The organism is Streptomyces pilosus (genome assembly GCF_014649835.1).
Taxonomy (GTDB): domain Bacteria; phylum Actinomycetota; class Actinomycetes; order Streptomycetales; family Streptomycetaceae; genus Streptomyces; species Streptomyces pilosus.
The window spans coordinates 57,672-171,262 of the sequence record NZ_BMTU01000010.1 but is presented as its reverse complement, the minus strand read 5'-3'; the positions used below and the strand labels follow the sequence as shown (position 1 = coordinate 171,262).

Annotated in this window: 104 protein-coding genes and 1 pseudogene (2 of these 105 cut by a window edge); 57 read left to right on the top strand and 48 right to left on the bottom strand. The window is 72.9% G+C overall.

Annotated elements, in window-relative coordinates:
* From IE118_RS23785 to IE118_RS23750, 8 genes are all read left to right on the top strand, one after another.
* Positions 1–1,333: the 3' portion of an FAD-binding oxidoreductase gene (locus IE118_RS23785; RefSeq protein ID WP_189560053.1), read on the top strand. 260 nt of this gene lie to the left of the window's left edge; 1,333 of the gene's 1,593 nt are visible here — the last part of the coding sequence; its start codon lies beyond the left edge, outside the window; its stop codon occupies positions 1,331–1,333.
* Positions 1,334–1,395: 62 nt separating this feature from the next.
* Positions 1,396–2,277, top strand: coding sequence for a YegS/Rv2252/BmrU family lipid kinase (locus tag IE118_RS23780; protein WP_189560052.1), 882 nt, complete (start codon positions 1,396–1,398; stop codon positions 2,275–2,277).
* A gap of 143 nt (positions 2,278–2,420) precedes the next feature.
* Entirely contained in the window at positions 2,421–2,858 is a 438-nt protein-coding gene (locus IE118_RS23775; RefSeq protein WP_189560051.1) for a Fur family transcriptional regulator, read from the top strand.
* Between the two features lie 33 nt (positions 2,859–2,891).
* Complete coding sequence (katG, locus tag IE118_RS23770; RefSeq protein ID WP_189560050.1) at positions 2,892–5,123, top strand: catalase/peroxidase HPI; 2,232 nt, start codon at positions 2,892–2,894, stop codon at positions 5,121–5,123.
* A gap of 133 nt (positions 5,124–5,256) precedes the next feature.
* Complete coding sequence (locus tag IE118_RS23765) at positions 5,257–5,487, top strand: hypervirulence associated TUDOR domain-containing protein (RefSeq protein ID WP_189560049.1); 231 nt, start codon at positions 5,257–5,259, stop codon at positions 5,485–5,487.
* Positions 5,484–5,828 carry a DUF3140 domain-containing protein gene (locus IE118_RS23760; RefSeq protein ID WP_268248963.1) on the top strand — a complete coding sequence of 115 codons (345 nt, stop codon included), beginning with the start codon at positions 5,484–5,486 and terminating at the stop codon, positions 5,826–5,828. The genes IE118_RS23765 and IE118_RS23760 overlap by 4 nt, the downstream gene beginning before the upstream one ends.
* 258 nt (positions 5,829–6,086) lie before the next feature.
* Positions 6,087–7,052 carry a YihY/virulence factor BrkB family protein gene (locus IE118_RS23755; RefSeq protein WP_189560048.1) on the top strand — a complete coding sequence of 322 codons (966 nt, stop codon included), beginning with the start codon at positions 6,087–6,089 and terminating at the stop codon, positions 7,050–7,052.
* 195 nt (positions 7,053–7,247) lie between these two features.
* Positions 7,248–7,727 (top strand): hypothetical protein, encoded by a 480-nt coding sequence (locus IE118_RS23750; RefSeq protein ID WP_189560047.1) that lies wholly within the window; start codon positions 7,248–7,250, stop codon positions 7,725–7,727.
* A 160-nt stretch (positions 7,728–7,887) separates the two neighbouring features.
* Here the strand turns inward: IE118_RS23750 and IE118_RS23745 are convergent, their stop codons facing one another.
* Positions 7,888–8,310 (bottom strand): DUF350 domain-containing protein, encoded by a 423-nt coding sequence (locus tag IE118_RS23745; protein WP_189560046.1) that lies wholly within the window; start codon positions 8,308–8,310, stop codon positions 7,888–7,890.
* Between the two features lie 258 nt (positions 8,311–8,568).
* On the opposite strand from IE118_RS23745, the gene IE118_RS23740 reads away from it, so the two are divergent.
* The 5 genes from IE118_RS23740 (at position 8,569) to IE118_RS23720 (ending at position 13,479) form a co-directional block, all read left to right on the top strand.
* Positions 8,569–8,925, top strand: coding sequence for a hypothetical protein (locus tag IE118_RS23740; protein WP_189560045.1), 357 nt, complete (start codon positions 8,569–8,571; stop codon positions 8,923–8,925).
* A gap of 168 nt (positions 8,926–9,093) precedes the next feature.
* Positions 9,094–10,338, top strand: a complete 1,245-nt coding sequence (locus tag IE118_RS23735) for a glycoside hydrolase family 16 protein (RefSeq protein ID WP_189560044.1) — start codon at positions 9,094–9,096, stop codon at positions 10,336–10,338.
* A 180-nt stretch (positions 10,339–10,518) separates the two neighbouring features.
* Entirely contained in the window at positions 10,519–11,073 is a 555-nt protein-coding gene (locus tag IE118_RS23730; RefSeq protein WP_189560043.1) for a tellurite resistance TerB family protein, read from the top strand.
* A gap of 88 nt (positions 11,074–11,161) precedes the next feature.
* The gene (locus IE118_RS23725) at positions 11,162–12,613 is read left to right on the top strand and encodes a WGR domain-containing protein (protein WP_189560042.1); all 1,452 of its coding nucleotides are present in this window, start codon (positions 11,162–11,164) and stop codon (positions 12,611–12,613) included.
* Positions 12,614–12,756: 143 nt separating this feature from the next.
* Positions 12,757–13,479, top strand: a complete 723-nt coding sequence (locus IE118_RS23720) for an FAD binding domain-containing protein (RefSeq protein ID WP_189560041.1) — start codon at positions 12,757–12,759, stop codon at positions 13,477–13,479.
* 113 nt (positions 13,480–13,592) lie between these two features.
* Here the strand turns inward: IE118_RS23720 and IE118_RS23715 are convergent, their stop codons facing one another.
* From IE118_RS23715 to IE118_RS23705, 3 genes are all read right to left on the bottom strand, one after another.
* Positions 13,593–14,045: a universal stress protein gene (locus IE118_RS23715; protein WP_189560040.1), complete on the bottom strand. Its 453-nt coding sequence runs from the start codon at positions 14,043–14,045 to the stop codon at positions 13,593–13,595.
* Positions 14,046–14,120: 75 nt separating this feature from the next.
* Entirely contained in the window at positions 14,121–15,599 is a 1,479-nt protein-coding gene (locus tag IE118_RS23710) for a glutamate-cysteine ligase family protein (protein WP_189560039.1), read from the bottom strand.
* 81 nt (positions 15,600–15,680) lie between these two features.
* Positions 15,681–15,830 carry a hypothetical protein gene (locus tag IE118_RS23705; RefSeq protein WP_229846920.1) on the bottom strand — a complete coding sequence of 50 codons (150 nt, stop codon included), beginning with the start codon at positions 15,828–15,830 and terminating at the stop codon, positions 15,681–15,683.
* Positions 15,831–16,024: 194 nt separating this feature from the next.
* Between IE118_RS23705 and IE118_RS23700 the strand changes: the two genes are divergently transcribed.
* Complete coding sequence (locus IE118_RS23700; RefSeq protein ID WP_189560038.1) at positions 16,025–16,471, top strand: DNA-binding protein; 447 nt, start codon at positions 16,025–16,027, stop codon at positions 16,469–16,471.
* Here IE118_RS23700 and IE118_RS23695 read toward each other — a convergent pair.
* On the bottom strand, positions 16,423–17,139 hold the full coding sequence (locus tag IE118_RS23695; protein ID WP_189560037.1) for a lysophospholipid acyltransferase family protein: 717 nt from the start codon (positions 17,137–17,139) through the stop codon (positions 16,423–16,425). The genes IE118_RS23700 and IE118_RS23695 overlap by 49 nt on opposite strands.
* Before the next feature lie 203 nt (positions 17,140–17,342).
* Here IE118_RS23695 and IE118_RS23690 point away from each other — a divergent pair, with 203 nt between their 5' ends.
* From IE118_RS23690 to IE118_RS23670, 5 genes are all read left to right on the top strand, one after another.
* Complete coding sequence (locus IE118_RS23690) at positions 17,343–17,537, top strand: DUF2795 domain-containing protein (RefSeq protein ID WP_189560036.1); 195 nt, start codon at positions 17,343–17,345, stop codon at positions 17,535–17,537.
* A 94-nt stretch (positions 17,538–17,631) separates the two neighbouring features.
* On the top strand, positions 17,632–18,045 hold the full coding sequence (locus tag IE118_RS23685; protein ID WP_189560035.1) for an SRPBCC family protein: 414 nt from the start codon (positions 17,632–17,634) through the stop codon (positions 18,043–18,045).
* 4 nt (positions 18,046–18,049) lie between these two features.
* The gene (locus IE118_RS23680; RefSeq protein WP_189560034.1) at positions 18,050–18,622 is read left to right on the top strand and encodes a (2Fe-2S)-binding protein; all 573 of its coding nucleotides are present in this window, start codon (positions 18,050–18,052) and stop codon (positions 18,620–18,622) included.
* The gene (locus IE118_RS23675; protein WP_189560033.1) at positions 18,623–19,642 is read left to right on the top strand and encodes an FAD binding domain-containing protein; all 1,020 of its coding nucleotides are present in this window, start codon (positions 18,623–18,625) and stop codon (positions 19,640–19,642) included.
* The gene (locus IE118_RS23670; protein ID WP_189560032.1) at positions 19,639–21,762 is read left to right on the top strand and encodes a xanthine dehydrogenase family protein molybdopterin-binding subunit; all 2,124 of its coding nucleotides are present in this window, start codon (positions 19,639–19,641) and stop codon (positions 21,760–21,762) included. The genes IE118_RS23675 and IE118_RS23670 overlap by 4 nt, the downstream gene beginning before the upstream one ends.
* Here IE118_RS23670 and IE118_RS23665 read toward each other — a convergent pair.
* Together IE118_RS23665 and IE118_RS34125 are read right to left on the bottom strand one after the other, a co-directional pair.
* On the bottom strand, positions 21,740–22,576 hold the full coding sequence (locus tag IE118_RS23665) for a pentapeptide repeat-containing protein (protein ID WP_229846919.1): 837 nt from the start codon (positions 22,574–22,576) through the stop codon (positions 21,740–21,742). The genes IE118_RS23670 and IE118_RS23665 overlap by 23 nt on opposite strands.
* A 152-nt stretch (positions 22,577–22,728) precedes the next feature.
* Positions 22,729–23,115, bottom strand: coding sequence for an ATP-binding protein (locus tag IE118_RS34125; protein ID WP_268248965.1), 387 nt, complete (start codon positions 23,113–23,115; stop codon positions 22,729–22,731).
* Positions 23,116–23,543: 428 nt separating this feature from the next.
* Here IE118_RS34125 and IE118_RS23655 point away from each other — a divergent pair, with 428 nt between their 5' ends.
* Together IE118_RS23655 and IE118_RS23650 are read left to right on the top strand one after the other, a co-directional pair.
* Positions 23,544–24,419, top strand: a complete 876-nt coding sequence (locus IE118_RS23655) for a Sco1979 family transcriptional regulator (RefSeq protein ID WP_189560029.1) — start codon at positions 23,544–23,546, stop codon at positions 24,417–24,419.
* Positions 24,420–24,463: 44 nt separating this feature from the next.
* A complete protein-coding gene (locus IE118_RS23650) occupies positions 24,464–25,279 on the top strand; it encodes an SAM-dependent methyltransferase (RefSeq protein ID WP_189560028.1) in 816 nt (271 codons plus the stop codon).
* A 35-nt stretch (positions 25,280–25,314) separates the two neighbouring features.
* Here the strand turns inward: IE118_RS23650 and IE118_RS23645 are convergent, their stop codons facing one another.
* The 8 genes from IE118_RS23645 to IE118_RS23610 all read right to left on the bottom strand — a co-directional run bounded on the left by IE118_RS23645 (position 25,315) and on the right by IE118_RS23610 (position 32,438).
* Positions 25,315–26,241, bottom strand: coding sequence for a GNAT family N-acetyltransferase (locus IE118_RS23645; protein ID WP_189560027.1), 927 nt, complete (start codon positions 26,239–26,241; stop codon positions 25,315–25,317).
* Between the two features lie 87 nt (positions 26,242–26,328).
* A complete protein-coding gene (locus tag IE118_RS23640; RefSeq protein WP_189560026.1) occupies positions 26,329–27,120 on the bottom strand; it encodes an enoyl-CoA hydratase/isomerase family protein in 792 nt (263 codons plus the stop codon).
* Entirely contained in the window at positions 27,117–28,382 is a 1,266-nt protein-coding gene (locus IE118_RS23635; RefSeq protein ID WP_189560025.1) for a cytochrome P450, read from the bottom strand. Before IE118_RS23635 ends, IE118_RS23640 begins: the two co-directional genes overlap by 4 nt.
* Before the next feature lie 103 nt (positions 28,383–28,485).
* Positions 28,486–29,784: a cytochrome P450 family protein gene (locus IE118_RS23630; RefSeq protein WP_189560144.1), complete on the bottom strand. Its 1,299-nt coding sequence runs from the start codon at positions 29,782–29,784 to the stop codon at positions 28,486–28,488.
* A 102-nt stretch (positions 29,785–29,886) separates the two neighbouring features.
* Positions 29,887–30,489, bottom strand: coding sequence for a GTP-binding protein (locus IE118_RS23625; RefSeq protein WP_189560024.1), 603 nt, complete (start codon positions 30,487–30,489; stop codon positions 29,887–29,889).
* Entirely contained in the window at positions 30,464–30,838 is a 375-nt protein-coding gene (locus tag IE118_RS23620; protein WP_189560023.1) for a DUF742 domain-containing protein, read from the bottom strand. The genes IE118_RS23625 and IE118_RS23620 overlap by 26 nt, the downstream gene beginning before the upstream one ends.
* Positions 30,835–31,236 carry a roadblock/LC7 domain-containing protein gene (locus IE118_RS23615; protein WP_189560022.1) on the bottom strand — a complete coding sequence of 134 codons (402 nt, stop codon included), beginning with the start codon at positions 31,234–31,236 and terminating at the stop codon, positions 30,835–30,837. The genes IE118_RS23620 and IE118_RS23615 overlap by 4 nt, the downstream gene beginning before the upstream one ends.
* Positions 31,233–32,438, bottom strand: coding sequence for an ATP-binding protein (locus IE118_RS23610; protein WP_189560021.1), 1,206 nt, complete (start codon positions 32,436–32,438; stop codon positions 31,233–31,235). Before IE118_RS23610 ends, IE118_RS23615 begins: the two co-directional genes overlap by 4 nt.
* 480 nt (positions 32,439–32,918) lie before the next feature.
* Here IE118_RS23610 and IE118_RS23605 point away from each other — a divergent pair, with 480 nt between their 5' ends.
* Positions 32,919–33,614, top strand: coding sequence for a response regulator (locus IE118_RS23605; RefSeq protein WP_189560020.1), 696 nt, complete (start codon positions 32,919–32,921; stop codon positions 33,612–33,614).
* Positions 33,615–33,785: 171 nt separating this feature from the next.
* Here IE118_RS23605 and IE118_RS23600 read toward each other — a convergent pair whose 3' ends face one another.
* From IE118_RS23600 to IE118_RS23590, 3 genes are all read right to left on the bottom strand, one after another.
* Positions 33,786–34,988, bottom strand: coding sequence for a globin domain-containing protein (locus tag IE118_RS23600; RefSeq protein WP_189560019.1), 1,203 nt, complete (start codon positions 34,986–34,988; stop codon positions 33,786–33,788).
* 73 nt (positions 34,989–35,061) lie between these two features.
* Positions 35,062–35,571 (bottom strand): nucleotide triphosphate diphosphatase NUDT15, encoded by a 510-nt coding sequence (locus IE118_RS23595; RefSeq protein ID WP_189560018.1) that lies wholly within the window; start codon positions 35,569–35,571, stop codon positions 35,062–35,064.
* An 87-nt stretch (positions 35,572–35,658) separates the two neighbouring features.
* Entirely contained in the window at positions 35,659–36,132 is a 474-nt protein-coding gene (locus IE118_RS23590; protein WP_189560017.1) for a carboxymuconolactone decarboxylase family protein, read from the bottom strand.
* 256 nt (positions 36,133–36,388) lie between these two features.
* On the opposite strand from IE118_RS23590, the gene IE118_RS23585 reads away from it, so the two are divergent.
* The 8 genes from IE118_RS23585 (at position 36,389) to IE118_RS23550 (ending at position 43,996) form a co-directional block, all read left to right on the top strand.
* Entirely contained in the window at positions 36,389–37,894 is a 1,506-nt protein-coding gene (locus IE118_RS23585; protein ID WP_189560016.1) for a PTS transporter subunit EIIC, read from the top strand.
* A gap of 181 nt (positions 37,895–38,075) precedes the next feature.
* The gene (locus IE118_RS23580) at positions 38,076–38,972 is read left to right on the top strand and encodes an RNA polymerase sigma-70 factor (protein WP_189560015.1); all 897 of its coding nucleotides are present in this window, start codon (positions 38,076–38,078) and stop codon (positions 38,970–38,972) included.
* A gap of 146 nt (positions 38,973–39,118) precedes the next feature.
* Positions 39,119–39,865, top strand: a complete 747-nt coding sequence (locus IE118_RS23575) for an SDR family oxidoreductase (RefSeq protein WP_189560014.1) — start codon at positions 39,119–39,121, stop codon at positions 39,863–39,865.
* A gap of 268 nt (positions 39,866–40,133) precedes the next feature.
* Positions 40,134–40,349: a hypothetical protein gene (locus IE118_RS23570; RefSeq protein WP_189560013.1), complete on the top strand. Its 216-nt coding sequence runs from the start codon at positions 40,134–40,136 to the stop codon at positions 40,347–40,349.
* On the top strand, positions 40,346–41,575 hold the full coding sequence (locus tag IE118_RS23565) for a macrolide family glycosyltransferase (protein ID WP_189560012.1): 1,230 nt from the start codon (positions 40,346–40,348) through the stop codon (positions 41,573–41,575). Before IE118_RS23570 ends, IE118_RS23565 begins: the two co-directional genes overlap by 4 nt.
* On the top strand, positions 41,572–42,066 hold the full coding sequence (locus tag IE118_RS23560; RefSeq protein ID WP_189560011.1) for a hypothetical protein: 495 nt from the start codon (positions 41,572–41,574) through the stop codon (positions 42,064–42,066). Before IE118_RS23565 ends, IE118_RS23560 begins: the two co-directional genes overlap by 4 nt.
* A complete protein-coding gene (locus IE118_RS23555; RefSeq protein WP_189560010.1) occupies positions 42,063–42,995 on the top strand; it encodes an alpha/beta hydrolase family protein in 933 nt (310 codons plus the stop codon). The genes IE118_RS23560 and IE118_RS23555 overlap by 4 nt, the downstream gene beginning before the upstream one ends.
* A 134-nt stretch (positions 42,996–43,129) precedes the next feature.
* The gene (locus IE118_RS23550) at positions 43,130–43,996 is read left to right on the top strand and encodes an endonuclease/exonuclease/phosphatase family protein (RefSeq protein WP_189560009.1); all 867 of its coding nucleotides are present in this window, start codon (positions 43,130–43,132) and stop codon (positions 43,994–43,996) included.
* A 6-nt stretch (positions 43,997–44,002) separates the two neighbouring features.
* Here IE118_RS23550 and IE118_RS23545 read toward each other — a convergent pair whose 3' ends face one another.
* Positions 44,003–44,335 carry a putative quinol monooxygenase gene (locus IE118_RS23545; RefSeq protein WP_189560008.1) on the bottom strand — a complete coding sequence of 111 codons (333 nt, stop codon included), beginning with the start codon at positions 44,333–44,335 and terminating at the stop codon, positions 44,003–44,005.
* 12 nt (positions 44,336–44,347) lie between these two features.
* On the bottom strand, positions 44,348–45,898 hold the full coding sequence (locus tag IE118_RS23540; protein ID WP_189560007.1) for an MFS transporter: 1,551 nt from the start codon (positions 45,896–45,898) through the stop codon (positions 44,348–44,350).
* 300 nt (positions 45,899–46,198) lie between these two features.
* Here IE118_RS23540 and IE118_RS23535 point away from each other — a divergent pair, with 300 nt between their 5' ends.
* The 4 genes from IE118_RS23535 (at position 46,199) to IE118_RS23520 (ending at position 51,551) form a co-directional block, all read left to right on the top strand.
* Positions 46,199–46,963, top strand: a complete 765-nt coding sequence (locus IE118_RS23535; protein ID WP_189560006.1) for an ABC transporter ATP-binding protein — start codon at positions 46,199–46,201, stop codon at positions 46,961–46,963.
* Between the two features lie 3 nt (positions 46,964–46,966).
* The gene (locus IE118_RS23530) at positions 46,967–49,495 is read left to right on the top strand and encodes an FtsX-like permease family protein (protein ID WP_189560005.1); all 2,529 of its coding nucleotides are present in this window, start codon (positions 46,967–46,969) and stop codon (positions 49,493–49,495) included.
* Positions 49,496–49,632: 137 nt separating this feature from the next.
* On the top strand, positions 49,633–50,904 hold the full coding sequence (locus IE118_RS23525; RefSeq protein WP_189560004.1) for a sensor histidine kinase: 1,272 nt from the start codon (positions 49,633–49,635) through the stop codon (positions 50,902–50,904).
* Positions 50,892–51,551 (top strand): response regulator, encoded by a 660-nt coding sequence (locus tag IE118_RS23520; protein WP_189560003.1) that lies wholly within the window; start codon positions 50,892–50,894, stop codon positions 51,549–51,551. The genes IE118_RS23525 and IE118_RS23520 overlap by 13 nt, the downstream gene beginning before the upstream one ends.
* Before the next feature lie 40 nt (positions 51,552–51,591).
* Here IE118_RS23520 and IE118_RS23515 read toward each other — a convergent pair whose 3' ends face one another.
* Positions 51,592–51,945: a MazG-like family protein gene (locus IE118_RS23515; protein ID WP_189560002.1), complete on the bottom strand. Its 354-nt coding sequence runs from the start codon at positions 51,943–51,945 to the stop codon at positions 51,592–51,594.
* Between the two features lie 51 nt (positions 51,946–51,996).
* The gene (locus IE118_RS23510) at positions 51,997–52,539 is read right to left on the bottom strand and encodes a DoxX family protein (RefSeq protein ID WP_189560001.1); all 543 of its coding nucleotides are present in this window, start codon (positions 52,537–52,539) and stop codon (positions 51,997–51,999) included.
* A 129-nt stretch (positions 52,540–52,668) separates the two neighbouring features.
* Here IE118_RS23510 and IE118_RS23505 point away from each other — a divergent pair, with 129 nt between their 5' ends.
* The 8 genes from IE118_RS23505 (at position 52,669) to IE118_RS23470 (ending at position 64,468) form a co-directional block, all read left to right on the top strand.
* Positions 52,669–52,995 (top strand): nuclear transport factor 2 family protein, encoded by a 327-nt coding sequence (locus tag IE118_RS23505; RefSeq protein WP_189560000.1) that lies wholly within the window; start codon positions 52,669–52,671, stop codon positions 52,993–52,995.
* Between the two features lie 351 nt (positions 52,996–53,346).
* Positions 53,347–54,555 (top strand): S8 family peptidase, encoded by a 1,209-nt coding sequence (locus IE118_RS23500; RefSeq protein WP_189559999.1) that lies wholly within the window; start codon positions 53,347–53,349, stop codon positions 54,553–54,555.
* 175 nt (positions 54,556–54,730) lie between these two features.
* Positions 54,731–58,105, top strand: a complete 3,375-nt coding sequence (locus IE118_RS23495) for a pyruvate carboxylase (RefSeq protein WP_189559998.1) — start codon at positions 54,731–54,733, stop codon at positions 58,103–58,105.
* A gap of 240 nt (positions 58,106–58,345) precedes the next feature.
* On the top strand, positions 58,346–59,158 hold the full coding sequence (locus tag IE118_RS23490; protein WP_189559997.1) for an SAM-dependent methyltransferase: 813 nt from the start codon (positions 58,346–58,348) through the stop codon (positions 59,156–59,158).
* Between the two features lie 46 nt (positions 59,159–59,204).
* On the top strand, positions 59,205–59,948 hold the full coding sequence (locus IE118_RS23485; protein ID WP_189559996.1) for a class I SAM-dependent methyltransferase: 744 nt from the start codon (positions 59,205–59,207) through the stop codon (positions 59,946–59,948).
* 245 nt (positions 59,949–60,193) lie between these two features.
* Complete coding sequence (locus IE118_RS23480) at positions 60,194–63,205, top strand: 3-keto-alpha-glucoside-1,2-lyase-like domain-containing protein (RefSeq protein ID WP_189559995.1); 3,012 nt, start codon at positions 60,194–60,196, stop codon at positions 63,203–63,205.
* 117 nt (positions 63,206–63,322) lie between these two features.
* On the top strand, positions 63,323–63,607 hold the full coding sequence (locus IE118_RS23475; RefSeq protein ID WP_229846917.1) for a hypothetical protein: 285 nt from the start codon (positions 63,323–63,325) through the stop codon (positions 63,605–63,607).
* Positions 63,608–63,676: 69 nt separating this feature from the next.
* A complete protein-coding gene (locus IE118_RS23470) occupies positions 63,677–64,468 on the top strand; it encodes a VOC family protein (RefSeq protein ID WP_189559994.1) in 792 nt (263 codons plus the stop codon).
* 25 nt (positions 64,469–64,493) lie between these two features.
* Here IE118_RS23470 and IE118_RS23465 read toward each other — a convergent pair whose 3' ends face one another.
* The 3 genes and pseudogenes from IE118_RS23465 to IE118_RS23455 form a co-directional block, all read right to left on the bottom strand.
* Positions 64,494–64,883, bottom strand: a complete 390-nt coding sequence (locus tag IE118_RS23465) for a RidA family protein (protein ID WP_189559993.1) — start codon at positions 64,881–64,883, stop codon at positions 64,494–64,496.
* Positions 64,884–64,933: 50 nt separating this feature from the next.
* Positions 64,934–65,587, bottom strand: a complete 654-nt coding sequence (locus IE118_RS23460; protein ID WP_189559992.1) for a phosphoribosyltransferase — start codon at positions 65,585–65,587, stop codon at positions 64,934–64,936.
* 201 nt (positions 65,588–65,788) lie between these two features.
* A pseudogene (locus tag IE118_RS23455) lies at positions 65,789–66,313 on the bottom strand (VOC family protein); the annotation flags it as partial.
* 190 nt (positions 66,314–66,503) lie between these two features.
* Here IE118_RS23455 and IE118_RS23450 point away from each other — a divergent pair.
* A complete protein-coding gene (locus tag IE118_RS23450) occupies positions 66,504–67,352 on the top strand; it encodes an NAD(P)H-binding protein (RefSeq protein ID WP_189559990.1) in 849 nt (282 codons plus the stop codon).
* 343 nt (positions 67,353–67,695) lie between these two features.
* On the opposite strand, the gene ligA is transcribed toward IE118_RS23450, so the two are convergent.
* Complete coding sequence (ligA, locus tag IE118_RS23445) at positions 67,696–69,777, bottom strand: NAD-dependent DNA ligase LigA (RefSeq protein WP_189559989.1); 2,082 nt, start codon at positions 69,775–69,777, stop codon at positions 67,696–67,698.
* 107 nt (positions 69,778–69,884) lie between these two features.
* Between ligA and IE118_RS23440 the strand changes: the two genes are divergently transcribed.
* The 3 genes from IE118_RS23440 (at position 69,885) to IE118_RS23430 (ending at position 75,177) form a co-directional block, all read left to right on the top strand.
* Entirely contained in the window at positions 69,885–70,457 is a 573-nt protein-coding gene (locus IE118_RS23440; protein WP_189559988.1) for a TetR/AcrR family transcriptional regulator, read from the top strand.
* 51 nt (positions 70,458–70,508) lie between these two features.
* Positions 70,509–71,693: an SGNH/GDSL hydrolase family protein gene (locus IE118_RS23435; protein WP_189559987.1), complete on the top strand. Its 1,185-nt coding sequence runs from the start codon at positions 70,509–70,511 to the stop codon at positions 71,691–71,693.
* 211 nt (positions 71,694–71,904) lie between these two features.
* Positions 71,905–75,177, top strand: a complete 3,273-nt coding sequence (locus tag IE118_RS23430) for a LamG-like jellyroll fold domain-containing protein (RefSeq protein WP_189559986.1) — start codon at positions 71,905–71,907, stop codon at positions 75,175–75,177.
* Positions 75,178–75,259: 82 nt separating this feature from the next.
* Here the strand turns inward: IE118_RS23430 and IE118_RS23425 are convergent, their stop codons facing one another.
* The 8 genes from IE118_RS23425 to IE118_RS23390 all read right to left on the bottom strand — a co-directional run bounded on the left by IE118_RS23425 (position 75,260) and on the right by IE118_RS23390 (position 86,681).
* Entirely contained in the window at positions 75,260–77,620 is a 2,361-nt protein-coding gene (locus IE118_RS23425; protein WP_189559985.1) for an AbfB domain-containing protein, read from the bottom strand.
* A gap of 136 nt (positions 77,621–77,756) precedes the next feature.
* On the bottom strand, positions 77,757–78,794 hold the full coding sequence (locus IE118_RS23420) for an ABC transporter permease (RefSeq protein WP_189559984.1): 1,038 nt from the start codon (positions 78,792–78,794) through the stop codon (positions 77,757–77,759).
* A complete protein-coding gene (locus tag IE118_RS23415; RefSeq protein ID WP_189559983.1) occupies positions 78,791–79,753 on the bottom strand; it encodes an ABC transporter permease in 963 nt (320 codons plus the stop codon). Before IE118_RS23415 ends, IE118_RS23420 begins: the two co-directional genes overlap by 4 nt.
* Positions 79,746–81,302 carry a sugar ABC transporter ATP-binding protein gene (locus IE118_RS23410; protein ID WP_189559982.1) on the bottom strand — a complete coding sequence of 519 codons (1,557 nt, stop codon included), beginning with the start codon at positions 81,300–81,302 and terminating at the stop codon, positions 79,746–79,748. The genes IE118_RS23415 and IE118_RS23410 overlap by 8 nt, the downstream gene beginning before the upstream one ends.
* A gap of 89 nt (positions 81,303–81,391) precedes the next feature.
* Complete coding sequence (locus IE118_RS23405) at positions 81,392–82,486, bottom strand: ABC transporter substrate-binding protein (RefSeq protein ID WP_189559981.1); 1,095 nt, start codon at positions 82,484–82,486, stop codon at positions 81,392–81,394.
* A 439-nt stretch (positions 82,487–82,925) separates the two neighbouring features.
* The gene (locus IE118_RS23400; protein WP_189559980.1) at positions 82,926–83,957 is read right to left on the bottom strand and encodes a LacI family DNA-binding transcriptional regulator; all 1,032 of its coding nucleotides are present in this window, start codon (positions 83,955–83,957) and stop codon (positions 82,926–82,928) included.
* 350 nt (positions 83,958–84,307) lie between these two features.
* Complete coding sequence (locus IE118_RS23395; RefSeq protein WP_373298337.1) at positions 84,308–85,870, bottom strand: MDR family MFS transporter; 1,563 nt, start codon at positions 85,868–85,870, stop codon at positions 84,308–84,310.
* Positions 85,871–86,009: 139 nt separating this feature from the next.
* Positions 86,010–86,681, bottom strand: a complete 672-nt coding sequence (locus IE118_RS23390) for a TetR/AcrR family transcriptional regulator (protein WP_189559978.1) — start codon at positions 86,679–86,681, stop codon at positions 86,010–86,012.
* A 106-nt stretch (positions 86,682–86,787) separates the two neighbouring features.
* On the opposite strand from IE118_RS23390, the gene IE118_RS23385 reads away from it, so the two are divergent.
* Both IE118_RS23385 and IE118_RS23380 read left to right on the top strand, forming a co-directional pair.
* The gene (locus IE118_RS23385) at positions 86,788–87,978 is read left to right on the top strand and encodes an MFS transporter (protein ID WP_189559977.1); all 1,191 of its coding nucleotides are present in this window, start codon (positions 86,788–86,790) and stop codon (positions 87,976–87,978) included.
* Positions 87,979–88,043: 65 nt separating this feature from the next.
* On the top strand, positions 88,044–89,015 hold the full coding sequence (locus IE118_RS23380) for a pirin family protein (RefSeq protein ID WP_189559976.1): 972 nt from the start codon (positions 88,044–88,046) through the stop codon (positions 89,013–89,015).
* A gap of 199 nt (positions 89,016–89,214) precedes the next feature.
* Here IE118_RS23380 and IE118_RS23375 read toward each other — a convergent pair whose 3' ends face one another.
* Positions 89,215–89,553 carry a helix-turn-helix transcriptional regulator gene (locus IE118_RS23375; RefSeq protein WP_189559975.1) on the bottom strand — a complete coding sequence of 113 codons (339 nt, stop codon included), beginning with the start codon at positions 89,551–89,553 and terminating at the stop codon, positions 89,215–89,217.
* Between the two features lie 146 nt (positions 89,554–89,699).
* On the opposite strand from IE118_RS23375, the gene IE118_RS23370 reads away from it, so the two are divergent.
* Together IE118_RS23370 and IE118_RS23365 are read left to right on the top strand one after the other, a co-directional pair.
* Positions 89,700–90,734 (top strand): TerC family protein, encoded by a 1,035-nt coding sequence (locus IE118_RS23370; protein WP_189559974.1) that lies wholly within the window; start codon positions 89,700–89,702, stop codon positions 90,732–90,734.
* A gap of 122 nt (positions 90,735–90,856) precedes the next feature.
* Positions 90,857–91,294, top strand: a complete 438-nt coding sequence (locus IE118_RS23365) for a universal stress protein (protein ID WP_229846916.1) — start codon at positions 90,857–90,859, stop codon at positions 91,292–91,294.
* A gap of 90 nt (positions 91,295–91,384) precedes the next feature.
* Here IE118_RS23365 and IE118_RS23360 read toward each other — a convergent pair whose 3' ends face one another.
* The 9 genes from IE118_RS23360 to ppdK form a co-directional block, all read right to left on the bottom strand.
* Positions 91,385–91,651 (bottom strand): metal-sensitive transcriptional regulator, encoded by a 267-nt coding sequence (locus IE118_RS23360; RefSeq protein ID WP_189559973.1) that lies wholly within the window; start codon positions 91,649–91,651, stop codon positions 91,385–91,387.
* 159 nt (positions 91,652–91,810) lie between these two features.
* Entirely contained in the window at positions 91,811–92,671 is an 861-nt protein-coding gene (locus IE118_RS23355; protein WP_189559972.1) for a sulfite exporter TauE/SafE family protein, read from the bottom strand.
* A 5-nt stretch (positions 92,672–92,676) separates the two neighbouring features.
* Entirely contained in the window at positions 92,677–93,258 is a 582-nt protein-coding gene (locus IE118_RS23350) for a rhodanese-like domain-containing protein (protein WP_189559971.1), read from the bottom strand.
* Between the two features lie 29 nt (positions 93,259–93,287).
* On the bottom strand, positions 93,288–94,661 hold the full coding sequence (locus IE118_RS23345) for an MBL fold metallo-hydrolase (RefSeq protein WP_189559970.1): 1,374 nt from the start codon (positions 94,659–94,661) through the stop codon (positions 93,288–93,290).
* Positions 94,658–95,014, bottom strand: coding sequence for a rhodanese-like domain-containing protein (locus tag IE118_RS23340; RefSeq protein WP_189559969.1), 357 nt, complete (start codon positions 95,012–95,014; stop codon positions 94,658–94,660). The genes IE118_RS23345 and IE118_RS23340 overlap by 4 nt, the downstream gene beginning before the upstream one ends.
* A 235-nt stretch (positions 95,015–95,249) precedes the next feature.
* The gene (gene adhE / locus IE118_RS23335; protein ID WP_229846915.1) at positions 95,250–97,892 is read right to left on the bottom strand and encodes a bifunctional acetaldehyde-CoA/alcohol dehydrogenase; all 2,643 of its coding nucleotides are present in this window, start codon (positions 97,890–97,892) and stop codon (positions 95,250–95,252) included.
* Between the two features lie 188 nt (positions 97,893–98,080).
* On the bottom strand, positions 98,081–98,728 hold the full coding sequence (locus tag IE118_RS23330; RefSeq protein WP_189559968.1) for a CBS domain-containing protein: 648 nt from the start codon (positions 98,726–98,728) through the stop codon (positions 98,081–98,083).
* 84 nt (positions 98,729–98,812) lie between these two features.
* Positions 98,813–99,199: a hypothetical protein gene (locus tag IE118_RS23325; RefSeq protein ID WP_189559967.1), complete on the bottom strand. Its 387-nt coding sequence runs from the start codon at positions 99,197–99,199 to the stop codon at positions 98,813–98,815.
* Positions 99,200–99,331: 132 nt separating this feature from the next.
* Positions 99,332–102,028, bottom strand: coding sequence for a pyruvate, phosphate dikinase (ppdK, locus tag IE118_RS23320; protein WP_189559966.1), 2,697 nt, complete (start codon positions 102,026–102,028; stop codon positions 99,332–99,334).
* Positions 102,029–102,584: 556 nt separating this feature from the next.
* Between ppdK and pflB the strand changes: the two genes are divergently transcribed.
* From pflB to IE118_RS23295, 5 genes are all read left to right on the top strand, one after another.
* Complete coding sequence (gene pflB / locus IE118_RS23315) at positions 102,585–104,843, top strand: formate C-acetyltransferase (protein WP_189559965.1); 2,259 nt, start codon at positions 102,585–102,587, stop codon at positions 104,841–104,843.
* Positions 104,840–105,586 (top strand): pyruvate formate-lyase-activating protein, encoded by a 747-nt coding sequence (pflA, locus tag IE118_RS23310; protein WP_189559964.1) that lies wholly within the window; start codon positions 104,840–104,842, stop codon positions 105,584–105,586. Before pflB ends, pflA begins: the two co-directional genes overlap by 4 nt.
* A gap of 95 nt (positions 105,587–105,681) precedes the next feature.
* Positions 105,682–106,398: a response regulator gene (locus tag IE118_RS23305; protein WP_189559963.1), complete on the top strand. Its 717-nt coding sequence runs from the start codon at positions 105,682–105,684 to the stop codon at positions 106,396–106,398.
* The gene (locus tag IE118_RS23300) at positions 106,395–108,152 is read left to right on the top strand and encodes a sensor histidine kinase (RefSeq protein WP_189559962.1); all 1,758 of its coding nucleotides are present in this window, start codon (positions 106,395–106,397) and stop codon (positions 108,150–108,152) included. Before IE118_RS23305 ends, IE118_RS23300 begins: the two co-directional genes overlap by 4 nt.
* Before the next feature lie 241 nt (positions 108,153–108,393).
* Complete coding sequence (locus tag IE118_RS23295) at positions 108,394–109,023, top strand: DoxX family membrane protein (RefSeq protein WP_189559961.1); 630 nt, start codon at positions 108,394–108,396, stop codon at positions 109,021–109,023.
* A 185-nt stretch (positions 109,024–109,208) separates the two neighbouring features.
* On the opposite strand, the gene IE118_RS34765 is transcribed toward IE118_RS23295, so the two are convergent.
* Genes IE118_RS34765 through IE118_RS23285 form a run of 3 tightly spaced genes read right to left on the bottom strand, consistent with a single transcriptional unit; the run spans position 109,209 to position 111,345 of the window.
* Entirely contained in the window at positions 109,209–109,961 is a 753-nt protein-coding gene (locus tag IE118_RS34765; protein ID WP_373303218.1) for an FAD-dependent monooxygenase, read from the bottom strand.
* Positions 109,871–110,809, bottom strand: coding sequence for an FAD-dependent oxidoreductase (locus IE118_RS34760; protein WP_373303217.1), 939 nt, complete (start codon positions 110,807–110,809; stop codon positions 109,871–109,873). The genes IE118_RS34765 and IE118_RS34760 overlap by 91 nt, the downstream gene beginning before the upstream one ends.
* A complete protein-coding gene (locus tag IE118_RS23285) occupies positions 110,782–111,345 on the bottom strand; it encodes a hypothetical protein (RefSeq protein ID WP_189559960.1) in 564 nt (187 codons plus the stop codon). Before IE118_RS23285 ends, IE118_RS34760 begins: the two co-directional genes overlap by 28 nt.
* Positions 111,346–111,680: 335 nt before the next feature.
* Between IE118_RS23285 and IE118_RS23280 the strand changes: the two genes are divergently transcribed.
* The gene (locus IE118_RS23280; protein WP_221345307.1) at positions 111,681–111,983 is read left to right on the top strand and encodes a DUF1540 domain-containing protein; all 303 of its coding nucleotides are present in this window, start codon (positions 111,681–111,683) and stop codon (positions 111,981–111,983) included.
* 127 nt (positions 111,984–112,110) lie between these two features.
* Here IE118_RS23280 and IE118_RS23275 read toward each other — a convergent pair whose 3' ends face one another.
* Positions 112,111–112,473: an STAS domain-containing protein gene (locus IE118_RS23275; protein WP_189559959.1), complete on the bottom strand. Its 363-nt coding sequence runs from the start codon at positions 112,471–112,473 to the stop codon at positions 112,111–112,113.
* A gap of 512 nt (positions 112,474–112,985) precedes the next feature.
* On the opposite strand from IE118_RS23275, the gene IE118_RS23270 reads away from it, so the two are divergent.
* A protein-coding gene (locus IE118_RS23270) for a SpoIIE family protein phosphatase (protein WP_189559958.1) crosses the window boundary here: on the top strand, positions 112,986–113,591 show its 5' portion. 3,543 nt of this gene lie beyond the right edge of the window; the window shows 606 of its 4,149 coding nt (coding positions 1–606); its start codon is at positions 112,986–112,988; the stop codon falls past the right edge of the window.

The following is a 113,591-nucleotide window of genomic DNA, read 5'->3' as shown; positions in this document are numbered from 1 at the left end:
TCTGCTGCGCATCCGCGAGGGAGACGTGTCCGCCGTCCCCGCGGCCGTTCTGCTGCCCGGGGGACACGACGAGGTGCTCACCGTGCTGCGGGTGTGCGCCGAACACCGCCTGCCGCTGGTCCCGTTCGGCGGCGGCACCTCCGTGGTCGGCGGGCTCGCCCCCGAACCGCGCGGTGCCTTCGTCGCCCTCGACCTGCGGCGCATGGACGGCCTGCTCGACCTGGACCCGGTCTCCCGCACCGCCACCCTGCAGGCCGGCCTGCGCGCGCCGCAGGCCGAGGCGCTCCTCGCCGCGCACGGCTTCACCCTCGGCCACTTCCCCCAGTCCTACGAGTGGGCCACCATCGGCGGCTTCGCCGCGACCCGCTCCAGCGGCCAGGCCTCCGCCGGCTACGGCCGGTTCGACGAGATGGTGCTGTCCCTCACCCTCGCCACCCCCGGGGGGACACTCGACACCGGCCGCGCGCCCCGCTCCGCCGCCGGACCCGACCTGCGCCAGCTCGTCCTCGGGTCGGAGGGCGCGTTCGGCGTCATCACGTCGGTGACCGTACGGATCCGGCCCGTCCCGAGCACCAGCGTCTACGAGGGCTGGCACTTCCCCTCGTTCGAGGAGGGCGCCGCGGCGCTGCGCCGCCTCGCCCAGGACGGACCGCGGCCCACCGTGCTGCGCCTGTCCGACGAGACCGAGACGTTCGTCGGCCTGGCGCATCCGGAAGCGATCGGCTCCGGCACCCGGCAGCCCACCGGCTGCACGGCCATCGCCGGGTACGAGGGCACCCACGAGGACACCGGGTACCGCAGGGAGCACGCCGCCGCCGTGCTGCGCGCGTGCGGCGGCACCCCGCTGGGTGAGGAACCGGGCCGGCGCTGGGCCCACGGCCGCTACTCCGCCCCGTACCTGCGCGACGCACTCCTCGACGCCGGGGCCTTCGCGGAGACCCTCGAGACGGCGACGTTCTGGTCCCGTCTGCCCGGCCTGTACACGGCCGTCCGTGACGCGCTCACCGGCACCCTCACCGCCGCGGGCACCCCGCCCCTGGTGATGTGCCACATCTCCCACGTCTACGAGAACGGCGCCTCGCTCTACTTCACCGTGGTCTGCGCCCAGGGCGAGGACCCGGTGGCCCACTGGACCCGCGCCAAACACGCCGCCAACGAGGCGATCCTCGCCGCCGGGGGCACGATCAGCCACCACCACGGGGTCGGCACCGACCACCGGGACTGGTACGCCCGCGAGGCCGGCCCCCTGGGCATCGACGCCCTGCGCGCCGTGAAGCGGCGACTGGACCCGGAGGGACTGCTGAACCCGGGCGTCCTGCTGCCCGCCGACTGACCCGCCCGCACCCCTCCTCCCCGCCCGTCCCCCTTCCGTCGGCCAGCCCCGGAGGCATCCCGATGCGCCAGTTCACCGCCGTCGTCAACCCCACCGCGGGCGCGGCCACCGGAGCGGCGGCCCTGCTCGCCCTGGCCCGGCACCTGAGGGAGGAGGGCGCCGAACTGCGGACCGAGTACAGCCGCAGCCTGGACCACGCGCGCGAACTGGCCCGGGACGCCGGACAGCGGGGGAGCGTGGTCCTCGCCGTCGGCGGGGACGGCATCGCGGGGGGCGTCGGCGGAGCCCTCAGCGGCACCGGCGCGACCCTCGGGCTCGTCCCCGCCGGCCGCGGCAACGACTTCGCCCGCGCGCTCGGCCTGCCCCGGGACCCACGGGCCCTCGCCCGCATCCTGCTGCACGGGGAGCCGCGGCCGGTCGACACCGTGGAGGTCGGCTCGGCCGTCCACGACCGCACCGTCGTCCTCGGCAGCGTGTACGCCGGGGTCGACGCGCTCGCCAACCGCCACGCCAACCGGTCCCGGCTGCTGAGGGGTTCGGCCTCCTACTACGCCGGCGGCCTGCGGGCCGTCACCACCTGGCGGCCCGCCCGCTACCGGGTCACCGTGGACGGCGAGGAGCACACCCACACCGGTTACACGGTGGTGGCCGCCAACTCCGGCTACTACGGATCCGGCCGCGTCATCGCCCCCGACGCCCGCGTGGACGACGGCCTGCTGGACGTCGTGATGATCCGGCACGCGCCGCGGCGGCTGTTCTTCACCCTGATGAACGAACTGAGGACCGGCACGCACGTCCGCCGGCCCCAGGTACGGATCCTGCGGGGCAGCGAGATCCGCATCGAGGCCGACCGGGAGGTCCCCTACGGCACCGACGGGGAAGTCGACGCGGTCCTCCCCGTCACGGCCAGGGTCCTGCCCGGGGCGCTGAACGTGCTGTACTGACCCCTCGTCAGGAACGAGAGCCTGGGCGTCCCTCCGGGCGGCGGCGCGCAACCCGGGAGCCACCCGCCGTTACCGGACATGACCCAAGACTGGACTTGTTCGTTCTCTGGAATTATTCGTCTCTGGGCCTATAGGTTCTGCGCATGACCGCATCCCGGCCGCCGACCGCGGCCGAGGAGCTCCGCGGTGCGGGCCTGCGTGCCACGGCCGCCCGTGTCGCCCTCCTCGACACCGTCCGCCGGGGCGGCCACCTCGGAGCCGAGGAGCTCGCCGGCGCGGTGCGCCGGCGCACGGGGCACGTCTCCCTGCAGGCGGTGTACGAGGCGCTCCACGCGCTCACCGGGGCGGGGCTGGTGCGCCGCGTCGCACCGGCCGGCGGCGCCGCCCGCTACGAGGGACGTGTCGGGGACAACCACCACCACGTGGTCTGCCGTTCCTGCGGCGCCGTCGCCGACGTCGACTGCGCGTCCGGCGCGGCGCCCTGTCTGACCGCGTCCGGCGCCCACGGCTTCGTGATCGACGAGGCCGAGATCGTCTACTGGGGCCTGTGCCCCGGCTGTTCCGCCTCCCGCAGTACCTGAACTGCGCGAACCACTTCGCCCGGAAGGACTTCCATGACCGAGAACCACGACGCGATCGTCACCGAACCCAAGGCGGAGGAGGCGGGTGGCTGCCCGGTCGCGCACGGACGCGCCCCGCACCCCACCCAGGGCGCCGGGAACCAGCGATGGTGGCCCGAACGCCTCAACCTCAAGATCCTCGCCAAGAACCCGGCCGTGGCCAACCCGCTCGGCGACGACTTCGACTACGCCGCGGCGTTCCGGAGCCTGGACCTGCCGGCGGTGAAGCGGGACATCGCCGAGGTGCTGACCACCTCCCAGGACTGGTGGCCGGCCGACTTCGGCCACTACGGCCCGCTCATCGTCCGCATGGCCTGGCACAGCGCCGGCACCTACCGCATCAGTGACGGCCGCGGCGGCGCCGGGGCGGGCCAGCAGCGTTTCGCCCCGCTCAACAGCTGGCCGGACAACGCCAACCTCGACAAGGCGCGCCGCCTGCTGTGGCCCGTCAAGAAGAAGTACGGCAAGAGCCTGTCGTGGGCCGACCTGCTGATCCTCTCCGGCAACGTCGCCCTGGAGACGATGGGCTTCACCACCTTCGGCTTCGCCGGCGGCCGCGCCGACGTCTGGGAGCCGGAGGAGGACGTCTACTGGGGCCCGGAGTCCACCTGGCTCGGCGACGAGCGCTACACCGGCGACCGGGAGCTGGAGAGCCCGCTCGGCGCGGTCCAGATGGGCCTCATCTACGTCAACCCCGAGGGCCCGAACGGCAACCCGGACCCGGTCGCCTCGGCCCGCGACATCCGCGAGACGTTCCGCCGGATGGCGATGAACGACGAGGAGACGGTCGCCCTGATCGCCGGCGGGCACACCTTCGGCAAGACCCACGGCGCGGGCCCGGCCGACCACGTCGGCGACGACCCGGAGGCGGCGGGCCTGGAGGAGCAGGGCCTGGGCTGGAGGAACACCTTCGGCACCGGCAAGGGCGCCGACACGATCACCAGCGGACTCGAGGTCACCTGGACCGACACGCCGACCACCTGGGACAACAGCTTCTTCGAGATCCTCTTCGGCTACGAGTGGGAGCTGTTCGAGAGCCCGGCGGGCGCCCACCAGTGGCGGCCGAAGGACGGCGCGGGCGCCGGCACCGTGCCCGACGCCCACGACCCGTCGAAGACCCACCAGCCGACGATGCTGACCACGGACCTCGCGCTCCGCTTCGACCCGGTCTACGGCGAGATCTCCCGGCGCTTCCTGGAGAACCCGGACCAGTTCGCGGACGCCTTCGCCCGCGCCTGGTACAAGCTCACCCACCGCGACATGGGCCCGAAGTCGCTCTACCTCGGCCCGGAGGTGCCCGCCGAGACGCTGCTGTGGCAGGACCCGCTGCCGGAGCGGACCCACGACCTCGTCGACGCCGACGACATCGCCGTCCTCAAGGAGCGGGTCCTCGCCTCGGGCCTGTCCGTGTCCGAGCTGGTCTCGACGGCGTGGGCGTCGGCCGCGTCCTTCCGCGGCAGCGACAAGCGCGGCGGTGCCAACGGCGCGCGCATCCGCCTGGAGCCGCAGCGCGGCTGGGAGGCCAACGATCCCGACCGTCTGGCGACGGTGCTGCGCACGCTGGAGGCCGTCCAGGAGTCCTTCAACTCGACGCAGGCCGGCGGCAAGCGGATCTCCCTGGCCGATCTTATCGTCCTGGCGGGCGCCGCGGCCGTCGAGAAGGCCGCCGGGGACGGCGGCCTCGACATCGAGGTCCCGTTCACGCCGGGCCGGGTGGACGCCTCCCAGGAGGAGACGGACACGGAGTCCTTCGCCGCCCTCGAGCCCACCGCCGACGGCTTCCGCAACTACCTGGGCAAGGGCAACCGCCTGCCGGCCGAGTTCCTGCTGCTGGACAAGGCCAATCTGCTGACCCTGAGTGCCCCCGAGATGACCGTCCTCGTCGGCGGCCTGCGCGTCCTGGGCGCGAACCACCGGCAGTCGTCGCACGGCGTCCTCACCACCGCCCCCGGCACCCTGACCAACGACTTCTTCGTCAACCTGCTGGACATGGGCACGACGTGGAAGGCGACGTCCGGTGACCAGACCGTGTTCGAGGGCCGCGACGCGGCCACCGGCGAGGTCAGGTGGACCGGCACCCGTGCCGACCTGGTCTTCGGGTCGAACTCCGAGCTGCGCGCGCTCGCCGAGGTGTACGCGAGCGACGACGCCGGGGAGAAGTTCGTGCGGGACTTCGTCAGGGCATGGGACAAGGTCATGAACCTGGACCGGTTCGACCTCGTCTGAGCCGTCCGCCCCACCGTTGCGGGCCGGTCCCCCTCGGGGCCGGCCCGGACGTGCGTGCCGTCCCGAGATGCGCGTGGGCCACCCTGCGGCCAGGGTGGAAGCGAACCGACCGCCACGCCGAGGAGGCGCCAGGATGGGCAAGGACAGCGACCGCCGGAAGGACCTCCACAAGGGCGACGAGGTCGCCTGGAGCAGCCACGGCAGCGAGACCACGGGCAAGGTCGAGAAGAAGATCACCGAGCGCACGGAGGAGGCCGGACGCAAGGTCGCCGCCTCCGAGGAGGAACCGCAGTACGAGGTGCGCAGTGACAAGTCGGGCAAGACCGCCGTGCACAAGCCCTCGGCGCTCAGGAAGAAGAAGTGAGCGCGGCGGAGGCGCAGCGCCAACAGGAGACCCGGGACGAGTTCCACGAGCTGGTCAACATGAAGCCGGCCGATCTCGAGCGGTGGCTGGAGACGGACGAGTCCCGCGCCGCGGGCCAGCACAAGGACGGAGGCGAGTCGACCGGCCACGCGTCCGGGCGCCGCATCGTCACGATCCTGCGCGCGGGGCGCGAGGACCTCTCGGACGACGACTACGCGCACATGCGCAAGGTCGTCGGCTACATCCGCCGCCACCTCGCCCAGCAGCCGTCCGGCGACGTACGCGACACGCGCTGGCGCCACTCCCTCATGAACTGGGGGCACGATCCCCTCAAGGGCTGATCCCGGGGCCGGGTGACGGGCGGTCAGGGCGGCGCGGTCCCCAGGACCCCGCCCCGGCCGACCGGGCGCCCGCTCCCCGCGCCCTCCACGCACTCCCGCCCCCCGCGCGTCCTGAGCCACGACGCCCGCGACCCTTCCCCCACCGCCGCCCGGCGCTCCCGCGGCCCGCCTCCGGCCCGTCGCCACCCGAGGTGTGATGCCGGGGAAAGGGGCGATCAGGAAGGGGAGGAAGCCAGTCGAGGCGAGGAAGGTCCGCGTATGGGAACCGTCGTCCGTGTTCCGCAGACCCGGGACATGATCGGTGACGAACTCTCCGGAGACGAGGCGTTCGCCGCGCTGCGGCACTACGGAGGGCTGCGGCTGCTGACCGACTCCTTCAGCCGCTTCCGCTACGCGGACGGATTCACCAACGCGCGGGCCCTCGCCTTCCAGGTGGTCCTCGGCCTGGTGCCGTTCACGGTGGCCCTCGTGGGCCTCGCGACCTCCACGCACACCGAGAGCGTCGGCCGGGTCATCGAACTGGCCCTCGGCGACATCGTGCCCGGCGCCAGCGCCGACATCGTCGAGGACGCCTTCGACGGAACCCGGCGCACCGCCCACGACGACCTCGCGAGCACCCTGGCCCTGTGGCTGGGTCTGGGCTTCGCCGTGCTGAACCTCGCCTCCGCCATGGGCCAGATCGAGCGGGGCGCCAACCGCATCTACGGCATCGAACGCGACCGTCCCTTCCCCCGCAAGTACGGCCGGGCCCTTCTCCTCGCGCTCGCCGCGGGACTGCCGCTGGTGCTCGGCTTCGTCGTGCTCGTCGCCGGCGACGCGGTGAGCCACGCGATGGCCGAGGTGGTGGGTGGACGGGGGAGCGACGCCGGGTGGTGGGGCATGCTGGACGTGCCGGTGGGACTGCTGCTGGCCTGGGTCGCCTCCGCGGTGCTCTTCCGCTGGTCGCCCCGCCGCGCCCAGCCCGGCTACACCTGGCTGGCCTTCGGCTCGGCCGTCCACCTCCTGCTGTGGGTCGCGGCGACGTGGCTCCTCGCGCTGTACGTCGAGGGCAGTGGGGCGTTCGGCGCCCTGTACGGGCCGCTGACCGCCTTCATCGCCCTGCTGATATGGGCGAACCTGACCGCCGTGGCCCTCTTCCTGGGCATCGCGTTCGCCGCCCAGCTGGAGGCGGCCCGTGCCGGTGCCGAGGCGCCGGTGCGTCCGGACCCCGGACCGGGCGGCTGACCGCCCGCTCCGCGCGCCGCCAACGGTGTTACGGCACCTCGGCCGGGAGCGGCCTGCGCGACACGCCGACACGGGAACGGGACGGGCTCTTTCCTCGTTGTCGGTGTGAGGTTGCACAATGATCGGAAAAGGAGATCAACTCCGGCGCGGTGCTGGGTAGACGGTCTCGTGTCCGGCTCCGGAAAGGTCTTGCTGATGCTCTCCACCGTCGACCGCTCGAGGTCCCTCGTCGCCCTGCCGACGGCGCGCCGCCGGTATTCCCGGGGAGGTGCCGGCCCGACACCGGCGGGCCGCCCGTCGGGCGCCGCCGCCGACGCGCTGCGCATCATCGCCGACCCCCGTACGCCCACGTACGTCACCGTCTACGCCAACGGCCGCCGCAGATACAGCTACTGGCGCCCCCTGGACTCCGCCACCGGCGCCGGCGGGTGCTACGCCGCCCTGCCCACCGCCGAGTGCGACGAACTGCAGGCGGCGGGACGGATCACCCTCGGTGAGCCCGTGGTGGACCCCAACCGCACCACGTACCGGGTCCGCCCGGCCACCCGCGCCCAGTCGGCCACGCGCGCCCCGTCGGTCACCCGCGCCGAGCCGGTGACCCGCACCGCGCCGGCCGCCCGCGTGCGGCCCGAGCCGGTGCGCGGTGCCGCCCGGGAGCGGAGCCGGGTGGCGTGAGGGCGGGCGGCGCCGCCCGGCGGTGCCGCGTCCAGCCGTTCGCTGTCCGGTGCCCGCCGCCGTCCGAGGCCGTCGGGCGGACCGGCGCGGAGCCGGCCTCCTCGGCCCCCGTCCCGCAGCGCCCCGAGCGTCCCGGCCGCGAGCCCCGCGCTCCCGTGGGTCAGGCGATGGACGCCGAGACGATGGCCGACACCGCGAGATTGCAGGACGCCGTCACCCACACCGCGGGATGGGGTTCGCGCTCCACCAGCGTGGCGCCCAGGCGACCGGGGGTGATCAGGTCGACCACCAGGAACGCCACCGCCATCATCACCAGTCCCAGCAGGCCGAACGCCGCGGTCGACACCAGCCCCTTGCCGAAGTCGTCGTACGTCGTCCAGATCGACGTGAAGACGATGCCGCCGATGCCGAGCAGCGAGGAGCTGAGGACGACGGCGGCGTTGCGGTTGCGCTCCTGCCAGATCTGCCGGCCGAGCTTCCCGGGCGTCAGGACGTCGACCAGGACGATGCCGAGGACCAGCAGGAGCAGTCCGAGTGCGCCGTAGGCGGTGGCCCGGCCGAGTCCGTTGACGATGTCGCTCATGGGTGTGCCGGCTCCGTAGCGTGAGGGATCCAGAAGTGATCGCGGTCAGGCGCGTGCAAAATGTAGCGCACCCGTTCGACCGCCCGGCCCGTGCCCCGGAAGAGGGACGCCTCCCCGGTGGCGGCGCGGTGCGCGGCGGCCCCGGGAGGGCGGCGAGCCGCCCCTGGAGCAGGAGGACGTGAGCGGTCTTCCGATGACGAGTCATGTCCGCGCGCGGGCGGGGCATCAGGAGTCCATCGGACAGAAGGAGAACGCGTCATGAGCAGGGGCAGCCGCACGCTCACCGTCCTGTACGTCGCCGTGGCCCTCTGGCTCTCCTTCTGCACGGTACGCACCTGGGGCACCGTGCCCGGCTGGACCACCTTCGCCATGGCCGTCGCCGCCCTGGCCCCCGTCGTCGGCGTGGTCCGCGAGACGGTCATCGCGGACGAGCGGCGCACCGTCGCCGTCCTGCGGGAACGCGAGGGACGCCGGGCCGCGTGGCGCGACGTGGCGGCGGCCGCCCTCGCGCAGGCCGAGGTGGAGGCCGCGTGCTGCGAACGCTGGTGGACGTCCTGCGCGACGGAGCACGACCCGGGCTGCGCACACCGGACCTCCTGGGGCCAAACGGCCTGAACCGCCGTCCGGCGCCCGGGCCCGCCCGGCGCGGCCTCCTTTCCTGGTCCGTACCAGGGTCTTGACGGCGTCTTATCTCATCCCTTGAATCAAGTCGTTGCGCAATCAACCCCCACAACCTCGGTCGGCGTACCCGTGCACCCGGGCCGCCGTACGGAAGGGAGAGCCATGTTCTCTCCGCGCACCCGCCGCAGATGGCTGATCACCGCCCTGTCCGCCGTCCTGGTCGCCTCCGGCGCGGCCGGGACCACCGCGCAGGCCGATCCGGCCGGAGCGGCCGCCCCCACCGCCGCTGCGGCCGTGACGTTCTCGGACACCTTCGACGGACCCGCCGGCGCGGCGGTCGACTCCTCCAAGTGGCAGCTCGAGACCGGCGACAACGTCAACAACCACGAGCGGCAGTACTACACCTCCGGCAACCGGAACGCCGCACTCGACGGCCGGGGCCACCTGGTCATCACCGCCCGCAAGGAGAACCCGGCCAACTACCAGTGCTGGTACGGCACCTGCCAGTACACCTCGGCACGGCTCAACACCGCCGGCAGGTTCACCGCGCAGTACGGGCACATCGAGGCCCGGATGAAGGTCCCGCGCGGACAGGGCATGTGGCCCGCGTTCTGGATGCTGGGCACCCCGGTGAACTGGCCGGACTCCGGCGAGATCGACATCATGGAGAACGTCGGCTTCGAGCCCTCCACGGTGCACGGCACGATCCACGGCCCCGGCTACTCCGGCTCCGGAGGGATCGGCGCCGGGTACACGCTGCCGGGCGGGCAGGCCTTCGCCGACGACTTCCACACCTTCGCCGTCGACTGGGCCCCCGACTCCATCACCTGGTCCGTGGACGGCAACGTCTACCAGCGGCGCACCCCCGCCGATCTGGGCGGCAGGCAGTGGGTGTTCAACAAGCCGTACTTCCTCATCCTCAATCTGGCCGTGGGCGGCTACTGGCCCGGCGATCCCGACGGCTCGACCGTCTTCCCGCAGCAACTCGTCGTCGACCACGTGTCGGTGACGACGAGTGACGCACCGGCCGGCGGCGCGATCCGCGGCCTGGCCGGCAAGTGCGCCGACGTCGCGGGGGCGAACACCGCCAACGGCACCCCGGTGCAGCTCTACGACTGCAACGGCACCGCCGCCCAGCGGTGGTCGGTGGGCGGCGACGGCACGATCCGGGCGCTCGGCAAGTGCCTGGACGTCGCGTCGGGCGGCACGGCGGACGGTACTCCCGTCCAGCTGTGGGACTGCAACGGCACGGCGGCCCAGCGGTGGGTCGTCACCGGCGCGCGCGACATCGTCAATCCCCAGGCCGACAAGTGCCTGGACGTGACGGGCAACAACGCGGCCAACGGCACCCGGCTCCAGCTGTGGACCTGCTCGGGCGGCGCGAACCAGAAGTGGACGGTGGGCTGACCCCCGCCGACGGCCGTCCGGCCGCGCCGGGCCGGACGGCCGTCGGGGTGATTCCTTTTGCCTTTCTTTTGCCATCCGGGAACACGGCCGGTGTCACGTCCGTTTGACCGGGCGAACCGCATGACCCGGGACTGGGCACCAGGACCGGGCGGACCGCGACAGACCCGAAGGTGGCACCGAATGGCGATGTGGGACCGGCTCAAGGATCAGGCCAGGACGCTCCAGCAGTCCCAGGGCGCGCAGGCGGGAGGCGCCCGGCAGCAGGGGCACGGCTCCACCTCCTCCGGCGGCGACTCCAAGGCCAAGCTGATGGGGCTGTTCAAGTCCCAGCTCGCCGCTGCCAAGACGGAGCTGAAGAGCGGCGCCTACCGGGACGCGAGCATGGCGATGTGCGCCCTGGTCGCGGCCGCCGACGGACGCGTCGACCCGGTGGAGCGGCAGCGGGTGGAGGAACTGATCGTCTCCAACGAGGTGCTGCAGAACTTCCCGCCGGACCAGCTCCGCCGGCTGTTCAACGAGCACGTGGACCGGCTCACGGCCCACTTCGAGCAGGGCAGGGCGCGGGCGCTGGAGGACATCGCCAAGGCGGCGAAGAAGCCGGCCGAGGCGCGCGCCGTCGTCCAGACCGGCATGGTCGTCGCGGGAGCCGACGGCAGCTTCGAGCCCGCCGAGCAGTACGCCGTCCGCGAGGCCTGCCTGGCGCTCGGACTCTCCCCGCAGGAGTTCGGCGTCTGACCGCCACCCCGTTGTCGGTGGCACCCCCTACGGTGTGATCAGTGGGCCCGCAGGAGCGGCCGCGGGCCCGTCCGGGGAGGGGTGTGCCATGTCTGCCGGGTCCACGGTGTCGACGACGTATCTGGAGCTGTCACAGGAGGGCGGCGGCGCGCACAAGTTCTACGAGGTGGCGGTCGACGGCCCGGTGGTGACGGTGCGCTACGGCCGGATCGGCGCGGCCGGCCAGACCCAGGTCACGACGTTCGCGACAGCGGCGAAGGCCGGGGCCGCCGCGGCCAGGAAGGTCGGGGAGAAGGTCCGCAAGGGCTATGCGCCGGCGGTGCCCGGCGGGCGGGCACCGCGTGCGGTGACGCGGCGCCAGGTGGCCTCGGCGCCCTCCACGGCACGCGCCGTGGCCCCCGTCCTGTGGCGCTTCGGGACGGGCTCCTCGGCCTTCGGTATCCATGTCGACGACGACCACTGCTGGGTCGGCAACCAGTCCGGCGACGTCTACACCCTGGACCACGAGGGCAACCCACTGGCCCGCTTCAGCCTGCCGGACGGCGTGAAGTGCCTGGTGGCCGACGACTTCTGGATCTACGCGGGCTGCGACGACGGCAGGGTGTACGACCTGTCCTCGAAGCTGCCGTTCGCCGCCTACGACATCGCGGCGGACGTCGACATCTTCTGGCTGGACATCCACGAGGGCGTTCTCGACGTCTCGGACCGCGACGGCCGCCTCACCGTCATCGACCACGAGGACGAGCACCAGTGGACCCGCCGCAGCCAGGGCGACCACGCCTGGATGGTCCGCGCCGACGACCGGGCCGTCTACCACGGCCACCACCGGGGCGTCACCGCGTACGCGCCCGACGGCAGCGGCGAGTTGTGGCACACCCCCACCCGGGGCGGCGTGCTGTTCGGCTGGCAGGAGGACGACACGGTCTACGCGGGCACGGCGCACCGGGTGGTGCAGCGGCTGTCGAAGGCGACCGGGGCCGTCGAGGCCACCTACGCCTGTGACAGTGCCGTGTACGCGTGCGCGACCGCGCCGGGCGGACGGTTCGTCTTCGCCGGTGACGCCGCCTCGTCCGTCTACTGCTTCGACCGGGACGGCACACGGCTGTGGAAGCTCGGCACCGGGGGCGGGTCGGCGCTGTCGATGCAGTACCGCGACGAGCGGCTGTACCTGGTGACGACGGACGGCTCCCTGGTGTGCGTGGACGCGAGCGAGGCCGCCGTCTCCGCGGCGCAGCAGGGCTCGGTGCCGGTGGTGCGGGACGTCAAGCTCGCCGCGGCCCTGCCCACCTACGCCCCGGCCACCACCGCGGCCGCGGTGGACACCGTCGCCCAGGCGCCGTCCGGCGCCGTGGTCGTCGAATGCGTGCGGGACGCCGGGCGGCTGCGCGTCCACGTCGTCTCCGAGGGCTACGACGACGCGTGGAACGTGCAGTTCCCCCGGGCGATACGGGAGCCGGGCGCGCGGTACGTCGTGGACGCGCTGCACCCGGCGGCCGGCGGCTTCTACCGGGTGAGGGGCGAGATCCGGCGACTGCGGTGACCGGACGGCGCCCCCGGTGGGCGCACGCGGCGGACTCGTGAGCCCTGGACGCGCCCCCGGTTCCGTACGGAGAATGCGGTGCTGCTGACCGCCCGTGAAGTGCCGTTCCTCCCGTCCCCGTCGAGGAAAGCAGGTCGACCGCCGTGCTGCTGCGTCTGCCCACGTCCCTGTCCGAAGCACAGCGGTACCTGGCCGAGGGCGCGGTGCCCGTCGGGGGTGCCACCCTCGTGTGGGCCCTCTGGCAGCGCGACGGCTTCCCCGAGCAGGCGATGTCCCTGCGCGAGCTGCCCGAGGCCAACCTGAGGGAGCGCCAGGCGCTCGGTGCCGCCGTGCTGCTGCACCAGGTGGACGAACGGGTACCGGACGTGCTGCGCCGGGCCGCCTCCACCGTGGGGACCGGAGCCGTCCGCAGGACGGCCACCGTCGGCGGCAACATCGTGGGCAGCACGCTGCGCTGCCTGCTCCCGGCGGCGCTGGCCCTGGACGCGCGGGCGACCGTGCTCGACGGGGACGGCACCTACGAGACCGATCTGGGCGAAGTGGTGGCCAAGCGCCATCTGCTGCTCACCCTCCGCTGGAACACCCCCGTGGCGAGCGGGTACTACAAGGCGCCCGGCGAAGCGGGTGGCCCGCCGCCCCTGGTGGTGGCCACCGCCGTCCACGCCGGCGACGACGGACGGCACCGGCTCGTCGTCGCCGTCCGGGACGGTTACGAGGTGATCAGCGGGACCGCCGGCTGCGGCACCGGAGCCGGGCAGGCGCTGCGGGACCTGGACCGCACCGGCCTGGGGTCGCTGCCCGCGCCGGCGCGCGACGCGGTGCGCCGGGAGGTGACCGGCATCCTGGACGGCCCCGCCCTCCGCTGACCGGTCGCGCCACCCGTGCCATCCGCGCCACCGAACGGCCCGGGCGACCCGGGCGACGCGACGGAACGCGAACACCGCGGCGGCGTCCGGCCGTCCCGGACGGGGGAAGGGGGTCAGCCGTCCGCCTCCCCCCGGTGCCGGACCACGACGACCGGGCAGGACGCGTGCTGGGCGCAGCGCTGGCTGACCGAGCCCAGCATCGCCCGGGCGAACCCGCCCCGTCCGCGATGGCCCACCACCAGCACCTCCGCCCCTTCCGAGGCGCGGATCAGCACCTCCGAGGGGTCCCCCTCGACCAGACGCTCCCGCAGCCCGGCGGGCCGGTCGCCGGGGAACGCCGTGTTCAGGGCCTCCGCGAAGCGGTGACGCGCCTGCTCCGAGTCGAAGTCCGGCTCGATCACGGGACCGGCCCACCCGGTGGACGACGGTGTCTCCCAGGCATGGACGGCCTCCACGACCCCGCCGAGCGCACGGGCGTACCGTACGGCCCAGCGCAGTGCCTCGTACGACGCGGGGGATCCGTCCACCCCCACCACCACCCGCGGTGCCGGCTCAGTGGCTTGCATGGTCACCTCACTCACCAGTCGATGTCTGTGTCCGCGCGCCTGCCGGCCGGCGTCCCGTCCGCCGGCCGGGCCGCCTCACTCCACGGGCCAGGTGTGCACCGGGGCGTTGAGGTGCATGTAGTCGATGTACTGCTGCGTCATCCGGCGCAGCGCCTCGTGGCGGCCGCAGTGCACGGTGGCGTCGATGTGGTGGAACATCTCCTTCTGCCACACCGCTCCGTTGCGGCCCGTCACGCACCGCTGCTCGATGATGCCCAGCAGCGGTTCCCGCCAGGCCTCGTCCATCCCGGAGCGCTCCAGACCGCGGTGTGCCAGCGGCAGCAGCCGCCGCAGCACGAGCTCGGCCGCCGGCACCTCGCCCATCCCGGGCCAGTACAGCCGGGCGTCGATGCCGTACCGCGCCGCCGTGCGGAGGTTGTCCTCCGCGGCCGCGAAGGACATCCGGGACCACACCGGCCGGTCCTCCTCCACCAGGGCGCGGGTCAGCCCGTAGTAGAACGCCCCGTTGGCGAGCGTGTCCGCGACGGTCGGGCCGGCCGGCAGCACCCGGTTCTCCACCCGCACGTGCGGCTTGTCGCGGGCGACGGCGTACACCGGGCGGTTCCAGCGGTAGATGGTGCCGTTGTGCAGCGTCAGCTCACCGAGTTCGGGGATGTCGCCGCGCGTCAGCGTCTCGGCGGGGTCCTGGTCGTCGCACAGCGGCAGCAGGGCCGGGAAGTACCGCAGGTTCTCCTCGAAGAGGTCGAACACGCTGGTGATCCAGCGCTCCCCGAACCACACCCGGGGCCGCACCCCCTGCGCCTTGATCTCCTGCGGACGGGTGTCCGTGGCCTGCTCGAACAGCGGGACGCGCGTCTCGTGCCACAGTTCCTTGCCGAACAGGAAGGGCGAGTTGGCCGCGAGCGCGACCTGGACCCCGGCGATGGCCTGTGCCGCGTTCCAGTAGTCCGCGAACTGCTCCGGGGCGACCTGGAGGTGGAACTGCGTACTGGTGCACGCGGCCTCCGGGGTGATCGTGTCCGCGTAGGTCCGCAGCCGGTCGACACCGGTCACCTCGATGTGCAGGTCCTCCCCGCGCGCCGCGAAGATCTGGTCGTTGAGCAGCCGGTAGCGGGGGTTCTCAGACAGCGCGCCCTCGCCGACGTCCTCCTGCCGCAGGGTGGGCAGGATGCCCGTCATGATCAGGCGAGCGCCGATGGACCTGGCGCGCTGCTCCGCGTGGTTGAGTGCCGCGCGGATCTCGGACTCCCAGGCGTCGGGGCCGCCCGCCGTGAGCCGGCGGGGCGCGATGTTGATCTCGAGGTTGAACCGGCCCAGTTCCGTGTCCCAGGCCGGGTCCGCGATCGCCTCCAGCACGTCGGTGTTGCGCATCGCGGGCTCGGCCCGCTCGTCCACCAGGTTCAGCTCGATCTCCAGCCCCACCTGCGGCCGCTCCGCCTCGAAGCGCGACTCGCGCAGCATCTGCGCGAGCGCGTCGAGGCACTCCTGCATCTTGATGCGGTAGCGGCGGCGGTCCTCGCGGGTGAAGGTGAGCGCCGGGACGTCGCGTCCCATCGGTCTCCCTCCGGTGCTCGTCCTCGGAACCTGTCCACCCCAGCGTCGCACCGGCGGGCGAGTCGGACCACGCGAGGCCGTTCAGCCGTGCGTGCCGTCCGCCAGGAAGGCGGCCAGGCTGTCGAGGAGCAGGGCGGTGCCCTGCTCGGCGCCGTCCCGCTCCTCCGCCGTGTCGCACGACTGGCGGACCACCACCGCTCGTACCGCTCGGGGGTGGTCCACGACTGCCACACGCTGTCCACGGGGGCGTCCAGGGTGCGGGTGAGGGTGCAGGAGAAGCCGGTTCGGGTGCTCATGGTGTCGTCCTTCGTCCGGGTGCCGGTGGGTCCGTCGCATCGGTGGACCCGCGGGGACGCCGGAACTCATCGGCCACCGGTTCGCACCACAATGTTGACAACAAAACGTTCACAACGGATGCTCGTCCCATGCCCACGACACCCGAACAGCCCACCGACGCCTTCACCCCGCCGAGTTCCGAGGCCGCACGCGTGCAGCGGGTCCACGCGTCCCTGTTCCGCATCGCCGAACGGCACGCGGCCACGGACGGACAGCGCCGGCGCCAGATCCATCCCGGGGTCCTCGGTCCCCACGAGGCGGTCCGGCTTGTGGCGTTCCTGCTCAGCGGCGCGGCGCTGCCGGAGGACGGCGAACCCGAGGTGGACCGCGCGGACATCACCGCCGCGCTGAGCCTGCTGCCACGGGCCCGCGCCGAGCTGGACGAACTCGAGACCGGCCTGCTGCAGATGGCACGCGGGCGCGGCATGACCTGGCCGGAGATCGCCTTCGGACTCGGTCTGGGCAGCCCGCAGGCAGCCCGGCAGCGCTACGAGCGGCTGGCCGAGCGCACCGGCCCCGTGGAGGGTGACGCGTAACCGGGTGCCGCCGGGCCGCGGGGCGGTTCCCCCACCGCGCGGGCGGCGTGCCGCCAGGCGGCACCTACCGCGCGGTGGGCCGCCGCCGTGCCGGCCGCCGTCCCGGACGGCAGCCGCACGGGCCGGCCTACGTGGACGTGGAACCGCGGCCGGCGCACCGGGGCGGTCAGCACGCCCGCCAGCTGTTTCGCGGCCGGCCCGGAGGCGAGCCGCCGGGCCCCCGCCTGCCCCACGGGCACGACCTGCGCACCGGTGGCGGCCGCCAGCCGCGCCAGGCCGGTACGGAAGGGCCGGGGCGCGGCGCACGCCGCGTCCTCACGCCGCGGCAGGCCCCCTTCCGCGTAGATGAGCACATGGCGCCCCGACCGCACCGCCTCCGCCGCCGCCTCCAGCGCGTCGGCCGCGCGGGCGGTCCCCCGGTGCACCGGTATGTGGCCCCCCTGCGCCAGGGCACGCCCCAGCACCGGTACGCGCCACAGCCCCGCCGTCGCCATGACGACCGGTGTCACCCCGACGCTCCGCAGGGCGGCCAGCACGACGGCCGGATCGGCGAGCGAGTCGTGGTTGGCGACGAAGACACTGCCCGTGGCGAAGGGCTCCCGGCCCTCGCGGGTGACGGTGAGGCGCCCGAACAACGGCAGCAGGACGGCGGCGGTGCGGCTGAGCAAGGGACGGCCTCTCGACGGACGGAAGTTCCGCCCCCAGCCTCGTGCGCGAACGCGGCCGGCGCCTGAGTACGCGTACCCGGGTGGGCGGCTCCGTCCGCCCCGGATTTTCGCCGGTCACCCGGGGCGAATCACCTCCGGACCCGCTGGGTACCCGCCACGTCCTCGCGCGGATCCGCCGCGTCGCTCCACCGAGGGAGGCCGACATGGCCGAGCTCAACCCGATCGAACTGCAGAAGGCCCTGAAGGGCGCCGACTATCCCGCCAGCCGGGACGACCTGGTCGAACTGGCGAGGAACAACGGCGCGGACAGCTCTCTCGTCCAGAAGCTGACGCAGAGCGGGAGCGAGCGGTTCGACGGCCCCAACGAGGTGCAGAAGGCGGTCTTCGACAACGAGTGACGCCACGGTCCGGGGTCGCCCGCGACCGTCACGGTCGCGGAGGGCCCCGGACACGCGTCCGCCGTACGAACCGAACCGAAAGGCGGTACCGGCGATGGCCGAGTACGAACGTTCACGGACGATGCCGGCACAGCCCGAGCACGTCTTCGACCAGGTCTCCAACGTCGACCAGATGGGTGACTGGATGCCCGGCGACCTCCACGTGCGGGCCGGGGAACTGCCCGCCGTCACCGTGCACGAGGACCGCACCGACGAGGACACCTCCGCCCTGCTGCGCGCCCGGCCGGACCAGATGCGGCTCGAGTGGGGGACACGCGCCCAGGGCACCTACACCGGCTGGCTCCAGGTCGCCGGCATCGGCAGCGGCGCGAGCGAGGTCACGGTGCACCTCTCCTTCTTCGAGGACAGCCACGACCCCGGCGCGGAGCAGGTGGGCGAGGCCCTCGACGCGAGCCTGCGACGCCTCGAGGACCAGGTGCGGCTGCGCTTCGACACCGCGGCCGGCTGACCCCGTGGCAGGGCACCCCGACAAGGGCGGCGCGACACACGACGACAGCGCCCGCGCCACCGGCCACCGCTCCGAGGTGACGCTGACGGTGAACGGCACACCGCACACACTCCTCCTCGACCACCGGCGGGTCCTGCTCGACGTCCTGCGCGAGGACCTGGACCTCACCGGTTCCAAGAAGGGCTGCGACCACGGGCAGTGCGGCGCCTGCACGGTCCTGGTCGACGGCCGCCGCGTCAACGGCTGCCTGCTCCTGGCGGTCACCCTGGACGGCAGCGAGGTCGTCACGGTCGAGGGCCTGGCGGACGGCACCGGAGAGCCGCACCCGCTGCAGAAGGCGTTCCTGGACCGGGACGCCTTCCAGTGCGGGTACTGCACCCCCGGCCAGATCTGCTCGGCCGTCGGGATGCTCGCCGAGGCCGCGGCCGGACACCCTTCCCACGTCACCGACCCCGCCGCCCCCTCGGGACGGCCCGTCAGGCTGGACGCCGCCGAGATCCGTGAGCGGCTCAGCGGCAACCTGTGCCGCTGCGGCGCGTACCCGCACATCGTCGAAGCCGTCGAGGACGTGATCTGAGTGGAGCCGTTCGGCTACGTACGGGCCGGCACCGTGCGGGAGGCGGCCGAGGCGCTCGCCGAGCACCCCGGCGCCCGCTGTCTGGGAGGCGGCACCAACCTCGTCGACCTGATGAAACTGGGCGTGGAACGCCCCGGCCTGCTCGTCGACGTCAGCCGCCTGCCGCTGGACACCGTGGAGGAACTGCCCGACGGTTCCGTGCGCGTGGGTGCCACGGTCCGCAACAGCGACCTCGCCGCCCACCCCCTGGTCCGCGACCGCTACGCCGTGCTGTCCCAGGCGCTCCTCGCGGGCGCCTCCGGACAGCTGCGCAACGCCGCCACCACCGGTGGCAACCTGCTCCAGCGCACCCGCTGCCCGCACTTCCAGGACCTGTCCAAACCGTGCAACAAGCGCACCCCGGGGACCGGATGCGCCGCCCGGGAGGGCACCCACCGGGACCACGCGGTGCTCGGCCACTCCGAGCAGTGCGTGGCCACCCACCCCTCGGACATGGCCGTCGCCCTGGCGGCCCTGGACGCCCGGGTCGAACTGGACGACGGCCGGACGACCCGCGCCGTACCGGCGGACCGGTTCCACCGGCTGCCCGGCGACCAGCCGGAGCGGGACACCGAGATCCGTCCCGGTGAGCTGATCACCGGCGTGGTGCTGCCGGCCGCCACGGCCTCGCTGCCCTCCGCCTACCGCAAGGCCCGCGACCGCGCCTCGTACGCGTTCGCCCTCGCCTCGGTGGCCGCCGTCCTGAGCACGGCGGAGGACGGCACCGTCGCCCATGTCGGGCTGGCCTTCGGCGCCCTGGCCCACAAGCCGTGGCGGGCCGAACGCGCCGAGGCGGCCCTGCGCGGCGCCCCGGCGACCGAGGACGCCTTCGCCCACGCCGTGGAGCGCGAACTCCAGGCGGCACGCCCGCTGCGCGACAACGGCTACAAGGTGCCCCTCGCCCGCAATCTCGCCGTCGACGTCCTGACCCGGCTCGCCGCCCGGCGGACCCGGCCCGGCACCCTCCAGGAGGACTCATGACCGGCACCGGCGGCGCACTGGGCGCTCCGGCCGAACGCCGCGAAGGACGCCAGAAGGTCACCGGCGGCGCCCGCTACGCGGCCGAGCACCCCCTGCCGGGCCGCGCCCACGCCTGGCCCGTCCCGGCGGGCGTCGCCCGCGGCCGGGTGACGGCCGTCCACACCCGGGCCGCCCAGGACATGCCCGGGGTCCTGGCCGTGCTCACCCACGACAACGCCCCCCGGATCGCCGAGCCCGACGACCCCACCCTGGCCGTGCTCCAGAGCCCCGACGTACCGCACCGCGGCTGGCCCGTCGCGCTCGTCGTGGCCCGCACCTTGGAGGAGGCCCGTGCGGCAGCCGGGGCGGTCCACGTCGAGTACGCCGCCGAGGAGCACGACGTCCACCTCACCGCCGGCCATCCCGAGGCGTACGAACCGGAGAAGGCCAACGGCGGCTTCCCGGCCCGCCGCGAGTGGGGCGACCCCGACGCCGCCCTGGCCTCCGCGCCCGTCGCGGTCGACGTCTCCTACCAGGTACCGCCGCTGCACAACCACCCCATGGAGCCCCACACCAGCACCGCACACGGGGACGGCGACCGTCTCGTCGTCCACACCTCCAGCCAGGGCGGCACCACGGTACGGGCCGTGCTCGCCGCGCTGTTCGAGCATCCGGAGGACCGCATCACGGTCGTCGCCGACCATGTCGGAGGGGGCTTCGGCTCCAAGGGCACCCCGCGCCCCGACGTGGTCCTCGCCGTGATGGCCGCCCGTGCGACCGGACGACCGGTCACCGTCGCCCTGCCCCGCCGCCACATGCCCTCCGTCGTCGGCCACCGCGCCCCCACGCTGCACCGGCTCCGGCTGGCCGCGGGCACCGACGGCAGGCTCACCGGCCTCACCCACGAGATCGTCACCCACACCTCCCGCATCAAGGAGTTCGTCGAACAGGCGGCGGTCCCCGCACGCGTCATGTACGCCACCCCCGCCAGCCGTACGGTCCACCGCGCCGTCCGCCTCGACGTGCCGAGTCCCTCCTGGATGCGCGCACCCGGCGAGTCACCCGGCATGTACGCCCTGGAGTCCGCGATGGACGAGCTGGCCGGCGCACTCGGCATGGATCCGGTCGAGCTGCGCGTCCGCAACGAGCCGGACCGGGAACCGGACAGCGGCAAACCGTTCAGCAGCAGGCACCTCACCGAGTGCCTGCGCGAGGGTGCCCGCCGCTTCGGCTGGGACGGGCGCGACCCCCGGCCCCGAACCCGTACCGAGGGGCCACTGCTCCTCGGTACGGGCGTCGCGGCGGCCACCTACCCGGTCCTCGTCGGCCCGTCCACGGCCGAGGCCCGGGCGCTGCCGGACGGGAGCTTCGTCGTGCGGGTCAACGCCACCGACATCGGCACGGGTGCCCGCACCGTGCTCGCCCAGGTGGCGGCGGACGCCCTCGGCGTGCCCCTGGAGCGGGTGCGCAGCGAGATCGGTGACAGCGACCTGCCGTCCGCCCCGCTCGCCGGGGGCTCCTCCGGAACGGCCTCCTGGGGCTGGTCCGTCCACCGGGCGTGCACGGCGCTGGCGGAGCGACTGGCCGCCCGCACCGGCCCGTTGCCCGAGGAGGGTGTGACCGCGCACGCCGACACGGCCGGTCTCGCCGACGCCGACAGCCCCTACGCGCGCCACGCCTTCGGGGCGCACTTCGCCGAGGTCGCCGTCGACCCGGTCACCGGCGAGGTCCGGGTGCGCCGGATGCTCGGTGTCTTCGCGGCCGGGCGGATCCTCAACGCCCGTACCGCGCGGTCCCAGTTCATCGGGGGCATGACGATGGGGCTCGGCATGGCGCTCACCGAGGGCAGCACGATGGACGCCGCCTTCGGTGACTTCACGGAGGCCGACCTGGCGTCGTACCACGTGCCCGCGCACGCCGACGTCCCCGCGATCGAGGCCCACTGGATCGACGAGGAGGACACCCACCTCAACCCGATGGGCAGCAAGGGGATCGGCGAGATCGGCAACGTGGGCAGCGCCGCCGCGATCGGCAACGCCGTGCACCACGCCACCGGGGTCCGCTACCGGGAACTCCCGCTGACCCCGGACAAGGTACTCGCCGGGCTGGCCCGGCCGGTCACCAGTGGGCGGGGCGGCTGAGCGCGGCCGGCAGCACGGTGGCCGCGTCACCCCTGGCGGAGTCCAGCTGCGCCTGGGTGAGGAACAGGGCGCCGGTGAGGTCGGCGCCGCCGAGGTCGGCGTCGCGCAGGTCGGCCCCGATCAGGTCGGCGTCGCGCAGGTCCGCCCCGCTGAGGTCGGCGGCGACGAGCAGGGCACCGCGCAGGCTCGCCCCGCGCAGGGCGGCGCCGGACAGCTTCGCGCCGACGAGGTCGGCTCCCCGGTGGTTCTTCCGGGGGCCCGGGACATGGGCCCGGGCGAGTTCGCCGGCCCGCAGCAGCAGGGGGTTGACCTCGCCGCGCAGCGCGGGCACGTCGAGGCCGGCGATCGACTCGGCGCTGCCGCGGGTCAGGCCGTCCAGCCGGTCCCGCGCACGCCGCAGTTCCCCGTGGACGGGGCGGGCGGCAGCGAGGCCGAGGGCCTCGGTGACGTACCAGAGCAGCTCGTGCAGCTGACGCATCACGGGGAAGACCTCCACCATGGCGCGGGCCGTCTCCGGTGCCTGCCGCCAGTCGGTGCCGCCGAAGGTGACCTGCGAGACCTTCTGTCCGGCGCCGAAGCAGTCGAAGACGGTGCAGCCGGCGTAACCCCGGTCGCGCAGCCGCTCGTGGATGCCGCAACGGAAATCCGTGCGGAGGTGGGAGCAGGGCTCGCCGGCGGCCTTGGTGACGGCGAAGTCCGCGGAGCGGGCGAAGGGCAGGGCCACGCAGCACAGACCGAAGCAGTCGGCGCAGTCGGGCCGCAGGTCCTCGCGGTCGCCGGGGGCGGCGAGGGGGACTCCGTGCTGTGACGACACCGTGCGCACTCCACTCGGGCAGCGAGCTCCGCACACCGCGGCGCTTCGTGATCCGCCCGCCATTCTCGCAGACGGCGCCGGGGCCCGGGACCGTCATGCCGCTCGCACCCGGGTCGCCGGTGGGGCCAGCGTCCCGGGCCGGGCGTCCGGGCTCATCCCGTGGCCGGGTCCGGAGACCGGCGCAGTTCGGCCCACACCGTGCGCCCGGGGCCGTCCGGGGCGTCGGTGACCCCCCACGCGCCGCTGAGCGCGTCGACCAGCAGCAGCCCGCGCCCGTTCTGGGCGTCGGGGCCGGGACAGCTGAGCGTGGGCCGTGCGGGGCCGCGGGCCTGGTCCTCGACCTCGACACGGATCCGGTCCGCCGTCAGGTGCAGCCGGCACACCACCCGGTCTCCGGCCGAGTGGGTGAGCGCGTTGGTGACGAGTTCCGACGTCACCATGACAGCGTTGTCGCGCACTTCGGGGGCGACGCCCCGCGCGGTGAGCAGCTCCCGCATGCCCGTACGGGCGGCGCGCACGGACGCCGGGACGGCCGGCAGGTCGAACGCACGGGTCTCGCGGACGGTGCGGAGCCCGGAGGCGGGACGGCCGGGGCCGTCCGGCTGGGGGAGTGGAGCCGCTTGACCGCCTCCGGGCGGTCTGGGGGAGAACGTGTGTCCTGCGTGCTGCAACGGCCTGGGTAAGGGGAGCCGAGCCATCTCCGTGGGCCTTTCGTCTTGCCGTCGCGTGGGGGGGGCGTCCCGCCTCGGCCGGGGGTCGGGCGGCCGGTTGCACAGGGCCGCGCGAACCGGCCGCGGGGACGGTGCGAACACTCTGGCACTCGTCAACGACGGCTCGCAACAGGCAAGTTGAAAATTGCAGTCGGCTGCGTGCATGCTGCTCCCGGCGACGCCCGATCGCAGGTGTGCGCGCCGGCCGAGCGCATGAGACGGTGGCCCCGGAACACCCGGGAGCGAGGGGGCGAGGCGTGACCGCGGAGACCGACTGGGGCGGTGCCCCCTCCGTTCTGCGCATGATCCTCGGCAGGCAGCTCGAGGAGCTACGGAACCGGGCCGGCCTGAGCTACGAGGAAGCGGGCGCGGCCATCGGGGTCAGCCACTCCACGATCCGCCGCATGGAAGCCGCCAAGGTGGCCCGGCTCAGACTCGCCGACGCCGAGAAGCTCCTGCACGTGTACGGCGTGACCGACCGGCAGGAGACGGACACCTTTCTGAAGTCCGTCCGCGAGGCCAACAAGCGGGGCTGGTGGCACACCTACCGCGATGTCATGCCGGACTGGTTCGCCGCCTACCTCAGCCTGGAGCAGGCGGCCCTCCAGATACGCGCCTACGAGAGCCAGTTCGTCCACGGGCTGTTGCAGACCGAGGCCTACGCCCGCGCCCTGCTGCGCGCCGGGAACCCGCACGCCACGGCCGACGCGACGGAGCGGCGGATCGATCTGCGGATGCGCCGGCAGGAGCTGCTGTACCGCGCGGAGCCCCCGCGGCTGTGGGTGGTGATGGACGAGACGGTCCTGCGCCGGCCGGTCGGCGGCGCGGAGGTGATGCGCGCCCAGATCGGTCACCTCATGGAGATCCAGCGCCTGCCCCACGTGACCCTGCAGATCATGCCGTTCACCAACGGCCCGCACCCGGCCATGCGCGCCGGCGCCTTCCAGCTCCTCCGCTTCCGTGCCCGTGAACTCCCCGACGTCGTCTACCTCAGCGGGCTGGTCGGCGCGATCTACCTCGACAAGCGCGACGACGTCGTGGTGTACCGGGAGGCCCTCGACCGGCTGGGCGCCCAGGCGACGCCCGCGAGAAGCACCGCGGCCGAACTCGACCGGATCCGCGAATACCTCTGACCGATCCGCCCCCCCGACCCCCCACGTGCGAAGGAGACACCACGGTGCCCGACAACGGATGGCCGGCCGACCGCATCGACACCGAGCACGCGCACTCCGCCCGGATCTACGACTACATTCTCGGCGGGAAGGACTACTACCCGGCCGACCAGGAGGCCGGCGACGCCATGGTCGGGGAGTGGCCCGCGCTGCCCGTCCACATGCGCGCCAACCGTGACTGGATGAACCGGGCGGTCCGCCGGCTCGTCGAGGAGGAGGGCATCCGCCAGTTCCTGGACATCGGCACCGGCATCCCCACCTCCCCGAACCTCCACGAGATCGCCCAGTCGGTCGCGCCGGACGCACGCGTCGTCTACGTCGACAACGACCCCATCGTGCTCACCCTCTCCCAGGGGCTGCTGTCCAGCACACCCGAGGGCAGGACGTCGTACATCGAGGCGGACTTCCGTGACCCGGCGAGCATCCTGGAGGCCCCGGAACTACGGCAGACCCTCGACCTGGACCGGCCGGTGGCGCTGACCGTCATCGCCATCGTCCACTTCGTCCTCGACGAGGACGACGCCGTCGGTGTCGTCCGCAGGCTCCTGGAGCCACTGCCCCCGGGCAGCTGCCTGGCGATGACGATCGGCACGGCGGAGTTCGCCCCCGAGGAGGTGGGACGGGTGGCCCGCGAGTACGCGGCCCGCGACATGCCGATGCGGCTGCGCACCCTCGACGAGGCCCACGAGTTCTTCGCGGGGCTGGAACTCCTCGAGCCGGGCATCGTCCAGGTGCACAAGTGGCACCCCGACGGCACCGGCGAACAGGGGATCCGCGACGAGGACATCGCCATGTACGGAGCGGTCGCCCGCAAGCCGTGACGCCGGGCGAGTCGTGAACCGGCGGCGGGCGCCGTTCAGTTCACCACCGCCTCCCAGGTGTCGACGGCGTAGCGGACCGTCAGGCCGTGCCGGTCGTACAGGCGGGGCGCTCCGGTGGTGTTCTCGGTGTCCACGCCGAGGCCGACGGTGTCCCGCCCCCGCGCGGCGAAGGCCGCGAACGCCCGGCGCAGCAGGAGTCCGCCGAGGCCCCGGCCGCGCGCCGGGGGCAGCACGCCGAGGCTGCGGATCCACCCCATCGCCTCCCGGTCGTTCCGCGCCAGCAGGAAACCGGCGTCGCCCAGGTCGTCGGTGGAGACGATCCACACCAGGGACCAGTCGAGGCCCTCGGCATCGATGTCGTGCACCCAGTCCTCGTAGGCACGCGGCTGGAAGTCGAAGTGGTCGGCGAAGGAAGCCTGGTACAGCTCGTGCACCCGCCTGCGGTCCGCCTCGGCGGCGCAGTCGCGCACGCGCACTCCGGCGGGAGCCTCCGGCACCGGGTCGCGCGTGGGGTCCAGGGGGCGGTGCAGGACGTGGTAGCGGCGGACGACCCGCCAGCCGCGGGCCCGCAGCAGACCGGTGTCGAGCGTGGGCGCCACATTGAGGTGCAGGTGCACCACCGCCCGTTCCGCCCCGTTCTCCCGGGCCTTCTCCAGGGCCCTGGCCTCCATGGCCTCCAGCATCCGGGCGGCGGCCTCCTGGTGTGCGGGCAGGACGTACTGGTCGATGTCGACGCGTTCGCCCTCGGACTCGTCCCACAGCAGCCCGTAGGCCACCAGCAGGTCACCGTCCCAGGTGAGCCAGGAGTCGCGCTCCAGGTCGGTGCCGGGGTGCTTCAGATCGGCCTGGACGGTGTGCAGGTCGGTCTCGGGTCCGCCGATCTCGATCTCGTCGACCTTGTTCAGCAGTTCGGTGATGGCGGGCGCGTCGGTGAGCGCGGCGGGACGCAGCGAGTAGGGCATGGACACCAAGGGTCGGCGCGCGGGACCCGCCGTGCAACGGGTTTTCCCGCGAGGCCACGCGTCCCCCGTCGCGTGGCGTGCCGGCGGTCAGCGTGCCGTGCCGGTGTGACGCTGCTCGGTGAGGATCGCCGTCAGCAGTTCGGGGTCGAACACCGAGACGTCGGCGAGGCGGGTGGGGGCGGCGAGGGAGTTGAGCATGGCCTTGGTGACCCGTACGGCGGAGGCCGGCCGGCGCATCACGGGCCTGGCCCAGGCCATGACGGCGGCGTCCAGTCCCTCGCGCGGCACGACCTTGTGCAGCACCGACAGGCCGAGGGCCTCCTGGGCGTCGAAGACCCGGGCGGTGAGGATCAGCTCCCGCACCCTGGCGACCCCCACCTCGCTGATCAGCCGCGGGAGCAGTCCGCCCCAGGCGGGCGGCACCCCCAGGGCGAGCTCCGGCAGGCGGAAGGTGGCGGTGTCGGCGCCCACCCGCAGGTCACAGGCGAGCGCGAGACCGACCCCGGCGCCCACGGCCCTGCCCTGGACACGGGCGACGGTGACGGCCGGGTTGGCGGTGAGCGCCTCGCACACCCGCAGGGCCTTCGCACCGGAGACGCGGATGCCGCCGCCGGCGGGATCCGCGTCGAGGTGCCGGGGGAATTCGCGCCGGTCCCCGCCGAGGCAGAACTCCTCCCCGGCGGCGGCCAGCACCAGGACCCGCACCGCGGGGTCCTGGTCGTCGAGGACGGTGAGGAGGTCGTCCAGCATGGCGTCGCCGACTGCGTTGCCCTCCTCGGGCAGGTTCAGTTCGACGGTGAGGAGAGGACCCTGCCGGTAGGTGCGCAGGGTCTTGAGTATGCGGTCGGCGGGGAGTCCGGCGAGCGACTGGGCGTTCATGTCGTTACCTTCAGGGACGTGATGCGGCGGAAGACGAGTCGGGAGTTGTCGAAGGACGGGGGACCGAGGGGGCGGAGGGTGGGGAAGCGCTGGAGCACCTGGGCGACCGTCTCGCGCGCCTCGAAACGCGCGAGGGCCGCGCCGAGGCAGTAGTGGGGGCCGCTGCCGAAGGTGATGTGGCCGCCCCCGCGCAGGACGTCGAAGACGTGCGGGTCCGGGTTGCGGCGGGGGTCGTGGGCCGCCGAACCGTAAAGGATGTGGACGGTGGCGTCCTTGGCGACGGGGGTACCGGCGAGGACGGTGTCCTCGGCCGCCACATGCGAGTTGAGCCAGACCGGGGGGTCGTAGCGGAGGGTCTCCTCGACGAGGTCCTCGATGTGCTCCGGACGGGCCCGCAGCCAGTCCGCCCGTGCGGGTTCCTCGGTGGCGAACCGCACCGCGTTGGCCAGCAGCACCGCGCTGGTCTCCAGCGAGGCGATGGTGATGAACATCGTCAGGTGGTAGATCACCCGCGCCGCGGCGGCCGGATCGTGCGGGTACTGCGCGTCCCAGTAGTGGATCCAGCCGGTGAGGACATCGTTGCCAGGGTGCTGACGCCGGTGGCGGATCAGCTCGCCGAAGAACTCCCGCATCTCCAGCGTGGCCCGGCCCGCCTGCGCCAACTCCTCCTTGGTGGGCAGCAGTTCCTGGGCGTAGGCCTGCCGGTGGGCGAAGTCCAGGACGTACGCGTGGTGCTCCTCGGGGATGCCGAGCCATTCACCCACCGTGCGGACCGGGAGGAGTTCGGCGACCGTACGGACGAAGTCGGCCTCCCCGTCGGCGCGCAGGCGCTCCTCCAGGTCGTCCAGGAGCCCGGAGACCAGCGCGGCGATCCGGGGCCGCATGTTCTCCAGGGTGGAGCGGTCGAACGGGTTCCCCAGGGCGCGGCGCTGACAGGTGTGCGCCGGGGCGTTGATGCGGGACAGGGTGCCGGTCAGCTCCTGGGTGGCCGGCTCCCGCCAGCGTCTGGGGTCGGGTTGCCGTTCCTGCCAGGCGAAGTCCGGCACGAGCCAGTTCCTGCCGCGCAGGACCTGGCTGCATGCCTCGAACGAGGTGACGAAGTAGGCGCCCCAGGGGGCGCGCACGACGTCTCCCAGGGCGCGTAGCCCCTCCCAGACGGGAAGGGGGTCGGCCTGCCCTTCGGCCGAACGCAGATGGCGGAGAAGGGAGATGACGGCTCGCCGGTCGTGGACGGACCCGCGTATGTCGCCAACGGCGGTCAAGTGGAGCTCCTTCGGCTGAACGTAACCGTTACCGCCGGAACCTACCCTTCCAGCCACCCGTGTCATGTGTCGTTGCGTGTTGCACCTGTCACATGCAGTGCGGTCAGACGCGGAAGACGTCCAGGAAGCTGCTCCAGAACCCCTTCCTGCGCGCCGGTTCCTGCCGGACCGGTTCGGACACGGCCGCCGGCATGGGCTGCGCACCGGCGGTCGTGGCCCGGTCACGGAGCGCGGCCGCCGTACGGGTGGCCGGTGTGGGAGTGAACGTCACCGGCAGCGCCACCAGGGCGCGGTGGAACGGTCCGGGCCGCCACTGGAGGTCCTTCTCCGCGACCGTCAGGGTGAGGTCGGGCAGCGCGTTGAGCAGCCGCTCGATCGCGGTGGTCGCGATGACCTGCGCCGGGTCCTTGGCGGGGCAGGCGTGCGGCCCGGCGCCCCACGCCAGGTGCGCGCCCTTGCTGTGCGCGCGGCGGGCCTCGTCCAGCGCCGGGTCGGCGTTGGCGCCCGCGAAGGAGATGACGACCGGGGTGTTCGCCTCGGCCACGTGACCGCCGAGGTCGACGTCCTGAACCGGGTAGTGGGTGGCGTAGTTGGCGATCGGCGTCTGGTTCCACAGGACGTGGTCGAGCGCCTCCTCGATCAGCATGCCGCTCTGCCGGCCGCCCGCCCCGGACAGCAGCAGCATCAGGGAACTGCTGATGAGGCTGCGCTCCGGTTCGATGCCGGCGCCCATCAGCAGCACCAGCTGGTCCTTGAGCTCCTCGTCGGTCAGCCCGGCCGGGTGCTGGATGAGCCAGGAGGTGACGTCGTCACCGGGGCTGCGCCGCTTGAGCGCGATCAACTCCATGAGGGACGAGGTGAGTTCCTCGTTCGCGCGCAGCGCGTCCTTGCCGTCGAAGATCGCCGAGACGGCGGTGGTGACGGTGTCGCCGATGTCCGCCGGGCAGCCGAACAGCTTGTTGAACAGCAGCAGCGGCAGCAGCTTGGCGTAGTCGCCGAGCAGGTCGGCCCGGCCCCGCTCGCTGAACTGGTCGATCAGGTAGTCGGCGATCGGCTCGACGTCCCGGCGGATCCGCGTGGTGTTGAGCCGGGCCAGGCTGTCCACCACGGCCTTGCGCAGCCGCAGGTGCACGGCGCCGTCGGTGAACAGACAGCTCGGCCGGTACGCCATCATGGGCAGCACCGGGCTGTCCATCCCGATGCGGCCCTCGTTCAGGGCCTTCCACCGGCGGGCGTCGCGGGCGAACAGCTCCGTGTTCTGCAGGACCCGCAGGGCCATCTCGTGCTCGACGACCAGGGTGGCGTCCACACCGGGGGCGAGTTCGACCGGACCGGCCGGGGCGTGCTCGCGCAACCGGTCGTAGACCTGGTGGGGATCGGTGGCGAACGCGGCGTCGTGCATCGGGCATCTGCCGGCGGTCGCCGTGGAGTGGGAATGAGGATCCATGAAGTCTTCCTTAGTGATCCGGGGACCCGGGCCCCCGGCCGGGCGGACGCGGGGAGGTCAGGCCGCACGCTCGAGCAGGTGCCGCACCAGCGCGATCAGGGCCATGGCGGACGACTGCTGCTCGCGGGCGTCGCAGTAGACGACCGGGGTGTCCGGCAGCAGGTCGAGCGCCTCGCGCACCTCCGCCTCGCTGTACGTGGCGGCGGGGTCGAAGCAGTTGACGGCGATGGCGTACTCCAGGCCGTACCGCTCGACGAGGTCGATGACCGGGAAGGTCTCCTCCAGCCGCGCCGGGTCGACCAGCAGGAGTGCCCCGAGCGCACCGCGTGCCATGTCCTCCCACAGCTGCATGAAGCGCTGCTGACCGGGGGTGCCGAACAGGTACAGCACCAGGTCGTCGCTGAGGGTGAGACGACCGAAGTCCAGGGCGACCGTGGTGGTGGTCTTGTCCGTGACCCCCCGGAGGTCGTCGACGTGGACCGACGCCTGGGTCATCTTCTCCTCGGTGCGCAGCGGAGTGATCTCCGACAGCGAGCCGATGAGGGTCGTCTTGCCCACGGCGAAGTGCCCGACGACGAGGATCTTGGCGGCGTTGGTGACCGCGCTGGAGACGTAGATGGACTTCTGCGCCGTCTCAGCCGATGAGGGATTGGAGTCCATTCAGAACCTTCTCGAGGGTCGCTCTGTCAACGTTCTGGGCCCGGGGCGGCTCGGCCCGGCGCAGCAGGTGCCCCTGTTCCGATAAATCGGTGAGCAGCAGCCGTGCCACCCCGACGGGCAGGCCGAGGTGGCCCGCCACCTCGGCGACCGACAGGTAGCCGCCCGCGCACAGCTCCCAGATCGCCCTGACCTCGGGACCGGCCCCGAGCGGCAGCGTCCGCCCGGGAGCCAGGGTGACCAGGGTGTGCAGCGCCAGCTCCTCGGAGGAGGGCAGGTCACGTCCGCCGGTGATGACGTACGAGCGGACGAAGTCACTGGTGACGGGTGCTTCCTCGCCGGGCGTGGTCATACGCCGGCACCGTTGTCGGAGCGCGGCGCCACGCTCATCGCCTTGCTGAGCGCCGCCACCGTCTTCTGCATGCGGAACGACACGGCCTCCATGTCGACGTCCGGCGCGGCGGAGACCGCGAGGTAGGCACCCTGCCCCGCGGCGATCAGGAAGATCCAGCCACCGTCGTACTCCAGCAGCGTCTGCTTCCAGATGCCGTGCCCGGCCCCCACGAAGCCGGCGACCGCCCGGCTGAGGGACTGCATGGAGCTCATCGCGGCGGCGTTGGTCTCCGCGTCGTCACGCGAGATGTCGTCCGAACGCTGCAGCAGCAGGCCGTCACCCGAGACGAGGACCGCGTGGCGGGCTCCACGCACCTCGAGCACGTCGTTCAGCACCCACGACAGGTCGGTGTTCACTGGTGGTCAGGTCCTTCCGTGGTGTTCGTGGTCCGTCCGAGCTGCGTGCCGCGTGCGAACGCCCCCAGGCGGGACGCGGTCACCTCGCCGGCCGACTCGGACGTCTGCTCGTCGATGGCGGGCTCGGGGGCCGGCACCACCGAAATGGGTCCCTGACGCCGACGGCGCTTGGGCAGTCCGCCGGACGTCGTGCCCACCACGTGCGACGGGCCCACCGGGACCGGGGCCAGCCGCTGCGGCGTGCTCTCCTGGCTCTCCTCCGCGGGCTCCCGTACGGGCTCGGCGGGTGCGACGGCCTCGGCCGCCAGAAGACTCTCCGGTACTCGGATCACTGCGCGCACTCCGCCGTAGGGGGAAACCGAACCGACGGACACGGCGAAGCCGTACCGCGCGGCGAGCATGCCGCACACCGCGAACCCGAACCGCGGGGGGTCACCGAGACCGGTGATGTCGACCGGACCGTCGGCGGACAGCAGGGCCGCCGCGCGGTCCTTGGTCTCCTGGTCCATGCCGAGACCGGCGTCGTCGACGATGAAGCACACGCCCGTCGGCACGGCCTGGATGTTGACCTCGACCGGGGTGCCCGGAGCGCTGTAGGTGGTCGCGTTGTCCAGCAGCTCGGCCAGGACCACCGCCACCGGCTCCACCGCCTTGCTGGAGACGGCGGCGCTCACCTGGGCGTGGATGCTCACCCGGTTGAAGTCCTTGATGCGGCCCTGCGCGCTGCGCGCCACGTCGTAGACGGTCGCCACGCCCTCGCGCCGGCCCAGCCACCCGCCGCAGAGCACCGAGATGCCCTTGGCCCGGCGGCCGAACTGGCTGCCGGTGTGGTCCACCGCCATCAGGTCGGCCAGGACCTCGGTGTCGTTGCCGTACTTCTTCAGCAGGCCGTCGAGCAGCAGCTGCTGCTCCTCGGAGAGCGACTGCAGGGTGCCCATCGCCGACTTCAGCACGGCCTTGGTCGACGACTCCGCGTCCGCCCGGACGTCCGCGAGGTCACCGCGGTGCTGGATGTCCAGGGCGGATATGTGTCCCTGGAGCTGGTCGATACGGCCCTGGGCGTGGCCCAGGTTCGTCTCCAGGTCGTTCTTCGTTCTTCGGAGCGCCAGATTGGTTCTCCGCGCCCGCTGCACTGCGAAGACCGCAGCGACGAGCACCACAAGCAGGATCCACAGCAGTGGATCCTCGATCAATGACGTCATGAGACTCTCTTCAAGTCGCATCGCGCCGGGAGTGCGGGAAGGCCGTGCGTCCGTGGGACGGGTCCGGCCGTCGGGCGGCGCGGATCCACGGGCGGGACCAAGCCTCAACTCCTCAGCGATGGGGCCTTAGAGACTGTCCCCCGTACGCGTTCATGACGCGCCGCCAGCCTACTGAAAGTAAGATGATCTTAGCAGCTGGTCGAAGGCAACACGCCTGCCCCGCACATTACTTGACTTCCCTCACGAGACCCACACACGGAAGTGGTCTTCCGGACGGAGACGGAACGGAGACCGAACGGAGAGGGACCGCCGCGTGCCGTTCCGGGCACGGCGAGGGGTGCCCGTGAGCGTGCCGGTGGCCCCGGGCGGGTGCCGGCGGGCGCGAAACCGGGAAAAACAGGGCCGATCGGCCCTGTCCGCCGGGCCCTGGACCGGCCAGGATCGTGGCGGAACACTGCACGCGGAAACGAGGAGCACGCGATGGCGGACGGCGAGCAGCCCGGCCCCGACCACCCGATCAGGGTCTTCCTGCTGGACGACCACGAGGTGGTCCGGCGCGGGGTGCACGACCTGCTGAACGACGAGCCGGACATCACCGTGGTCGGTGAGGCCGGCACCGTCGAACAGGCCCTCGTGCGCGTCCCCGCCCTGCGCCCCCAGGTCGCCGTTCTCGACGTCCGGCTCCCCGACGGGGACGGCGTCGGCGTCTGCCGCGAGCTGCGCTCGCAGATGCCCGGCCTGGCCTGCCTCATGCTGACCTCGTTCGACGACGAGGAGGCCCTGCTCGACTCGATCATGGCCGGCGCCTCCGGCTACGTGCTCAAGCAGATCCGCGGATCCGACCTGGTGACGGCCGTCCGCACGGTCGCCCGGGGCCAGTCGCTGCTCGACCCGAGCGCCACCACCAGGCTGATGGCTCGGCTGCGCGGCGGGGAGCGCGAGGAGGAGCAGCCGGACGCGCTGCCGGGGCTCACCGACCGGGAGCGGGAGATCCTCGACCTGATCGGCGAGGGGCTCACCAACCGGCAGATCGGCCGGCGGCTGTACCTGGCCGAGAAGACGGTGAAGAACCACATCTCCCGCCTGCTGGCCAAGCTCGGCGTGGAGCGCCGCGTCCAGGCCGCCGTGATCGCCACCGAGGCCCGGGACCGCCTGCGCCACAACGGCCGCCACTGACCCCGGGCGGCGCCCCCGTCCGCTCGTGTGTGTGGGGGGCGCCGCCCGGTCACAGGAAGCTGCTCCAGCAGGTCCGGAAGCGGGCGGTGACCAGGTCGCGCCGCGGCTGGAAGCGCACCCGCTGGCACCGGCACGGAGGAGGCGGACCGGCGGCCCGCCTGACGCCGGGTGTCACTTGCTCAGCCAGAGGTCGGGGCCGAACACCTCGTAGTGGATGTCCTTCGGGGCGACTCCCCGGGTGAGCAGGTCATCGCGGACGGCCCGCATGAAGGGCAGCGGGCCGCACAGGAAGGCGGTGACGTCCTCGGGCAGGGCCAGCCGGGTGACGTCGGCCAGGCCCGTGCGGACGTGGGGCGCGTCGAGCCCTTCCGGCTGCTCGTACCACAGGTGCAGGGTGCCGCCGGGGAGCCGGCCGACGAGGTCGTCCAGTTCCAGCCGGTGTGCGTGGTGGGCGGGGGAGCGGTCGGCGTGGAGGACCGTGACCTGCCGGCCGGCCGAGGCGTTCGCCAGGTGGTCCAGCATCGCCAGCATGGGCGTGATGCCGATGCCGGCCGAGGCGAGCAGGAGCGGGCCGTCGCCCTCGGGGAGCACGAGGTCGCCGAAGGGCAGGGACACCCGGATGACGTCGCCGGGGCGGGCGTGGGCGTGCAGCCAGGACGACACCTCGCCCTCGGGGGTCCGGCCGTCCGCCGGGCGTTCCCGCTTCACGGTGATCCGCCAGGTCTTGCGGGCCGGGGCGGTGGAGAGACTGTACTGGCGTATCTGCCGTGCTCCGTCGGGCAGTTCGACCTGCACGCTGACGTACTGGCCGGGCGTGAACGGCCCGGTGGGACGCCCGTCGGGGCGGCGCAGCTCGAAGGAGGCGGTGTCGAGGGACTCCTCGACGCGCTCCGCGATCTCCATGTCGTGCCAGACGGCGCCGTCCTCGACCCCGGCGCCCGCGTACAGCCGTGCCTCCAGGGCGATGAGGGCGTTGGCCATGAGCCAGTACACCTCGTCCCAGGCGGCCCCCACCTCGGGCGTCACCGCGTCGCCCAGCACCTCGCCGACCGCACCCATCAGGTGCCGCCCCACGAGGGTGTACTGGTCGGCCGTGACGCCGAGCGAGGCGTGCTTGTGGGCGATGCGCCCGAGGAGCGCGTCGGGCCGCTCGCCGGGTCGCTCCACCAGCGTGGTGGCGAACGCGGCGACGGCGCCGGCGAGGGCTTCACGCTGGGCGCCGCTGGCCTGGTTGCCGCGGTTGAAGAGGTCGCGCAGCAGTTCGGGGCGCTCCTCGAACATGCGGCGGTAGAACAGCTCGGTGATGGAGCTGAGGGAGGCCCCGACGGCCGGGAGGGTGGCCCGGACGACGGGGACCGACTGGGTGGAGAGCATGCGCCGGCTCCTTGCCTGGATGCTTCGGTGATCGCAGACAGCATCCTAGATAATTGGTATCCAGGATTCATATTTAGGAGGATGTGATCTGTGCGACGTCGCCGGCGACCCGGTAGCGGCGTACGTCCGCCGCCCCTCGGGGAGTTGTCCCGGGCCACAGGCAGTCCAGCACCGAGGCGGTCGGAGCGAACAGCGCGGAGGGAACCTCCTCGCGCGCGAACCACTCCCAGCGCACGATCTTGTCCGGCTCGGTGACCCGGGGCACGCCCACCGCCCCCTCGGTGACCGCCGCCGCCGTGACGCGGGTCAGCCCCCGCAGACCGTCCACGGCAACGGCCAGGATCCGTACGGCGGTTGCGGGAACCACGAGTCCCGTCTCCTCTGTCAGCTCCCGTGCGGCGGCGGTCTCGAAGTCCTCCCCGGCGTCCACCTTGCCGCCGGGGAGCTCCCACTTCCCGTCGTGGCCGAGCCCGAGCAGGACGCGACCGGTCCGGTCGAGGACGGCCAGACCCACTCCGGTGAGGCTCTGGGGGGTGGGGCGGGCGCGGTCGGGGCGCTCGGCCCCATGTTCGTCGGTGTTCATGCCGCCATTCCACACGGCTCCGGGCATGGCCGTCCCCCCGCCCGGTGGGTCCCGGGCCGGGGGACGGAGGAGGAGGGCGGTGCGTCGTCAGTCGAACTGGCCGGGCCGGTAGTCGCCGGCCGGCTGCCGGTTGATGACGTTGATGCGGTTGTAGGCGTTGATGACGGCGATCAGCGAGATCAGCGCGGCCAGTTGGTCCTCGTCGTAGTGCTCGGCCGCGTCCGCCCAGGCCTCGTCCGTGACACCGCCGGCGGCGTCCGCGATGCGGGTGCCCTGCTCGGCCACCTCCAGTGCCGCGCGCTCGGCGTCGGTGAACACCGTGGCCTCCCGCCACACCGCCACCAGGTTCAGCCGCAGTGCGGTCTCGCCCGCGGCGGCCGCGTCCTTGGTGTGCATGTCGGTGCAGAATCCGCAGCCGTTGATCTGGCTGGCACGGATCTTCACCAGTTCCTGGGTCGCGAGCGGCAGCGTCGAGTCGTGCACCACCCTGTTCGCCGAGTTGATGTGCCTGAGCACCTTTCCGGCGAGAGCGTTGCCGAAGAGGTCGATCCGGGCGTCCATCGCGTGAACCTCCTGATGTCGTGTGCGGTTGCACCCCGATGACCGGCCGGCTCCGGGATGTGTGACAGCGGCCGGCTGTGACGCGGCCCGCACCGCCGCCGCCGACGGGTCTTGACGATCACGGGTACTGAAAATATCTTTCACCCTCAGGCGGAACGGCCGAAAGAAAATTTCGGCACGGGGGGCGCCCGGCACTCGACGGTTCCGCAGCCGCCTGATGCAAGAGCCCCACCTCACAGCAAGGCACGAGCGCACCATGAGCGACGAGAACAAGCACCACGCCACCGCTGCCGCCCTCCTCCCCCTGGTCGGAGGCGCGGGCAACGTGACGTCGGTGGCCCATTGCATGACCCGGCTGAGGCTGGGACTGCGCGACCGGTCCCTGGTCCAGGACGAGCGGCTCAGGGCACTGCCGGCGGTGCTGGGCGTCGTCGAGGACGACACCTACCAGATCGTGCTGGGGCCGGGCACGGTCGCGCGGGTCACGCCCGAGTTCGAGGCCCTGGTCGAGACGGAGCGGGCAGGAACCGCGCGGGCGGCCGCGGACCACGGGACCGGCCCGGTGACCGCCGAAGGGCTCGCGGCACAGGGCGCGGCGTTCCGGGCGGAGCGCCGAACGAGGAACGCCACACCGTTCAAGCTGTTCCTGCGCCGCATCGCCGACATCTTCGTGCCCCTGATCCCCGCGCTCATCGGCTGCGGCATCATCGCGGGCCTCAACGGCCTCCTCGTCAACCTGCACTGGCTGCCCGCCCTGACCCCGGCGCTGACGGCCATCGCCTCCGGGTTCATGGCGCTGATCACCGTGTTCGTCGGTCACAACACGGCCAAGGAGTTCGGCGGCACACCCGTTCTCGGCGGCGCCGTCGCCTCGATCGTCGTCTACGCCGGGGTCGCCGACGTGGAGGCGTTCGGCCGGCACCTCTCCCCGGGGCAGGGCGGTGTACTCGGCGCGCTGGGTGCCGCGTGGCTCGGCGTGCACGTGGAGAAGTGGTGCCGCCGCAGGGTCCCGGAGGCCGTCGACGTCCTGGTGACGCCCACCCTCACCGTGCTGGTGGCCGGACTGGCGACCCTCTTCGGGCTGATGTTCCTCGCCGGCGAGGTGTCCGCCTGGATCGGCGACGCCGCCGACTGGCTGCTGACCCACGGCGGCGCGGGCGCCGGTTTCCTCCTCGGCGGTCTCTTCCTGCCGCTGGTCATGCTGGGTCTGCACCAGGCCCTCATCCCCATCCACACCACGCTGATCGAGGGGGCCGGCTTCACCGTCCTGCTGCCCGTCCTCGCCATGGCGGGCGCGGGGCAGGTCGGCGCCGCGATCGCGATCCACCTGCGCCTGCCCCACAACACCTCCGTCCGCGCCACCATCAAATCGGCGCTCTGGCCCGGCTTCCTCGGCGTCGGGGAGCCGCTCATCTACGGCGTGTCCCTGCCCCTGGGCCGTCCCTTCGTCACCGCCTGCGCGGGCGGTGCCTTCGGCGGCGCGTTCGTCGGACTCTTCAACCAGCTGGGCACGGCCGTGGGCTCCACCGCGATCGGCCCCTCCGGATGGGCCCTCTTCCCGCTCCTCGACGGCAACCACGGCCTGGGGCGGACGGTCGCCGTCTACGCCGGCGGGCTCGCCGTGGGCTATGCGGCGGGCTTCCTCGCGACCTACTTCTTCGGCTTCACCAAGACCATGCTCGGCGAGCTCGACGCGGCGCCGGACGCTCCCGCCGCCCTCCGGCAGCCCGCTCCCGCGGACCCGGTGACCGAGAAGGTGTGAACGACGGCGCGGGCGACCGGGAAGACCCGAACGACGGCGCGGGCCGCCTCCGGTCCGGTCCGGGGGGCCGGGCCGGGGCCGCCGCACCAGGTCGGGACGGGCGGGGGCGGTCGCGGACCGCGGACGCGGGCCCTCTGAGCGGCGCGTAGAGTGGTTGCCCCGGAAATCTGAAGGGACCGTCATGCACGCCGGCGACGACAGCGCATCCCTCGACCGGGCGACGAAGGACTTCCTCGCGGCGCGCCCGCAGCTCTTCGGGATCGCCTACCGGGTGCTCGGGAGTGCCGCGGAGGCCGAGGACGTCCTTCAGGAGACGTGGCTGCGGTGGCAGCACACCGACCGCACCGGCGTGCGCGAGCCCAAGGCCTTCCTGACGACGGTCACGGCGCGACTGGCCATCAACGTCGCCCAGTCGGCGCGGGTCCGGCGGGAGGCGTACGTGGGGCCGTGGCTCCCCGAACCGGTGGACACCACGCACGACCCGCAGATGGGCGCGGAGCGGGCCGAGGCGCTCGAGATGGCGGTGCTGCTGCTCCTGGAGAAGCTGAACCCGGTGGAGCGGGCGGCGTACGTGCTGCGGGAGGCCTTCGACTACCCCTACGGGCAGGTCGCGGACATCCTGGAGACCAGTGAGGCCAACACCCGGCAACTGGTGAGCCGTGCCCGCAGGCACCTCGCCGCCGAGCGCAGGAAGCAGGTCAGCCCCGCCGATCACCGGCGCCTGCTGGAGTCGTTCCTCGCCGCCGCGCAGACGGGCGACCTGGCGGTGCTGGAGAACGTCCTCGCCGCCGACGTGGTCAGTTACGCGGACGGCGGCGGCGTGCGGGGCGCCTCCCGGATCCCGGTCGTGGGACGTACCCACGTGTCCAAGTACCTCGCCGCCTTCGCACCGCGGTTCTGGCCGCCGGCCGGCACACGCTGGGTCGAGGCCAACGGACGTCCGGCCGTGCTCGTCTCGGTGGGGGACGACCCGGTGGCCCTGCTGTCCGTCGACGCCTCCACGGAGGGCATCGACCGGATCATGTGGGTGATGAACCCCGACAAGCTGGCACCCTACGTGGCCTCCCTGAGCGTCTGAGGGACCACCGGCCGGGGCGGCGGTCGGCGCGTCCGTACCGGACGTGTCCCCGGTACGGACGCCCGGCCCGCTGTCACACGCGCGGCGCACGTCCGGTCCTTCGCGGTGAGGACATAGTGAGAACTCCCACCGAGAGGAACCACCTCATGAAGGTCGTAGTGATCGGCGGTACCGGGCTCATCGGCTCGAAGACGGTCGACAGGCTCAGGGCAGAAGGGCACGAGGCGGTGCCGGCCGCGCCCGGCACCGGCGTCAACACACTCACCGGCGAGGGCCTGGCCGAGGTCCTCCGGGGCGCCTCGGTCGTGGTCGACGTCTCCAACTCGCCGTCGTTCGCGGACGACGCCGTCATGGAGTTCTTCCGCACCTCGACCGCCAACCTCCTCAGGGCCGGGGCCGAGGCCGGTGTGACCCACCATGTCGCACTGTCCGTGGTGGGCACCGACCGGCTCCAGGAGAGCGGCTACTTCCGCGCCAAGCAGGCGCAGGAGAACCTGGTCCGGGAGTCCGGCCTGCCGTACTCCCTCGTCCGTGCCACGCAGTTCTTCGAGTTCATGACGGGCATCGCCGACATGGCGACCGAGGGGAACACCGTGCGCCTCTCCCCGGCCAGGATCCAGCCGATCCACTCCGACGACGTGGCCGCGGCCGTGGCCCGTACGGCCGTCGGCACGCCCGTCGAGGGGACGGTGGAGGTCGCCGGCCCCGAGGCGTTCGGGCTGGACGAGATCATCCGTACGACCCTCACCGCCCGGAACGACCCGCGCACCGTGGTGACCGACCCCCGGGCGGGCTACTCCGGCGCCCCGCTGGAGGAGAACACCCTGCTCCCCGGTCCGGACGCCCGGCTCGCCGGGACCGGCTACACCGACTGGCTCGCGCGGCAGAGCTGACCTCCGGGACCCGGCCCCGGACCCCGGCGACGGGGACCGGGGCCGTTCCTCCGCGCCCGTTTCCCGGTCGCTGATCGGCACCGGCCGGGCGGGCACGTTCCCGCGCCGGTCGACCCTCTCCCGGTGCCGGCGGCAGCACCGACTGCCCGGAAACCTTCAGCGGTCCGGGACCACCACGACGATCCCCCTGTCACAGACGGCACGGCTGTCCGGTCCATGGGACGGAAGACGCCGACGACGCGGCGTCCTGACCGGAAGGGATGAACGCATGACTGGCTTGGGTCCGCGGGGCCTGCCCCGGCCCGTGGCGGCGGAAGCGGGAGGAGACGGGGGCGCGCCCGGGGCCGCGCCCACCGGACTGCGGAAGGGCGCCTCCGGAGCGGAGCCGCCGGGGACGGCCGACACCGCCGCCCTCGCCGCGGGACCCCTGCCCGACGGCATGCGCGCCGACCGCCACGGCCCCCGTACGGGGGCCGGCCGATGAGCACCATCGCGTTCCTCACCGTCCCCCTCCACGGACACGTCAACCCGACCCTGCCGGTCATGGCCGAACTCGTCCACCGCGGGCACACCGTCACCTGCCACACCACCGCCGCCTTCGCCGACGCGGTGGCGGCCACCGGCGCGACCGTGTACCTCTGCCCCGGCGACGGCCCGCCGTTCTCCGGCCGGCCGACGCCGCTCACGCTCCTGGACCACCTCGCCCGCACCGCCGTCGGCGTGCTGCCCTCCGTGCTGTCCGACCTGCGCCGCACCCGGCCCGACCTGATCGTCCACGGATCCGCCTGTCCGTGGGGCCCCGTCGCGGCGAACGAACTCGGGGTGCCCGCGGCCTCGGTGTTCACCACCATGGCGTTCAACCGGTCCGTGCCCAGCCCCACCGGCGCGTCGCGGCACCTGCTGGCCGCGGCGGCGGCCCGGCCCGGCACCGTCCGCGGCTACCTGCGGTCGCGGCGCCGGCTGTCCCGCCGCCACCGCACCCGGGGCCTGCCCCTGCTCGACCTGGCCAACGCACGCCAGCCGCTCAACCTGGTGTTCACCTCACGAGCGTTCCAGCCCCGCGCGGAGACCTTCGGCCCGTCGTACCGCTTCGTCGGCCCCAGCGTCGGAGCCCGTCCCCACGACCCGTCGTTCCCGCTCGACCTCCTGCGCCCACCGGTGCTGTACGCCTCGCTGGGCACCGTGTTCGACGCGGACCCGCGCGTCCTGCGCACCTTCACGCAGGCGCTGGCGCCCCTGGCGGGCACCGTGGTCGTCTCCACCGGACACACCGACCCCGCCCTGCTGGGCCCCCTGCCGTCCCATGTGACGGCCCGCCGCTTCGTCCCGCAGCCGGACGTCCTGGACCGGGCCGCGCTGTTCGTCACCCACGGCGGCATGAACGGGGTCAACGAGGCCCTCGACGCCGGTGTCCCGCTGCTGGTCGTCCCCCAGGGAGCCGACCAGCCGCTGGTCGCCCGCCGGGTCGTCGCACTCGGTGCCGGACTGTCCCTGCGCACCGAGGACGTCACCGCGGCCCGGGTGACCGCCCTCGCCCGGCGCCTGCTCACCGAGCCCGGCTTCCGGGCCGCGGCCGCCGGCCTGCGGACCGCCCAGCGCGAGGCGGGCGGCCCCCGGCGTGCCGCCGACGAGCTCGAGGAGTACCTGCGCCGGTCCGGCGGCCCCGGCCGGGTGAATACGGTCGACTCACCACAGGAGTGCCGGCCGTGACCCCCGTCGCCGTCGTCCTGGTGGTGCTCGCCGGCCTGTCCGAGGCCGCCGGCCGCATCCTGCCGCTGGTCGCGCGCCGGTCCCGCGTGTCGCGGCCCGTCGTGTGCGGCCTCCTGCTGACCGGCACTGCGGTCGAGAGCGCGGTGATCGCGCTGTGGCCGCTGACCGCGTGGGCTCTCGCCCGGCTCGGCCGGTCCGTGCCGGTGGTGTCCGACGCCACCGCGCTGACCTGGACGCCGGCCCAGGTCGCCCCGCTGCTGCTCTGCGCCGTCATCGCGTTCCCGCTGCTCGGGCCGCTGCTGCACCTGTCGCTGCTGCTGGGCGTCGGAGCGGGCCTCGCCGGACCCCTCGCCGCGGCCACCGGCGTGACCTGGTGGACCGCCGCCGGGTGCCTGGCCCTCGCCGGAGTGGGGCTCGCCGCCGTCGTCGAGGCCGTGCGCCGCGTGGTCGCGCGGACCGGCACCGCAGGACCCCGGGAGCTGCCCGCATGACCTGGTTCCCGCTGCTCGCCCTGGTCCTCGGCCCGGTGCTGCTCGTCGAAGCCCTGCTCGCCCGCTACGAGGTGATGCTCTACACCGCCGGATGGCGCGCTCCCGCCAACCGGCTCCCGCCCGGCATGCCCTACGCCCGGGGCGCGGAACCCGACCGTCCCCCGGACGCCTACCTGGTCTACCTGGACGGCATCGGCAAACGCCGCTTCACCGACACGCGTGACGGGGGCCGGCTCGTCCAGGCCCTGATCGCCGCGGACCCCGGCCTGCGGGTGCTCGGACAGGTGCAGCCCTACTCCCCGCTGGCCGCGCCGCTCGCCGGGCGGCCCGTGTGGGAGTGGATCCGCCGGCACGCCGGGCTCCTGCTCTTCCTGCACAACGTCATGCAGATCTTCGTCGCCGCCGACCGCCGCTACCGCCCCCTGTACAACCGTGCCGTCGGCGCCCAGATCGCCGACCAGCTGAGGCTGGCGGGCTACCGTCCGCGCAGCGGCGTCCCGGTGGTGCTGCTCGGCTACAGCGGCGGCGCCCAGGTCGCCACCGGAGCGGTGGAGGAACTGCACGCCCGGCTGCGTGCCCCGCTCCTGCTGATCACCCTCGGCGGTTTCCACAACGGCGCCAACGACCTCACCCACGCCTGTCACCTGCACCGGCTCACCAGCGCCCACGACCGGATCGAACGGCTCTGCACCTGGATCTTCCCGCAGCGGTGGCGGCTGCTGCGGCGCAGCGGATGGAACCGGGCCCGGCGCGCCGGGAAGGTCACGGTGCACCGGCTGGACCCGGCCACCCACGTCGGCCCGCGCAGTTACATCAGCCCGGTGGCGCACCGCCCCGACGGCCGCACCCACCTGGCCCGCACCACCGGCCTGGTGCTCACGCTCATCCGGGACCTGCGGCCCACGGGACCTCCGGGCCGCAGGAGTTGAGCCGTCCGGCGTCCGGATCGTGCCGAAGCCCCGTGGGCGCGGGACGCCTGTGCTTCCATTCTGCGGGTGACCGGACACCCGGTCCCAGCCCGCCCGCTCGGAACCGTCCCGCCCCGACGCGACCTGGAGAAGGCATGCCCGGATTCCGCCGCCCCGCCCGTGCCACCGCCGTCCTCGCCACCGTACTGCTCGCGGTGGCGGCCCCCGCGACGGCCGCGGCCGCCGGAGCCCCCGGCTCCCGGGGCCCCGCGGTACCGCTGCGGGTGGCGACCTACAACATCCACGCCGGGGCCGGGCAGGACCAGGTCTTCGACCTCGACCGCACCGCGGCCGCCCTGCGCGCGCTGGACGCCGACGTCATCGGTCTCCAGGAGGTCGACGTGCACTGGGGCGCCCGCAGCGAGTTCGCCGACGAGGCACGCGCACTCGCCGGGAAGCTGCGCATGCGGGTGTTCTTCGCCCCGATCTACGACCTCGACCCCGCGGGCCCGGACGGCGAACGCCGACAGTACGGGGTCGCCGTGCTCAGCCGCCACCCGGTGCTCCACGCCGAGAACCACGAGATCACCCGGCTCTCCACCCAGTCGCCCGACCCGGTGCCGGCCCCGGCACCCGGCTTCGCCGAAGTGGTGGTCGACGTGCGGGGCGCACGGGTGCACGTCTACTCCACGCACCTCGACCACCGGGCCGACCCCTCGGTCCGCTCCGCCCAGGTGGCGGACATGCTCGCCGTGCTGTCCGCGGACCACGGGCCGAAGGTCCTCGTCGGCGACTTCAACGCCGAGCCCGGTGCACCGGAGTTGGCGCCACTGTGGCAGGCGGTGCGGGACGCCGCCCCGCACGGCGGCGCCACCTATCCGGCGGCCGCTCCGGTCAAGCGCATCGACCTGGTCACCGTCTCACCCGGCATCAGGGTGACCGGCGCCCGCACCATGGCGACGGAGGCGTCCGACCACCTGCCGGTGGTCGCGGAGCTGCGGGTGCCCCGGCGCGGCCGCTGAGACGGTTCACCCCTGCCCCGTCACGCGCATCTCGCCCAGCTCCGACCAGTCGTCCTGCGGGACCGACGCGTTCACGATCCGGGGCGTCGCGGCCAGGTGCGGCGGCAACGTCCGCTGTGCGGTGCGGAAGTGCTCCGAGCGCACGTGGGCCGCGCCCGCGTCCTCGTCGCGGAACGCCTCGACCAGGACGTACTCCGTCGGGTCGTCGAGGCTGCGGGACCAGTCGAACCACAGACAGCCCGGCTCCGCCCGGGTCGCCGCGGTGAAGTCCGCGGCGATCTCCGGCCACTGGTCGGCGTCCTCGGGACGGACCCGGAACTTGGCGGTGATGAAGATCATCGGTCTCCTTCCTCACCCCGGACCGGGTACCGCGCCGCCCTGGAGGCGCTGCAGGTCCGAGGGGCGTACCTGGATGGCCAGTACGGCGATCAGCGCGGCCACCGCGGCGAAGACGGCCGCCGTGACGAACGCGGCGGAGACGCCCGCGGTCAGGACCTCGTCCGCCCAGGGCGCGGGCAGCTCCCCGGTGCGCCGGAACTGCAGGCGCTCGGCGGGGGTGGCCTGCTGGAGGAAGCGCGGCACCTGCTTCTCCGCCTCGTTGCCGCTCGCCGTGCCGTACATGGTGACCAGTATGGACAGGCCGAGCGAACCCCCCACCTGCTGGGTGGCGTTGAGCAGCCCGGAGGCGGCGCCCGTCTCCCGGACGGCGACGTTCGACAGCGCCATGAGGGTCAGCGACACGAACTCCATGCCCATGCCGAGGCTGAAGACCAGCATCGGACCGAGGACGCTGCCCGCGTACGTGGAGTGGACGTCGGTCAGGGTCAGCCAGGCCAGACCGGCCGCCGCGAGGAGACCGCCCACCACCATGAAGGGTTTGGGCCCGTACACGGGCAGGAACCGCGAGGCCAGCCCCGCGCCGACCGCGATGACCGCGCTCACCGGCAGGAAGGCGAGTCCCGCCCGCAGCGGGCTGAAGTCCAGCACGTTCTGCACGAACAGCGTCAGGAAGAAGAACATGCCGAACATCGCCGCCGCCAGGCACAGCATGATGCCGTACGTGCCCGCCCGGTTCCGGTCCGCGAACATGTGCAGCGGGGTGATCGGCTGCCGCGACCTCCGCTCGACCAGCACGAACACGGCGAGGACGACGACGGCCACCGCGAACGAGACCAGTGTGAGGGTGTCCCCCCAGCCGTCCTGGGCGGCCCTGATGAACCCGTAGACCAGCAGCACCATGCCGACGGTGGAGGTCAGGGCGCCGGTGACGTCGAAGTGCCCGGGATGGCGCTGCGACTCCTTGATGAAGCGCGGGGTGGCGAGGACGATGAGAAGCCCGATCGGGACGTTGACGAAGAGCACCCACCGCCAGTTCAGCCACTCGACCAGCATGCCGCCCGCGAGCAGCCCGATCGCGCCGCCGCCCGCCGACACGGCGGCGAACACCCCGAAGGCCCGGTTGCGTTCCGGTCCCTCGCGGAAGGTGGTGCTGATGAGCGCGAGTGACGTGGGCGAGGCGATCGCGCCCCCCACGCCCTGCAGGGCGCGGGCGGCCAGCAGTTGACCGGGGTTCTGGGCCAACCCGCCGAGCAGGGAGGCCAGGACGAAGAGCAGCACCCCGAAGACGAAGACGCGCCGTCTGCCGAGGATGTCACCGGCCCGGCCGCCGAGCAGCAACAGCCCGCCGAAGGTGAGCGTGTAGGCGTTGACCACCCAGGACAGGCTGGTGGTCGAGAAGTCCAGGGAGCGCTGGATGTCCGGCAGCGCGATGTTCACGATGGTGATGTCGAGCACCACCATCAGCTGGCAGGAAGCGATGACCAGCAGTGCCATCGCGTTCCCGCCGCCGGTGTCGCGCTCGGTGTGCCGGGGCGCGGAAGTGGGACGGGGTCGACTGGTCATACGGGGTCGCCCTTTCGGGAAGCCACCGTTCGACCGTACGCGCGCCCCTGGGCCCCCACCACTCGATCTCCGCGGCGCCGGACGGGTGATGGGCGCGCGGGTCCGCAGCACGGCCTCGAGGTTCTCGTCCGCCACGAGGACCGCGCAGCTTCCACCGGCGCACGCGCACCGGTATCGCGACACACGGGCGGTAGTGCCTGCACCACCCGCGTCCGGTCACTGGCTGCATGGGCGGGGCGACCCGCGGCTTCTACCGTCGTGACCGTACCGCCCCACGCTCCGCCCGGAAGGCACCCCACCATGTCAGTGACCCCGGCCGACGTCGCCGTCGGCCTCGACCACGTGCACAAGACGTACGGCACGCACCAGCCGGTCGTGGCGCTGGACGACGTCAGCGCCGAGTTCGTGCGCGGCACCATGACGGCCGTCACGGGACCGTCCGGTTCCGGCAAGAGCACCCTCCTGCACTGCGCGGCGGGGCTGGACCGGCCCGGCTCCGGCACAGTGCGGATCGGCGGCACGGACCTGTCCTCGATGTCCGAGAAGCGGCTGACCGAACTGCGCCGCAGCCGCGTCGGATTCGTGTTCCAGGCGTTCAACCTGGTGGGCGCGCTGGACGTGGAGCAGAACATCCTGCTGCCCTCCCGTCTGTCGGGCCGCAGGCCGGACCCGGCCTGGGTCGCCGAGGTGATCGGGAGGGTCGGACTGGGCGACCGGCTGCGCCACCGGCCGGCCCAGCTCTCCGGCGGCCAGCAGCAGCGCGCCGCGATCGCCCGGGCGCTCGTCACCCGCCCGGACGTCATCTTCTGCGACGAGCCCACCGGAGCCCTGGACAGCCGCGCCGCGGCCGACGTCCTCGCCCTGCTGCGCTCGGCTGTCGACGAGGCCGGACAGACCGTCGTCATGGTGACCCACGACCCGGTCGCCGCGTCCTGCGCCGACCGCGTGCTGGTCCTCGCCGACGGGCGAATCGTGCGGGACGTCCCCCAGCCGGCCCCCGAGCGGATCCCCGGACACCTGACCCCGCGGGGCAGCTCCCGGCCCGTCGCCATCCGGGAGGGCTGATCCGTGCTGCACCTCGCCGCGCGGATGCTGCGCTTCCGCAAGGGCGCCTTCGCCGCCACGTTCGTCGCGCTCGCCGCCGGTGTCGCCGTCCTGATGACCTGCGCCCTGCTCGTGGAGTCCGGGTGGCGCTACCAGGGCCTCCCGCAGCGCTACGACGCCACCCTCGCCGTCGTCGCCGACCGGGAACTGCGGGTGGCGGGTCCGACGGTGCTCGGCGAGACCGAGTACACCACCGTCGCCCTGCCCGAGCGCGGCAGTGTCGCCGCGGAACTGGCCGGGAAGCTGGCCGTCGTGCCCGGCGTGGCGCGTGTGGTCGGCGACCGGTCGATCACGGTGACCACGACCGCCGCCCCGGACGTGCCCACCACCGGACACGGCTGGTCCAGTGCCGCCCTCGCCCCGCACCGGCTGGTCTCCGGCGAGCCGCCGCGCGCCGACGGGGAGATCGCCGTGGACACCCGGCTCGCCGCCCGCACGGGGCTCTCCCCGGGTGACAGCACGGACGTCCTCACCGGGGGAGACAGCCGCCGGTACCGGGTGAGCGGTGTGGTCGGGACGGACGGCGCGGCGGGGGAGCGGGCGGCGCTGTTCTTCACCGACGACCGGGCCGCCGCACTCGACCCGCGCCCCGGCCGCTTCGACGCTCTCGGCGTCCTCGCCGAACCGGACGCGGACGACCGGGCCGTCCTCGCCGGGGTGCGCCGCATCGCCGACGGAGCGGGCGCGCGGACCTACACCGGTGACGAGCGCGGCCTGGCCGGGGAGCCCGAGGCCGCCGCCGCCCGCGCGCTCACCCTCCAGGCGGGCGGCGCCTTCGGCGGCTACGCCGCCATGATCATCGTCTTCGTCGTCGCCGGGACCGTGGGCCTGTCGGTACGGCACCGGCGCCGCGACCTCGCCCTGCTGCGGGCGGTCGCGGCCACCCCGGGCCAGGTGCGGCGGATGCTCCTCGCCGAGACCGGCCTGCTCGCCCTCCTCGCCGCCGTCGTGGGCATCCCGGCGGGACTGCTCGCCACCGCACTGGTCCGCGACGGACTCGTCACCCGCGGATTCGTACCCGACGACTTCACCGTGACCGGCGGGCCGCTGTCGGCGGCCGCCGTGACCGTGGCCGTCACCGCCGTGGCCCTGCTCGCCGCCTGGACCGCGGCGCTGCGCGTCACCCGGATCCGGCCCACCGAGGCCCTGGGGGAAACGGCCGTCGAACGCGGCCTCGGCAGCAGGGCACGCGTGGTGGCCGGTCTGGTGTGCCTCGCCGCCGCGCTGTCGCTGACCGGCCTGACCGGAGCCACCGACGGCGAGACCGCACTCGGTGCCGCGACGGGCATGCTCTACACGTCCGTGCTGGGCATCGCGCTGCTCGCGCCCTGGATCAACCGGGCCGCGGCCCGGCTGCTCGGGCCCGTCCTGCGCGCCGTCTGGGGCGACAGCGGCTACCTCGCCGCGGCCAACCTGCGGGCCGGCGCCCGCGGGATGGTCGCCGTCCTCACCGCCCTCGTGCTCGCCGTGGGCTTCGGCGGCACCGTGTGGTTCCTCCAGGACAATCTCCAGCGGCAGACCGCCGTCGAGAGCCGCGACGGCCTCCTCGCCCAGTACGCCCTCACCAGCGGCGCCGGACTGCCGGCCTCCGCCACCGCCGAGGCCCGCCGGGTCCCCGGGGTGGTCGCGGCGACCGGCGTGCGCCGCACCTCCGTCGTCGTGCCGGGCGGGCTGGAGGCGCGGACCGTCGTGGCGCAGGGCATCGACCCGGAGGGCGTGGAGCGGACCCTGGACCTGAAGGTCCGCTCCGGCAGCCTCGCCGGACTGCGCGAGGACACCCTGGCGGTGTCCACGGCGCAGGCGGACGCCGCCGGCTGGGAGGTCGGGGACGACGCCGAACTGTGGCTCGGCGACGGAACGCCCGCCACCCTGCGCGTCGTCGCCCTGTACGACCGCGGCTGGGGCTTCGGCGACGTCACCCTCCACACCCGGACCCTGACCGGGCACACCGTCACCGGACTCGACGACCAGGTGCTCATCCGCACCGCACCGGACGCCGACACCGGCGCCGCCCTGGCCGATCTGGCCCGCCGGTACCCGGCCGCGGCCGTCGTGGACGCCGACCGGCTCACCGGCGAACTCGCCCACGACCTGGCCGTCAGTGGCTGGCTGAACAGGCTGCTCGTCGCCGTCCTCGTCGGCTACGCCGTCCTGGCCGCCGCCAACACGCTCGTCATGGCCGCCCTGGCCCGCACCCGGGAGCTGTCCCTGCTGCGGCTGGTCGGGTTCACCCGCGGCCAGCTGAAGCGGATGGTGCACGCCGAACAGGCCGGTCTGCTCGGTGTGGCGCTCGTCATCGGCGGGGCGATCGCGGCCGTCACCCTCACCACGGTCGTCAACGCCGTCTCCGCGCAGCGCGTCCCCCACGTCCCGGCCGCCGGGGCGGCCGTCGTCGTCGCCGGGACCGTCGCGCTGGCCCTCGCCGCCACCCTGCTGCCCGTCGGCCGGCTCCTGCGCACCCCTCCGGTCGAGGGCATCGGCATCCGCGAGTGAGCACCGCCCACCGGGCCCCGGACGGGATCGCCCCGCACCGCTCCCGGGCCCGCGGCGGCACCGTCCGCGCACCGGCCGGCGGACGGCCGGGCGGGCCGGGCACCGGGCGTTCTATCCTCCGTGCCGGGGAGGTGCGGATGACGGCGACCGACGACCGTCCGGCGGACGGCCGCACGGGACGGACAGGGGCCGCGTCCGCGCGCGCCCGGGCGGCGCTGGACGCCCTCGAACACCTCGTCGGGGGCCTGGGCACCGGCCTGCTGGCGCTGCTCGCGACCCTGTGGCTGGCGCTGACCACCGCGGCCTGCCTCGTCGGGGTGGGCCTGTGGCTGCTGCCGTCCGCCCTGCACGCGGTGCGGGCCGTCGCCGACCGGGAGCGGATCCGGCTGTCGCGGTGGGGCCCGGAGATCATCGGCCCGGAGCCGCTGCCGGCCGGGCTGCGGGCCGCGGTCACCGACCGCGCCGTCCGCCGCGAGGTGCGCTGGGCGTGCACGCACGCCGTCTTCGGCCTCTTCCTCGGACTGGTCGGGGCGACGCTGCCGCTCAACGCGGCCCACGACATCACCTTCCCGCTGTTCTGGCACCTCCTGCCGGAGAGCGAGGCCACCGCGGCGCTGGGCTGGTGGACCGTGCGCGACTGGCCCGGCGCCCTGTTCGTCACCGTGCTCGGCGTGGGGTGGGTCGGTGTCGTCCTGGCGGGCACGCCCGCGCTCGCCCGGTTGCAGGCCCGGCCCGGCCGGCGGCTGCTCGCCCCGGACCCGGGGACCGACCTCGTGCTGCGGGTCGCGGAGCTCACCGCCACCAGGGCCGCCGCCCTGGACGCGCACGCCACCGAACTGCGGCGCGTGGAACGCGCGCTGCACGACGGCGCGCAGAACCGGATCGTCGCCGTCACCGTCCTGCTCGGCGCGGCCCGCCGCGCCCTGACCCGGGACCCGGCCGCGGCCGACGCCGTCCTGGCGCGCGCCCAGGACGCCGCCGAACAGGCCCTCGCCGACCTGCGCGGCGTGGTCCGCGGCATCCTCCCGCCGGTCCTCGCCGACCGCAGCCTGCCCGACGCCCTCACCGGCCTGGCGGCCGGCTGTCCGGTGCCCTGTCACCTCGACGCCGACGTGCCCGGCCGGTGCGCGGCGGCGGTGGAGGCGACCGCGTACTTCGTGGTCGCCGAGGCCCTCACCAACATCGCCCGGCACAGCGGGGCCCGGGAGGCCGCGGTGGTGGTGCGCCGCCTGGGGGACCGCCTGCACGTGGAGGTCCACGACGACGGCCGCGGCGGCGCCGACGAGCGGAACGGATCCGGCCTCACCGGCATACGGCGCCGCACCGAGGCGCACGACGGAACACTCGAACTGGCCAGCCCACCCGGCGGCCCCACCACCCTGAAGGTGACCCTGCCATGCGGATCGTGATCGCCGAGGACGACGCCCTGCTGCGCGAAGGGCTCGCACTGCTGCTGCGCGCCGAGTCCCTGGAGGTGGTGGCCACGGCGGAGAACCCCGGCGCCTTCCTGGACGCCGTCGACGCGGAGGAACCGGACGTCGCCATCGTCGACGTGCGCATGCCGCCCACCCACACCGACGAGGGCATCACGGCGGCCGTGGAGGCCAGGCGGCGACGACCGGAACTCGCCGTCCTCGTGTTGTCCGCGTACGTCGAACAGGCCTTCGCGACGGATCTGCTCGCCCAGGGCACCGCCCGGCTCGGCTATCTGCTGAAGGAACGGGTCGGACGGGTCGAGGAGTTCCTCGACGCGCTGCACCGGGTGGCGGACGGCGGCACCGCCATCGACCCCGAGGTCGTCGCCCAACTCCTCACCCGCACCCGGCCGGACGCCCGGCTGGGACGGCTCAGCCCCCGGGAGCGGGACGTCCTCGCACTGATGGCCGAGGGACTGGGCAACACGGCCATCGCCGAACGGCTCGTGGTCAGCGACGGCGCCGTCCACAAGCACATCCGTAACATCTTCGCCAAGCTCGACCTGGCCCCCACCGACCGCACGGACCGCCGTGTCGCGGCCGTGCTCCACTATCTGGAGGACGCCCGGCGCCGCGACTGAACCGCGGCACCGGGCCCCGGACGGCACCCGCTCACCGGCGTCATGTGCCGAGGGAGCGGCGGGTGACCCCGTCCAGGTGACGGGTGAGAACCTCGCGGGCGTCGGGCGTGAGCGTGCGCAGCGCCACCAGTGCCGTGACGGCCACGTCGCACAGCTCGGACCGGACGTCCTCCCATGTGTGCGTGGTGCCCTTGCGCGGGTTCTGGCCGGTCGCCCCGATCACGGCCTGGGCGACCTCGCCGACCTCCTCGGACAGCTTCAGGATGCGCAGCAGCAGGTGGTCCGGGCCGTCGACGGGACGGTGGGCGTCGAGCCAGCCGCACAGATCCTCCACGGCCTCCCACAGGTCCGTCCCGGCAGCCCGGGGCGGGGGAGGAGACAGTTCATCGCTCATGGACGAAGCCTGGCACGGGCCACTGACATCGCCCGGTCCGGCCGGTCCCCGCTACTCGAACAGGGCCTCCTGCTCGCCCTCCCTGATCTTGCGGAGCCGCCGGTTGCGGGCCCCCAGCATCACCGCCGTGCCCGCCCCGATCGCCGCGAAGGCCGCCGGCAGCATCCAGGTCCGGTCGGCCGTGTGGCCGAGGGCGTGGTCCAGGGAGAGCCGGCCGGGTCCCGTCACGGCGAGACCGGCGGCCGTCAGACCGAGCGACGCGGCGTACTCGAAGCCGCCCTCCTGGTTGAAGAAGCCGTTGGGCGCGTGCACGGCGGACGCGCCCGCCATCGCCCCGGCCGCCGCGGCGCCCGCCGCCGGGGTGGCGAGTCCGAGGGCGAGCAGGGTGCCGCCGCCCGCCTCCGCCACGCCCGCCAGCGTGGCGCTGGTCCTGCCGGGCGCGTAGCCGATGGACTCCATGAACTGACCGGTGCCCTCGATACCGCCGCCGCCGAACCAGCCGAAGAGTTTCTGCGCGCCGTGCGCCGCGAGCACCCCGCCCGTTCCCAGCCGGAGCAGCAGCAGTCCCAGATCGCGTCGGTCGTAACAGGTCACGTCGTCTCCCCGGGAGCGGTGGCTTGGCCCGACCACCGTCGCACCCCCGGCCCGGACCGGGCGCGCCGCCGGTCGCCGTTCGGGTGACGCGGGTGGCGGGGGCCGGTGGACGGTACGACGCTGGCGGACATGACCATTCAGACCACCCGCCTCAGCGACCCGGCCGTGCGCGCCTTCGTCGCTGCCGTCAACCACCATGACCGGGAGGCCTTCATGGCCCTCCTCGCGCCCGGCGCCACCATGGCGGACGACGGCACCGAGCGCGACCTCGCCGAGTGGACCGACCGGGAGATCTTCTCCTCCCACGGCCACATGGACGTCGACAACGAGTCCGACGGCGGCCGCCGTCTCGTGGCCCGCTACCGCAACGACACCTACGGGGAGATGCGCACCCGCTGGAGCTTCACCGTCGACGACGACGGCCGCATCTCCCGCTTCGAGACCGGCCAGGCCTGACCACGCGGGGGCTCCGGCCGGGGGACCGGGACGACCGGTCCCGCCCCCGGCCGGAGCCCCCGCGGGGCGGGCGCCACAACAAACGTGCCCGTCGTGAGAGTTGGGTGAGGGGATAGTCACAGATCTCGCCCAGTCGCTCGTTGAGGGTTTCAAGCAACGCTTTCAGCTCGGCTTTCGTCCGGCGGTTGGCTCGGACTTGGGCGGACGTTGTGGAGATCCACCGTCACACCGCCCCGGCCGCCGGACCGGCCCATTGAACTGACCGCGACAAATAGTCAGTCTTCTCGTCAGCCTCCGCGTGACTCCGCGCCGGAGGTCAACCCCCCACACCTGACGAGGAGATCCCTCTCCATGACGCATCAGAGGCGTACCGTCGCACTGAAGGTCACCGCCGCCGCGTGCGCGGTGACGGCCGCGACCGCCACGGCCCTGCTCGGGGCGTCGTCGGCGCAGGCCGACGAACCCGCCCAGGGCACCGTGTTCGGCATGAACGCCGAAGGAGCGGTCGCCGGCAGCTACCTCGTGCTGCTCGACGAGCAGACGACGTCCGCCGCCAAGAAGGACCTGGCCCGGGAGTACGGCGGTGAGCTCAGCCGGTCCTACGGGGCGGCCCTCGAGGGCTTCGCCGCGGACGGCCTGTCCGAGAGCGAGGCCAGGCGCCTCGCCGCCGACCCCGCCGTCGGCGCCGTCGTGGCCAACCGCACCTTCCGCACCACCGCCACCCAGGACGACCCGCCGTCCTGGGGCCTGGACCGGGTCGACCAGGCGGACACCGCGGGCGACAGCAAGTACACCTATCCGGACCAGGCCGGTGAGGGCGTCACCGCCTACGTCATCGACACCGGCGTGCGCGTCACGCACAAGGACTTCGGGGGCCGGGCGACCCACGGCTACGACGCCGTCGACGACGACGACACCGCCGACGACGGCAACGGACACGGCACCCACGTCGCCGCCACCATCGCCGGCTCCGCGCACGGAGTGGCCAAGAAGGCGAAGGTGGTGGCCGTCAGAGTGCTGGACGACAACGGCTCCGGAACCACCGAGCAGGTCGTCGCCGGCATCGACTGGGTCACCAAGAACCACAAGGGCCCCTCCGTCGCCAACATGAGCCTGGGCGGCGGCGCCGACCCGGCCCTCGACGCGGCGGTGCAGAAGGCCATCGCCTCCGGGGTCACCTTCGCCGTCGCGGCCGGCAACGAGTCCACCGACGCCGGACAGGGCTCGCCCGCCCGCGTCCCCGAGGCCCTCACGGTCGCCTCCAGCACCAAGGACGACGCCCAGTCCGACTTCTCCAATTACGGAACGGCCGTGGACCTCTACGCGCCCGGCTCCGACATCACCTCCGCCTGGAACGACGGCGACGACGGCACCAAGACGATATCCGGCACCTCGATGGCCTCCCCCCACGTGGCCGGCGCGGCCGCCGTGTACCTCGCCGGTCACCCCGACGCCGGCCCGGCGGCGGTGGCGACGGCGCTGACCGCGGGAGCCACCGCGGACCGGATCGGTAACCCCGGCTCCGGTACCCCGAACAAGCTGCTCAAGATCACCGAGTAGGTGCGCCGCCGGGGCGGGAGCCGCTGACAGGCGGGAGGGGCCGCGGAGGGGAAACGTTCCTCCGCGGCCCCTCACACGTCCCGTCCGCCGGGTGTGAGTGGCCCGGCTCACATGGCGTACCGGACCTGCCACCGACACGATGGTCTTCGTCAACGGCAGGCTGAAGGGATCGAGAATGTTCCGCAAGGTGCTGGTCGCCAACCGCGGTGAGATCGCGATTCGGGCGTTCCGCGCGGGCTACGAACTGGGCGCCCGAACCGTCGCCGTCTTCCCCCACGAGGACCGCAACTCGCTGCACCGCCTGAAGGCGGACGAGGCGTACGAGATCGGCGAGCCGGGGCATCCGGTGCGGGCCTACCTCTCCGTGGAGGAGATCGTCCGTGCCGCGCGGCGGGCCGGCGCCGACGCCGTCTATCCGGGCTACGGCTTCCTGTCCGAGAACCCGGAGCTGGCCAAGGCGTGCGAAGAGGCGGGCATCACCTTCGTCGGACCCAGCGCCCGCATCCTGGAACTGACCGGCAACAAGGCCCGTGCCGTGGCCGCCGCCCGCAAGGCCGGCGTGCCCGTCCTCGGCTCCTCGGCTCCCTCCACCGACGTCGACGAACTGGTCCGCGCCGCCGACGGCATCGGCTTCCCCGTCTTCGTCAAGGCCGTCGCGGGCGGCGGCGGACGCGGCATGCGCCGGGTCGAGGACCCCGCCCAGCTGCGGGAGGCCATCGAGGCGGCCTCCCGGGAGGCGGCGTCCGCGTTCGGCGACCCCACGGTGTTCCTGGAGAAGGCCGTCGTCGAACCGCGCCACATCGAGGTGCAGATCCTCGCCGACGCACAGGGCGACGTCATCCACCTGTTCGAGCGGGACTGCTCGGTGCAGCGCCGCCACCAGAAGGTGATCGAACTCGCGCCCGCCCCGAACCTCGACCCGGAACTGCGCGACCGCATCTGCGCCGACGCCGTGCGCTTCGCCCGGCAGATCGGCTACCGCAACGCCGGCACCGTGGAGTTCCTCCTCGACCGGGACGGCAACCACGTCTTCATCGAGATGAACCCGCGCATCCAGGTCGAGCACACGGTGACCGAGGAGGTCACCGACGTCGACCTGGTCCAGTCACAGCTGCGCATCGCCGCCGGCGAGACGCTCGCCGACCTCGGGCTCTCGCAGGACTCCGTCACGCTGCGGGGCGCCGCGCTGCAGTGCCGCATCACCACCGAGGACCCGGCCAACGGGTTCCGCCCGGACACCGGCCGGATCAGCGCCTACCGCTCGCCCGGCGGCTCCGGCATCCGGCTGGACGGCGGCACCACCCACGCCGGTACCGAGATCAGCGCCCACTTCGACTCGATGCTGGTGAAACTCACCTGCCGGGGCCGGGACTTCGGCGCCGCGGTGGGCCGGGCCCGGCGCGCGGTGGCCGAGTTCCGGATCCGCGGCGTCGCCACCAACATCCCCTTCCTCCAGGCGGTCCTCGACGATCCCGACTTCCGGGCCGGACAGGTGACCACGTCGTTCATCGAGCAGCGCCCGGAGCTGCTCACGGCCCGCCACTCCGCCGACCGTGGCACCAAGCTGCTCACCTACCTCGCCGACGTCACGGTGAACAAGCCGCACGGTGAGCGGCCCGAGCTGATCGACCCGCTGACCAAGCTGCCGCCGCTGCCGGCCGGCGAACCGCCGGCCGGCTCCCGGCAGCGGCTCCTGGAACTCGGCCCGGAGGGCTTCGCCGCCCGGCTGCGTTCCTCCCCGTCCATCGGCGTCACCGACACCACCTTCCGCGATGCCCACCAGTCGCTGCTCGCCACCCGGGTCCGCACCAAGGACCTGCTCGCCGTCGCCCCCGTGGTGGCGCGCACCCTGCCCGGGCTGCTCTCCCTGGAGTGCTGGGGCGGCGCCACCTACGACGTCGCCCTGCGCTTCCTCGCCGAGGACCCGTGGGAGCGCCTGGCCGCCCTGCGGGAAGCGGTGCCCAACATCTGCCTGCAGATGCTGCTGCGGGGCCGCAACACGGTGGGCTACACCCCGTATCCGACCGAGGTGACGGACGCCTTCGTCCAGGAGGCGGCGGCAACCGGCATCGACATCTTCCGCATCTTCGACGCGCTGAACGACGTCTCCCAGATGCGCCCCGCCATCGACGCGGTGCGCGAGACCGGCACGGCCGTCGCCGAGGTGGCCCTGTGCTACACCTCCGACCTGTCCGACCCGTCCGAGCGGCTCTACACCCTCGACTACTACCTGCGCCTGGCCGAGCAGATCGTCGAGGCGGGCGCCCACGTGCTGGCGGTCAAGGACATGGCGGGTCTGCTGCGGGCGCCCGCGGCGGCGACGCTCGTGTCGGCCCTGCGCCGGGAGTTCGGCCTGCCGGTGCACCTGCACACCCACGACACCGCCGGTGGCCAGCTCGCCACCTACCTCGCCGCGATCCAGGCGGGAGCGGACGCGGTCGACGGGGCGGTGGCCTCCATGGCCGGTACCACCTCGCAGCCCTCGCTGTCGGCGCTCGTGGCGGCGACCGACCACTCGGAGCGGCCCACCGGCCTGGACCTGACCGCCGTCGGCGATCTCGAGCCCTACTGGGAGAGCGTCCGCAAGGTCTACGCCCCCTTCGAGGCGGGTCTGGCCTCGCCGACCGGCCGCGTCTACCACCACGAGATCCCCGGCGGCCAGCTCTCCAATCTGCGCACCCAGGCGATCGCGCTCGGCCTCGGCGACCGCTTCGAGGACATCGAGGCGATGTACGCCGCCGCCGACCGGATGCTGGGCCGGCTGGTGAAGGTCACCCCCTCGTCGAAGGTGGTCGGGGACCTGGCCCTGCACCTGGTGGGTGCGGGCGTGGCCCCGCGGGACTTCGAGGAGGACCCCGACCGCTTCGACATCCCCGACTCCGTCATCGGGTTCCTGCGCGGCGAGCTGGGCACGCCGCCCGGCGGCTGGCCGGAGCCCTTCCGCAGCAAGGCGTTGCGGGGCCGCGCCGAGCCCAAGCCCGTCCAGGAGCTGTCCGCCGACGACCGGGAGGGGCTGGCGAAGGACCGCCGGCCGACCCTCAACCGGCTCCTCTTCCCTGGTCCCACGCGGGAGTTCGAGACGCACCGGCAGTCCTTCGGTGACACCGGCGTCCTGGACAGCAAGGACTTCTTCTACGGGCTGCGCCCGGGGAAGGAGTACAGCGTCGACCTCGAGCCCGGTGTCCGTCTCCTCATCGAGCTCCAGGCCGTGGGCGAGGCCGACGAACGCGGCATGCGGACCGTGATGTCCACGCTCAACGGGCAGTTGCGGCCGATCCAGGTGCGGGACCGTGCCGCCGCCTCGGACGTCCCGGTCACCGAGAAGGCCGACCGGGCGAACCCCGGCCATGTCGCGGCACCGTTCGCCGGTGTGGTGACCCTCGCGGTCGCCGAGGGCGAGGAGGTGGAGGCCGGAGGCACGGTGGCCACCATCGAGGCGATGAAGATGGAGGCCTCCATCACCGCCCCGAAGTCCGGCACGGTCACCCGGCTGGCGATCAACCGGATCCAGCAGGTGGAGGGCGGCGACCTGCTGGTGGAACTCGGCTGACCGGGCGCGCGACGGGCACCGCCCCGGCCGTGTCCGTCGCGCACCCGGCCACACCGCGTGACCGCAGGGCCGCGGTTGTCGCGCGCCCCGGCACCGCGCGGCGGTGCCGGGCGTGACGTGCCGGGCCGGCGGGAGCGAACTCACCGGGTGTCCCTGTCGAACAAGCCTGCGCCGACGAGCTGTGGGAACGTAGATTATGCGTTGGCCAGAACAGCCCACGAACGACTACGGACGGTACTCATGACCGACCCTGCCGCGGCGCCCGGATCAGCGCAACAGAAGATCGACACCTCGGTGCCGCACTCGGCCCGCATCTGGAACTACTGGCTGGGAGGGAAGGACAACTATCCCGTCGACGAGGAAGCCGGTGACGCCTACACCGCCGTCTTCCCCGGCATCGTCAGCATCGCCCGCAGCAGCCGCGCCTTCCTCAAGCGCAACATCACCTACCTGGCCGGTGAGCAGGGCATACGGCAGTTCCTCGACATCGGCACCGGGCTGCCCACCGCCGACAACACCCATCAGGTCGCCCAGCGGATCGCGCCGGAGGCCCGGATCGTCTACGTCGACAACGACCCCATGGTGCTGGCCCACGCCCGCGCGCTGCTCTACTCCACACCTGAGGGGGCGACGGCGTACGTCGACGCCAACGTCCTCGAGCCCGACCGCATCCTCGAGGCCGCGGGGCAGACCCTGGACTTCACACGTCCCACCGCCCTCATCCTCAGCAACATCCTGGGACACATCGCCGACTACGACCAGGCACGCTCCATCGTCATCCGGCTGATGGCCGCGCTCCCGTCCGGCAGCTACCTCTCGATCAACGACGGCTCGCGCGGCATCGACCCGGACTTCGAGCAGGCCCAGGACGCCTACAACGAGAGCGGCGCCGTCCCCTACAACCTGCGCACCGTCGACGAGATCACGACGTTCTTCGACGGGCTGGAGCTCGTCGACCCCGGTGTCGTCTCGGTCCAGTTGTGGCGTCCGGACGCCGCCTCGCCGGAGCCGGTGACCATCGCCGAGCACGGCGGCCTGGCCCGCAAGCCGTGACGTAATCCGTTGGACAACGGCTCCGCGGGCGGCGAGCGTTGGGACGATGGACCCGGAGGAGATCTGGAACGCGGACGCCGCCCGGCGCTATGACACGCCCGGCACCGGCATGTTCGCCCCCGAGGTGCTGGGCCCGGCCGTGGAGCGGCTGGCCCGGCTCGCGGGGGGCGGGGCGGCCCTGGAGTTCGCCATCGGCACGGGGCGGGTGGCCGTGCCGCTCGCCGGCCGGGGAGTGCCCGTCACCGGCATCGACTCCTCCCGCCCCATGGTGGAGCGACTGCGCGCCAAGGCCGGGGGGCCGGCGATCCCGGTCGTCATCGGTGACATGGCGACCGCCACCGCCCCCGGCCGGTACACCCTGGTCTACCTCGTCTACAACACCATCTCGAACCTGCTCACCCAGGCCGAGCAGGTCGAGTGCTTCCGCAACGCCGCCCGCCATCTCGCACCCGGCGGGCGGTTCGTGGTCGAGCTGTGGGTGCCGGAACTGCGCAGACTTCCACCGGGCCAGGAGGCCACGGTCTGGAAGTCGGTCCCCGGCTACATCGGTCTGGACACCTACGACGTCCTCCGCCAGCACGTCGTCTCGCACCACTTCCGGTTCGACGAGACCGAACAGGCCCGGCTGTTCCGCAGCCCTCACCGCTACGTCTGGCCGGCCGAGCTCGACCTGATGGCCCAACTGGCGGGCTTCGTGCTGGAGTCCAGGCACGCCGACTGGGACGACGGCCCCTTCACGGCCGATTCGCCCTCTCACGTCTCGGTCTACCGCCTGCCCTCCGCCCGGTAGGGCCGCGGTCCGGTCCCCCGGACGCCGTCACCTCACCGCCCGGTCGGGCCGCTCGTCGCCGGGACCTACCCGCAACTCCCCGTGTCCATGCGATTGTTCGGCTCCGAACAGACTTTGAACTCACTGATGACAAAGTATGGACGCGCCCAGCAGAAGTCTCCTAGCGTGTCGGCCGCAACCGTTGGCTCTTCGCCCATTCGGCACCGGAGTTATCCGGCCCTCCGGTCGACCCAGCAGGAGGAAGCATGGACGCACGGCTGTACCGGCGTGCCCGAAGACGCCTGACAGGACTCCTCGTCGGCGCGTTCGTCGCCGGTGGGCTCTGGGCGTCGCCCGGGGCAGCGGCCCAGCCGGGCTCCGCACCGCGGGCCGATGTGCCGCCCCAGGAACCCGGTGTCACCCTGCGCGTCTACGACGTCCAGGTCCCGCTCGAGAAGATCTGCACCCTCAAACCGGGCCAGACGCCCAACGTCGACAAGCTGATGCCGGTCGTCGACTGGAAGTCCACCGACGACTTCGGCGGCTTCGGCGACAACTTCGTCACCCAGGTCACCGGCAACATCCACGTACCCGCCGACGGCGCGTACACCTTCCGGCTGTCCAGCGACGACGGCTCACGCCTGCTGATCGACGGTCAGCTCGTCATCGACCACGACGGACTGCACGGCGCCGAGCCCAAGGACGGCACCGTCCAGCTCACCGAGGGCATGCACGCGCTGCGCATCGACCACTTCGAGCGCGGCGGTGACCAGGTGCTCCACCTCGCCTGGCAGCCGCCGGGCGCCGAGGGCTTCGCGACCGTCCCGAACACGGCCCTGAGCACCGACGCCGGAGTGGTCCGGGTGACGGCCCCGGGCCGCAAGGAGTGCGAGGGCATCACCGACTCGCCCGGCGACGGCCTCCCGCTCACCTCGGTGCGCCCCGACCACACCCTCACCGACCTGCGCCCCGAGGGCTTCGAACCGCAGGTCACCGGCATGGACTGGCTGCCCGACGGCCGTCTGGTGGTGAGCACCTGGGGCGGCACGGACAACACGTCCGGCGAGGTCTACGTCATGGACGAGGTCACCGGCACCACCGGCCCCGACAAGGTGAAGGCCACGAAGATCGCCGAGGGTCTCAAGGAGCCCATGGGCCTCAAGGTCGTCGACGGCATCGTGTTCGTCTCCCAGAAGCACGAACTGACGGAGCTCCGGGACGGCGACGGCGACGGCTTCCTGGACGAGCCCAGGACGGTCGCCACCTGGCCGTACGGCGGCAACTTCCACGAGTTCGCCTTCGGGCTGCTCTACAGCAAGGGCCACTTCTACCTGAACCTGTCCGTCGCCATCAACTACGGCGGTGCCACCACCGATCCGCAGCCCGCACCCGGCCGCGGCACCACCGTCAAGGTCAACCGCAAGACCGGCAAGGTCAGTTACGTCGCAGGCGGTCTGCGCACCCCCAACGGGATCGGATGGGGACCCGGCGGTGACCTCTTCGCCACCGACAACCAGGGCGGCTGGCTCCCCTCGTCGAAACTGGTCCACATCAAGCAGGACCGCTTCTTCAACCACTACACCAACCCCGCGGGCCCCTTCGACGCGGAGCCGGTGACCCAGCCGGTGCTCTGGCTCCCGCAGAACGAGATCGCCAACTCACCGAGCACCCCGCTCCAGCTGACCAAGGGCAGGTTCAAGGGGCAGATGCTGTTCGGTGACGTCACCTACGGCGGACTCCAGCGCGCCTATCTGGAGAAGGTCAAGGGCCAGTACCAGGGCGCCGTCTTCCGCTTCACCCAGGGCCTCGAAGCCGGCGTCAACCGGATCACCCTGGGCCCCGACGGCGCGATCTACGCGGGCGGCCTGGGCGCGGACGGCAACTGGGGCCAGGAGGGCAAGCTCCGGTACGGCCTGCAGAAGCTGACACCGAACGGCGGCAACACCTTCGACATCCAGGCCATGCGCGTGAAGAAGGGCGGTTTTGAACTGGAGTACACCCAGCCGCTGTCGCAGGAGACCGCTGACAACCTTGTCAGCCACTACGAGGCCGAGCAGTGGCGCTACACCCCGACGCGCGACTACGGCGGCCCCAAGATCGCCGAGGAGACCCTGAAGGTGACGTCGGCCGGACTGTCGGCCGACCGCAGGAAGGTGACCCTCGCCGTCGAGGGACTCAAGCCGGGACGCGTCGTGCACGTCCGGTCCCCGCGGCCGTTCAGCTCGGCGTCGGGCGAGACCCTCTGGAGCACCGAGGCCTGGTACACGCTCAACGCCATGCCGGGGCAGCAGCCCGCTTCGGGCCCGCTGTACGAGGCCGAGGAGGCGTCCCTCACCGGCGCCGCCGGCATCAACACCGACCACCGGGGTTACTCCGGCAGCGGCTTCGTCGACCGGTACGGCACGCAGGGCGCCACCACGACCTTCGACGTCACGGTGGACCGGAGCGGAACGTACGGTCTGGGGCTGCGCTACTCCAACGGCCCCAACCCCTTCCGGGGCACCAAGTCCCTGTCCCTGTACGTCAACGGGAAGAAGGTGAAGCAGACCGAGTTCCGCAGCACCGGTGACTGGGACACCTGGTCGACACAGACGGAGACCCTGCGCCTGCGGGCCGGGCACAACACCGTCGCCTACCGGTACGACGAGGGCGACACCGGTCACGTCAACCTCGACCTCCTCACCGTCGACCGGCACGGCAGGGCGATCGGCCTCTTCGACGGCGGCGGACTCGACCGCTGGCAGCACACCGACGGACGCCCGGTCGAGTGGCCGGTCGACGGCGGCGCCATGGAGGTCTGCTGTGGGGACATCCGCACCAAGAGCGGTTTCGACGACTTCAAGCTGCACCTGGAGTACCGGCTGCCGAAGCTGCCCCCGGACGTGACCGGCCAGGATCGCGCCAACAGCGGCGTCTACCTCCAGGACCGCTACGAGATCCAGATCCTGGACTCCTACGGCGACACCACACCCGCCACCGACGAGGCAGGAGCGATCTATCTCAAGAAGGCCCCCGACGTGAACGCCGCCGGACCGCCGGAGACCTGGCAGTCGTACGACATCGTGTTCCGCGCCGCGCGCTGGGACGCCGAGGGGAACAAGACCTCCGACGCGCGGGTCACCGTGGTGTGGAACGGCAGGAAGATCCACGACGACGTCGTGATCGACGGCCCGACCGGGGGCGGAGCGCCCGAGGGTCCCGCCGCCGGGGCGATCCGGCTGCAGGACCACGGGAACGCGGTGCGCTACCGCAACATCCGCATCGAACCGCTCGGTTAGCGGGCCGGGACCGGGTCCGGAGCCGCGCCGCCGTGGGCGGACGGCGCGGCGCCGGACTCCTCGTCACCGCCGCTTCCCGGCTCCGAGGGTGACTCCTACCACCCGCACACCCGTGCGGTGCCGGTCGAGCCGGGGAGGGTCGAGGAGTACGTGCTGCGGGTCCACCCGTTCGCGGTGACGTTCCTGCCGGGTCACGAGCTGGTCGTGGAGCTCTCCGACAACGAGCCGCCGGCCGACGCGCACAACGCGCTGCTGCCGCCGGACGCCTTGCACCCGCCGGTGGGCCGCCCCGTCACCCACAAGATCTACCGTGACGCCGCCCACCCCTCCCGGCTCCTGCTGCCGTTCACCACGAGCAGCGCGGACCAGGAGCGGTCGGTCGCCGTGACGCCCGGACGGTGAAGCCGGAGGGCGGTTGTCAGTGCCCGGTGGCACGCTGGGGCCAAACGGACCCAGCGAAAGGACCACGCGGTGATCACCACTGACTTCGCCCCCGGCTCGCCCTGCATGCTCGACCTCGGCGTCCCCGACGTCCGGGCCGCGGCCGCCTTCTACGCCGCGGTCCTCGGCTGGGACTACGAGCCCATGGGCGACGGTGAGGACGTCGAGGGCGGGATGTTCAGCAAGAACGGCAAGATGGTCGCCGGACTCGGCAAGCTCACCGAGGAGGGCGCCCGCCCGGCGTGGATGATCTACTACACCGTCGGCGACGCGGACGCGACGACCGCGGCCGTCGAGAGCGCCGGCGGCACCGTCCGGGTCCCCCCGATGGACCTCGAGCAGTGGGGCAGGATGGCGCAGTACAGCGACCCGCTGGGCGGCCAGTTCGCCGTCTGGCAGCCCGGGGATAGCAAGGGCGTCGACCTGGTGGACGAGCCGGGCTCCCTGTGCTGGACGGAGCTGTACACGAGCGACGCGGCCGCCGCGAAGGAGTTCTACGGAAACGTCCTCGGCTGGCAGTACAGCGACACGCAGATGCCGGGCGGCGAGGGCACCTACACCATGATCACCCCCTCCGGTCTGCCGGAGGAGCGGATGCACGGCGGCCTGATGGAGGTCGGCAAGGAGGACCTCGCCCTGGCGGGCGGCCGGCCCTACTGGCACCCGGTGTTCGCCGTCGACGACTGCGACGCCGCCGTCGCCCGGGTGCGGGAACACGGAGGAAGCGTGCAGATGGGGCCGGAGAACGCGCAGGGGGTGGGCCGCCTGGCCATCTGCCTCGACCCCTTCGGCGCGGACTTCGTGGTGCTCTCCGAGCTCTGAGGGACCCGGAGCGCCGGCCCCGGCGTCACCGGGACGGCCGCCGCGCGTCCACCTCGATCTCGATCCTCATCCGGGGATCGGCGAGCCCGCACACCATCATGGTGGCCGCGGGCCGGACCTCGCCGAAACAGCGGCGCAGAACCGGCCAGCAGGGCTCGAAGTCGTCCCGGTCGGGCAGCAGGTAGCGCACCCGCACCACATCGGCGAAGGTGCACCCCGCCTCGGTCAGCGCGTCCCCGATGTTGCGCAGGCACTGCTCGGCCTGCTCCACGACGTCCTCGGAGATCGTCATGGTGGTGTAGTCGAACCCGGTCGTGCCGGACACGTGCACCGAGTCGCCGTGGACCACGGCACGGGCGTAGCCGATCCGCTCCTCGAACGTCGAGCCGCTGAGAACCGCGCGTCGCTCCGTCATGCGCCGCACGCTAGGTGACCGGCGGCCCGGCGGGCAAGGCGACGGCGGCGTCAGCCGGCCGGGTGCGGCTGCCGCAGGGCGTCCCGCACGTCCTCGTCGGAGACCTGGCGGAAGTCGTCGTACCACTCGCCCACCGAGCCCAGCCGGTCCGGCCGGTGCAGGGCGATGACGTCGTCGGCGTCGTCCCGCAGCGCGGCGGCGGTCCGCCGCGGGCACACCGGGACCGCCAGGGTCAGCCGCAGCGGTCCGCCGCGCCGCACGTGTCCCAGGGCGGCACGGGCCGTGATTCCCGTGGTGAGACCGTCGTCCACCACGACCACACTGTGACCGCGGACGTCGGGTGCGGGGCGGCGGCCGCGGTAGACCCACTCACGCCGGTGCAGCTCGACACGTGCCCGGGCCACCTGGGACCCGAGCTCGTGCTCGGACAGGTCCAGGGCACGCAGTCCCGTGCGGTCGAACACCGGCGGGTCGTCCCCGGCGACGGCGCCGATGCCCACCTCGGGCGCTCCGGGCGCCGCGATCCTGCCGACCACGAGCACGTCCAGGGGGACGGCCATCACCCGGGCGATCTCCGCCCCGACCGGGACACCGCCGCGCGGCAGAGCCAGCACGGTCACATTGGCGAGATCGCCGCTGCTCGCCCACTCCAGCAGCCTGACGGCCAGTTCCTGGCCGGCTTCCCTGCGGCTTCGGAATCGCACGGCTCGCTCCCTTCCTCGCCCCCCGGGGGTCCGGGTAACCGCCCGCGCACCCGCCACGCACGCCCGCCGCGCGGTGAGGGGAGCCCGCCTGACTCACCGGTCCCGCGACAGGCGCACGGCCGGGACGCCGCGACCGGTACCCGGGTGACGCGGGGGGGGGGGGCAACCCGTGGGCGAAGTACCGCCGCCGGTCACCGGGCCCGTCCTCACGGGAGCGCTGCTGCGGCCGTGCAGCCGGCCGGTGAGCTCCGCGTCGAGCGTCGCCTGCGCCACCCGCATGCCCTCGGCGTACCCGGGCTCCTGGAGCCGCTTCCACATCTCCTCCTCGGAGACGTCCTCGACATGGGCGATCACCCACCAGATGTTCCCGAAGGGGTCCTTCACCCGCGCTCCGCGCTGTCCGAAGGCGTTGTCCGACAGCGGTGTGACGACCACGCCGCCGGCCGCGAGGGCGCGGGTGACCGCCGCGTCCGCGTCGGGCACGAACACCCGCAGCAGGCTCGGCGTCGCAGGCCAGTCGGGACGCCGGTCGAAGGCGAGGACGACGGTGTCGCCGACCCTGATCTCCCCGTGACCGATCGAGCCGTCCTCGGTCGGCACCCGCCCGATCTCCTCACCGCCGAACGCCTCGGTGACGAAGTCGAGGAACGCCCCGGTGTCGTCGGTCACCACCCAGGGCGCGACGGTGGTGTAGCCCTCGGGAGCGGCGGAAGTCCGCGATCGCATCTGCGGTCCTTTCGAAGAGGTCGGATGCCGGGCACGCTAGGCGGGAACAAGGACAGGTGCCGTCCTACTTCGTCGCGCGGAACGCATCCCGCAGGACGAAGCGGTGAGGCCGGAGACCGTGCGGACGTCTTCGCCCCGGCGCCGCGGCTCGCGGACAGGAACCGGCCGCAAGGGTTCCTACGGTCCTCCCATGACACAGAAACAGAAGCTCCTCGTCACCGGCGCCACCGGCACCGTGGGCCGTCAGGTCGTCGCGGAACTGCTCGCCCGGGGCCACGCGGTCCGTGCCCTGACCCGCGATCCGGCGGCGGCGGACCTGCCGGCCCGGGTCGAGGTGGTGCGCGGTGATCTGACGGAGCCCGACAGCCTCGTCCCGGCGCTGGAGGGCGTCACCGGACTGCATCTGATCACCTTCGCCGGTGCCCTCTTCGCCCCGCTGGAGACCGGCCCGCGGATCCTGGAGCGGGCCCGCGCGGCCGGCGTCCGCCGGATCACCGTCCTGCACGGAGGCGGACCGACCCCGCTCGAGGACGCCGTGCGTGCCGCCGACGGCGTGGACTGGACCGTGCTCATGCCGGTCGAGTTCATGGCCAACGCCCTGGAGTGGGCCGAGGGGATCGTCGCGTCGGACGAGGTCCGCGAGCCGTTCGTCTCCCGGCTCAGCGCCATGGTCCACGAGGGCGACATCGGTGCCGTCGCCGCCGTCGCGCTGACCGAGGAGGGGCACGGCGGCCAGGAGTACGTGGTCACCGGCCCCGAAGCACTCACCGTGGGCGACAAGGTGGAGGCGATCGCCGCCGCCCGGGGCCGGCCGGTCTCCCTGGTCGAGCTGACCGAGGAGGAGGCCGTCGCGCAGTGGCGGGCGGCGGGACAGCCGGAGGAGGTGATCGGCTTCCTCCTCGAGGTGTACGGGAACACCCCGGAGGCCGGCCGCACGGTCCTCGACACGGTGGAGAAGGTCACCGGCCGCCCGGCCCGGACCTTCGCCCAGTGGGCCCGGGAGCACGCCGCCGCCTTCACGGCGACGGGCTCGGTGTAACGGGCGGCCGCCGGCGGCCCGCGGGGGGCCGGACGCGCCGGGACCGCCGCTCCGGTGGTTCGGTGTCCGGCCCCGCACGCCGGGCGGCGCACCCCCGCGGGGCGGCGGCCCGCCGGTCATCCGTGACGTCCGGGGTGCCTTCCTCCGCGCCGGGGACGCGGTCCTGACGGTTGGTGCGCCGGGGACGGTGCGGGGCGTTGCTGCGCGTGCCCGTTCGCCCCGCGGCGGACCGTCGGGGGCGGCCGGAGCATCCGGTACCACCTCCACGAGAACGTCCTGTGTCTCGCGGAGGCCCGCGCCACCGGCCGACGGCCCGCCGCGAACCGGCTTCCCCGGCCGGCTGTCAGCCGAGCAGTTCGCCGACCATCTCGGCGAACTCGTCCGGGGTGACCAGCCGGACGCCGAGCTGTTCCGCCTTCGCGCGCTTGGAGCCGGCGCCCTCGCCCGCCACCACCAGCGTGGTTCTCCTGGAGACGCTGGAGGAGGAGCGGCCGCCGGCCCGCTCGACGAGTTCGTTCATCTCGTTGCGGGAGAGCTTCTCCAGGCTTCCGGTCATCGCGCCCGTGACCACCACCGCCATGCCCTCCAGCGGTCCTCCCGCCGCCAGGACCTCGGCCGGGTCGTCGGAGGCGGCGTCCGCGGCCGGCGGGGGAGTGGCGCCCGGCTCGGTCATGTTGACGCCCGCGGCGGCGAGCTTGTCGATGAGCGGGGCCAGTTCGGCCATCTCCGCCACGATGGAGGGGGCCTTCTCCGACCCGATGCCGTCGACCTGCTGCATGGCCTCGGCGTCGGCCGCCCGGATGCGGTCCATGGTGGCGAAGTGGCGGGCGATCCGCCGCGACATGGACCGTCCGGTGCCCCGCACGCCCAGCGCGCACAGCACCCGGGACAGCGGCTGTTCCTTGGCCCTGCTGATCGCGGCGAGCAGGTTGTCCGTGCTGGTCCCGCCCATCCGCTCCAGGGCGAGCAGCTGCTCGCGCCCGAGCGTGAACAGGTCCGCGAGGTCGGTGACCAGCCCGGCGTCGACGAGCTGGACGACGCGGGTGGCGCCGAGGCCCTCGATGTCGAGCTGGTCGCGGCCCGCCGCGTAGGCGAGGGAGGCGACCAGGTGGCAGTTGCGGCCCTGGGCGCACCGCCAGCGCTCCTCGCCGGTGTCGATGTCCGAACCGCACCGCGGGCACTGCGCCGGGAACACGATCGGCTGCTCCTCGCCCGTGCGCAGATGGGCGACCGGCGCCTCGATCCGCGGGATGACGTCGCCCGCCCGGTGCACCATGACGTGGTCGCCCAGGCGCAGGTCACGCCGGGTGATGTCGGCCGGGTTGTGCAGGGTCGCGTAGGTGATCGTGGAGCCGTCGATGACGACCGGTTCGAGGACGCCGCGGGGCGCGATGATGCCCGTGCGGCCGACGTTCCACTCCACTTCCAGCAGCCGGGTGATCTTCTCCACCGCCGGCAGCTTGTAGGCGATCGCCCAGCGCGGCGCGCGGGTGCCCGACCCGGCGGCCTCCCGGTCGGCGGCCAGGTCCGCCTTGACGACGATCCCGTCGATGCCGAACGGCAGTTCGGCGCGGAGCGCGGCGATCTCCTTCACCCGGGCCAGGACCTCCTCCGGCGTCCCGGCGACGGTGTCCGGGACGGCGGTCCGCGCGCTGGTGTGCACACCGAGGTCCGCGGCCAGCGCCATCAGGTCGCTGTGCGCCATCTCCCGCATCCGGTCCGCCAGGTCCCCGTCGGTGCCGGGCAGCGGCAGCAGGCCGTAACCGAAGAAGGTCATCGGCACCGTGTAGGCCCGCTCCCTGGCCCGCAGGGTGCCCGCGGCCGCGTTGCGCGGATTGGCGAACGGCTGACCGCCGTGCCCCGTGCGCACCTCGTTGGCGTGCTCGAACTGGGCGGACGTCATGAGGACCTCTCCGCGCACCTCCAGGGTGACCGGCTCGGCCAGCCGCTCGGGCAGACCCTCCACGGTGCCGATCGCGTGCGAGACGTCCTCCCCGGCCGTCCCGTCCCCCCGGGTGATCAGCCGGCTCAGCCGGCCCTCGCTGTAGCGGGCGGCGATCGCCAGTCCGTCCAGCTTCGGCCCCACACTGAACCGGGTCGACTCCCGCCCGGTCCGGCGCGCCAGTGACGCCGTCCAGGCGGTGAACTCCTCCGCCGAGAAGACGTTGTCCAGGCTCAGCATCGGCACCGTGTGCGGGACGTCGCCCCCGACCGCGCCTCCGGCGACCTTCCCGCTGGGGGAGTCGGGGAGTATCCCGTCGGGATGCTCCGCCTCCCAGACGGCGATCCCCCGGACCAGCCGGTCGTACGTGTCGTCGTCCAGGGGCGAGGTGCCGCCGTCGTAATAGGCGGCCGCCGCACGCACGGCGTCCTCGACCGCCTGCGCGTACGCGGCGGCATCGACGATCACTGCAGGAGTTGTCATGCGGTGCATCCTGCCGCCCGCCACTGACAATGGATCAAGAACAATAGGCGTTTGCCTAAAAGTATTAGGCGAATGCATAATCGAATCAGCCGAGGGAAAGGACGGGTATGACCCGCGTACGACTGAGCCCGGAACGCCTGACCCGGGCGGGAGCGGAGCTGGCCGACGAGGTCGGCTTCGAGCAGGTGACCGTCTCCGAGGTCGCCCGGCGCTTCGACGTCAGGGTGGCGAGCCTCTACTCGCACTTGAAGAACTCCCACGACCTCAAGACGCGGATCGCCCTCCTCGCCCTGGAGGAACTCGCCGACCGTGCCGCCGAGGCCCTGGCCGGACGGGCGGGCAAGGACGCCCTCACCGCGCTGGCGAACGTGTACCGTGACTACGCCCGGGAGCACCCCGGCCGCTACGCCGCGGCCCAGTTCCGGCTCGCACCCGAGGCGGCCGCGTCCAGCGCCGGAGTCCGGCACGCGCAGATGACACGGGCCCTGCTGCGCGGCTACGACCTGACGGAGCCGGACCAGACCCACGCGGTCCGGCTGCTCGGCAGCGTCTTCCACGGCTACGTCAGCCTCGAGATGGGCGGCGGATTCAGCCACAGCGCCCCCGACACGCAGGAGACGTGGACCCGTGTCCTCGACGCGCTGGACGCCCTGCTGCGCAACTGGCCGCCCTCCCCCTGACGCGCCCCCCGGCCGTTCATCCACCCACCCCACCGCGGACGGACCACGACCATGCCCTCCACCCCCTGGATCACCACCCCGATCACCGCCGCCCTCGTCCGTGGCGCGCTCGACCTGGAGCGCACCCCGCGAGGACTCCTGCCGCACCGCCTGCCCGCCTGGGCCCGCGCCCGGAACACCGACGGACAGCTCGCGATGGCCGAGTGCCAGCCCTCCGGCGTGCGACTGGTCCTCCGTACCCGCGCGACCGCCGTCGAACTGGACACCCTGCCCACCAAGCGGGTCCACGTCGGGGCGCCGCAGCGCCCGGACGGCCAGTACGACCTGCTCGTCGACGGACGCCCGGCCGGCCGGGCCGTCGCCGACGGCGGCAACACCGTGACCATCGACATGAGCACCGGCAGGGCCGAGCCGGGCAGCGGACCCGTCGCCACCCTCCGCTTCACCGGGCTGCCCGCTGACGACAAGACCGTCGAGATATGGCTGCCGCACAACGAGATGACCGAACTCGTCGCCCTGCGCACCGATGCCCCCGTCGAGCCCGCGGCCGCCTCCGGGCGCAGGACCTGGCTGCACTACGGCAGCTCCATCAGTCACGGCTCCGACGCCGCGAGCCCCACCACCACCTGGCCCGCGCTCGCCGCGGCACACGGCGGCGTGGAACTGGTCAACCTCGGACTGGCCGGCAGCGCCCTGCTCGACCCGTTCGTGGCGCGGACCATGCGCGACACACCCGCCGACCTGATCAGCGTCAAGATCGGCATCAACCTGGTCAACACCGACCTGATGCGGTTGCGCGCCTTCGCTCCCGCCGTCGACGGCTTCCTCGACACCCTGCGGGACGGTCACCCCACCGCGCCGCTGCTGGTCGTCTCGCCGATCCTGTGCCCCATGCACGAGGACACACCGGGCCCCACCGCCTTCGACTTCAGCCAACTGGCCGAGGGCAGGCTCCGGTTCACCGCCGCCGGGGACCCGGAGGAACGGGCTGGGGGCAAGCTGACACTCGGCGTCATCCGCGACGAACTCGAGCGCCTGGTGTCCCGGCGGTCGGTGGACGACCCGAATCTGTACCACCTCGACGGCCGTGACCTCTACGGCGAGGAGGACCACGCCGAACTGCCGCTGCCCGACGGGCTGCACCCCGACGCGGCCACCCACCGCCGCATGGGGGAACGCTTCGCCGCCCATGCCTTCGCGTCCGAACGCGCTCCGTTCGCGGAGGTCAGGGGCTGACCTGCCCGGAAGAACCCGGGCCCGCCCATCTTCGCCCGCGCGCGGCACTTCTGACGGGACGTCAGCCGTGCGCGGGGCCTGGACAGTCGCCGGACGGCATGTTGTCATTCCGCTGCACGGTGGATTTCCAACGTTGGAAGAACATCCGGCCGAGCCGGTGGCCGTGCCTGTTTCGTCGTGGCCCCATGCCCTCTGCGCGAGGAAAGGTTCGATGACAAGACAACACTCCCGCCCCGGAACCCGATGGTGGGCCCTGCTGACCGTGACGGTGCTGGCCCTCTCCGGCGGTGCCCTGGCCCCGGCGGCGACGGCAGCCGCGCCGGCGCCGGTGACCGCGGCCCCCGCGGCCGCCGACGCCGATGTCCAGGTGAACGGCCTGAAGGGCGAGTACTTCGCCATGTCCGCACCGGGCGCCCGGGACTTCGCCGTACTCGGCGGCACCCTGCTGGAGCCGCAGATCAACTTCTCCGGACTGACCAGCACCTTCGAGGAACTGACCGGACGCACGGAGCACACCACCGCCCGCTGGACCGGACAGATCCAAGCGCCCGAGGACGGTGACTACACCTTCCACGCCATCGGCGACAACGGCTTCCGGCTGCTCATCGACGGCCGGCCGGTCATCGACCACTGGGAGCCGGACTGGGACCGGGAGCAGACCAGTGCGCCCGTCACCCTGAAGGCGGGGCAGAAGCACGACTTCCGCCTGGAGATGTTCCAGGACCTCGGCGGCTCGAACATGTTCCTGCGCTGGTCGACGCCGGCCATGTCCAAGCAGCTCGTCCCGGTCTCCGCGTTCACCCCGCCCGCCGGCTTCGAGGTCTTCCCGGTGGAACTGACCGTCGGACAGGACGGACGCACGCTGCGGGCCCGGTTCGAGGACCGGGTGAGCGACCTCGCGCAGGTGGCGGAACACCTCAAGGTCGAAGCCGACACGACCGCCATGCCGGTCACGTCGGTCACGGCCGCCCGCGGCGACCGCGACGCCCTCGACATCCGGCTCTCCGCCCCCATCCAGAAGGATCAGCAGGTCCGGGTCGTCTACGACGGCGAGGGAGGTCTCAAGGCCGGAGGCGAGACCGTGCCCCGGATCGTCCGCTACGCCTCCAACACCTCCACCCACCGGATCACCACCCCCTGGGGCGACAAGGTCGACCGGAGGAATCCGCTGCCGGAGTACCCCCGCCCGCAGCAGGTCCGCTCCCGGTGGAAGAACCTCAACGGCCCCTGGCAGTTCAGCGCGGCCGGGGCCGGCGAGCAGCCGGTGTTCGGCAAGGACCTGGACGAGAGGATCGTCGTGCCGTTCCCGGTCGAGTCACAGCTCTCCGGGCTCGAACGGCACGAGGACCACATGTTCTACCGCAGGCTCGTGGACGTGCCGAACAGCTGGAGAGTCGGCAAGGGCGGCAACGGCGACCGGCTGAGACTCCACTTCGGCGCCGTGGACTACCAGGCCCGCGTCTGGGTCAACGGCAAGAAGGTCGCCGAACACACCGGCGGCTACAACGCCTTCAGCGCCGACATCACCGATGCCCTCAAGCGCGGGGGACCGCAGGAGATCGTGGTCGCGGTCACCGACACCGGCGGCGCCAACCAGCCGACGGGCAAGCAGTCCACCCGCCCCGGCGGCATCTTCTACACCCAGTCCTCCGGCATCTGGCAGACCGTCTGGATGGAGCCCGTCGCCGAGACGTCCATTGACAACGTAGTCACCACCCCCGACATCGACAGCGGCACCCTGGCCGTCACCGTCGAGTCCGGCAGCGCCTCGAAGCGGGCCCGGGTCGAGGCCGTGGCCCGCGACGCACGCGGGAAGGTCGTCGGCAGGGTCAGCGGTCCCGCCAACACCGAGCTGCGGCTGCCCGTCGCCGCACCACGCCTGTGGAGCCCCGACGACCCCTACCTCTACGACCTCGACGTCGAGCTGAAGGACGGCAGGTCCACCGACGAGGTCGACAGCTACTTCGGCATGCGCGAGATCGGCATCAAGGAGGTCGGCGGCTACCGGAAGCTCGTGCTCAACGGCAAGCCCGTCTTCTCCCTCGCCACACTCGACCAGGGCTTCTGGCCCGACGGCCTCTACACCCCGCCCAGCGACAAGGCCCTGGCCTTCGACCTCGAGGCCCACAAGGAACTCGGCTTCAACGCCGTCCGCAAACACATCAAGGTGGAGTCGCCCCGCTGGTTCTACCACGCCGACCGACTCGGCCTGCTGGTCTGGCAGGACTTCGTCTCCGGCAACCTCACCGACGACACGGGACGGAAGGCCTTCGTCGACCAGGGCCGCGAGATGATGCGCCAGCACCACAACGCGCCCTCCGTCATCGGCTGGATCGTCTTCAACGAGGGCTGGGGCGAGTGGGACCGCGAGGAGAGCGGCCGCATCGCCGAGGCGGTGAAGGCAGCCGACCCCTCCCGCGTGGTCAACGCCCACAGCGGAGTCAACTGCTGCAACTCCAAGGGCGACTCCGGAAAGGGCGACATCATCGACCACCACGACTACAACAACGACGACCCGCCCTTCCCCGACCACCGCGCCGCCATGGACGGCGAGCACGGCGGCTTCACCCTGCGCACCCCGGGCCACATGTGGCCGGGCACACCGACCGTCATCTACAGCGGTGTCGCCGACAAGGAGGCACTGACCCGCAAGTACGTCGAGAACACCGAGAAGTTCTACCTCGACCAGGCGGGCGCCGAGCTCTCCGGCTCGGTCTACACCCAGATCAGCGACCTGGAGAACGAACTCAACGGCCTCTACACCTACGACCGCCGGCAGATCAAGGTCGACCCGGTACGGGTACGCGAGATCAACCGCAGGGTCGTCGCGGCCGGCGCCGCGGCGGGCGACCGGGAGCAGCTGAAGGGCGGCGGCTCCTGGGCCCTCGACGAGGGCACCGGCACCACCGCGAAGGACGACGGCCCGAACGGCAGGCCGCTCACCCTGACCGACGGCACCGCCTGGACCGACGGAGTCAGCGGCAGCGCACTGAAGTTCGACGGCCGGGGACAGCACGCCAGGACCGACGGGCCGGTGCTCGACACCACCGGCAGCTACACGGTCTCCGCCTGGGTCACCCTCGACTCCCTGCCCGGCAACTACGCCACCGCCGTCAGTCAGGACGGACGGCGCCAGGCGAGCCCGTTCTACCTCCAGTACGGGCAGGGCGCGTTCGCCTTCAGCACACCGGACGGGCAGCGCGCACGGCTCGCGACCACACCCGAGACCGGCCGCTGGTACCACCTCGTGGGCGTACGCGACGACGCGACGGGCCGGATCACCCTGTACGTCGACGGCGAGCAGGCGGCCACCGCCACCGCCGGCCCCGCCTACACCGGAACCGGGCCCCTGGCCGTGGGCCGTGCCCAGTGGAACGGCCAGGACACCGACTTCTGGCACGGGGCGGTGGACGAGGTCCACGCCTACGACCGGGCACTCACCGCGGAGGAGGTGGGCGACCTGCACGCGGCGGAGAAGCCCTGACCGACACCACGGCGGGGGTGCGGGCGCCTCCCGGCGCCCGCACCCCCGCCGTCACTGCTCCGTCACGCGGACGGTTTCGAGGTCACGGGGCCCAGGGGTCCTCCACGGCCCAGGTGGTGTCCTCCGTGAAGTGCGCGGGGCTGTCCCACGCGCGTGTGCCGCCCGGGACGGCCAGCCACAGCTCGGCGCCGTAGTGGCGCAGGTACTGCCCGGGGAAGTTGTGGGCGGACAGCCTGACGCCGCCGTTCGCGCCCCGGACCGGGCAGAAGGTGGCGTCCGCGCGGAACAGGTCGCCACTGCCGCCCTCCTTGTACACACGGGAGTCGCGGTGACGCAGGTACTCGCCGGGGTAGTTCCGCGACTCGAAGGAGTAGCAGGACGCGTCGGCCAGACCGGGCACGGCCCGCCAGGTGGCGTCGCTCTTCAACAGCGTGCCGCTGCCCGCGGTGACGACCTCCGTGAACACGGCGCCGTCCCGGTGCCGGAGGTAGCGGTCGGTGTAACCCGGAGTCGTCACGCGCAGGGACCTGTACTGCCCAGTGGGCAGGGTGACCGGAGGGGCCGGTGAGCGGGAGGCGTCGATCAGCGCCCGGTTGGCGGCCCTGACCGCGGCCTCGTCCACCTTGACCACCTGACGGTCGTAGGTGATCAGTCCGTTGGCCTCGTTCTCGACGTCGGTGATCTCGGTGTAGACGGACGCCGACAGCCCCCGCTGCAGGCGCACCTCGCGGATGCCGTCCAGCAGGCCGGTGAGCCGTCGGTTCAGACGGTCCGCGTCCGGCTGGTCCTCGTAACTGAAGCCGCCGCCCGGGTACCACTCGTGACCGGCCACCTTCAGGCCGAGCCCGCCGAACTCGCCGAGCACGGCCGCGCGCGTCGCGCTGGGCACCGTGGTGCCGGGGCCGACGTAGACGTGGTGGTCGACGACGTCGCCGTTGCCGCCGTCCACGGCCCCGCAGCAGTTGACCCCGCTCATGTTGTCCACCAGCCGGGAGGGATCGTACGCCTTGACCTCGTCGGCGATGCGCGCCTGGTCGTACTGGCCCCACCCCTCGTTCTGGTTGACCCACATCACCAGGGACGGCGAGCTGCGGTGCTGGTCGATGACGCGGTCGTACTCGGCCTCCCACTGGGTGCGCGCGGCCGCGTCGGGGGTGCGCTCCATGGAGGGCATGTCCTGCCAGACCAGCAGGCCGAGCCGGTCCGCGTGGTAGAACCAGCGCTGCGGTTCGACCTTGATGTGCTTGCGGACCATGTTGAAGCCGAGGTCCTTGTGCTTCTGCAGGTCGTACCGCAGGGCGGCGTCGGTCGGGGCGGTGTAGATGCCGTCCGGCCAGTAGCCCTGGTCCAGCGTGCCCGTCTGGAAGACGAACTCCCCGTTCAGGACGGGGCGGAGGACACCGCCGACCCGTGCCAGGCCGACGGAGCGCATACCGGTGTAGCTGCCGACGGAGTCGACGGCCGCGGTGCCCGAGAGCAGATCGGCCCGGACGTCGTAGAGGAACGGGTCGTCGGGGCTCCACCGGCGGGGGTTCGGCACCGCGACGGTGAACGTGCCGCCGGCCGGACCGGTCGCCGTACCCACGGTGGTGCCGCCGCTGGAGACGGTGACCCGCGCCATGTGCCCGTTCGTGCCGGTGGCCCGCACGGTCACCCGGACCCGGGCGTTCGCCAGGTCGGGGACCAGATCGAGGCGGGTGATGTGCGCGGCGGCCGTGGGCTCCAGCCACACCGTCTGCCAGATGCCGGACGCGGCCGTGTAGAAGATGCCGCCGCCCGGGTGCGGTGTCACGTCGTTGAGCCGTTGCTTGCCGACCGCCTGACCGCCCGCCTGGGTGGGGTCCCACACGGAGACGACGAGCGTGTTCGTGCCGCCGTTCAGCAGGCCGGTGATGTCGTACGAGAAGGAGTCGAAGCCACCGCTGTGGACGGCACCGGCCTGCCGGTCGTTGACCCACACGGTGGTCCGCCAGTCACTGGCACCGAAGTGGAGCTGGATGCGGCGGCCGTCCCAGTCCGGCGGGACGGTGAAGGTGCGCCTGTACCAGAGCTTGTCGTGCTGCGTGATCCTGCGCTGAATGCCGGAGAGCGCCGACTCGGCGACGAACGGGACGCGGATCTGTTCGCCGAAGGTGGCGGGCCGGCCGGCGTCCGCCGGGGTGACGGCGAAGTCCCAGATGCCGTTGAGGTTTGCCCAGTCGGGGCGGGTGAGCTGCGGCCGCGGGTACTCGGGCAGCGGGTTGTCGACGGACACGTGGCCGGTCCAGGGGGTCGTCATCGGCGGGGGTTTGGGGGCCCAGGCCCGCGGCGCCGCGGTCGCGGCGCCGGACCCGGTGAGGACCGTGCCGGCGAGCATCGCCAGCACGGCCGACAGGGCGGTGAGCCACCAGGACCGCCACCGTAACCGGGGGAGAGGCGGACAGGGGGCGGGTGATCGACGCATCGTCGCTCCTCGGGAAGTGGGGGTGGGAGACGTGCGCGTGCGCGAAGCGGCCGGTCCGCGTCGTGGCGTGGCCGGCCGCCCGGTACCGGACGCGGTAGTGGGAGCCGGACGGCGCCCGGCTGCCGCGTCCGGAGCTTCACATCAGCTGCCGCCGGCGGCCCAGCCAGGTCTGGGCGACGACCACGACAGCCAGGAAGGCGCCGCTGACGACCTGCTGGTAGGAGGAGTCCAGGGAGCCGATCTGGTTGATGACGTTCTGGATCACCTTCAGCAGCAGCACCCCGACCAGTGCCCCGCTGACGTGGCCGAGCCCGCCGGTGAGCAGGGTCCCGCCGATGACGACGGCGGCGATGGCCTCCAGCTCCATGCCGCTGCCGAGGATCGTCACCCCGGAGGCGAGCCACGCCGCGTTGAGCGCGCCGGCCAGTCCTGCCAGTACTCCCGACAGGGTGTAGACGAGGACCTTCGTCCGGGCCACGGGCACGCCCATGAGGGCCGCCGCGTCCTCGTTGCCGCCGACCGCGTACACGTGCTGGCCGAACCGTGTGCGGCGCAGCACGACCGCCCCGGCGGCGAACAGCGCCAGCGTGATCCACACCGGGTTGCCGAGCCCCAGGGTGCTGCCCTGGCCGAGTTCGGCGAGGAAGGACCCCTTGCCGATCAGGTACGTCTCGGCGCCCTCGTCGGTGAGCGCCAGCATCAGACCGCGGGCACCGAGCATCGCCGCCAGGGTCACGATGAAGGGCGCCAGCCGGGAGCGGGCCACGAGCAGGCCGTTGACCACGCCCACCGTCCCGCACACGACGAGCGGCAGCAGCAGGGCGACCAGGGTGCCGTGCCGTGAACCCCAGGCGGCCAGCACCCCGCCCAGCGCGAACAGTGAACCGACCGACAGGTCGATGCCGCCCGTGACGATCACGAAGGTCATGCCCAGCGCGACGATCGCCAGGAACGCCGAACTCGTCGCCATGTTGCCGAGGTTGTCCCCGGTGGCGAAGGAGTCGAAGCTGAACGACGCCACCACCGAGACGACCACCAGCACCGCCAGCGCGCCGTGCTGCTGGACCAGCGCGCTCACCCGCTCGGAGCGTGCCGCCCCTACGGCTTCACCGGCCGGTGCCGGCCCCTCGCCCCGCGTCGCGGCGGGCGGGGCGTCCGTCTTCGTGGCGCTCATCGCTTCCCCCGTCCCCGTGCCGCGTACACCGCGCACACGATCACTGCGGCCTGCGCGATCTGGGTCCAGGAGGGCGGCAGATCGTGCTTGATGAGGGTGGCGGTGAGCAGCTGGATGAGGACGGCTCCCGCCACGGTGCCCGCGATGTTCACCCGGCCGCCGGTGAGCGGTGTCCCACCGACCACGACGGCGGTGATCGCGGACAGCTCCATCAGATTGCCCAGTGAGGTCGGGTCGCTGGCCTGGAGCCGTGCCGTGGCGAGGACGCCCGCCACGGCGGCGAGCAGCGCGCAGACGACGTACACCACGATCAGGACCCGGCGCACCGGCAGTCCGGCGAGCTGTGCGGCGGGACGGCTGTCGCCGATCGCGAGGAGCTGCCGTCCGAAGGTGGTGCGGCGCACGACGAAGGCGACCAGCAGGGCCAGCACCGCGGCGATCAGGATCAGGTACGGGACGCCGAGCACGTCGCCGGAGCCCAGGGACGCCAGGGCGGGGTTGCGCAGGTCCTCCAGCTGCGGCAGCAGCACCAGGGCGAGTCCGCGTCCGCCGACCATGAGGGCCAGGGTCGCCACGATCGGCTGCACCCCGACGAACGCCACCAGCGCTCCGTTGGCCAGCCCGATCCCGGCGGCGAACACCGCCACCACCAGCAGCGCCGGCAGCAGTCCGTAGCCCAGGTAGAGGGCCGTAACGGAGGCAGCGAGGGCCATCACGGCACCGACCGAGAGGTCGACGCCCTCGGTGCCGATGACCAGGGCCATGCCCAGCGCCACGATGATGACGGGAGCGACCTGCACGGCCTGGGTGCGGAAGTTCTCCGCGGTCAGGAAGTGCGGGGTGATGACGATGTTGACGACCACGAGCAGGGCAACGCCGGCGTAGACGCCGTACGTCTGAAGCCATTGCAGGACGCGGGCCCTGTCCAGCGGGACGGTCTCCAGGGTTGCCTCAGCCATCGGCCGCCTCCCGAACCGTGTCCCCGGCCGGGGCGTGCCCGGCGATGCTCCGCATCAGCCTGTCCTCGGTGACCTCGTCGCCGGTCAGTTCGCCGACGACGGCACCGTCCTTCAGTACGACCACGCGGTCGGACCCTTCGATCAGTTCCTCCAGGTCGGAGGAGATGAGCAGGACTCCCAGGCCGTCCGCGGCGAGTTCGTCCACGAGTTTCTGCACCTCGGCCTTGGCCCCGACGTCGATGCCCCGGGTCGGCTCGTCCAGCAGCAGGACCTTCGGGTTCATCGCCAGCCAGCGGGCGAGCAGCACCTTCTGCTGGTTGCCGCCGGACAGTTCGCCGACCTTCTGGTGCGGCGAGGACGCCTTGATGCGCAGCCGTTCGACGAAGGTGTCGACGATGCGGTCGACGCGTGCCTCGGAGACCAGGCCGAACCGGGAGAGCCGGGGCAGGACGGCCAGCGAGATGTTCTCGCGCACCGACAGACCGGGCACGATGCCCTCGCTCTTGCGGTCCTCCGGCAGCAGGCTGACGCCGGCTCTGATGGCCGCCGGTGTGGAGCCCGGGCGCAGCGGGACCCCGGCCACCACGACACGGCCCGAACGCGTCGCCAGCGCACCGGACAGGGCCTTCGCGGTCTCGGTGCGTCCGGAGCCGAGCAGTCCGCCGAGGCCGACGACCTCACCGGGGCGGATGCTCACGGACACGCCGTGCAGCTGGTGCGGGACCGTCAGGTCCGTCGCCTCCAGCACCGGCCGGGCGCCGGTGGCGTGATGGTCGCCGGTGAACTTGGTCAGTCCTTCCTTGCGCACCTCGCCCAGTTCCCGGCCGAGCATGGTGGACACCAGGGTCAGCCGGTCGAGGTCGGCGAGGCGGCCGTGGTGCACGCGGCGGCCGTCGCGCAGCACGGTGACGGTGTCGCACACCGCGTACAGCTCGTCCAGGCGGTGGCTGACGTAGACGACGGCGATGCCCTCGTCGCGCAGCCTGCGGATGACCGAGAACAGCGTCTCGACCTCCCGCGGTTCCAGGGAGGAGGTCGGTTCGTCCATGACGACGATCCGGGCCTCGCTCGCCACGGCCCGGGCGAGGGCGACCATCTGCTGCGCGCCCACGCCGAGGCGGCGCAGCGGACGGCGGACGTCCACGCGCACCCCGTAGGCGCCGAGCGTCTCCTCGGCCTCGCGGTGCATGCGGGTGAGGTCCAGCAGACCGAGACGGTTCCGCGGCTCGCGGCCCAGGAAGAGGTTGCGGGCGACGCTCAGCAGGGGGATCAGGTTGACCTCTTGGTAGATGGTCGAGATCCCGGCCTTCTGGGCCTCCAGCGGAGTGGCGAACGAGACGTCGCGCCCCTGGAAAACGATGTCACCGGCGTCGGGCCGGTGGACCCCGGTGAGGAGCTTGATGAGGGTCGACTTGCCGGCGCCGTTCTCACCGATCAGTGCGTGGACCTCGCCGGCGTGCAGGGTCAGGTCCACGCCGTCCAGGGCCCGGACGCCGGGGAAGGTCTTGCTGAGTCCGCGGACGGCGAGGACTTCGGCGGGGGGAGCCACCTGTGCCTCCAGGAAGAGAGAGTGACGACCAGGAAGAGAGAGTGACGGCGGACGGGGCCCGGAGCGGAAGTACCGGGCCCGCGGCGGGTTCAGTAGGCCTTGCCGAGGTCCCGCTCGGCGTTGTCGGGGCTGTAGGCGCTGTCCTGGATCACGATGTCCTGGGGGACTTCCTTGCCCTGGGTGAAGGTGTCCAGCGTCTGGAACGCCAGCGGGCCGAACCTCGGGTTGGACTCGATGACACCGCTGATCCAGCCGTCGACGACGCCCTGCACGGCGTTGCGCGTGCCGTCGACGGTGACGATCTCGATGTCTCCGGCCTTCTTGCCCGCGCCCTTGAGCGCGGCCACCGCGCCGAGGCCCATCTCGTCGTTCTCCGCGTAGATGCCCTTGATGCCGGGCTTGGACTGGATGAGCTGCTCGGTGACCTGCTGGCCCTTCTCACGGGTGAAGTCACCGGTCTGCTCGAAGACGACCTTCAGTCCGGGTGCCTTCTCGGCCACGCGCTCCTTGAAGCCCTGGGTGCGCTCGGTGGTGACGTTGTTGCCGGCCGAACCCAGCAGGATGGCGACCTCGCCCTTGCCGCCGGTGGCCTCGATCATGTGGTCGGCGGCACGCCTGCCCTGCTCGACGAAGTCCGAGGCGATGAAGGACACGTAGTCCTTGCAGGCCGTGGCGTTGATCTTGCGGTCGATGGTGACGATGGGCACCTTCTTCGCGGCGGCGGCCTGCAGCACCGGGTCCCAGCCGTCGGAGTTGAGCGGGGCGATCACCAGCAGGTCGGCGCCCTTGGCGAGCAGGTCCTGCACGTCGCTGATCTGCTTGGAGAACTGCGACTGGGCGTTGGCCGTCAGCAGCTTGACGCCCCGCTCGGCCGCTTCGTCCTCGATGGACTGCGTCTCGGCGATGCGGAAGGGATTGGCTTCCTTCTCCGACTGGGAGAACCCGACCGTGGCGTCCTTCAGGTCGATCTTCTTGCCGCCGTAGGCGTCGATGGTGCAGGTCTTGCTGCCCGGCTTGGGCGTGACGACCTTCTGGCCGGCGTCGGCGGCCGCGGTCGACTTCTTGCCGCCCGCCGCGTCGTCCTCCGACTTGGCGCAGGAGGTGGCGGTCACGGCCATGGCGGCGGCCAGGGCGATGAGCGCCGGGCGGGTGAGGAGGCGGGAACGGTGAGTGGTGCGCTGCATGGTGACCCCGATCCGGGTGACGCTGAAAAGGGAACTGGGGAGCCGAAGGGCGCGCGGGTGTGGAGCTGCTCCCCCTGTGCACGGCGGCGTCCGGTGCGCCGCAAGGAGGTTTTTACATCGTTGGAAGGAGGCTGTAAACCCCTCGCGCGCAAGGTCGGAGGGGGAGGAGTGGCCGGTTCCTGACGTGCCGTCGAGGCCGCAGCGGAGGTGGGCTGCGGAGGAAGCGCTTGCACCCGGGGTGCGTGCGGCGGAGGCGCCGGGTACGGCGAAGTGGCCCCAGGGCGTGGGTGATTGCTTGCGGAGAAGGGGGGGGCGGCGAGACGTTCGCGGTGACGTGGTCGCGATGACCTGGGAGCAGGACGCGGTCGTCAGGCCGTCGGGAGGGCCCGCCTTCGCCGGTGTCCGCCCGCCCGCGGCCGGCGTCCCACGCTGATGTCCGTCAGTGGGTTCCCCGCGCGGATCCGGCCGGGCGGCCGAGCGTGCTCTCCCGTTCCACGAGTTGGTGGTCCGCCCGGATGCGGCGTGGCTCCGGCGCCCGGTCGTTGAGCCGGGCCAGCACCGACTCCACCGCCAGCCGGCCGATGGCGGCCTTGTCGGGGGACACGGAGGTCAGCGTGACCGCGCCGAAGCGGCCCTCGATGACGTCGTCGAACCCCACGACGGCGATGTCCTCCGGCACGCGCAGGCCCCGTTCGTGCAGCACCCGCATCGCCCCGATCGCCATGGGGTCGTTGTAGGCGAACACCGCGTCCGGCCGGCGCCCGCTGTCCAGGATGTGGTTCATGGCGAGCGCCCCGTCGGCGTGCCCCCAGCCGTCGGTGGCCGCGACCAGCCCCTCGTCGGCCGCGAGCCCCGCGGCCGTGAGTTCCTCCCGCCAGCCGCGGACGCGCAACTGGGCCGGCTCGCTCCGCCCGCGCCGGGCCCCGATGAACGCCACCTCCCGCCGCCCCAGCGCGATCAGGTGCCGCACGGCGGCGCGGGCCGCGGCGACGTTGTCGATCGCGATGTGGTCGTACGGCAGGTCGTAGTCCCGCTCGCCGAGCAGCACCAGCGGTACGTCCTCGGAGCGGTCGCGCAGGTCCTCGGCCTCCAGCTCGATGGGGCTGAGGATGAGCCCGTCGATGACCCGGGCCCGGAATCCCTGGCTCACCAGGAGCTCCTGCTCGCGCGACCCTCCGGTGTGGTCGAGCAGCACGATGTAGTCGTGCCGGGAGGCGGCGTCGATGACCGAGGCGGCCAGCTCGGCGAAGTAGGGGTTGCCGAGCTCGGGCAGCGCCAGCGCGATGATGCCCGTACGCCCCTTCCGCAGGTGTCTGGCGGCGAGGTTGGGCCGGTAGCCGAGCGCGTCGATGGACCGCTGGACACGCTCGCGCATGGCCGGGGTGACGTGCTGGTAGTTGTTCACCACGTTGGAGACGGTCTTGATGGAGACCCCCGCGTGCGCGGCGACGTCCTTGAGGCTGACCCGCACGGCAATCCCTTCGTGAGCGGCCCGACCCGGTTGGCCGGTGCGGATGGGATGCCGTCACCGTGAGTCGTGCGCCGAGCCGCCGGGCTCAAGTTTTACAACGTTATACATGCCGGTTCGCCGGGCTGACAAGGTCGGGGGGACTCGCCGGACCCGCGCCGGTGCTCTCATACGTCCCGGCCGTTCCCGCGCCGGTGTTCTCGTACGTCCCGGCCGCTCCCGGGATCGTAACGGCAGTACGGAGGGGGAGGCCGCCGCGACGGCGGACGCGTCACCGGGAGTCCTCGCGAGACCGGCGCACGTTCGCCCCGGACCCGCGGGTGCGGATCCGGGGCGAACGGGTGGGGGCGGACCTAGCCGCCGACCGCCGCCTTGTCGGGGGCGGTCGCGGAACCGGACTCCTCGGCGAGGCGCTCCATGCCGCTGGTCGTCTTCAGGGGCTTCTCCTTGAGGAACACGACCGTGATCAGCGCGAGCAGCGCGCAGGGAGTGGCGATGAGGAACAGGTCCGCGGTGGCGACACCGTAGGCGTGCTCGATGATTCCGCGTACCGGCTCGGGCAGGGTGCTCATGTCCGGGACGCTGGCCTCGCCGCTTCCCGCCCCCGGGGCCGCGGGGATGCCCGCCGCGTCCATGCCCTTGGTCGTCTCGGCGGCGACCCGGTTGGCGAGGATCGCACCGAGGACGCTGGTGCCGATGGTGCCGCCCATGCTGCGGAAGAAGGACAGTACGGAGGTGGCGGCGCCCAGTTCGCTCGCGGGCACGTCGTTCTGGGCGGCCAGCACCAGGTTCTGCATCAGCATGCCGACACCGACGCCGAGCACGGCCATGTAGAGGCTGAGCAGCGTGAAGGAGGTGTCCGCGCCGATGGTGGAGAGCAGGCCCAGGCCGACGGTCATGATCACCGCGCCCGCCACCAGGTATCGCTTCCAGACACCCGTCTTGCTGATCACCTGGCCGGCCACGGTGGACGACACCAGCAGACCGAGGATCATCGGCAGGCTCATCAGACCGGCGACGGTCGGCGACTTGCCGAGGGAGACCTGGAAGTACTGTGACAGGAAGACCGTGCCGCCGAACATGGCGACACCCACCAGCAGGCTGGCGACGGTGGTCAGCGTGACCGTGCGGTTGCGGAAGATGCCCAGCGGGATGACCGGCTCCTCCGTCCGCGCCTCGACGAACACGGCGGCGGCCAGCAGCAGGACCCCGGCGCCCGTGAGCGCGGCGGTCTGCCAGGAGACCCAGTCGAACTCGTTGCCCGCCAGCGTCACCCAGATGAGGAGGGCGCAGACGCCCGCCACGATGAGGAAGGCGCCCAGGAAGTCGATCTTCGCCTTGCGGCGGACCACGGGCAGGCTCAGGGTGCGCTGGAGCAGCGCGATGGCGAGCAGCGCGAACGGTACGCCGATGAAGAAGCACCAGCGCCAGCCGAGCCAGGAGGTGTCCACCAGCACACCGCCGATCAGCGGCCCGGCCACCGTGCCGACGGCGAACACCGCGCCGAAGATGCCCGCGTACTTGCCGAGCCGGCGGGGCGGGATGATCGCCGCCATCACGACCTGGGCGAGCGCGGTCAGTCCGCCCGCGCCGATGCCCTGCAGGACACGGCTGAAGATCAGCAGTTCGACGCCGTTGGAGAAGCCCGCGAGCAGCGAGCCGATCACGAACATGCCCAGCGACAGCTGGAGCAGCAGCTTCTTGTCGAACAGGTCGGACAGCTTGCCCCACAGCGGCACGGTCGCCGTCATGGCCAGCAGCTCCGAGGTGACGACCCAGGTGTAGGAGGACTGGCTCGCTCCCAGGTCGGCGATGATCGTGGGCAGCGCGTTGGCCACCACGGTGCCCGCCAGGATCGCCACGAACATGCCGGCCATCAGCCCGGACATGGCCTGGAGTATCTGCCGGTTGGTCATGGCGGCGGGCGGCGCCGTATCAGGCGCCTGTGTTGCGGTCACGGTCGTCTCTCTCAGCGGATCGGTGGTGAAAGCGGGGTCGCGCCCCGTCGGGAAACAAGGGGGGAGGGCGGTGGCCGCCCGGGGCGGCGCGCGGTGTCTACCGGCCCGGTGCCGGCAGCCCGGCGGCGAGGAGGGCGAACACCTCGCGGAACACGTCGGCGAAGGGGACGTCCTCGTCCTGCCGGTCGCACCAGTGCTGCACGCTCACCCGGACCGCCGTACCGGCCACGGCCGCGAGCAGCCGCGGATACAGGCCGGGCGCACGGCCCTCGCCACCGGAGGAGTGAGCGGCTGCACCCTCCCGTGTCCCGGCCGCGATCCGCTGGGCGACGACCTCGGCCAGACCCGCCTCGTCGGCCATCTGGGCGCCGAGGCTGCGCACGAGGAGGTGCGGGGCCGCCCGCAGTACCTCGGCGTGCAGAGTCCACAGTTCGTGCTGCCTCTCGGCCTCCGCCAGTTCGGCGGCGAGCGCCTCGCGCAGCGCCTCCAGGGGAGTCAGGTCCGCCGGGGCGTCGAGCAGTGACCGGCGCACCCGGGCGCCGACGTCCGCGTCGACGACCACGAAGGCGTCGTCGCGCGAGTCGAAGTAGTTGAAAAAGGTGCGCACGGAGACTCCGGCGGCCGCGCTGATCGCCTCCACGGTGACGTGGTCCGCCCCGTGCTCGGCGGCCAGGCGCACCGCGGCCTCTGTGAGGGCTGCGCGCGTGGCCCGCTTCTTGCGCTCCCGCAGCCCGCCGCCCGCGGCGTCCTTCCCCGTCATGCCGTGCATGCTATGCAAAAATGCACGATCTGCAAAATCAGCCGCCGTCCTTAGCTCCGCCCCGGCCGTGGCGTGCCGTGACGGTCACGGCCGGGTCCGGGGTTAGCGTCGGGTCATGGCCGGTGATCGCCGCGGGTGGCGGCTGTGTCTGCTCGGCGGTGCCGTGTTCGCGGTGTGCATGACCGGCACCACACTGCCGACCCCCCTCTACCCGCTGTACCAGGAGAAGTTCGGCTTCTCCGAGCTGACGGTCACCGTGGTCTACGCCGTGTACGCCGTCGCGGTCATCGGCGTACTGCTGCTGGCCGGCAATGCCTCGGACGCCGTCGGCAGACGCCCGGTGCTGCTCTGGGGCCTGGGCTGCGCGGCCGCGAGCGGGGTGTGCTTCCTGAGCGCCACCGGGCTCGGCTGGCTGTACGCCGGGCGGCTGCTGTCGGGACTGTCCGCGGGTCTGTTCACCGGGGTCGCCACCGCGTACGTCATGGAGCTGGCCCCGCGCGGCGGCGGATCCCGGGCCACGTTCGTCGCCACGGCCGTCAACATGGGCGGGCTCGGCTGCGGCCCGCTGCTCGCCGGGGTGCTCGCGCAGTACGCGCCCTGGCCGCTGTACCTGCCGTTCGCCGCGCACCTGGCCCTGGTGGCGTGCTCGGCGGCGATCCTGCTGCGGCTGCCCGAGACGGTGGGGGAGCGGCGCCCGCTGAGGACGGTACGGCCGCAGCGGCCCGGGGTGCCCGCGGGGGTGCGGCAGGTGTTCGGGCCCGCGGCGACCGCCTCGTTCGTCGGCTTCTCCCTGTTCGGCGTGTTCACCTCCGTCAGTCCGGCGTTCCTCGCGCAGTCCCTCGACGTTACCGACCACGCGGTGAGCGGAGCGGTGGTGGCGCTGGCGTTCTTCGCCTCCACCGGTGGTCAGCTGGCCGTCGGCCGGGTCGGCGTGGGGCGGTCCCTGCCCCTGGGCTGCGCCGGCCTCCTCACCGGCCTGGCCCTGCTCGCGGGCGCGTTGCTCTGGGACCTGCTGGCCCTGGTCGTGCTGAGCGCGCTCGTCGGGGGTTTCGGCCAGGGCCTGGCGTTCCGGGGCGCGCTGTCCGCGGTGAGCGGAGCGTCCCCGGCGGACCGGCGCGCCGCGGTGATCTCCTCGCTGTTCGTGGTGGCGTACGCGGGGATCTCGGTACCGGTCGTCGGCGTGGGCCTGCTGTCGGAACCGATGGGCCTGGAGGGCGCTGGACTGGTGTTCATCGCCTGCATGGCAGCCTTGGTGGTGACCGCGGCCGGCTACCTGGTGCGCCGTCCGGTGGCGACCGACGCGTGAACGGCGGCCTATAGTCGTCGCATAAAAATTGAAAATGCAACTTTCTGGGTGGAGGGCGAGAGGGCATGAGCAACACGGAGACACGGCCCCCGGAGCTGAAGTGCGGAGGCGAGGCGGAGGCGGCGCGCCCGGCCGGCGTCGAGGTCCTCACCGCGCGGGACGTACCGCTCGGCGGGCCCCGCGCGATGCGGGTGCGGCGCACCCTGCCGCAGCGGGCCCGGACACTCATCGGCGCCTGGTGCTTCGCCGACCACTACGGCCCCGACGACGTCACCGGCACCGGCGGCATGGACGTCGCCCCCCACCCGCACACCGGTCTGCAGACGGTGAGCTGGCTGTTCAGCGGGGAGATCGAGCACCGCGACAGCCTGGGCAGCCACGCCTACGTCCGCCCCGGCGAACTCAACCTGATGACCGGCGGTCACGGCATCAGCCATTCGGAGGTCTCCACACCGAACACCACGATCCTGCACGGGGTGCAGCTGTGGGTGGCACTGCCCCGCGAACATCAGGACGCGGCACGCGACTTCCAGCACCACGTACCCCAGCCGGTACCGCTGGACGGCGGCGAGGCGCGCGTCTTCCTCGGCTCGCTCGCCGGAGTCACGTCCCCCGTCCGGACCTTCACCCCCCTGCTGGGCGCCGAACTCACCCTGGCGCCGGGTGCCGTGACGACCCTCGACCTCGACCCCGCCCACGAGCACGGCGTCCTCGTCGACACGGGCGACGTCCTCGTCGGGGGCACCGCCGTACAGCCGGCCGAACTGGGCTACGCGGCCCCCGGCCGCACGGCACTCACCCTGACCAACCGGGGGCCGGAGGCCGCACGCCTGGTCCTGTTGGGTGGTCCGCCGTTCGACGAGGAGATCGTCATGTGGTGGAACTTCATCGGCCGGTCGCACGAGGACATCGTGCGGGCTCGCGAGGACTGGACGAACGGCACCCGCTTCGGCGAGGTGCACGGGTACGACGGGGCCCCGCTGCCCGCGCCGGAGCTGCCGAACACGCCCTTGAAGCCGCGGGGAAGGGCCCGCTGATCCGCTGTCCCGGACACCGGGTACGTCGGGTGGCGTACGGGTGCCTTCGGGAGGGGGGATCGCTGGTGACGTCACGTGTGCTGTCGGAGGCGAGGGCGGTCAGGACCGGCCCGGGCGTGTGCCCGAGGGTCCGCCATGTGCGTTTCGGCCCCTGGGGGACGAGGCGGGCGCTCCCCGTCGCTCGCAGGGCGGCGGATGGTCAGGAGGCGGTGCTCCCGGTGTCCTCGGCGGGGGTGTCCTCGCGGTGCAGGAAGGTGGCCAGCAGGTCACCCACGGGGTGGTCGGCTTCGCTGGGGTGACGCAGGGCCACGGTGGGGTCGATGGTGTAGCGATTGCGGCGGCCGACGCGTGTGCGGGTGAGATATCCGGCCGCCTCCAGGTCGGCGACGATCAGTTGCACGGCGCGTTCGGTGATGCCGATGAGGTCGGCGACGTCGCGTCCCCGTGCTTCCGGGTCACGGGCGAGGGCGATCAGGACACGGGCGTGGTTGGTCAGGAACGTCCACTGGTCGCCACGCTTGGCGGAGGGCTGGCTCACGGACCCATCCTACGAAGCCGGGTTCGTCTGATCAAAGAAGTTTCGCGAAAGTCGATGCACGAAAAATATTTCGCGTAATTCTTGACGCAGGTCGGGTGCCGGGTGACGCTGGACGTGTCGCTCCCGTCCGAGGAAGCCGAGCAACCATGAACGAACTGTCCTTCACCGTCCCCCTGTGGATGTGGGCGGCGGTCACCGCCGGTATCGGCGTGATGCTCGCCGTCGACCTGATCGCCCACCGCGACAACCACGTGATCGGCTTCCGTGAGGCCGCGCTGTGGAGCGCGCTGTGGATCGCCGTCGGCCTGGGGTTCGGCCTGATCCTGCTCGCCTGGCAGGGCGGTGAGACCGCCTCCACCTACTACGCCGGCTACCTGATCGAGAAGGCCCTGTCGATCGACAACGTCTTCGTCTTCGCGCTGGTCTTCTCGTTCTTCGCCGTGCCCGACGTCTACCAGCACAAGGTGCTGTTCTGGGGTGTCATCGGCGCACTGGCGGCCCGGCTGGTGTTCATCTTCGTCGGCGCCGAGCTCCTGCGGGTGTTCTTCTGGACCGCCTACCTCTTCGGCGCCTTCTTGATCTGGACCGGGTGGAAGATGGCCGTCTCCAAGGACGAGGAGGTCCACCCCGACCGCAACCCCGTCGTCCGCCTGGTCAGGAAACTCATCCCCACCGATCCGCGGTTCCACGGCGACTCGTTCTTCGTCCGCGTCGGCGGCAGGCGCGTCGCGACGCTGCTGTTCGTGGTCCTGGTCGCGATCGAGGCGACCGACCTGGTCTTCGCCGTCGACTCCGTCGCCGCGGTCCTCGCCATCACCACCAACACCTTCCTGGTATGGACCGCCAACGCCTTCGCCGTCCTGGGCCTGCGCAGCCTGTACTTCTGCCTGGCCGGACTGCTGCGCCGCTTCCCGTACCTGCACTACGGCCTCGCCGTCCTGCTCGCCTTCGCCGGCGTCAAGCTCATCCTGTCCGAGACGCCCGTGGGCAAGCTGCCCATTCCCCTCACCCTCGGCGTCATCGTCGTCACGATCACCGTGTCCATCATGTGGTCGCTGATCGCCACCCGGGGCCGGCCCGCCGGAACGGCCGGGGACGAGACCCGCCGCGCGGCGGCCTCCACTCCCGCCGCCCGCCGACCCGCGGCCCCGCACAGCACGCACGACAAGGAATCGCCATGACCGCACCTCCCTCCGTCCCTCCCCGCCCGGGAGGCGCCACGGCCGTGAACTCCTCCCGCTCCGCCATCCCTTCGCACGTGTCCGGACCAGGTCACTCGCGCCCTCGGTTTCCGGTGGCCGCCGTGCTGGCCGACCGCCTCGACGACGTCCCCGTGGTGGATGCCGCCATCCGGCTGGCCGACGCCCGCGGCGCCCCACTGCTGCTGATCGCGGTGCTGCCGCCCCTGCTGCCGGGGGCCGTGCCGCGCCCGCCGGACAGTGCTGCGGTGCGCGCGGTGGTGGGGCGGGCCCTGCCTCGTGTGGCCCGGGCCGGTGTCGCCCACACGCCCGCCGTCTACCACCGCCCTGCCGGCCGTGCCGGACGGCTCGGGACGGCCAAGGGGCTGCTGGACGTGGCGGTCGCGTACGGCTGCTCGGTGCTGGTCGTCTCGCTCAGCGGGCCGGCCGAGCTCGATGCCTGCACGGTGATGGACGCGGCCGCCATCCGTGGCGGGCCGCTCGTCCGGGCGGCTTCGCCGGTGCCCTGGGTGCCGCTGGTCGCACCCTGCCCCGAGCGCTGACCGGCCGGCGGGGGACGCCGGAGCCGGAACGGCGGATCGGCGCCCTCGGCTCGGCCCCGCGTCCAGGGGGAGACGGCTCGGCTCCGCGTCTCAGGAGAGGGAGAGGAAGAGCTTCTCCATCTTCCGGGTGTCGAGGCTGTCGGCGCCGCCCTCCTGGCTCAGGCACTCCTTGAGGCCGCTGGCGACGATGGCGAAGCCGGCGCGGTCCAGGGCGCGGTTGACGGCGGCGAGCTGGGTGATGACGTCCTCGCAGTCGCGTCCTTCCTCCAGCATGCGGACGACGCCGGCGAGCTGTCCCTGGGCGCGCTTGAGGCGGTTGGCGGCCGACCGTACCTGGTCGGCGGGGAGCTGGACCATGGGGTGTCCTCTCGAGCGGCGTTTGATACCCCCTGGGGTAATGAACGCCGGAACGGGGCGGGGCATTCCCCGGACGGCACGGCATGCCACTGCCCCGGCGCGCCGAGGGGCGGTGCGCCGGGGCAGCGGTGGGCCGGGGCGGCGGTGGGCCGGGGGCCGCTAGGCCCGGTGGACGGCCCGTCGCAGCGGACAGCGGGCGACGAGGCCGTAGCAGAGACCCGCGCCTGCGCCCAGCGCAGCGAGGGCCGCCAGGGCCGGGACCGCGATCTGGGCGGGGGCCTGCTGGACCAGGACGAAGGTGCCCATGACCAGCACGAACCAGGCGAACAGCCGGGAGAGGACGGCGGCGGGGACGCGCCCGGCCAGCCGGGCCCCGGCGAGGCTGCCGACGACCGCGAACCCGGTGACGGCCAGGGTCAGGCTCCAGTCGATCCGGACGCTCGACAGATAGCCGGCGAACCCCGCGGCGGACTTCATCGCGATGACCAGGAGCGAGGTGCCGATGGCGACCGGCATGGGCAGGCCGCCGAGCAGGGCCAGGGCCGGGACGACGAGGAAACCGCCGCCCGCGCCGACCAGGCCGGTGGCCAGGCCCACGGCCGCGCCGTCCAGCAGGACGCGCCCCACGGGGAGTTGCCGGTGGGCCCGGTCGGGGCCGGTGGAGCGCCCGCCGCGGAGCATGGCGGCGGCGGTGACGATCATCATGACGGCGAAGGCGATCAGCAGGACCACGTCGGGGATGTGGCCGCCGATGAGCCCGCCGGTGTAGGCGCCCGCCATGCCGGCGGCGCCGAACAGGACGCCGGTGCGCCAGCGGACCCGCCCGCCGCGGGCATGGTTGATCATGCCCACGGCGGAGGTGACGCCGACGACGAACAGGGAGGTGGCGATGGCCTCCTTGGCGTCCATGCCCGCGACGTAGACCAGCAGCGGCACGGTCAGGATCGACCCGCCTCCCCCGAGCAGGCCGAGGGAGAGGCCCACCAGCAGCGCGAGGACCAGGACGAGCGTCAGCGTCATGACGGTCACCTGCCGTCGGCGAGCCGGGCGACGGCCTTGCGCGGGTCGAAGGACGGAGTGCGGTTCCACGGCATCTTCGACAGCAGTACGCCCATGGCGCAGGTGTTGCTGATCGCGGCGAAGGCCAGTCCGCCACCGACGAACGCGGACAGCGCCTGCATACCGGGGACGAAGAAACTGCCGACGGCGCCGACCAGCACCAGGGAGCCGGCGACCAGGCGGACCTGGCGCTCCATGTCCCAGCGCTCCTGGCCGTAGGTGGTCGCGGCACCGGACTTCTCCCAGGCGGTCATGCCGCCCGACAGGACCGCCAGGCCGGGCAGCCCGGCCTCGGCGAGGGCGCGTTCCGCCTGCCCGGCCCGCTGGCCGGAGCGGCACACCAGCACCACGTCGGTGTCCAGGTGCCGGGTCAGTTCCTCGCGGTCCTCGCGCAGGGTGGCCAGTGGGACGTTGTAGGAGCCGGGGATGTGCGCTCCCTCGAACTCGGCGGGGGAGCGGACGTCGAGCAGCCGGGGCGGGTTGGCCGAGTCGAGCTTGGCGCGCAGTTCGTCGATGGTCAGGCTGCGGGGGGTGGTGGGGGTGGTCACGCGTTGATCTCCTGTGGGTTGTCGGGGGTTCAGGAACGGGCGGCGGGGGTGGCGGGGCACAGCCCCAGGCCGAGGGCGTTGTCGATGCTGTCGTCGACGGCGACGACGTCACGGCCGCGGGCGTGGAGCAGCGCGGCGACGACTCCGGCGCGGTAGCCGCCGGCGCAGTGCACCCAGACCCGGCCCGCAGGGATCTCGTCGAGGCGGCCCGGCACCTCGTGTATGGGGATGTGTACCGTGCCCGGAATGTGCGCCTCGGCGCGCTCCTGGTCGCGCCGCACGTCCAGGACGACGAAGTCGTCGTCGCCGGCCAGGGCGGCCTTCAGGTCGCCGAAGCCGGCGCGCTCGTAGGCGGCCAGGGGCTCGCCGCCGGCCCAGTCCCCGGGACCGCCGGTGGCCATGGCGGCCGGGCGGTCGATGCCGATGCGGACCAGTTCGCGCTGGGCCTCGGCCACGTCCGCGGCACTCTCCCCGAGCAGGGTGAGCGGGGTGCCCCACGGGATCAGCCAGCCCAGGTAGGTGACGAACTGGCCGTCCAGGCCGAAGTTGAGGCTGCCGGCGAGGTGCCCGGCGGCGAAGGCGGTGCGGTCGCGCAGGTCCACCACCCACTCGCCGGCCTCGATCCGGCGGCGCAGTTCGGCCGGGTCCGCGACGGACGGCGCGGACAGGTCCGGCTTGCCGGGCCCGCCGGAGTTGGCCGGGCCCATGTGGGCGTAGTAGGCCGGGTAGGCGTCCAGACCGGCCAGGAGCTGGGCTACATAGGACTCCTCGTCCGCGGTCAGCGCGGTGTTGGTGCGCTTCTCCTCGCCGATGGTGCTGGCCAGGCCGGTGGCCTGGGTCGCGGAGCAGAACGAGCCGAACCCGTGGGTGGGGTAGACGGCCGTCTCGTCCGGCAGCTCCTCGGCCAGCCGTCGCGCCGAGCGCCACTGCGCACGCACCAGCGTGTCGGTGTGGTCCGGGCCCAGCAGGTCGGGGCGTCCGGTGGAGCCGTACAGCAGGGAGCCGCCGGTGAACACCGCGACCTGCTCCCCGCCGGCCTGAAGGGCGTAGGAGAGGTGGGTGTGGGTGTGGCCGGGGGTGTGGATCGCCCGCACCCGCAGGGTGTCGCCGACCTCGATCACCTGGCCGTCGCGCACCGGGGTCCGCTCGTAGGAGACCTCGTCGTCCGCGTTCACCAGGTACCGCGCGCCCACCTCGCGGGCCAGGGCCAGGCCGCCGGTGACGTAGTCGTTGTGGATGTGCGTCTCGAACACGTGGGTGATCCGTACCCCGGCCGCGTCGGCCAGCGCGGTCACACGGTCGTAGTCGCGCTGGGGGTCGACCACCAGGGCCACGGAACCGTCGTGGGCGAGGTAGGTGCGGTCGCCCAGGCCGGGGGTCTCGACGGGCAGGACGGTGATCATCGCGTCTCCTCGGGGGTGGCGGGGGCCGTGGACGTGCCGGGCTCCTCACCCGTGACCGCGGGGCGGCCCGCGTCGATCCATGCGGCGGTGCCGCCGCTGACGCTGTGGGCGTCGTAGCCCAGGTCGCGGAGCAGGGCGGTCGCCTGTGCGCTGCGGCCGCCGCTCTGACAGATCACGTGCACCGGCCGGTCCTTGGGCAGTGCGGCGAGGGTGAGGGGGAGGTCGGGCAGCGGTGCCGACCGGGCGCCGGGGACGTGGCCGGCGCGGTACTCGCCGCGGTCGCGGACGTCGAGGACGAGGGCGCCTGCGGCGTGCGCCGCCGCGAACGTGCGCTGGTCGATCTCGGGAACCATGCGGGGAACTCCTGCTCGCTTGCCTTCGGTGATACCCAGGGGGGTATACATGTCTCAACCGTAACAGGATCTGTCTTATGCCCCGGGGGGTATCCCGATGTGAGGTGTTTCGCATGCCGGGTTCCCGCCCCCTGCCGGGTGCGGAACCGCGCCCGGAACGCCGAAAGCCGCCGTAACGAGAGCCCGGAGGGCTCTCGTTACGGCGGCTTTGGACCGGTGACCACCGGCCCCGTGGTCAGCCGTGGTAGGCGGTGCGCATGAGCGCCTGCATGTCGTCCAGCACGGGCATCCGCGGGTTGGCGGGAGCGCACTGGTCCTCGTAGGCGTTGAGGGCCTGCTGGGGGAGGGCGTCGAGGAAGTCCCGCTCGTCGACGCCGAGGTCCCGGAACGACGGCTCGATGCCCACGGCGTCGCGCAGCCGCTCCACGGCCGCGGCGAGGGCCTCCACGCCCTCCTGCGGTGTCGCGGCGGGCAGGCCGAGGGCGCGGGCGATGTCCTGGAAGCGTTCGGGAGCCCGGTAGTGCTCGTACTTGGGCCAGCCGGTGAGCTTCGTGGGGACGGTGCCGTTGTAGCGGATCACGTGCGGGAGCAGGACCGCGTTGGTGCGGCCGTGCGCGATGTGGAAGGTGGCACCGAGGGTGTGGGACATGGCGTGGACGATGCCGAGGAAGGCGTTGCCGAAGGCCATGCCCGCGATGGTGCCGGCGTTGTGCATCTTCTCCCGGGCCTCCGCCGCACCCTCGCGGTCGTTCACCGCCGCCTCGAGGTTGCCGAAGATCAGGCGGATCGCGTGCAGCGCCGGCCCGTCGGTGAAGTCGTTGGCGTAGACGGACACGTACGCCTCGATGGCGTGGGTGAGGGCGTCGAAGCCGCTGTCGGCCGCCAGCGCGGGCGGCAGGGCGGTGGTGAGGAGGGGGTCGACGATGGCCACGCTGGGGGTGAGCGCGTAGTCGGCCAGTGGGTACTTCTTGCCGGTGGCCGGGTCGGAGATGACGGCGAAGGGGGTGACCTCCGCACCGGTCCCGGAGGTGGTGGGCACGCACACCAGGCGGGCCAGCCTGCCGAGCGCCGGGAAGCGGAAAGCACGCTTGCGGATGTCGGAGAACTTCTGCCGCATGTCGGCGAAGTCGATGCCGGGCTGCTCGTACAGCAGCCACATCACCTTGGCCGCGTCCATGGGCGAGCCCCCGCCCAGGGCGATGATCGTGTCGGGCCGGAAGTCCCGCATGAGGTCCGCGCCGCGCCGCACCGAGTCGATGCTGGGTTCCGGCTGCACGTTGTCGATGACCTGGAGGGTGACCGGGTCACGGCGCCGCTGCAGGACGCGTGAGATCCGGTCGACGAAGCCGAGACGGGTCATGGTGGCGTCGGTGACGACGGTGACGCGGTGGACGTCCGGCATGGAGGCCAGGTAACGGATGGCCTGCGGCTCGAAGTAGATCTTCGGCGGAACCTTGAACCACTGCAGGTTGTTGCGCCGCGTACCGACCCGCTTGACGTTGAGCAGCTGCGCGGCGGAGACGTTGTTGGACACCGACGTGCTGCCCCAGGAGCCGCAGCCGAGAGTCAGCGACGGCAGCAGACCGTTGTAGATGCCACCGATCGCACCCTGCGAGGAGGGGGCGTTGACGATGACGCGCACGGTCTTCATGCGGGTGCCGTACGCCTCGGCCAGGGCCCGGTCCTCGGTGTGGATGACGGCACTGTGTCCCTGGCCGTGGAAGGCGACCATGTCGGCGGCCAGAGCGAAACCCTGCTCTTCGTCCTCGGCCCGGAGCACCGCCAGCACGGGGCACAGCTTCTCCCGGGTCAGCGGCTCGTCCGGGCCGACGTGGGCGGTCTCGACGAAATTGACCGAGGTGTCCTCCGGCACGGAGAAGCCGGCCTGCCCGGCGATCCAGGCGGGGCTCCGTCCCACGGCGGCGGCGTTCACCTTGGGCTCGCAGCCGGCGCCCGAGCCGCCGGCGGCGGGAAAGAGGAAGGACTCCAGCTTCGCCTTCTCCTCCGGCGTCGCCAGATGGGCGTGGAGGGTGCGGAACTCGGCGAGCGCCGCGTCGTAGATGCCGGTGTCCAGGATGACGGCCTGCTCGGAGGCGCAGATCATGCCGTGGTCGAAGGACTTGGACAGGACCAGGTCGTTGACGGCGCGGCGCAGCTTCGCGCTCCGGTGGACGTAGGCGGGGACGTTGCCGGCGCCGACGCCGAGGGCGGGCTTGCCGGCCGAGTACGCGGCCTTGACCATGGCGTTGCCACCGGTGGCGAGGATGAGCGAGACGCCCGGATGCCGCATCAGCGTGCGGGTGGCCTCGACCGACGGCTCCTCGATCCACTGCACGCAGTGCTCCGGCGCTCCCGCGGCGACGGCCGCGTCGCGCACCACGCGGGCGGCCTCGGCACTGCACCGCTGCGCCGAGGGGTGGAAGGCGAACACGACCGGGTTGCGGGTCTTCAGCGCCATCAGCGCCTTGAAGATCGTCGTGGAGGTCGGATTGGTGACGGGGGTGATCGCGCACACCACCCCCACCGGTTCGGCGATCTCGACCATGTCCTCGATGTCGTCACGGGCGATGACCCCGACCGTCTTCATGTGGCCCATGCTGTGCGTGACGTGCTCGCAGGCGAACATGTTCTTGGCCGCCTTGTCCTCGAACACACCCCGCCCGGTCTCCTCCACGGCCAGCAGGGCCAGCGCGGTGTGCTGGTCCAGGGCGGCGACCGACGCCTTCTTCACGATGTGGTCGACCTGCTCCTGGGTGAGGGACTCGTAGTCGGCGAGCGCCTTGAGGCCGGCCGTGACCAGACGGTCCACGGCGACCGCGGTGTCGGACGGGGCGTCGGTCCTGACGCGGTCTTCGGTCCGCACGTCCTGTCGGGTCATGGTGGGTGCCTCCGTTGTCGGGGGCCGCCGTGCGGTACGGCGGCGCCACTGTCTGCCTTCACCGTCCTCCCGTTCCGCCCGCCGCAGGAGACGCCGAAGGACCCCTCCCGCGCCCGTGCGTCCCGGTCCGGCAGGGACCGTCGGCCCCACCCCTCGGGCCCGGGCCGCGACGCCACCCGCCGCCGCGCTCACGGCTTCCCGGCCGGGGCGAGCCGGGCGGGCGCCGCGCAGTCGTCGGTGCGGAAGCCGAGCCGGTTCACCACCCCGACCACGCCTTCCAGGCGCCAGACGGCGTACACGAGCTCCGGCGCCTGACTGCGCCGTTCGACCCGGCCGGACAGGGTGACGACCCCGTCGCGCACGGAGACGAGGACGGCCTCTGACGGCAGGTCCAGCGCGCCGACGACGATGTCCCCGGTCACCTGCCGGCGGATGTCGTCGTCGGCGCGCAGGAAGACCCGGAGGAGGTCGCGGCGGGTGGCGATGCCGATGAGCCGGTCGGCCTCGTCGACCACGGGCAGCCGCTCGACGCCCCTGCGCTCCATCAGCCGGGCCGCGTCCGCCACGGTCTGCTCCGGGTGCACGGTGATCGCGGGACTCGACATCACGTCCCCCGCCGTGAGGGCGGAGGGCGGTGCACAGCCGTCCCGGTGTGCCTGGGCGCGCACCAGGTCGCTCCCGGACACGACACCGAGGACCTTGTCGTCGGCGTCCACCACCGGGAGCCCGCTGATCCGGTGGTGGTCGAGCAGCCGCACGACCTTCTTGAACGGTGTCGCCGGGTGCGCCTGCACGACGTCCCTGGTCATCACTTCACCGACGGTGTGAGCGGTCATGGCGGAATCTCCTTCGCGAGCGCGGCGGGAGGGCCGGAGGCCGGCTCCGGCCCTCCCACCGGGTCGGGTGGCGCCGGGCGGCGCCTACTTCTGCGGACCACCGCGCCACGGGGGCGGCACGGCCGTCCGGCGGACGGTGTCGTCCCGGTGGGCTACGCGGTCGACGCCGGCACGCAGCCGGTCGTGGAGCCGGTCGGCGAGTTCACGGGCGGTCGCCTCGCGGGCGTGGACGACGACGAGGTCGCCGCCGACCCGGATCTCGGCCCCGGCGGACCAGGGCAGCGCGACGTGGTGGGCCGAGGCCCGGGACACACGCACCTCACCGCTCACCGGCGGCAGTCCGGGCCGGTCCAGTGCGGTGCCGACCTTCTCGCGGAGGTAGGCGACGGAGTCCTCGTCCACCTCGCCGTCGGCGCGCACCCGGACGGGGGCGGTGGTCTCACGGGTACCGATGTTCTCCTTGGCGGTCATGTGCTCCACTCCCTGTGATCGTTCCGCGACGCCTCAAGACTGCTGCGCTTCCCGTCCGGGTCCCAGAGGCGGCCGGCCCCGCCCGCAGGGGCGGTCGGCCCCCGGCACCGGGGCCGAGGGGCCCCGGCCGTCTCACCTGCTGTCGCTCCCCTCGGTGCCCCCGAGCGCCGCCCGGCCCGCCTCCAGGCGCGCCACCGGCACCCGGAACGGCGAGCAGGAGACGTAGTCCAGTCCCGCGCCGTGGAAGAAGTGCACCGAGTCGGGGTCGCCGCCGTGTTCGCCGCACACCCCGATCTTGAGGTCCGGGCGGGCGGCGCGGCCCTCGGCGACGGCGATGCCCACCAGCCGGCCGACCCCGTCGCGGTCGAGCGTCTCGAACGGCGAGACAGGGAAGACGCCCTTGTCGAGGTAGGCGGAGAAGAACTCCGCCTCGACGTCGTCGCGGGAGAAGCCCCAGGTGGTCTGGGTCAGGTCGTTGGTGCCGAAGGAGAAGAACTCGGCCTCCTCGGCGATCCGGCCGGCCGTCAGGGCCGCCCGGGGCAGCTCGATCATGGTGCCGACGGGGCAGTCGACGGTGACGCCCGACTCCCGGGAGACGTCCGCCAGTACCCGTCGCACCTCCTCGCCCACGAGGCGCAGCTCCCGCACGTCACCGACGAGCGGGACCATGATCTCCGCCCGGGGCGCGCCACCGGCCCGCAGCCGCCCGGCGACGGCCTCGCCGATCGCCCGGACCTGCATGGCGACCAGGCCGGGCACGACCAGCCCCAGCCGCACACCGCGCAGCCCGAGCATCGGGTTCTCCTCGTGCATACGGCGTACGGCGGTCAGCATGTCGACGTCATGGGCGTCCGCCTCCCCGCCCCGGGCCTCGGCGGCGGCGATCCGCACCGCCAGGTCGGTGAGGTCGGGCAGGAACTCGTGCAACGGCGGGTCCAGCAGCCGGATGGTGACCGGCAGTCCGTCCATCGCCTCCAGGATGCCGGCGAAGTCCTGCCGCTGGAGGGGCAGCAGTTCCGCCAGGGCCCGGTCGCGCGCGGCGTCCGTGCCGGCCAGGATCATCCGCTCGACCAGCTTGCGGCGCTCGCCGAGGAACATGTGCTCGGTGCGGCACAGACCGACGCCCTGCGCGCCGAACCGGCGGGCCCGGGCGGCGTCCTCCGGAGTGTCGGCGTTGGCCCGCACCTCCAGTCGCCGGACGGTGTCCGCGCGGGACAGCGCCCGGGCCACCGCGTCGACCACGCCCCGCGCGCCCTCGTCGCCCCGGCCGTCCTCCAGGAACCGGATGACCGCCGAGTCCACCAGCGGGACCGAGCCCGCGTACACCGCTCCCGCGGAGCCGTCCACCGAGACGACGGTGCCCTCCTCGACGACGGTGCCGTCCGCGGTGGTGAGGCGGCGGGCCCCGGTGTCCACGGTGAGCTCCTCGGCGCCGCACACGCAGACCTTGCCCATCCCGCGGGCGACGACGGCCGCGTGGCTGGTCTTGCCGCCCCGGCTGGTGAGGACCGCCTGGGCGGCGATCATGCCGGGCAGGTCGTCGGGGGTGGTCTCCTGCCGGACGAGGACGACCTTCTCGCCGGCGGCCGCGCGGCGCACGGCCCGGGCGGTGTCGAAGACCACGGCGCCCACCGCGGCGCCGGGGGAGGCCGGGACACCGCGGGCCAGCGCGGTGCCGGCCGCCGAGGCGTCGAACCGCGGGAACATCAGCCGGGCCAGGCCCTCGCCGCTCACCCGGGCCAGCGCCTCGTCCGGGGTGATGAGCCCCTCGTCGGCCAGCTCGGCGGCGAGGACGAACGCGGCCTCGGCGGTGCGCTTGCCGACCCGTGTCTGGAGCATCCACAGCGTGCCGCGCTCGATGGTGAACTCGATGTCGCACAGGTCGCGGTAGTGCCGCTCCAGGGTCTCCATGTGCGTCCGCAGGCGGGCGTACGACGCGGGGTCCAGACGCTCCAGCTCGCTCAGGGGTACGGTGTTGCGGATGCCGGCGACGACGTCCTCGCCCTGCGCGTCGGGCAGGTAGTCGCCGTACAGGCCGGGGCGTCCGGTGGCGGGGTCCCGGGTGAAGGCGACGCCGCTGCCGGAGTCGGACCCCAGGTTGCCGAAGACCATGCGCTGCACGTTGACGGCGGTGCCGAGGTCGTCGGCGATGTGCTCGCGCCGCCGGTACAGCCGGGCGCGTTCCCCGTTCCAGGACTCGAACACGGCCAGTACCGCCCGGCGCAGCTGGTCGGCGGGGGACTGCGGGAAGTGCTCCCCGGTCTCCCGGTGGATCAGGTCCTTGTACGTCTCGACCAGCCCGGCCAGGTCGGTCGCCGTCAGGTCCACGTCGTCCCGCACACCGCGCGAGCCCTTCAGGACGGCGAGGGCGTGCTCGAAGGAGGAGGCGTCCACGCCCATGACCGTGCTGCCGAACATCTGGATCAGGCGGCGGTAGGAGTCCCGGGCGAAGCGCTCGCTGCCGGAGGCCTTGGCCAGCCCGAGGACGGAGTCGTCGTTCAGGCCGATGTCGAGGATCGTCTCCATCATGCCGGGCATGGAGAACCGGGCGCCGGAGCGGACCGACAGCAGCAGCGGGTCGTCCGGCTGCCCCAGCAGCCGGCCGGCGGACGCCTCGAGGGCCGACAGGTGCGCGGAGACCTCCTCCCACAGACCCGCGGGTTCGCCGCCCGTGGCCAGGAAGGCCCGGCACGCCTCGGTGGTGAGGGTGAAGCCCGGCGGTACGGGGAGTCCGAGACGGGTCATCTCGGCCAGGTTCGCACCCTTGCCGCCGAGGAGATCGGCCATGTCACGGCCGCCCTCGGTGAAGTCGTACACGTGACGGACCATGACGCTGCGCTCCTCGGCCTCGGGGATGTGACGGTTCCAGCGTCGGACGGGAGCATGCCGGGCGCGAGGTGCCGGCCGTCCCGGCCGGGGGACCGGGCGGCCCCGGTCCACGCCGGCCGTCCCGGAAGGACCCTCGGGGCCCCTGCCGGAGCGGTACGGCCCGTGGACCACCGGTCCGGCCGGCAGGACGCCCGACGCCACCGCACCCCACCGACCCCGGAGGGGACACGTCCTGCCGCACGACCGAGGTGGTGGCGCACCGGCCGGCCATCGCTCCACCGGGGGCCGGCCGGTGCGCCGCGCCCCCGCCCACCGGGGCCGGACGGTCCCCGGCAGCCACCGCTCCGCCGGGGGACACCGGCCGCTACGACGTCGTGACCGGACCCGCGCACCCCACCCCCGGCGTCGCCTCCCGGCGCCTCCCGCGCGGCAGGCCGAAGGTCCCGGTCGGCCGGGGCCGGAGGGGACCCGCCCGGTGCCCTGTCCGGCACTCCCCGCCGCGGGCCCGCACGACGAGCATCGACGGTGACGGGACCGTCCTACGAGAGGACCTGAGATGACCGCGACCGTGACAGCCGGCCCCCGGACCGCCGACGCCTGGCGGCAGTTCGCCGGCAGCGGATGGCGCGAGCACATCGACGTGCGCGACTTCATCCAGGCCAACTACACGCCCTACGAAGGTGACGCCGCCTTCCTGAGCGGCCCCACGGACCGCACGCGCGCGGTCTGGGAGAAGGTCAGCGCGCTCTTCCCCGAGGAGCGGCGCCGGGGCGTCCTCGACGTCGACACCGCCACCCCTTCCACGATCACCTCGCACGCGCCGGGCTACATCGACCGCGACCGCGAGCTGATCGTGGGCCTGCAGACCGACGCCCCGCTCAAGCGGGCCATCATGCCCAACGGCGGGCTGCGCATGGTGGAGAACGGTCTGAGGGCGTACGGCTACGAGGCCGACCCCTTCGTGTCGGAGGTGTTCGGGACCTACCGCAAGACCCACAACGACGGCGTCTTCGACGCCTACACCCCGACCATGCGCGCCGCCCGCAAGGCCGGCATCATCACCGGCCTGCCGGACGCCTACGGCCGCGGCCGCATCATCGGCGACTACCGGCGCGTCGCGCTGTACGGCACGGACCGGCTGGCCGAGGCCAAGCGGGCCGAGCGGGCCCTGCTGGACGCGCGGCCCTCCACCGGGGACGTCATCCGCGACCGTGAGGAACTGGCCGAGCAGATCCGTGCCCTGGGCGAGCTGACCCGCATGGCGGCCGGCTACGGCTGTGACGTCACCCGCCCCGCGGCCACCGCCCACGAGGCCGTGCAGTGGCTCTACCTCGGCTTCCTCGCCGCGGTGAAGGAGCAGAACGGCGCGGCGATGTCGCTGGGCCGCACCTCGACCTTCCTGGACGTCTTCCTCCAGCGGGACCTGGACGAAGGCCTGCTCGACGAGTCCCGCGCCCAGGAACTCGTCGACGACTTCGTGATCAAGCTGCGGATCGTGCGTTTCCTGCGCACCCCCGAGTACGACGCCCTGTTCTCCGGCGACCCGACCTGGGTGACGGAGTCCATCGGCGGCATCGGCGCCGACGGCCGCCCGCTGGTCACCCGTACCTCCTTCCGCTTCCTGCAGACCCTCTACAACCTCGGGCCCGCCCCCGAGCCCAACCTGACCGTGCTGTGGTCGCCCCGGCTCCCGGACGGCTTCAAGGAGTTCTGCGCCCAGGTGTCCATCGACACCAGCGCCGTCCAGTACGAGTCGGACGAGCTGATGCGCCCGCGCACCGGCGACGACACCGCGATCGCCTGCTGCGTCTCGGCGATGGCGGTCGGCAGGCAGATGCAGTTCTTCGGCGCCCGGGTCAACCTCGCCAAGGCCCTGCTGTACGCGGTCAACGGTGGCAGGGACGAGATGACCGGCGACCAGGTCGCCCCGCCGACGCCGCCGCTCACCGGGGAGTACCTGGACTACGACGAGCTGTCGGCCGCCTACGACCGCGTCCTGGACTGGCTCGCCCGGACGTACGTGGACACCCTGAACGTCATCCACCACATGCACGACAAGTACGCCTACGAGCGCATCGAGATGGCGCTGCACGACCACCCCGTGCACCGCTTCATGGCGTGCGGCATCGCCGGCCTGTCGGTCGCCGTCGACAGTCTCTCCGCCGTCAGGCACGCCCGCGTCAAGGTGTTCCGCGACGCGACGGGACTCGCCGTGGACTTCCGGACCGAGGGGGAGTTCCCGGCGTACGGCAACAACGACGACCGCGTCGACGCGCTCGCCGTCGACCTGGTGGAGTCGTTCATGGCGAAGCTGCGCGAGCACCCGACCCACCGGGACGCCGAGCACACGCAGTCGGTGCTGACCATCACCTCCAACGTCGTCTACGGCAAGCACACCGGCAACACCCCGGACGGCCGCCGCGCCGGACAGCCCTTCGCCCCCGGAGCCAACCCGATGAACGGCCGCGACCGGCACGGCGTCGCCGCCTCCGCCCTGTCGGTCGCCAAGCTGCCCTACGAGGCGGCGCGCGACGGCATCTCCCTGACCACCACCGTCACCCCGGAAGGACTGGGCCACGTCCCCGGGGAGCGCGCCGCCCACCTCGTCGGCATCCTCGACGCCTACATGTCCTCGGGCGGCTTCCACATGAACGTGAACGTCCTGGACCGGGCGACCCTGGAGGACGCCATGGAGCACCCGGAGAAGTACCCCGAGCTGACGGTGCGGGTCTCCGGCTACGCCGTCAACTTCGTCCGCCTGACCCGCGAACAGCAGCTCGATGTGATCAGCCGCACCTTCCACGGATCGCTGTGAGCACCGGCGTCGAGCCGGTGACGGGCCGGATCCACTCCTGGGACCTGTCCACGGGAGTGGACGGCCCCGGGACCCGGTTCGTGCTGTTCCTCAGCGGCTGCCCCCTGCGCTGCCTGTACTGCGCCAACCCGGACACCTGGCGCATGCGGGACGGTGAACCGGCCACGGTCGACGAGGTGATGGCCGAGATCGAGAAGTACCGGGCCTTCCTCACCACCGCCGGCGGGGGAGTGACCCTCACCGGAGGCGAGGCCCTCCTCCAGCCGGCCTTCACCGCCGCCGTGTTCCGCCGCTGCAAGGAACTCGGCCTGCACACCGCCCTCGACACCTCCGGCTTCCTCGGCGCCCGCGCGGACGACGCCCTGCTTGCCGACACCGATCTGGTGCTGCTGGACATCAAGTCCTTCGACGCCGGCACCTACCGCCGGCTCACCGGCGGCGACCTCGCCCCCACCCTCGACTTCGCCACCCGCCTCGACCGGCTGGGCAAGCGCATGTGGATCCGGTACGTCCTGGTGCCCGGCCGGACCGACGACCCGGAGGCGATCGACGGACTCGCCGGCTTCCTCGCGGGCCTCGGCAGTGTCGAGCGGGTCGACATCCTGCCGTTCCACAAGCTCGGTGCCGCCAAGTACGACGCCCTCGGCATCCCGTTCGCGCTGCGCGACACCCCGGTCCCCGACCCGGCGCTCGTGGAACGGGTACGGGGGCAGTTCCGCCGCCGCGGCCTCTCGGCCCACTGAGACGGGCAGTATCGGGCCAACCGCCCCTCGACCTCGGCCGTCCTGGAAAGATGAGGAGTCGCTACGGAGACCGAGGCACCAGGAGGAGCGTTTCGATGGCGCACAGCGAGCAGGACGGCAGCACGGGAGAACCCATCAAGGTGTTCCTCCTGGATGACCACGAGGTGGTGCGGCGGGGGGTGCACGACCTGCTGGACGACGAACCGGACATCACGGTGGTCGGGGAAGCGGCGACGGTGGAGCAGGCCCTGATCCGGGTTCCCGCGTTGCGCCCCGACGTGGCCGTGCTCGACGTGCGCCTGCCCGACGGGGACGGCGTGACCGTCTGCCGCGAGCTGCGGTCGCAGATGCCCGACCTCGCCTGTCTGATGCTCACCTCCTTCGACGACGAGGAGGCGCTGCTGGACTCGATCATGGCGGGCGCCGCCGGATACGTGCTGAAGCAGATCCAGGGATCGGACCTGGTCTCGGCCGTGCGGACGGTGTCCCGCGGCCAGTCGCTGCTGGACGCCAGCGCCACGGCCAAGCTGATGGCACGGCTGCGCGGCGCCGGACAGCAGCCGGCCGAGGAGCCGGACGGCCTGCCCGGCGGCCTGACCGAGAGGGAACGCGAGATCCTGGACCTCATCGGTGAGGGGCTGACCAACCGGCAGATCGGTCAGCGGCTGTACCTGGCCGAGAAGACGGTCAAGAACCACATCTCCCGTCTGCTGGCCAAGCTCGGCGTGGAACGCCGCGTCCAGGCCGCCGTCATCGCCACCCAGGCGCGTGACCGCAAGCGGTCGGCGGGGGCGTCGGGGGAGCACCGTTGAACAACGCCGGGGAGACCCACGAGGCGCGGATTCGGCTGCCGCAACTGCGGCTGGACGAGCTGCTGGAGGAGCTCCAGGCCCGGCTGGACGCGGCGCGCGGCACCCGGGACCGGGTGCACAGCCTCCTGGAGGCCGTGCTCTCGGTCGGCCGCGAGCTGGACCTGGAGCAGGCCCTGCGCAGCATCGTGGAGGCCGCGGCGGCGCTCGTCGACGCGGAGTACGCGGCGCTCGGTGTCATCGGCCCCGACGGCGAGCGGCTGTCGGCCTTCCACACGGTGGGCGTCGACGAGGAGCAGATCGCGAGGATCGGCCCCTACCCGGAAGGCCACGGCATCCTCGGCGAGCTGATCCGCCACCCCGAACCCCTGCGCCTGGCCAGGCTCTCCGACCACCCCGCCTCCTACGGGTTCCCGGCCCATCATCCGCCGATGAACAGCTTCCTCGGCGTTCCGATCCGGGTGCGGGACCACGTCTTCGGGAATCTCTACCTGACCGAGAAGCGCGGCGGGCAGCAGTTCGACGAGGACGACGAGTCGGTGCTGGCCACCCTCGCCGTGGCGGCCGGCGTGGCGATCGACAACGCCCGCCTGTACGAGGAGTCCCGGCTGCGCGAACGCTGGCTGCGGGCGAACGCGGAGATCACGCACACCCTCATGTCAGGCGCGGACCAGGGCGGCGTGCTGCCCCTGATCGCCGAACGGGCCAGGGAGATCACCGCCTCCGCCCTGAGCGTGGTCGCCATGCCGGTGAGCGGGACGGACAGACTCGCCGTGGAGCTCGCGGTGGGCCAGGAGGCGGATGCGTGGCGCGGGGCCGTCCTGCCCGTGAAGGGGAACCTCATCGGCGAGGCGTTCGTCCAGCGGGTGTCCGTCCACAGCCCGGACGTCTCCCGTGACTCCCCGATCCCGGCCGGACTTCCAGGCTTCGACGGGCTCGGACCGGCCGTTGCCGTACCGATCTGTTCGGGCGACGAGGCCCGCGGTGTCGTCCTGCTGGTCCGGCGGTCGGGAGGCCGTGAGTTCGCCGAGACGGAGACCGAACCGCTCGAGGTCTTCGTCGCCCAGGCCGCCGTCGCCATGGAGCTGGCGGAACGCCGCGAGGACGCCGAGCAGATCGCCCTGCTGGAGGACCGCGACCGGATCGCGCGCGACCTGCACGACCTGGCGATCCAGCGGCTCTTCGCCACCGGCATGACACTGCAGAGCGCCGACCGGTTCATCCAGCACGAAGGGGCCTCGGACCGGGTCCAGCGGGCCGTGAACGACCTCGACGAAACCATCAAGATCATCAGGTCCACGATCTTCGGACTGCGTTCCCGGGAGGAGGACACCGCTCCCGGCCTGCGGTCCCGCGCGGTGCGCGCGGTCGGCGAGGCCACCGCGCCGCTCGGCTTCGCCCCCAGCGTCCGTATGGAGGGACTCCTCGACACGCACGTCCCCGCGGAGACCGCCGACCACGTCCTGGCCGTCCTCACCGAGTCCCTCTCCAACATCGCCCGGCACGCCCGCGCGGACCGCGCCGACGTCGTGCTGGAGACCGACGGCAAGCAGGTGCGCCTGACGGTCACGGACAACGGCGTCGGCATCACGGCCGGGGGCCGGCGCAGCGGGCTGACCAACATGGCCGAGCGGGCACGCGAGCTCGGCGGCGACATGGAGCTGGAGCGTGCGGAGGGCGGGGGGACCCGGCTGGTGTGGCACGCACCGCTGGGATCGTCCTCGCACCACGCGAAGGGCGGCCCGCCCGCCTCATGACGCAGCTCGTCAGATGATCCGCCGCCGGGGCCGCCCAACAGGGCGGCCCCGGCGGCGGATCGAGTCCCGCGCGGGGTGCGCCGTCCGACTTCGACGGCAACCGGCGTGGCCGAAGGTCCCGGTCGGCAGGGGCTGTTGAGTCCCCGGGTGTGGACCTTCGGCGTCGGGTGCGGGCCGGCGCGGGCCGGGAGAGTAAGGGGTGTCAGGAACCAACCGGACTCTCCCTGAAGGGAACACCGCCATGGCCGTTCACCAGCCCACGCACCGCACCTCGGGTCTCCACCTGCCGTCGCTCCGCGGGAACCGGGCCGCTTCCGCACCGGGGTCGGCCGAGTCGGCGCGGACCGGCACGCGCACCGCACGGGCCTGCGTCTGGGCCTCGGCACGGGTGTTGATGGGGTTCGTCTTCCTCTGGGCGTTCCTCGACAAGACGTTCGGCTTCGGCTACGCGACCGCTTCCGGAAAGGGCTGGGTCGACGGTGGTTCGCCGACCGAGGGTTTCCTGGGACACGTCGCGGTCGGTCCGATGGAGTCGACGTTCCACTCCTGGGCCGGAGCGGCCTGGGCGGACTGGCTGTTCATGCTGGGCCTGCTGGGGATCGGACTGGCGTTGGTGGCGGGGGTGGCGCTGCGCCTGGCGGCGCTGGCGGGGACCGTGATGATGGCGTTGATGTGGGTGGCGGAGTGGCCGCCCGCGCGACACCTGTCGGACGGCTCGGCGAGCATGTCGACCAACCCGTTCGTCGACTACCACGTGATCTACGCGGTGGTGCTGGTCGCACTGGCCGCCGCCTCGGCCGGCGACGCCTTCGGACTCGGCCGGCTGTGGGCCCGGCTCCCGCTGGTCCGTGACCACGGGTGGCTGCGCTGACCGCACCGGGTGGGGCGGGTCCTTCGAGACCCGCCCCACCGGCCCGTCGGCAGCCCTTCCGGCGTCCGCCCGCGTGGGACCGCGGGCGGACGCCGTTCCGATGAGTACGTTCCCGACTGAGTACGTTCCCGACGCCACCCCGCCGAGCCCCTGTGGTCGCGAAACAGCGGGCCACCGCCCGGTGTTCATGGCCCGACGGGTGCGGACGGCGCCGCGCCGATCAGGGCGAGCCAGCCGGTCAGCTCCACGGGGTCGGCGGCCGCGCAGCGGAATCCGACGTGCCCGTCCGGGCGGACGGCCACCAGACCGCGGCCGGGACTGTTCGACAGCCGCAGGACGGTCACCCACGGACCGCTCGGCAGCGGGGCGGCATCACGTTGCAGCAGCAGGTGCACACCCGGGCGGGCCAGCACTGCGTGCAGCCGCCCGGCAGCTCCGGCGACACCGACGGTCGCGTCGGGCAGGCGGTCTCCTGGGCGAGGAGCCCCGCGCAGGGGCGGTGTCCCCTCCACCGAGAGGGGACTGCGCCGGTAGTTCACACGGAGCTGGGAGACGACGCGCACGGCCTCGGCGACCAGCCGTCGCCGACCGAGCAGCACGGGGAAGGCGGGCGCGGCGCGCGGAGCGGCCACCGCGCGCAGCCATGCCGGGAACCGGCCCGTCGACGCCTCCGCCCAGAACGCGGCGTGCGTCAGGACCAGCCGTCCGCGGGCAGCCGCTCTGCGCTCACTCTCGTAGGAACCGAGCAGCACTTCGGCATCGAACCCCTCCGCGGGGCCACGCCCTGCACCGTTCGTCGCGAAGCCCAGCTTCCAGCCGAGGTTCACCGCGTCCTGGATACCGGCGTTCATGCCCTGACCGGTGGCCGGCGAGTAGGTGTGCGCCGCGTCCCCGGCGAGGAACAGCCGTCCCCGGCGGAAACGCCGGCCAGACCGCACTGCAGCGGAACCCGCGCCGACCACGCGAGACGCGCGATCCGGGCCCCCGCCCCCGAGTCGTCCATGAGCTGCTGGAGCTCGGCTCGGGGGACGGCGGCACCTGGCCGGCCGAAGCACTGCCCGGCCCCGCCGTCCGACGCGCGCGTGGCCAGCAGCCGCCACGTCGCCTGTTCTCCGAGCGGGAAGAGGAACAGCAGCCCCTGGCGCCCCGCGAACACCTCGGCGCCGGCCTCGGGCGGCGTACCGCCGAGGTCCAGGTCGGCCAGGACCACCTCCTCGGCATAGGGCCTGCCGTGCCAGCCGATGCCGGCACAGGACCGCACCGCACTGGCCGGGCCGTCGCAGCCGACGACGAAGGGGCAGCGGATCTCCTCCACGCCGTGCCGCGAGCGCAGCACGGCACGCACGCCGTCCCCGTCGTCGCGAGCCCCGAGCAGTTCGGTGCCCCGCTCGACCGTCATCCCGCGGTCGGCGAGCGCCCGCGTCAGCACCGTCTCCACATCCGTCTGCCGCAGGAGCGACAGATGCGGAAACGCGGTGTCGGGCAGTGCGAGGTCCGCGAGTCCGGCGTCGACGACGCGGGAGCCGAGACGCACATGGACCCGCGGGGCGGTGTCCGCGAGCTCCAGCAGGGCGTCCGTGACACCGAGCGGTCGCAGCACCTCCAGGGTCCGCGAGTGAAGGATGAGCGCCCGGGAGGGCCGGAACGGCCCGGGACGCCGCTCGACGACCCGGACCCGCGCCCCGTGGGCGCGGGCCTGGAGGGCCAGGCTGAGGCCGGTCGTGCCGGCCCCCACGACCAGGACGTCCACCGCCGGGGTCACGTTCCCGCCGTGGGGCGCCACCATGCGGCGGCCGTGGGCTCCGGAACCCCGCCCTGCCGGGGGCCGGCGACCACGTCGTCGCGGCGCACCCCCGGCAGGACGGCGTACCGGATCGAACCCGGGACGCTGACCAGCGCGAGAACCCGCCACAGGGAGCGTGCGTAGTGATCCGCGCGCCCCGCGCCGTCCCACTCGTACACGCCGCGGTAGCGGTCGTGCTCGTCGTGGGCCAGCCACAGCTTCGAGGTGAATCCGGGGAACCCGACGAACAGCGGTGTGTTCAGCAGGCTTTCGCGCCGGAACAGCGCGTGCCCGGATCCGCGCACCAGGCGCAGCCGGAAGGTGACCACCAGCGTGCACGGGTCCTTCGCCAGACCGCTGCCGAGGCGGGTCTCCCGGTACACGGGGGCAGTGGTGCCGTCGGCGAAGCCCAGCCGCCTGCCCACCCGCTCCTCCGGCAGGTGGACCCGGTGCCGTGACAGCAGGGCGAAGGTGGTGAGGAAACACGCGGCTACGGCCCGCCACGCCTCGCCGCGGGCGAGTGGTCGCTGTTCACCCATGGTGGCCTCCTCCCCGGAGTCCCGCCGGCCACCGGGCGCCGGGCTCGCCGCCGCGGACCGGAGTCCCCCCATCACCACCATGAGGCAATGCGCCGCGCGCCGCGAACCCTGCCGGCCGAAGTGCGCCGCATCCCGTCATCGCGGACAGTGGAAGGCAGGGAGGAAGGAAGTCTCCCAGGAGCTCACCGGGCTCCTGCGGGACGTGGACGGGTCGAAGCCGGTCGGGGCGGGACGGAGCGGCGACCGCTCATCGTGGTGGCGCGCCCCGTCACCCGGGAGGGCCGCCACCGCGGCGACCGATCCGCACACCACCACTCCAGAAAGCGGGTCCTGTCATGGCAGCCACTCCCGTCATGCAACTGCCGGTCATCAGCGAATGCGCGGCCGAGAACTGCGCCTACAACCACGACCACACCTGCCACGCCGCGGCGATCACCGTGGGGGACCTCAGCAGCCCCGTCTGCGACACGTTCATGGGCGCGGACCTGGAGGGCGGGGAGCCGTCCGTCACCGGTCGGGTCGGCGCGTGCAAGATGGCCGACTGCCGGCACAACACCGGCCTCGAGTGCCACGCCCCGTCCATCACCGTCGGTTATGAGGAAGAGCAGGTCGACTGCCTGACGTACGTAAAGACCTGAGGAACGGACGCGGCAGCCGGAGCGACCGGCACGTGCGGGGGCGGCGCCGGAAGACCGAAGGCCCCCCTTCCGGTCGCGCCGGACCGCACCACCGGACGGGAGGCCCCGCACCGGGCGGGCCGCCGGTTCAGCCCTGGCGCAACGAGGCGAGCGCCGTCTCCACATCCGGGTGGAAGGTGAAGACCTGATCGAGGCCGACCACCTGGAAGAGCCGCTGCAGATCGGCGTTGGCGCCCGCCAGGACGAAGGGCGCGCCGGTGGCCTGCGACCGCTGGTAGGCGGTGATGAGCACCGTGATGCCCGTGGAGTCGCAGTACGTCATACCGGCCAGGTCGAGGATCAGCCCGCGGTCGTCGGACTGCGCTTCCGCGACGGCCCCCGTCAGGACGGGGGCGGAGTGGTGGTCGAGCTCGCCCGCCACAGCCAGAACGTGGGGGCCGGAGGAATCCTGGCGGGGCGTCACGGTCAGAAGGGCGTCCGGGTCGGTCACTGATTCTCCTCGATACGGTACGGACAGTGTGCGGCTTCGGACAGGGCGACAGGTGCGGCGTCGTCGCCGGCACCCTCCGGGCGACGCGGACGGTGCACGGCCGGACGGCTGCTCCCCCCGAAGAGCCGTGGGCCCGGCGTCGGCGCGATCACCCGCCCTGCCGGAGGTGGCCTCCGGCAGGCGGCGGACGCAGACACCGATGGTTTGCCCCGCCGCGCGCCGGGGACACGGAACGTCGCCCCAGGCGTGCCGTCATCCCTAGTCCCCGCTCGTGGTGCCCGCAGTCCTCCGCCCGCGCAGTGGTGCCCGACCGGTTGGCCGTATCCTACGGAGTCGGTGCCGTGGGCGGGACGGTGCCCCCGGGCGCCACCGGCGGTGCCCGCACGGGACGGCCGGGGACGCCCCTCTCCGCGGGCCGTCCCCGGGCGGCGGGGGCAGCCCGCAGGGCCGACGCGGGACGGGCCGGCTCCGGGGGCGCGGCGGCTGGACGGACGTGAGCGAAAGGGTGACGAGTGGGGCGTTCGGGAGACGCTGCGCGCGAGCGTGCCGCGGTGGCCGGCACGGACGTGTTCGCGGCCGACGAGGAGGTCGGCGGACACCTGGCCCTGGTCGACTGGTCGGCCACGCCGCTGGGGCCGCCGGAGCACTGGCCGCAGAGTCTGCAGACCGCGGTGAGCATCCTGCTGTCGTCACGCTTCTCCATGTGGATGGCGTGGGGCCCGGAACTGACGTTCTTCTGCAACTCCGCCTACCGGCGCGACACCCTCGGTGCCAAGTACCCCTGGGCGCTGGGACGCCCGGCGAGCCAGGTGTGGCGGGAGATCTGGGACGACATCGGTCCCCGGATCGACACCGTCATGACCACGGGAGAAGCCACCTGGGACGAGGGGCTGCTGCTGTTCCTCGAACGGTCCGGTTACACGGAGGAGAGCTACCACACCTTCAGCTACAGCCCGCTGCGCGACGACACCGGCACGGTGGTCGGCATGCTCTGCGTGGTCAGCGAGGAGACCGAGCGCGTCATCGGCGAACGGCGCATGGCGACCCTGCGCGACCTCGGCTCCGACCCCAGCGTGGTCCGCACCGAGCAGGAGGTGCTGGCGTTCACCGACAGGCAG

Excerpts from the sequence above, each read along its gene's own strand:
- IE118_RS23505 (WP_189560000.1), top strand. The coding sequence starts at position 52,669 with ATGACCATTCAGACCACCCGCCTCAGCGACCCGGCCGTGCGCGCCTTC.
- IE118_RS23485 (WP_189559996.1), top strand. The coding sequence starts at position 59,205 with ATGGACCCGGAGGAGATCTGGAACGCGGACGCCGCCCGGCGCTATGAC.
- IE118_RS23415 (WP_189559983.1), bottom strand. The coding sequence starts at position 79,753 with ATGGCTGAGGCAACCCTGGAGACCGTCCCGCTGGACAGGGCCCGCGTC.
- katG (WP_189560050.1), top strand. The coding sequence starts at position 2,892 with ATGACCGAGAACCACGACGCGATCGTCACCGAACCCAAGGCGGAGGAG.
- IE118_RS23750 (WP_189560047.1), top strand. The coding sequence starts at position 7,248 with ATGCTCTCCACCGTCGACCGCTCGAGGTCCCTCGTCGCCCTGCCGACG.
- IE118_RS23595 (WP_189560018.1), bottom strand. The coding sequence starts at position 35,571 with ATGAACACCGACGAACATGGGGCCGAGCGCCCCGACCGCGCCCGCCCC.
- ligA (WP_189559989.1), bottom strand. The coding sequence starts at position 69,777 with ATGACAACTCCTGCAGTGATCGTCGATGCCGCCGCGTACGCGCAGGCG.
- IE118_RS23710 (WP_189560039.1), bottom strand. The coding sequence starts at position 15,599 with ATGGGACGCGACGTCCCGGCGCTCACCTTCACCCGCGAGGACCGCCGC.
- IE118_RS23435 (WP_189559987.1), top strand. The coding sequence starts at position 70,509 with ATGCCCTCCACCCCCTGGATCACCACCCCGATCACCGCCGCCCTCGTC.
- IE118_RS23285 (WP_189559960.1), bottom strand. The coding sequence starts at position 111,345 with ATGGGTGAACAGCGACCACTCGCCCGCGGCGAGGCGTGGCGGGCCGTA.
- IE118_RS23730 (WP_189560043.1), top strand. The coding sequence starts at position 10,519 with ATGGCGATGTGGGACCGGCTCAAGGATCAGGCCAGGACGCTCCAGCAG.
- IE118_RS23500 (WP_189559999.1), top strand. The coding sequence starts at position 53,347 with ATGACGCATCAGAGGCGTACCGTCGCACTGAAGGTCACCGCCGCCGCG.
- IE118_RS23740 (WP_189560045.1), top strand. The coding sequence starts at position 8,569 with ATGAGCAGGGGCAGCCGCACGCTCACCGTCCTGTACGTCGCCGTGGCC.
- IE118_RS23735 (WP_189560044.1), top strand. The coding sequence starts at position 9,094 with ATGTTCTCTCCGCGCACCCGCCGCAGATGGCTGATCACCGCCCTGTCC.
- IE118_RS23590 (WP_189560017.1), bottom strand. The coding sequence starts at position 36,132 with ATGGACGCCCGGATCGACCTCTTCGGCAACGCTCTCGCCGGAAAGGTG.
- IE118_RS23605 (WP_189560020.1), top strand. The coding sequence starts at position 32,919 with ATGGCGGACGGCGAGCAGCCCGGCCCCGACCACCCGATCAGGGTCTTC.
- IE118_RS23755 (WP_189560048.1), top strand. The coding sequence starts at position 6,087 with ATGGGAACCGTCGTCCGTGTTCCGCAGACCCGGGACATGATCGGTGAC.
- IE118_RS23725 (WP_189560042.1), top strand. The coding sequence starts at position 11,162 with ATGTCTGCCGGGTCCACGGTGTCGACGACGTATCTGGAGCTGTCACAG.
- IE118_RS23430 (WP_189559986.1), top strand. The coding sequence starts at position 71,905 with ATGACAAGACAACACTCCCGCCCCGGAACCCGATGGTGGGCCCTGCTG.
- IE118_RS23325 (WP_189559967.1), bottom strand. The coding sequence starts at position 99,199 with ATGACCGCCAAGGAGAACATCGGTACCCGTGAGACCACCGCCCCCGTC.
- IE118_RS23775 (WP_189560051.1), top strand. The coding sequence starts at position 2,421 with ATGACCGCATCCCGGCCGCCGACCGCGGCCGAGGAGCTCCGCGGTGCG.
- IE118_RS23395 (WP_373298337.1), bottom strand. The coding sequence starts at position 85,870 with ATGACCAACCGGCAGATACTCCAGGCCATGTCCGGGCTGATGGCCGGC.
- IE118_RS23625 (WP_189560024.1), bottom strand. The coding sequence starts at position 30,489 with ATGGACTCCAATCCCTCATCGGCTGAGACGGCGCAGAAGTCCATCTAC.
- IE118_RS23380 (WP_189559976.1), top strand. The coding sequence starts at position 88,044 with ATGAGCAACACGGAGACACGGCCCCCGGAGCTGAAGTGCGGAGGCGAG.
- IE118_RS23620 (WP_189560023.1), bottom strand. The coding sequence starts at position 30,838 with ATGACCACGCCCGGCGAGGAAGCACCCGTCACCAGTGACTTCGTCCGC.
- IE118_RS23535 (WP_189560006.1), top strand. The coding sequence starts at position 46,199 with ATGTCAGTGACCCCGGCCGACGTCGCCGTCGGCCTCGACCACGTGCAC.
- IE118_RS23515 (WP_189560002.1), bottom strand. The coding sequence starts at position 51,945 with ATGAGCGATGAACTGTCTCCTCCCCCGCCCCGGGCTGCCGGGACGGAC.
- IE118_RS34760 (WP_373303217.1), bottom strand. The coding sequence starts at position 110,809 with ATGGTGGCGCCCCACGGCGGGAACGTGACCCCGGCGGTGGACGTCCTG.
- IE118_RS23715 (WP_189560040.1), bottom strand. The coding sequence starts at position 14,045 with ATGCAAGCCACTGAGCCGGCACCGCGGGTGGTGGTGGGGGTGGACGGA.
- IE118_RS23690 (WP_189560036.1), top strand. The coding sequence starts at position 17,343 with ATGGCCGAGCTCAACCCGATCGAACTGCAGAAGGCCCTGAAGGGCGCC.
- adhE (WP_229846915.1), bottom strand. The coding sequence starts at position 97,892 with ATGACCCGACAGGACGTGCGGACCGAAGACCGCGTCAGGACCGACGCC.
- IE118_RS23575 (WP_189560014.1), top strand. The coding sequence starts at position 39,119 with ATGAAGGTCGTAGTGATCGGCGGTACCGGGCTCATCGGCTCGAAGACG.
- IE118_RS23360 (WP_189559973.1), bottom strand. The coding sequence starts at position 91,651 with ATGGTCCAGCTCCCCGCCGACCAGGTACGGTCGGCCGCCAACCGCCTC.
- IE118_RS23280 (WP_221345307.1), top strand. The coding sequence starts at position 111,681 with ATGGCAGCCACTCCCGTCATGCAACTGCCGGTCATCAGCGAATGCGCG.
- IE118_RS23545 (WP_189560008.1), bottom strand. The coding sequence starts at position 44,335 with ATGATCTTCATCACCGCCAAGTTCCGGGTCCGTCCCGAGGACGCCGAC.
- IE118_RS23480 (WP_189559995.1), top strand. The coding sequence starts at position 60,194 with ATGGACGCACGGCTGTACCGGCGTGCCCGAAGACGCCTGACAGGACTC.
- IE118_RS23745 (WP_189560046.1), bottom strand. The coding sequence starts at position 8,310 with ATGAGCGACATCGTCAACGGACTCGGCCGGGCCACCGCCTACGGCGCA.
- IE118_RS23495 (WP_189559998.1), top strand. The coding sequence starts at position 54,731 with ATGTTCCGCAAGGTGCTGGTCGCCAACCGCGGTGAGATCGCGATTCGG.
- IE118_RS23450 (WP_189559990.1), top strand. The coding sequence starts at position 66,504 with ATGACACAGAAACAGAAGCTCCTCGTCACCGGCGCCACCGGCACCGTG.
- IE118_RS23600 (WP_189560019.1), bottom strand. The coding sequence starts at position 34,988 with ATGCTCTCCACCCAGTCGGTCCCCGTCGTCCGGGCCACCCTCCCGGCC.
- IE118_RS23670 (WP_189560032.1), top strand. The coding sequence starts at position 19,639 with ATGACCGGCACCGGCGGCGCACTGGGCGCTCCGGCCGAACGCCGCGAA.
- IE118_RS23645 (WP_189560027.1), bottom strand. The coding sequence starts at position 26,241 with ATGCCCTACTCGCTGCGTCCCGCCGCGCTCACCGACGCGCCCGCCATC.
- IE118_RS23390 (WP_189559978.1), bottom strand. The coding sequence starts at position 86,681 with ATGCACGGCATGACGGGGAAGGACGCCGCGGGCGGCGGGCTGCGGGAG.
- IE118_RS23370 (WP_189559974.1), top strand. The coding sequence starts at position 89,700 with ATGAACGAACTGTCCTTCACCGTCCCCCTGTGGATGTGGGCGGCGGTC.
- IE118_RS23420 (WP_189559984.1), bottom strand. The coding sequence starts at position 78,794 with ATGAGCGCCACGAAGACGGACGCCCCGCCCGCCGCGACGCGGGGCGAG.
- IE118_RS23765 (WP_189560049.1), top strand. The coding sequence starts at position 5,257 with ATGGGCAAGGACAGCGACCGCCGGAAGGACCTCCACAAGGGCGACGAG.
- IE118_RS23565 (WP_189560012.1), top strand. The coding sequence starts at position 40,346 with ATGAGCACCATCGCGTTCCTCACCGTCCCCCTCCACGGACACGTCAAC.
- IE118_RS23355 (WP_189559972.1), bottom strand. The coding sequence starts at position 92,671 with ATGACGCTGACGCTCGTCCTGGTCCTCGCGCTGCTGGTGGGCCTCTCC.
- IE118_RS23700 (WP_189560038.1), top strand. The coding sequence starts at position 16,025 with ATGCCCACGACACCCGAACAGCCCACCGACGCCTTCACCCCGCCGAGT.
- IE118_RS23340 (WP_189559969.1), bottom strand. The coding sequence starts at position 95,014 with ATGGTTCCCGAGATCGACCAGCGCACGTTCGCGGCGGCGCACGCCGCA.
- IE118_RS23555 (WP_189560010.1), top strand. The coding sequence starts at position 42,063 with ATGACCTGGTTCCCGCTGCTCGCCCTGGTCCTCGGCCCGGTGCTGCTC.
- IE118_RS23780 (WP_189560052.1), top strand. The coding sequence starts at position 1,396 with ATGCGCCAGTTCACCGCCGTCGTCAACCCCACCGCGGGCGCGGCCACC.
- IE118_RS23525 (WP_189560004.1), top strand. The coding sequence starts at position 49,633 with ATGACGGCGACCGACGACCGTCCGGCGGACGGCCGCACGGGACGGACA.
- IE118_RS23610 (WP_189560021.1), bottom strand. The coding sequence starts at position 32,438 with ATGACGTCATTGATCGAGGATCCACTGCTGTGGATCCTGCTTGTGGTG.
- ppdK (WP_189559966.1), bottom strand. The coding sequence starts at position 102,028 with ATGGTCCGTCACGTGTACGACTTCACCGAGGGCGGCCGTGACATGGCC.
- IE118_RS23685 (WP_189560035.1), top strand. The coding sequence starts at position 17,632 with ATGGCCGAGTACGAACGTTCACGGACGATGCCGGCACAGCCCGAGCAC.
- IE118_RS23345 (WP_189559970.1), bottom strand. The coding sequence starts at position 94,661 with ATGATCACCGTCCTGCCCGTCGAGACCCCCGGCCTGGGCGACCGCACC.
- IE118_RS23490 (WP_189559997.1), top strand. The coding sequence starts at position 58,346 with ATGACCGACCCTGCCGCGGCGCCCGGATCAGCGCAACAGAAGATCGAC.
- IE118_RS23330 (WP_189559968.1), bottom strand. The coding sequence starts at position 98,728 with ATGACCGCTCACACCGTCGGTGAAGTGATGACCAGGGACGTCGTGCAG.
- IE118_RS23550 (WP_189560009.1), top strand. The coding sequence starts at position 43,130 with ATGCCCGGATTCCGCCGCCCCGCCCGTGCCACCGCCGTCCTCGCCACC.
- IE118_RS23465 (WP_189559993.1), bottom strand. The coding sequence starts at position 64,883 with ATGACGGAGCGACGCGCGGTTCTCAGCGGCTCGACGTTCGAGGAGCGG.
- IE118_RS23405 (WP_189559981.1), bottom strand. The coding sequence starts at position 82,486 with ATGCAGCGCACCACTCACCGTTCCCGCCTCCTCACCCGCCCGGCGCTC.
- IE118_RS23570 (WP_189560013.1), top strand. The coding sequence starts at position 40,134 with ATGACTGGCTTGGGTCCGCGGGGCCTGCCCCGGCCCGTGGCGGCGGAA.
- IE118_RS23425 (WP_189559985.1), bottom strand. The coding sequence starts at position 77,620 with ATGCGTCGATCACCCGCCCCCTGTCCGCCTCTCCCCCGGTTACGGTGG.
- IE118_RS23295 (WP_189559961.1), top strand. The coding sequence starts at position 108,394 with ATGGCCGTTCACCAGCCCACGCACCGCACCTCGGGTCTCCACCTGCCG.
- IE118_RS23585 (WP_189560016.1), top strand. The coding sequence starts at position 36,389 with ATGAGCGACGAGAACAAGCACCACGCCACCGCTGCCGCCCTCCTCCCC.
- IE118_RS23440 (WP_189559988.1), top strand. The coding sequence starts at position 69,885 with ATGACCCGCGTACGACTGAGCCCGGAACGCCTGACCCGGGCGGGAGCG.
- IE118_RS23580 (WP_189560015.1), top strand. The coding sequence starts at position 38,076 with ATGCACGCCGGCGACGACAGCGCATCCCTCGACCGGGCGACGAAGGAC.
- IE118_RS23540 (WP_189560007.1), bottom strand. The coding sequence starts at position 45,898 with ATGACCAGTCGACCCCGTCCCACTTCCGCGCCCCGGCACACCGAGCGC.
- IE118_RS23305 (WP_189559963.1), top strand. The coding sequence starts at position 105,682 with ATGGCGCACAGCGAGCAGGACGGCAGCACGGGAGAACCCATCAAGGTG.
- IE118_RS23520 (WP_189560003.1), top strand. The coding sequence starts at position 50,892 with ATGCGGATCGTGATCGCCGAGGACGACGCCCTGCTGCGCGAAGGGCTC.
- pflB (WP_189559965.1), top strand. The coding sequence starts at position 102,585 with ATGACCGCGACCGTGACAGCCGGCCCCCGGACCGCCGACGCCTGGCGG.
- IE118_RS23640 (WP_189560026.1), bottom strand. The coding sequence starts at position 27,120 with ATGAACGCCCAGTCGCTCGCCGGACTCCCCGCCGACCGCATACTCAAG.
- IE118_RS23385 (WP_189559977.1), top strand. The coding sequence starts at position 86,788 with ATGGCCGGTGATCGCCGCGGGTGGCGGCTGTGTCTGCTCGGCGGTGCC.
- IE118_RS23630 (WP_189560144.1), bottom strand. The coding sequence starts at position 29,784 with ATGCACGACGCCGCGTTCGCCACCGATCCCCACCAGGTCTACGACCGG.